This is a genomic window from Nonomuraea sp. NPDC050404, from assembly GCF_040655495.1.
Taxonomy (GTDB): Bacteria; Actinomycetota; Actinomycetes; order Streptosporangiales; family Streptosporangiaceae; genus Nonomuraea.
Map to the genome: position 1 here is coordinate 695,341 of NZ_JBFAKB010000001.1, position 113,770 is coordinate 809,110.

Annotated in this window: 102 protein-coding genes (1 of these 102 cut by a window edge); 59 read left to right on the forward strand and 43 right to left on the reverse strand. The window is 72.3% G+C overall.

Features of this window, described 5'->3' with window-relative positions; translation table 11 throughout:
• Positions 1-169: 169 nt before the first annotated feature.
• From AB0I81_RS03090 to AB0I81_RS03100, 3 genes are read right to left on the reverse strand one after another with little or no spacing between them, the layout of a single operon-like run.
• Positions 170-526, reverse strand: coding sequence for a hypothetical protein (locus AB0I81_RS03090; protein WP_360648925.1), 357 nt, complete (start codon positions 524-526; stop codon positions 170-172).
• A gap of 58 nt (positions 527-584) precedes the next feature.
• A complete protein-coding gene (locus tag AB0I81_RS03095; protein ID WP_360648928.1) occupies positions 585-1,544 on the reverse strand; it encodes a Ppx/GppA phosphatase family protein in 960 nt (319 codons plus the stop codon).
• 9 nt (positions 1,545-1,553) lie between these two features.
• On the reverse strand, positions 1,554-2,945 hold the full coding sequence (locus AB0I81_RS03100) for a hypothetical protein (protein ID WP_360648931.1): 1,392 nt from the start codon (positions 2,943-2,945) through the stop codon (positions 1,554-1,556).
• Positions 2,946-3,185: 240 nt separating this feature from the next.
• On the opposite strand from AB0I81_RS03100, the gene AB0I81_RS03105 reads away from it, so the two are divergent.
• Together AB0I81_RS03105 and AB0I81_RS03110 are read left to right on the forward strand one after the other, a co-directional pair.
• The gene (locus AB0I81_RS03105; RefSeq protein WP_360648933.1) at positions 3,186-4,001 is read left to right on the forward strand and encodes a formylglycine-generating enzyme family protein; all 816 of its coding nucleotides are present in this window, start codon (positions 3,186-3,188) and stop codon (positions 3,999-4,001) included.
• A 4-nt stretch (positions 4,002-4,005) separates the two neighbouring features.
• A complete protein-coding gene (locus tag AB0I81_RS03110) occupies positions 4,006-5,136 on the forward strand; it encodes a UDP-N-acetylglucosamine--N-acetylmuramyl-(pentapeptide) pyrophosphoryl-undecaprenol N-acetylglucosamine transferase (RefSeq protein ID WP_360648936.1) in 1,131 nt (376 codons plus the stop codon).
• Positions 5,137-5,170: 34 nt separating this feature from the next.
• On the opposite strand, the gene AB0I81_RS03115 is transcribed toward AB0I81_RS03110, so the two are convergent.
• From AB0I81_RS03115 to AB0I81_RS03125, 3 genes are read right to left on the reverse strand one after another with little or no spacing between them, the layout of a single operon-like run.
• Entirely contained in the window at positions 5,171-6,049 is an 879-nt protein-coding gene (locus tag AB0I81_RS03115; RefSeq protein ID WP_360648939.1) for a hypothetical protein, read from the reverse strand.
• Between the two features lie 21 nt (positions 6,050-6,070).
• Positions 6,071-7,003 (reverse strand): hypothetical protein, encoded by a 933-nt coding sequence (locus AB0I81_RS03120; RefSeq protein WP_360648942.1) that lies wholly within the window; start codon positions 7,001-7,003, stop codon positions 6,071-6,073.
• Positions 7,004-7,036: 33 nt separating this feature from the next.
• Positions 7,037-7,846: a hypothetical protein gene (locus tag AB0I81_RS03125; RefSeq protein WP_360648945.1), complete on the reverse strand. Its 810-nt coding sequence runs from the start codon at positions 7,844-7,846 to the stop codon at positions 7,037-7,039.
• Between the two features lie 294 nt (positions 7,847-8,140).
• Between AB0I81_RS03125 and AB0I81_RS03130 the strand changes: the two genes are divergently transcribed.
• From AB0I81_RS03130 to AB0I81_RS03155, 6 genes are all read left to right on the forward strand, one after another.
• Positions 8,141-9,031: an ABC transporter ATP-binding protein gene (locus AB0I81_RS03130; protein ID WP_360648948.1), complete on the forward strand. Its 891-nt coding sequence runs from the start codon at positions 8,141-8,143 to the stop codon at positions 9,029-9,031.
• Complete coding sequence (locus AB0I81_RS03135; protein ID WP_360648952.1) at positions 9,031-9,756, forward strand: ABC transporter permease; 726 nt, start codon at positions 9,031-9,033, stop codon at positions 9,754-9,756. The genes AB0I81_RS03130 and AB0I81_RS03135 overlap by 1 nt, the downstream gene beginning before the upstream one ends.
• Complete coding sequence (locus tag AB0I81_RS03140; protein WP_360648954.1) at positions 9,753-10,985, forward strand: sensor histidine kinase; 1,233 nt, start codon at positions 9,753-9,755, stop codon at positions 10,983-10,985. Before AB0I81_RS03135 ends, AB0I81_RS03140 begins: the two co-directional genes overlap by 4 nt.
• Positions 10,986-11,089: 104 nt before the next feature.
• Positions 11,090-11,683, forward strand: a complete 594-nt coding sequence (locus tag AB0I81_RS03145) for a response regulator transcription factor (protein ID WP_360650176.1) — start codon at positions 11,090-11,092, stop codon at positions 11,681-11,683.
• Between the two features lie 86 nt (positions 11,684-11,769).
• Positions 11,770-12,426 (forward strand): response regulator transcription factor, encoded by a 657-nt coding sequence (locus AB0I81_RS03150; protein WP_360648957.1) that lies wholly within the window; start codon positions 11,770-11,772, stop codon positions 12,424-12,426.
• Positions 12,423-13,577, forward strand: a complete 1,155-nt coding sequence (locus AB0I81_RS03155; RefSeq protein WP_360648960.1) for a HAMP domain-containing sensor histidine kinase — start codon at positions 12,423-12,425, stop codon at positions 13,575-13,577. Before AB0I81_RS03150 ends, AB0I81_RS03155 begins: the two co-directional genes overlap by 4 nt.
• Positions 13,578-13,599: 22 nt before the next feature.
• On the opposite strand, the gene AB0I81_RS03160 is transcribed toward AB0I81_RS03155, so the two are convergent.
• Both AB0I81_RS03160 and AB0I81_RS03165 read right to left on the reverse strand, forming a co-directional pair.
• Positions 13,600-16,431 carry a hypothetical protein gene (locus AB0I81_RS03160; protein WP_360648963.1) on the reverse strand — a complete coding sequence of 944 codons (2,832 nt, stop codon included), beginning with the start codon at positions 16,429-16,431 and terminating at the stop codon, positions 13,600-13,602.
• Between the two features lie 95 nt (positions 16,432-16,526).
• Positions 16,527-18,392 (reverse strand): propionyl-CoA synthetase, encoded by a 1,866-nt coding sequence (locus AB0I81_RS03165; protein ID WP_360648966.1) that lies wholly within the window; start codon positions 18,390-18,392, stop codon positions 16,527-16,529.
• 45 nt (positions 18,393-18,437) lie between these two features.
• Here AB0I81_RS03165 and AB0I81_RS03170 point away from each other — a divergent pair, with 45 nt between their 5' ends.
• Together AB0I81_RS03170 and AB0I81_RS03175 are read left to right on the forward strand one after the other, a co-directional pair.
• Entirely contained in the window at positions 18,438-19,088 is a 651-nt protein-coding gene (locus AB0I81_RS03170; RefSeq protein ID WP_360648969.1) for a nucleotidyltransferase domain-containing protein, read from the forward strand.
• A 5-nt stretch (positions 19,089-19,093) separates the two neighbouring features.
• Entirely contained in the window at positions 19,094-19,345 is a 252-nt protein-coding gene (locus AB0I81_RS03175) for an AAA family ATPase (RefSeq protein ID WP_360648972.1), read from the forward strand.
• Positions 19,346-19,553: 208 nt separating this feature from the next.
• Here AB0I81_RS03175 and AB0I81_RS03180 read toward each other — a convergent pair whose 3' ends face one another.
• Both AB0I81_RS03180 and AB0I81_RS03185 read right to left on the reverse strand, forming a co-directional pair.
• Complete coding sequence (locus tag AB0I81_RS03180; protein ID WP_360648975.1) at positions 19,554-20,315, reverse strand: arylamine N-acetyltransferase; 762 nt, start codon at positions 20,313-20,315, stop codon at positions 19,554-19,556.
• 36 nt (positions 20,316-20,351) lie between these two features.
• Positions 20,352-21,296, reverse strand: coding sequence for a GNAT family N-acetyltransferase (locus AB0I81_RS03185; RefSeq protein ID WP_360648978.1), 945 nt, complete (start codon positions 21,294-21,296; stop codon positions 20,352-20,354).
• A 131-nt stretch (positions 21,297-21,427) separates the two neighbouring features.
• On the opposite strand from AB0I81_RS03185, the gene AB0I81_RS03190 reads away from it, so the two are divergent.
• The 4 genes from AB0I81_RS03190 (at position 21,428) to AB0I81_RS03205 (ending at position 24,468) form a co-directional block, all read left to right on the forward strand.
• Complete coding sequence (locus tag AB0I81_RS03190) at positions 21,428-22,357, forward strand: hypothetical protein (RefSeq protein ID WP_360648981.1); 930 nt, start codon at positions 21,428-21,430, stop codon at positions 22,355-22,357.
• A 128-nt stretch (positions 22,358-22,485) separates the two neighbouring features.
• Positions 22,486-23,001 carry a hypothetical protein gene (locus AB0I81_RS03195; protein ID WP_360648983.1) on the forward strand — a complete coding sequence of 172 codons (516 nt, stop codon included), beginning with the start codon at positions 22,486-22,488 and terminating at the stop codon, positions 22,999-23,001.
• A 130-nt stretch (positions 23,002-23,131) separates the two neighbouring features.
• Positions 23,132-23,605, forward strand: a complete 474-nt coding sequence (locus tag AB0I81_RS03200; RefSeq protein ID WP_360648986.1) for a hypothetical protein — start codon at positions 23,132-23,134, stop codon at positions 23,603-23,605.
• Positions 23,602-24,468: an alpha/beta hydrolase gene (locus AB0I81_RS03205; RefSeq protein ID WP_360648989.1), complete on the forward strand. Its 867-nt coding sequence runs from the start codon at positions 23,602-23,604 to the stop codon at positions 24,466-24,468. Before AB0I81_RS03200 ends, AB0I81_RS03205 begins: the two co-directional genes overlap by 4 nt.
• An 80-nt stretch (positions 24,469-24,548) precedes the next feature.
• On the opposite strand, the gene AB0I81_RS03210 is transcribed toward AB0I81_RS03205, so the two are convergent.
• Entirely contained in the window at positions 24,549-25,349 is an 801-nt protein-coding gene (locus tag AB0I81_RS03210; RefSeq protein ID WP_360648992.1) for a methyltransferase domain-containing protein, read from the reverse strand.
• A 156-nt stretch (positions 25,350-25,505) separates the two neighbouring features.
• Here AB0I81_RS03210 and def point away from each other — a divergent pair, with 156 nt between their 5' ends.
• The 3 genes from def to AB0I81_RS03225 are packed head-to-tail and all read left to right on the forward strand — an operon-like array spanning position 25,506 to position 28,078.
• Complete coding sequence (gene def, locus AB0I81_RS03215) at positions 25,506-26,039, forward strand: peptide deformylase (protein ID WP_360648995.1); 534 nt, start codon at positions 25,506-25,508, stop codon at positions 26,037-26,039.
• 7 nt (positions 26,040-26,046) lie between these two features.
• Complete coding sequence (locus AB0I81_RS03220; RefSeq protein ID WP_360648998.1) at positions 26,047-26,667, forward strand: XRE family transcriptional regulator; 621 nt, start codon at positions 26,047-26,049, stop codon at positions 26,665-26,667.
• Positions 26,660-28,078, forward strand: coding sequence for an aminotransferase class V-fold PLP-dependent enzyme (locus AB0I81_RS03225; protein WP_360649001.1), 1,419 nt, complete (start codon positions 26,660-26,662; stop codon positions 28,076-28,078). The genes AB0I81_RS03220 and AB0I81_RS03225 overlap by 8 nt, the downstream gene beginning before the upstream one ends.
• Here the strand turns inward: AB0I81_RS03225 and AB0I81_RS03230 are convergent.
• Positions 28,075-28,497 carry a PPOX class F420-dependent oxidoreductase gene (locus AB0I81_RS03230; protein WP_360649004.1) on the reverse strand — a complete coding sequence of 141 codons (423 nt, stop codon included), beginning with the start codon at positions 28,495-28,497 and terminating at the stop codon, positions 28,075-28,077. The two genes, AB0I81_RS03225 and AB0I81_RS03230, sit on opposite strands and share 4 nt — an antisense overlap.
• A gap of 124 nt (positions 28,498-28,621) precedes the next feature.
• On the opposite strand from AB0I81_RS03230, the gene AB0I81_RS03235 reads away from it, so the two are divergent.
• The gene (locus AB0I81_RS03235; protein WP_360649007.1) at positions 28,622-28,975 is read left to right on the forward strand and encodes an MmcQ/YjbR family DNA-binding protein; all 354 of its coding nucleotides are present in this window, start codon (positions 28,622-28,624) and stop codon (positions 28,973-28,975) included.
• Between the two features lie 12 nt (positions 28,976-28,987).
• Here AB0I81_RS03235 and AB0I81_RS03240 read toward each other — a convergent pair whose 3' ends face one another.
• Positions 28,988-29,581: a TetR/AcrR family transcriptional regulator gene (locus tag AB0I81_RS03240; protein ID WP_360649010.1), complete on the reverse strand. Its 594-nt coding sequence runs from the start codon at positions 29,579-29,581 to the stop codon at positions 28,988-28,990.
• Between the two features lie 109 nt (positions 29,582-29,690).
• Here AB0I81_RS03240 and AB0I81_RS03245 point away from each other — a divergent pair, with 109 nt between their 5' ends.
• The 5 genes from AB0I81_RS03245 to AB0I81_RS03265 all read left to right on the forward strand — a co-directional run bounded on the left by AB0I81_RS03245 (position 29,691) and on the right by AB0I81_RS03265 (position 34,086).
• On the forward strand, positions 29,691-30,611 hold the full coding sequence (locus AB0I81_RS03245; protein WP_360649013.1) for a chlorophyllase: 921 nt from the start codon (positions 29,691-29,693) through the stop codon (positions 30,609-30,611).
• Between the two features lie 186 nt (positions 30,612-30,797).
• A complete protein-coding gene (locus AB0I81_RS03250; protein WP_360649016.1) occupies positions 30,798-31,808 on the forward strand; it encodes a hypothetical protein in 1,011 nt (336 codons plus the stop codon).
• A gap of 101 nt (positions 31,809-31,909) precedes the next feature.
• Positions 31,910-32,527 (forward strand): TetR/AcrR family transcriptional regulator, encoded by a 618-nt coding sequence (locus AB0I81_RS03255; protein WP_360649019.1) that lies wholly within the window; start codon positions 31,910-31,912, stop codon positions 32,525-32,527.
• 75 nt (positions 32,528-32,602) lie between these two features.
• Positions 32,603-33,868 (forward strand): MFS transporter, encoded by a 1,266-nt coding sequence (locus AB0I81_RS03260; RefSeq protein ID WP_360649022.1) that lies wholly within the window; start codon positions 32,603-32,605, stop codon positions 33,866-33,868.
• A 56-nt stretch (positions 33,869-33,924) separates the two neighbouring features.
• Entirely contained in the window at positions 33,925-34,086 is a 162-nt protein-coding gene (locus AB0I81_RS03265; RefSeq protein WP_360649025.1) for a hypothetical protein, read from the forward strand.
• Positions 34,087-34,096: 10 nt separating this feature from the next.
• Here the strand turns inward: AB0I81_RS03265 and AB0I81_RS03270 are convergent, their stop codons facing one another.
• On the reverse strand, positions 34,097-35,005 hold the full coding sequence (locus AB0I81_RS03270; protein WP_360649028.1) for a hypothetical protein: 909 nt from the start codon (positions 35,003-35,005) through the stop codon (positions 34,097-34,099).
• Positions 35,006-35,137: 132 nt separating this feature from the next.
• Here AB0I81_RS03270 and AB0I81_RS03275 point away from each other — a divergent pair, with 132 nt between their 5' ends.
• Together AB0I81_RS03275 and AB0I81_RS03280 are read left to right on the forward strand one after the other, a co-directional pair.
• Positions 35,138-35,419, forward strand: coding sequence for an HPr family phosphocarrier protein (locus tag AB0I81_RS03275; protein WP_360649031.1), 282 nt, complete (start codon positions 35,138-35,140; stop codon positions 35,417-35,419).
• The gene (locus AB0I81_RS03280; RefSeq protein ID WP_360649034.1) at positions 35,412-37,196 is read left to right on the forward strand and encodes a putative PEP-binding protein; all 1,785 of its coding nucleotides are present in this window, start codon (positions 35,412-35,414) and stop codon (positions 37,194-37,196) included. Before AB0I81_RS03275 ends, AB0I81_RS03280 begins: the two co-directional genes overlap by 8 nt.
• 103 nt (positions 37,197-37,299) lie before the next feature.
• On the opposite strand, the gene AB0I81_RS03285 is transcribed toward AB0I81_RS03280, so the two are convergent.
• From AB0I81_RS03285 to AB0I81_RS03295, 3 genes are all read right to left on the reverse strand, one after another.
• Entirely contained in the window at positions 37,300-39,813 is a 2,514-nt protein-coding gene (locus AB0I81_RS03285) for an ATP-dependent Clp protease ATP-binding subunit (RefSeq protein ID WP_360649037.1), read from the reverse strand.
• Between the two features lie 175 nt (positions 39,814-39,988).
• On the reverse strand, positions 39,989-41,023 hold the full coding sequence (locus AB0I81_RS03290) for an aldo/keto reductase (RefSeq protein ID WP_360649040.1): 1,035 nt from the start codon (positions 41,021-41,023) through the stop codon (positions 39,989-39,991).
• 5 nt (positions 41,024-41,028) lie between these two features.
• A complete protein-coding gene (locus AB0I81_RS03295) occupies positions 41,029-41,670 on the reverse strand; it encodes an SDR family oxidoreductase (protein WP_360649043.1) in 642 nt (213 codons plus the stop codon).
• A gap of 22 nt (positions 41,671-41,692) precedes the next feature.
• Between AB0I81_RS03295 and AB0I81_RS03300 the strand changes: the two genes are divergently transcribed.
• The gene (locus AB0I81_RS03300) at positions 41,693-42,385 is read left to right on the forward strand and encodes an HAD family hydrolase (RefSeq protein ID WP_360649045.1); all 693 of its coding nucleotides are present in this window, start codon (positions 41,693-41,695) and stop codon (positions 42,383-42,385) included.
• A 90-nt stretch (positions 42,386-42,475) separates the two neighbouring features.
• A complete protein-coding gene (gene gndA, locus AB0I81_RS03305; protein WP_360649047.1) occupies positions 42,476-43,900 on the forward strand; it encodes an NADP-dependent phosphogluconate dehydrogenase in 1,425 nt (474 codons plus the stop codon).
• Positions 43,901-44,165: 265 nt separating this feature from the next.
• Here the strand turns inward: gndA and AB0I81_RS03310 are convergent, their stop codons facing one another.
• Positions 44,166-44,966 carry a thioesterase family protein gene (locus AB0I81_RS03310; RefSeq protein ID WP_360649050.1) on the reverse strand — a complete coding sequence of 267 codons (801 nt, stop codon included), beginning with the start codon at positions 44,964-44,966 and terminating at the stop codon, positions 44,166-44,168.
• A 128-nt stretch (positions 44,967-45,094) separates the two neighbouring features.
• Between AB0I81_RS03310 and AB0I81_RS03315 the strand changes: the two genes are divergently transcribed.
• Positions 45,095-45,526 carry a type II toxin-antitoxin system PemK/MazF family toxin gene (locus AB0I81_RS03315; protein ID WP_360649053.1) on the forward strand — a complete coding sequence of 144 codons (432 nt, stop codon included), beginning with the start codon at positions 45,095-45,097 and terminating at the stop codon, positions 45,524-45,526.
• A 31-nt stretch (positions 45,527-45,557) separates the two neighbouring features.
• Here the strand turns inward: AB0I81_RS03315 and AB0I81_RS03320 are convergent, their stop codons facing one another.
• The gene (locus AB0I81_RS03320) at positions 45,558-46,592 is read right to left on the reverse strand and encodes a hypothetical protein (RefSeq protein WP_360649056.1); all 1,035 of its coding nucleotides are present in this window, start codon (positions 46,590-46,592) and stop codon (positions 45,558-45,560) included.
• Positions 46,593-46,840: 248 nt separating this feature from the next.
• Here AB0I81_RS03320 and AB0I81_RS03325 point away from each other — a divergent pair, with 248 nt between their 5' ends.
• Both AB0I81_RS03325 and AB0I81_RS03330 read left to right on the forward strand, forming a co-directional pair.
• Complete coding sequence (locus tag AB0I81_RS03325) at positions 46,841-47,350, forward strand: MarR family transcriptional regulator (protein WP_360649059.1); 510 nt, start codon at positions 46,841-46,843, stop codon at positions 47,348-47,350.
• Complete coding sequence (locus AB0I81_RS03330; protein WP_360649062.1) at positions 47,347-48,108, forward strand: SDR family NAD(P)-dependent oxidoreductase; 762 nt, start codon at positions 47,347-47,349, stop codon at positions 48,106-48,108. Before AB0I81_RS03325 ends, AB0I81_RS03330 begins: the two co-directional genes overlap by 4 nt.
• A gap of 87 nt (positions 48,109-48,195) precedes the next feature.
• Here the strand turns inward: AB0I81_RS03330 and AB0I81_RS03335 are convergent, their stop codons facing one another.
• Positions 48,196-49,536: a 6-phospho-beta-glucosidase gene (locus AB0I81_RS03335; RefSeq protein WP_360649065.1), complete on the reverse strand. Its 1,341-nt coding sequence runs from the start codon at positions 49,534-49,536 to the stop codon at positions 48,196-48,198.
• 9 nt (positions 49,537-49,545) lie between these two features.
• Complete coding sequence (locus tag AB0I81_RS03340; RefSeq protein WP_360649068.1) at positions 49,546-50,310, reverse strand: DeoR/GlpR family DNA-binding transcription regulator; 765 nt, start codon at positions 50,308-50,310, stop codon at positions 49,546-49,548.
• A 121-nt stretch (positions 50,311-50,431) separates the two neighbouring features.
• Here AB0I81_RS03340 and AB0I81_RS03345 point away from each other — a divergent pair, with 121 nt between their 5' ends.
• From AB0I81_RS03345 to AB0I81_RS03385, 9 genes are all read left to right on the forward strand, one after another.
• On the forward strand, positions 50,432-51,583 hold the full coding sequence (locus AB0I81_RS03345) for a PfkB family carbohydrate kinase (RefSeq protein WP_360649071.1): 1,152 nt from the start codon (positions 50,432-50,434) through the stop codon (positions 51,581-51,583).
• Positions 51,584-51,588: 5 nt separating this feature from the next.
• Positions 51,589-52,968, forward strand: a complete 1,380-nt coding sequence (locus AB0I81_RS03350) for an extracellular solute-binding protein (protein ID WP_360649074.1) — start codon at positions 51,589-51,591, stop codon at positions 52,966-52,968.
• Between the two features lie 2 nt (positions 52,969-52,970).
• Positions 52,971-53,861, forward strand: a complete 891-nt coding sequence (locus tag AB0I81_RS03355; RefSeq protein WP_360649077.1) for a sugar ABC transporter permease — start codon at positions 52,971-52,973, stop codon at positions 53,859-53,861.
• Positions 53,858-54,658 carry a carbohydrate ABC transporter permease gene (locus AB0I81_RS03360; protein ID WP_360649080.1) on the forward strand — a complete coding sequence of 267 codons (801 nt, stop codon included), beginning with the start codon at positions 53,858-53,860 and terminating at the stop codon, positions 54,656-54,658. The genes AB0I81_RS03355 and AB0I81_RS03360 overlap by 4 nt, the downstream gene beginning before the upstream one ends.
• Positions 54,659-54,680: 22 nt before the next feature.
• Positions 54,681-57,353 (forward strand): sugar-binding protein, encoded by a 2,673-nt coding sequence (locus AB0I81_RS03365; RefSeq protein ID WP_360649083.1) that lies wholly within the window; start codon positions 54,681-54,683, stop codon positions 57,351-57,353.
• Positions 57,354-57,480: 127 nt separating this feature from the next.
• Positions 57,481-58,413 carry a zinc metalloprotease gene (locus AB0I81_RS03370; protein ID WP_360649086.1) on the forward strand — a complete coding sequence of 311 codons (933 nt, stop codon included), beginning with the start codon at positions 57,481-57,483 and terminating at the stop codon, positions 58,411-58,413.
• 42 nt (positions 58,414-58,455) lie between these two features.
• Positions 58,456-59,106: a hypothetical protein gene (locus AB0I81_RS03375; RefSeq protein WP_360649089.1), complete on the forward strand. Its 651-nt coding sequence runs from the start codon at positions 58,456-58,458 to the stop codon at positions 59,104-59,106.
• 265 nt (positions 59,107-59,371) lie between these two features.
• Positions 59,372-60,661 carry an FAD-dependent oxidoreductase gene (locus AB0I81_RS03380; RefSeq protein ID WP_360649092.1) on the forward strand — a complete coding sequence of 430 codons (1,290 nt, stop codon included), beginning with the start codon at positions 59,372-59,374 and terminating at the stop codon, positions 60,659-60,661.
• A 257-nt stretch (positions 60,662-60,918) separates the two neighbouring features.
• Positions 60,919-61,512 carry a DUF3152 domain-containing protein gene (locus AB0I81_RS03385; RefSeq protein WP_360649095.1) on the forward strand — a complete coding sequence of 198 codons (594 nt, stop codon included), beginning with the start codon at positions 60,919-60,921 and terminating at the stop codon, positions 61,510-61,512.
• 10 nt (positions 61,513-61,522) lie between these two features.
• Here AB0I81_RS03385 and AB0I81_RS03390 read toward each other — a convergent pair whose 3' ends face one another.
• Entirely contained in the window at positions 61,523-62,608 is a 1,086-nt protein-coding gene (locus AB0I81_RS03390) for a serine hydrolase domain-containing protein (RefSeq protein WP_360649098.1), read from the reverse strand.
• Between the two features lie 136 nt (positions 62,609-62,744).
• Complete coding sequence (locus AB0I81_RS03395) at positions 62,745-63,320, reverse strand: helix-turn-helix domain-containing protein (RefSeq protein WP_360649101.1); 576 nt, start codon at positions 63,318-63,320, stop codon at positions 62,745-62,747.
• A gap of 111 nt (positions 63,321-63,431) precedes the next feature.
• Between AB0I81_RS03395 and AB0I81_RS03400 the strand changes: the two genes are divergently transcribed.
• From AB0I81_RS03400 to AB0I81_RS03410, 3 genes are all read left to right on the forward strand, one after another.
• Positions 63,432-64,220: an SDR family oxidoreductase gene (locus AB0I81_RS03400; RefSeq protein WP_360649104.1), complete on the forward strand. Its 789-nt coding sequence runs from the start codon at positions 63,432-63,434 to the stop codon at positions 64,218-64,220.
• A gap of 256 nt (positions 64,221-64,476) precedes the next feature.
• On the forward strand, positions 64,477-65,595 hold the full coding sequence (locus AB0I81_RS03405; protein ID WP_360649107.1) for an MBL fold metallo-hydrolase: 1,119 nt from the start codon (positions 64,477-64,479) through the stop codon (positions 65,593-65,595).
• Between the two features lie 98 nt (positions 65,596-65,693).
• Entirely contained in the window at positions 65,694-66,608 is a 915-nt protein-coding gene (locus AB0I81_RS03410) for a pirin family protein (protein WP_360649110.1), read from the forward strand.
• A 60-nt stretch (positions 66,609-66,668) separates the two neighbouring features.
• Here AB0I81_RS03410 and AB0I81_RS03415 read toward each other — a convergent pair whose 3' ends face one another.
• The 5 genes from AB0I81_RS03415 to AB0I81_RS03435 form a co-directional block, all read right to left on the reverse strand.
• A complete protein-coding gene (locus AB0I81_RS03415) occupies positions 66,669-67,649 on the reverse strand; it encodes an ABC transporter permease (protein ID WP_360649113.1) in 981 nt (326 codons plus the stop codon).
• The gene (locus AB0I81_RS03420; protein WP_360649116.1) at positions 67,627-68,616 is read right to left on the reverse strand and encodes an ABC transporter permease; all 990 of its coding nucleotides are present in this window, start codon (positions 68,614-68,616) and stop codon (positions 67,627-67,629) included. Before AB0I81_RS03420 ends, AB0I81_RS03415 begins: the two co-directional genes overlap by 23 nt.
• Positions 68,609-70,408, reverse strand: coding sequence for an ATP-binding cassette domain-containing protein (locus AB0I81_RS03425; RefSeq protein WP_360649119.1), 1,800 nt, complete (start codon positions 70,406-70,408; stop codon positions 68,609-68,611). Before AB0I81_RS03425 ends, AB0I81_RS03420 begins: the two co-directional genes overlap by 8 nt.
• On the reverse strand, positions 70,395-71,462 hold the full coding sequence (locus AB0I81_RS03430) for an ABC transporter substrate-binding protein (protein ID WP_360649122.1): 1,068 nt from the start codon (positions 71,460-71,462) through the stop codon (positions 70,395-70,397). Before AB0I81_RS03430 ends, AB0I81_RS03425 begins: the two co-directional genes overlap by 14 nt.
• 61 nt (positions 71,463-71,523) lie before the next feature.
• Entirely contained in the window at positions 71,524-74,040 is a 2,517-nt protein-coding gene (locus tag AB0I81_RS03435; protein WP_360649125.1) for a PA14 domain-containing protein, read from the reverse strand.
• Positions 74,041-74,204: 164 nt separating this feature from the next.
• Here AB0I81_RS03435 and AB0I81_RS03440 point away from each other — a divergent pair, with 164 nt between their 5' ends.
• Both AB0I81_RS03440 and AB0I81_RS03445 read left to right on the forward strand, forming a co-directional pair.
• Complete coding sequence (locus AB0I81_RS03440; protein ID WP_360649128.1) at positions 74,205-75,005, forward strand: DeoR/GlpR family DNA-binding transcription regulator; 801 nt, start codon at positions 74,205-74,207, stop codon at positions 75,003-75,005.
• A 151-nt stretch (positions 75,006-75,156) separates the two neighbouring features.
• Positions 75,157-76,647, forward strand: coding sequence for a sugar ABC transporter ATP-binding protein (locus tag AB0I81_RS03445; RefSeq protein WP_360649131.1), 1,491 nt, complete (start codon positions 75,157-75,159; stop codon positions 76,645-76,647).
• Between the two features lies 1 nt (position 76,648).
• On the opposite strand, the gene AB0I81_RS03450 is transcribed toward AB0I81_RS03445, so the two are convergent.
• From AB0I81_RS03450 to AB0I81_RS03460, 3 genes are all read right to left on the reverse strand, one after another.
• On the reverse strand, positions 76,649-77,827 hold the full coding sequence (locus tag AB0I81_RS03450; RefSeq protein ID WP_360649134.1) for an FAD-dependent monooxygenase: 1,179 nt from the start codon (positions 77,825-77,827) through the stop codon (positions 76,649-76,651).
• 150 nt (positions 77,828-77,977) lie between these two features.
• On the reverse strand, positions 77,978-78,961 hold the full coding sequence (locus AB0I81_RS03455) for a hypothetical protein (protein WP_360649137.1): 984 nt from the start codon (positions 78,959-78,961) through the stop codon (positions 77,978-77,980).
• Between the two features lie 112 nt (positions 78,962-79,073).
• Positions 79,074-80,747: a protein kinase gene (locus AB0I81_RS03460; protein WP_360649140.1), complete on the reverse strand. Its 1,674-nt coding sequence runs from the start codon at positions 80,745-80,747 to the stop codon at positions 79,074-79,076.
• 229 nt (positions 80,748-80,976) lie between these two features.
• On the opposite strand from AB0I81_RS03460, the gene AB0I81_RS03465 reads away from it, so the two are divergent.
• Genes AB0I81_RS03465 through AB0I81_RS03485 form a run of 5 tightly spaced genes read left to right on the forward strand, consistent with a single transcriptional unit; the run spans position 80,977 to position 85,903 of the window.
• Positions 80,977-81,981 carry an iron-siderophore ABC transporter substrate-binding protein gene (locus AB0I81_RS03465; protein ID WP_360649143.1) on the forward strand — a complete coding sequence of 335 codons (1,005 nt, stop codon included), beginning with the start codon at positions 80,977-80,979 and terminating at the stop codon, positions 81,979-81,981.
• Entirely contained in the window at positions 81,978-83,030 is a 1,053-nt protein-coding gene (locus AB0I81_RS03470; protein ID WP_360649146.1) for an iron chelate uptake ABC transporter family permease subunit, read from the forward strand. The genes AB0I81_RS03465 and AB0I81_RS03470 overlap by 4 nt, the downstream gene beginning before the upstream one ends.
• Complete coding sequence (locus tag AB0I81_RS03475; RefSeq protein WP_360649149.1) at positions 83,027-84,139, forward strand: iron chelate uptake ABC transporter family permease subunit; 1,113 nt, start codon at positions 83,027-83,029, stop codon at positions 84,137-84,139. Before AB0I81_RS03470 ends, AB0I81_RS03475 begins: the two co-directional genes overlap by 4 nt.
• 47 nt (positions 84,140-84,186) lie before the next feature.
• A complete protein-coding gene (locus AB0I81_RS03480) occupies positions 84,187-85,128 on the forward strand; it encodes an ATP-binding cassette domain-containing protein (protein ID WP_360649152.1) in 942 nt (313 codons plus the stop codon).
• Positions 85,118-85,903, forward strand: coding sequence for a siderophore-interacting protein (locus tag AB0I81_RS03485; protein WP_360649155.1), 786 nt, complete (start codon positions 85,118-85,120; stop codon positions 85,901-85,903). The genes AB0I81_RS03480 and AB0I81_RS03485 overlap by 11 nt, the downstream gene beginning before the upstream one ends.
• A 106-nt stretch (positions 85,904-86,009) precedes the next feature.
• Here AB0I81_RS03485 and AB0I81_RS03490 read toward each other — a convergent pair whose 3' ends face one another.
• Both AB0I81_RS03490 and AB0I81_RS03495 read right to left on the reverse strand, forming a co-directional pair.
• Positions 86,010-87,035, reverse strand: a complete 1,026-nt coding sequence (locus AB0I81_RS03490) for a substrate-binding domain-containing protein (protein WP_360649158.1) — start codon at positions 87,033-87,035, stop codon at positions 86,010-86,012.
• Complete coding sequence (locus tag AB0I81_RS03495) at positions 87,019-89,502, reverse strand: glycoside hydrolase family 3 N-terminal domain-containing protein (RefSeq protein ID WP_360649162.1); 2,484 nt, start codon at positions 89,500-89,502, stop codon at positions 87,019-87,021. Before AB0I81_RS03495 ends, AB0I81_RS03490 begins: the two co-directional genes overlap by 17 nt.
• A gap of 563 nt (positions 89,503-90,065) precedes the next feature.
• Between AB0I81_RS03495 and AB0I81_RS03500 the strand changes: the two genes are divergently transcribed.
• The 3 genes from AB0I81_RS03500 to AB0I81_RS03510 are packed head-to-tail and all read left to right on the forward strand — an operon-like array spanning position 90,066 to position 93,055.
• Positions 90,066-91,232 (forward strand): extracellular solute-binding protein, encoded by a 1,167-nt coding sequence (locus tag AB0I81_RS03500; protein ID WP_360649165.1) that lies wholly within the window; start codon positions 90,066-90,068, stop codon positions 91,230-91,232.
• On the forward strand, positions 91,229-92,140 hold the full coding sequence (locus tag AB0I81_RS03505; protein ID WP_360649167.1) for a sugar ABC transporter permease: 912 nt from the start codon (positions 91,229-91,231) through the stop codon (positions 92,138-92,140). The genes AB0I81_RS03500 and AB0I81_RS03505 overlap by 4 nt, the downstream gene beginning before the upstream one ends.
• Before the next feature lie 3 nt (positions 92,141-92,143).
• Positions 92,144-93,055, forward strand: a complete 912-nt coding sequence (locus AB0I81_RS03510; RefSeq protein WP_360649170.1) for a carbohydrate ABC transporter permease — start codon at positions 92,144-92,146, stop codon at positions 93,053-93,055.
• Here AB0I81_RS03510 and AB0I81_RS03515 read toward each other — a convergent pair.
• On the reverse strand, positions 93,024-93,839 hold the full coding sequence (locus AB0I81_RS03515; RefSeq protein ID WP_360649173.1) for an aminoglycoside phosphotransferase family protein: 816 nt from the start codon (positions 93,837-93,839) through the stop codon (positions 93,024-93,026). The genes AB0I81_RS03510 and AB0I81_RS03515 overlap by 32 nt on opposite strands.
• A 91-nt stretch (positions 93,840-93,930) precedes the next feature.
• Here AB0I81_RS03515 and AB0I81_RS03520 point away from each other — a divergent pair, with 91 nt between their 5' ends.
• Together AB0I81_RS03520 and AB0I81_RS03525 are read left to right on the forward strand one after the other, a co-directional pair.
• Complete coding sequence (locus AB0I81_RS03520) at positions 93,931-94,653, forward strand: response regulator transcription factor (RefSeq protein WP_360649176.1); 723 nt, start codon at positions 93,931-93,933, stop codon at positions 94,651-94,653.
• Positions 94,650-96,275, forward strand: a complete 1,626-nt coding sequence (locus AB0I81_RS03525; protein WP_360649179.1) for a HAMP domain-containing sensor histidine kinase — start codon at positions 94,650-94,652, stop codon at positions 96,273-96,275. The genes AB0I81_RS03520 and AB0I81_RS03525 overlap by 4 nt, the downstream gene beginning before the upstream one ends.
• 215 nt (positions 96,276-96,490) lie before the next feature.
• Here AB0I81_RS03525 and AB0I81_RS03530 read toward each other — a convergent pair whose 3' ends face one another.
• The 3 genes from AB0I81_RS03530 to AB0I81_RS03540 all read right to left on the reverse strand — a co-directional run bounded on the left by AB0I81_RS03530 (position 96,491) and on the right by AB0I81_RS03540 (position 98,760).
• Positions 96,491-97,246, reverse strand: coding sequence for a hypothetical protein (locus AB0I81_RS03530; protein WP_360649182.1), 756 nt, complete (start codon positions 97,244-97,246; stop codon positions 96,491-96,493).
• Between the two features lie 2 nt (positions 97,247-97,248).
• Positions 97,249-98,016 carry a hypothetical protein gene (locus AB0I81_RS03535; protein WP_360649185.1) on the reverse strand — a complete coding sequence of 256 codons (768 nt, stop codon included), beginning with the start codon at positions 98,014-98,016 and terminating at the stop codon, positions 97,249-97,251.
• Positions 98,017-98,601: 585 nt separating this feature from the next.
• Positions 98,602-98,760, reverse strand: a complete 159-nt coding sequence (locus AB0I81_RS03540) for a hypothetical protein (RefSeq protein ID WP_360649188.1) — start codon at positions 98,758-98,760, stop codon at positions 98,602-98,604.
• A gap of 163 nt (positions 98,761-98,923) precedes the next feature.
• Between AB0I81_RS03540 and AB0I81_RS03545 the strand changes: the two genes are divergently transcribed.
• The 5 genes from AB0I81_RS03545 (at position 98,924) to menC (ending at position 105,894) form a co-directional block, all read left to right on the forward strand.
• Positions 98,924-101,668: an AAA family ATPase gene (locus AB0I81_RS03545; RefSeq protein ID WP_360649191.1), complete on the forward strand. Its 2,745-nt coding sequence runs from the start codon at positions 98,924-98,926 to the stop codon at positions 101,666-101,668.
• A gap of 162 nt (positions 101,669-101,830) precedes the next feature.
• Positions 101,831-103,429: a Na+/H+ antiporter gene (locus AB0I81_RS03550; protein WP_360649194.1), complete on the forward strand. Its 1,599-nt coding sequence runs from the start codon at positions 101,831-101,833 to the stop codon at positions 103,427-103,429.
• A 59-nt stretch (positions 103,430-103,488) separates the two neighbouring features.
• On the forward strand, positions 103,489-103,914 hold the full coding sequence (locus AB0I81_RS03555) for an acyclic terpene utilization AtuA family protein (protein ID WP_360649197.1): 426 nt from the start codon (positions 103,489-103,491) through the stop codon (positions 103,912-103,914).
• 118 nt (positions 103,915-104,032) lie between these two features.
• On the forward strand, positions 104,033-104,797 hold the full coding sequence (locus AB0I81_RS03560) for a GNAT family N-acetyltransferase (protein WP_360649200.1): 765 nt from the start codon (positions 104,033-104,035) through the stop codon (positions 104,795-104,797).
• The gene (gene menC / locus AB0I81_RS03565; protein WP_360649203.1) at positions 104,794-105,894 is read left to right on the forward strand and encodes an o-succinylbenzoate synthase; all 1,101 of its coding nucleotides are present in this window, start codon (positions 104,794-104,796) and stop codon (positions 105,892-105,894) included. The genes AB0I81_RS03560 and menC overlap by 4 nt, the downstream gene beginning before the upstream one ends.
• Here menC and AB0I81_RS03570 read toward each other — a convergent pair.
• The 6 genes from AB0I81_RS03570 to AB0I81_RS03595 form a co-directional block, all read right to left on the reverse strand.
• Positions 105,884-106,549: an ATP-binding cassette domain-containing protein gene (locus tag AB0I81_RS03570; protein WP_360649206.1), complete on the reverse strand. Its 666-nt coding sequence runs from the start codon at positions 106,547-106,549 to the stop codon at positions 105,884-105,886. The genes menC and AB0I81_RS03570 overlap by 11 nt on opposite strands.
• Entirely contained in the window at positions 106,546-108,357 is a 1,812-nt protein-coding gene (locus AB0I81_RS03575) for a dipeptide/oligopeptide/nickel ABC transporter permease/ATP-binding protein (protein WP_360649209.1), read from the reverse strand. The genes AB0I81_RS03570 and AB0I81_RS03575 overlap by 4 nt, the downstream gene beginning before the upstream one ends.
• Complete coding sequence (locus AB0I81_RS03580; RefSeq protein ID WP_360649212.1) at positions 108,357-109,298, reverse strand: ABC transporter permease; 942 nt, start codon at positions 109,296-109,298, stop codon at positions 108,357-108,359. Before AB0I81_RS03580 ends, AB0I81_RS03575 begins: the two co-directional genes overlap by 1 nt.
• Before the next feature lie 3 nt (positions 109,299-109,301).
• Complete coding sequence (locus AB0I81_RS03585; RefSeq protein WP_360649215.1) at positions 109,302-110,873, reverse strand: ABC transporter substrate-binding protein; 1,572 nt, start codon at positions 110,871-110,873, stop codon at positions 109,302-109,304.
• Between the two features lie 92 nt (positions 110,874-110,965).
• Entirely contained in the window at positions 110,966-112,594 is a 1,629-nt protein-coding gene (locus AB0I81_RS03590; protein ID WP_360649218.1) for a helix-turn-helix domain-containing protein, read from the reverse strand.
• 35 nt (positions 112,595-112,629) lie between these two features.
• Positions 112,630-113,770: the 3' portion of a serine hydrolase domain-containing protein gene (locus AB0I81_RS03595; RefSeq protein WP_360649221.1), read on the reverse strand. It continues 170 nt past the right edge of the window; 1,141 of the gene's 1,311 nt are visible here — the last part of the coding sequence; its start codon lies off the right edge, out of view; it ends in the stop codon at positions 112,630-112,632.

A 113,770-nucleotide genomic window follows, 5' to 3' on the forward strand; every position in this document is an offset into this window, starting at 1 on the left:
CCGGGGACCGAGGCGTCCCGAGGGCCGAAGCATGCCGGGGACCGCAGCGTTCGAGGGCAGCAGCGTTTTGAGGGCCGTAGGGTCCCAGCGGCCTCCATGGCGGCCTGGGGCAACCCCCTGGCGGCCCAGGCGGGCCGGGTGGCGCGCCTGGGCCGGTTGGGTGGGCGGCTCAGGTGCGGCTGTGGCGCTCCAGGGGGCGGTGGTGGAGCCGGACGCTCCTGAGGTCGGCGGCGAGGCGCCGGCCCGTTCTGGGCCTGGCGCCGCCGAGCAGGAAGCGGCGGCGCAGCCGGGGCATGCTTCCGCTCAGTTCCGCCCGCCGCCGCCGTGGCACCCGATCCCCGCTGAGCTTCAGCTCAAGCCGGGGCTCCCGCCTGGTCAGCCGCCGCCACAATCCGCGCCAGTGGACCATCGACCCCGCCATCGCCAGCAGGACGAACATCCCGGCAACCGAGATGAGCAGCACCGCCGCGACAATGAGGAGGACAACGACCGCCAGGGACCCGATCATGCCGAGCACTGTCATCATTCGGCGAAAAATGCCCGCCAACCAGCGCTTTATGCCATAAATTAGGGATATATCGAGCTTACTCCGCCCCGCCGTTGAGCTGATCGAGCCGTCCGGGCAGCAGGTCGAGCCGACGTAGTATCACGCCCTCGCGCAACGCCCACGGGCACACTTCCAGCCGGTCCACCTCGAACAGGTCCATGGCCGCGTCCGCGACCAGCGCCCCCGCCGCGAGCTGCGCCGCCCGCCCCTCCGACACGCCGGACAACTCGGCCCGCTCGGCGGAGTTCATGGCGGTGAGCTTGGCCGCCCAGTCCGCCATGTCCTGCCGCGAAAGCGAGCGCGAGACGTACGGGCCATCGCTTGAGGGAGCGGCCCCGGCGATCCTGGCCAGTTGCTTGAACGTCTTGGAGGTGGCGACGGCGCGGTTGGCCTCGCCGTACCTGACGACGTCGCCGACCGTGCGGGCGATCTCGGCGCGTACGTGCTTGCGCAGGCTGCGCACCTCGTCCGGCGAGGGCGGGTCGCCGGTGAACCAGTCGCGGGTCAGGCGTCCGGCGCCCAGCGGCAGCGACACCGCCACGTCGGGCTCCTCGTCCACCCCGGCGGCGATCTCCAGCGAGCCGCCCCCGATGTCGAAGGCCAGCAACCGGCCCGACGACCAGCCGAACCACCGCCGCACGGCCAGGAACGTCAGCCTGGCCTCGTCGCGCCCGGACAGGACCGCGATGTTCACGCCGCAGCGCTCGTTGATCTGCGCGAGCACCTGCTCGCCGTTGGCGGCGTCGCGTACGGCCGAGGTGGCGAAGGCCAGCAGGTCCTCCACGCCCTTGTCCTCGGCGAGATGCACGGCCTCCTCGACGAAACTGCCCAGCCGCTCGACGCCCTCCTCGCTGAGTCTCTGGTCCTTGTCGAGGTGCTCCGTCAGACGCAGATCGACCTTGTGTGAATAGGCAGGCATGGGCCGCGCGCCGCGATGGGCGTCGACAACCAGTAAATGGACGGTGTTCGAGCCGATGTCCAGCACGCCGAGTCGCATGGGAAAACGCTACCGTTCTGCGGCTTTTACAGCGAAACGGAGTCTGAAGTGGTCGAGCGCGGCGGGCATGGGATCCTCCAACGTGACAGAGGGGGTGACTGAGCGCTCACGCAGGAGGGCGCCCAGCAGACCGGCCGAGGTGGACAGCACCAGCTCCGCCCCGGCGCAGGTGGCGAAGCCGGCGCTGAACGGCACTCCCCTCCAGGTCCCGGCACCGTCATCGGAACCGGCAGCTTGACCGGCATCATGACCGGCACCGAGCCACAGTCCTGGGCGGTAGGAGTCGCCGGGTTCCGCCCTGTTCACGTACGGGCTGTAGATCACCGCGGTCGTGCCCTCGGGGAGGTCCCACCGGGACGGGACGGTGAGGTCGCGCAGGATGGCGAGCGTGGTGGGCCACAGCCGGATCGACTCCAGCACGGCGGCCCTCAGCTGTCGTTGATCACCCACGACCGCGCCCGCGCCGCCGAAGGTGGATAGGGAGACGGGTCCGGAAGCGGGTCCCGATGCGGGTCCGGAGCTGGGCCCAGAGGCAGGTCCAGAGGCGGATCCGGAGCTGGGCTCGGGGGTGGTCGCGCCTGGCTTGGAGCCCAGTAGGGCCAGAGCGCGGTAGGAGGCCATGGCGCCGGCGTCGAAGGCGAACAGCCAGTGCGGCACCTGTCCCTCGGCGTGCACGTCGGAGCCGGCGTGGGTGCGGGCCAGCACGCCGGCCAGGCTGCCGGGCTCGGCCCGCGCCAGGTGCCGGGCCAGCCGGCGCTGGAAGGCCATGCGCACGTCGGTACGCCGGCCGCGCAGGTAGGACCAGTTGGCGTCGCGGCGCAGCAGGTCCAGTTGCCTGATGAGCGTCACGTCGTCGCGGGCGCCGTCGCCGAGCACGACGCGGCGCACGATCCGCCAGTGCGCGGCGTGGAAGCGCGGCCAGGTCAGGATCCCGTGCCGGGGCAGCGTGGCCGCCTCCTCCTCCACGATCCGAGCGAACGGGGCGAAGTCCGCGCCGCTCAGCACCCGCTCGTTCAGCTCGCGCCGCCGCTCGCGCAACTCCCGCTCCGCCGTGATCAGTACGGCGTCGGGCTCGAAGTGGGCCAGCGCGCCGCGCTTCTCCTTGTTGGCGGGGGTGAAGGAGGGGTCCTCCAGCACCGCGCGCACGTCGTGGGAGGTCAGCGGCAGCAGGACCGAGCGGTTTCCCGGCACCGGGACCAGCAGCGGCCCGTCGCCGTACGCGGCGCGCAACCGGCGCAGCAGCCCGATGGCGCGCCGGTCCGTGCCGGCGAGTGTCGCCAGGCGGACCATGAGCGGGCGGCGTACGATGGCTCCCTGCGCCACGGCCGGCAGACCCAGGGTGGCGGCCACGGCCAGCGCCTGGGCCGAGGTGACTCGGCGCGGCCGCGTGATCGTGGGCATGCTTGAGGGACTACCCTTCCTAGGTGTAATGACACGTTTGGGGGACCTTTGAGCGCATGTTGTGGCCCCAGCCGGGACACCGCCGCCGGGGCGCACCAGAGCGCGTCCACGCCGGCCCAGATCACCGAAAAGCCGGCCCAGCTCGCCGGGACGCCAATCCAGGCCACCGGGAGCCCGGTTGAGGCTATCGGGAAACCGGTCCAGGCCACCGGGAACGGCCGGCGGGTGGTGCCGCGCGGGATGGTGCGCGTGCCCGGCGGCGCCTTCCTCATGGGCGGGGAGGACCCGGACGGGCGGCCGGAGGACGGCGAGGGGCCGGTGCGCGAGGTGCGGCTCGACCCTTTCATGATCGATCCGACGTGCGTGACGAACGCCCAGTTCGCCACGTTCGTGAAGGAGACCGGCTACGTCACCGAGGCCGAGCGAATCGGCTGGTCGTACGTGTTCCGCCAGTTCGCCACCGTCGGGATCATGGACGCCACCGTGCCGGGCGCCCCCTGGTGGGCCGGCGTCGAAGGGGCCACGTGGCGCTCGCCGGAGGGCCCGGGATCGACGATCGGCGACCGGCAGAACCACCCCGTCGTCCACGTGTCGTGGAACGACGCCACCGCGTACGCCGCCTGGGCGGGCAAGCGGCTGCCCACCGAGGCCGAGTGGGAGATGGCGGCCAGGGGCGGCCTGGAGGGGCAGCGCTACCCGTGGGGCGACGAACTGGCGCCCAGGGGGCGGCAGCGCTGCAACATCTGGCAGGGCCGCTTCCCGACGTCGCCGAGCAAGGGGACGATGCCGGTCAAGTCGTTCCAGCCGAACGGCTACGGGCTCTACAACGTCTCGGGCAACGTGTGGGAGTGGACCGCGGACTGGTGGGGCACCGACTGGCAGCCGTACGCGGACAATCCGGCGGGGCCGGCGGAGGGCCAGGCGAAGGTGATCCGTGGTGGTTCGTACATGTGCCATGACTCCTACTGCAACCGCTACCGCGTGGCCGCCCGCACCTCCAACACACCCGACTCCTCGACCGGGCACACGGGTTTCCGCTGTGCGGCCATAATCTGATCGCATGTCACGAACCCTGCGACTGTTGATCACCGGCGGCGGCACCGGTGGTCACACCTATCCGGCCCTGACGACCCTGTCGGCCGTGCAGCGACGTCAGGTGCCGCACGACGTGCTCTGGGTGGGCACGGCGAACGGTCTCGAAGCGCGGATCACCGCCGAGAACGGCATCCCGTTCAAGGCGATCACCACGGGCAAGCTGCGCCGCCGGCCGAACCTCAAAGAGCTGGGCACCAACATCGCCGACGTGTTCCGCATCCCCGTCGGGGTGTTGCAGGCGGTCGGGCACGCGGCCCGCTACCTGCCCGATGTGGTGCTGTCGACAGGGGGTTACGTGGCGGTGCCCATCGGGGTGGCCGCCAAGCTGATCCGCCGGCCGCTGGTGATGCACGAGCAGACGACCGTGGTCGGGCTGGCCAACCGCATCCTGGCCAGGCTGGCGACCAGGATCGCGCTGTCGCACGAGTCGTCGCTGCAGTACCTGCCCGCCTCGGCCAGGTCGAAGGCCGTGGTGACGGGCAACCCGATCAGGCCGGAGCTGCTGCAGGGCAACAGGGCGGCGGCCTACGACCTGTTCGGGCTCACGTTCGAGGTGCCGCTGATCTACGTGACCGGCGGCGCGCAGGGCAGCAAGCAGATCAACACGCTGATCGCGGAGAGCCTGCCCCGGCTGCTCCCCCACGCGCAGATCGTGCACCAGTGCGGGCCCGCCTGGATCGACCAGATGCGGGCCGTGGCGCTGCCGCCGGGGCTGGCCGACCGCTACCACCCGGTGCCCTACGTGGGCAGCGAGCTGGCCGACCTGTTCGCCGCGGCCGACGTGGTGATCTCGCGCAGCGGGGCCGGCACGGTGTCGGAGCTGACGGCCATCGGCAAGCCCTCGGTGCTGATCCCGCTCATCCCGACCGGCGGCGACGAGCAGCGCAAGAACGCCGGCTACCTGGCCTCGGGGGGCGCGGCGCGGGCGCTGCTCGAACCGCATCCGACGGCGGAGATGTTGCTGGCCGAGCTGATGCCGCTGCTGGCCGACCCGGGGCTGCGGCAGTCGATGGGGCACGCGGCGGCCAAGCTGGGCCGCGTGGACGCGGCCGACGCGCTGTGCGACGTGCTGCTGCAGGCGACCCACTACGCCTGACGGCCCGACAGCGTCAGGGCGTTGAACCGGGGCTTCAGGATTCGAGGTGACGGAAGGCTTCCTGGGCGGAGGTGACGCTCCGCCTCAGCGCCTGTTCGAGATGGTCGGCATCCTCGGTCAGGCGCTCCAGCTCCGGTACGGCGAACCCGTCGGCCCCCGTCTCGGCCACCAGTTCCTCGTACTGGTGCATCCGCCCGCGCAACTCCTCGATCTGATGATGGGCGATGTACGCGCGCTCGGCGTCGCCCACGTTGGCCGCGTACCGCTCCAGCGCCTCCACCCGGGCCAGCACGGCCTCCTCGCTGTTGTCCAGCGCCCGGGCCAGGGGTTCGGCCACGGCCGCCACCTCGGGGGTGAGCCCTTTGGACACGGTCTCCCTGTGCTTGGTGCGCAGGTCCGAGAGCTTGGCCAGCAGGCGGGCGATCTCCCACTCCTGCGCGGGCAGCATCACGCCGTTGCGCACGTCGTCCAGCAGCCCCTCGGTGTTGACGCGGGAGCTCGTCACGGCGTCGATGGCGTCCTGGGCGCGGGCCAGCAGCCGTCCCGCCGACTCGTCGAGGTCGTCGGTGACCACGTAGCGGCCCTCGTACCAGCGCAGGTGGTCGTAGACCTGCCGCTCGTACTCATCCTCGTCGTCGGGAACGTCGCTGCGTACGAACGCGAGGATGAGCATGGGGATGCCGACCACGAGCAGCAGCATGCCGACGGTCTGGCCCATGAGGCCGACGCCCATCATCAGCCCGAAGAACATCAGTCCCCCGACCATCGCGATCCTGCGGTGCTGCCGGCCGGAGATGGCGCCGCGCGGCTCGGGGGCCCAGCCCTGGCGCATTTTGATCAGCACCCGGCCGCTCTCCCTGAGCAGCTGGGCGTCCTCCGGTGGCACCCCTGGGTCTACTACCACATCCGCCACGAATCCGGATCCTAAGGGAAGTCAGCTTCTAAGGTGACGGAATGCGTCGTGTGCTGAGCTGACGCTGTCGCGCAGCGCCTGTTCGAGGCGGTCGGCGTCGTCGGACAACCGGCTCAGCTCCGGCACCGCCGAGCCGTCCGCCCCGGACTCGGCGAGCAGTTCCTCATAGCGCGGCAGCTTGGCGCTGAGGCGTTCGATCTGGTTCCTGGCGCGGTAGGCGCGCTCGGCGTCGGCCACGTGTCCCGCGTAACGTTCCAGGGCCTCGACGCGGGCCAGCACCGCCCGCTGGCTGCTGTCGAGTGCGTGGGCGAGCGGCTCCGCCACGGCGGCCACCTCGGGGGTGACGCCCTCGGAGACGACCTCCAGGTGCTCGGCGCGCAACTCCGACAGCTTGGCCAGCAGGCGGGCGATCTCCCACTCCTGCGCGGGCAGCATCACGCCGTTGCGCACGTCGTCCAGCAGCCCCTCGGCGTGCACGCTGGAGTCCATGACCTGCTCGATGGCCGCCTGCGCGCGCGACATGAGCGTCCTGGCGGGCTCGTCCAGTCCGTCGCGGACGACGAAGCGGCCCTCGTGCCTGCGGGCGGCCTCGTAGACCTCCCGTTCCAGGGCCCGCCGCCGTTTCGCCGCCGCGTCGGGGATGGGCCGCAGCAGGACGCTGACCATCAGCAGCGCCGACCCTGTCATGATCACTACGAAGGGGGTGTAGCGCTCGGAGAGGAAGAGCGCCAGCCCGTACACCGCCGCCGCCAGCGCCGTCACGGTGGCCGCCAGCCGGGCCACCCTGCCCGCCACGGGTCCCGTCAGCCTGCCCGGCACGCCCAGGTGCCGCCCGTGCGCGGGCGCCCAGCCGGACCGGATGCGCAGGAGGAGCTTACGATTGTCGCGCAGCAGGTCCGCGACGTCTTGGGGCACCGCCGGTTCGACTATCACCTTCGCATGACGACCGGGCACGTTATTGATCCTATGTGTGCTTCTGTCCGAATGTCAGCTCTCCAGGTAGCGGAACGCCTCGTGCGCGGAGGCGACGCTGCGCCGCAACGTACGCTCCAGGACGTCGGCGTCCTCGGCCAGCCGCTCGATCTCCGCCACGCCCATCCGGTCGGCGCCCGACTCGGCCAGCAGTTCCTCGTAGCGGGGCAGCCTGGCGCGCAGGTCCTCGATCTGGCCGCGCGCGTGGTAGGCGCGCTCGGCCTCGGCGACGTGGCCGGCGTAACGTTCCAGCGCCTCGACCCGGGCCACCACGGCGGCCTCGCTGTTGACCAGGGCCCGTTCCAGCGGCTCGATCACCGCGGCCACCTCGGGGGCGATGCCTCTGGCCACCAGCTCGCGGTGCTCCAGGCGCAGCGCGGACAGCTTGGCCAGCAGGCGGGCGATCTCCCACTCCTGCGCGGGCAGCATGACGGCGTTGCGGGCGTCGTCCAGCAGGCCCTCGGCGTTGACGTGGGAGCGCAGCACGGCGCCGATGGCCCGCTGCGCCCTGGTCAGGACCTGGCGGGCGTCGTGGTCGAAGTCCTCCGGCAGCAGGAAGCGGCCGTCGTACCAGCGGGCCTGCTCGTACACGCCGCGTTCCTGGGGCCGCTCGTCCTCGGGCACCTCGCTGATGGAGGCGATCTTCACCAGGACGATGAAGACGTACGTGCCCAGCAGCACGAACCCGGCGGGGGCGGCCTGCGAGGCCATCAGCACGGCCATGAGCGCGATCACCACGGGGGTGGCGGCCAGCAGCAGCGCGCTGGAGGGGTTGTGGCGGCGCGACGGCGGCGTGGACGGCGGAGGCACCCATCCGGCTCTCACCCTGGACAGTAAGGGGGCGTTGGCGCGCAACAGACCGGCAACCTCCGGCGGCACTGCCGGATCGACGACCACACCCACGTTCTGTCCTGGCACCCTGGCGCCCCCAACGCTCGTGATGTGTGGATATTACGTACTAAACGTCCGGGTGTCAGCCTCTCAAAGGTCAGGGCCCGGATGCGGAGACATGATCGTATCCGTGACGGTAAGACGCCGGACGCACATGACGTTCGTCATACCGGCCCGGCTGACGTACGGCACTACATCCACCCTCACCCCCTCCGGCACGCTGTTGCCATGACTGGGAACGCACTGGAAATGCGGGCCGTGACCAAGGACTACGGCCCGGTCACCGCGCTGGCCGGCGTCGACCTCGACGTCGGCCGGGGCGAGACGGTGGCGCTGCTCGGCCCGAACGGGGCCGGTAAGAGCACGCTGCTGACCATCGCGCTCGGCCTGCGCGCCCCCGGTTCGGGCACGGCCAGGGTGCTCGGCCGCCCGCCGGTCGAGGCGCTGCGGGCGGGCAGGATCGGGGTGCTGCTGCAGGAGTCCGGGCTGCTGGAGGACGTGCGGGTGGCGGACTTGGTGGCGGCGGTGGCCGGGATGTATCCCGAGCCGCTGCCGCCACGGCAGGCGTTGCGGGCCGCGAACATCGAGGACCTGGCCGGCAAGCGGGTCGGGCGGTTGTCCGGCGGGCAGCGGCAGCGCGTCAGGTTCGCGCTGTGCGTGGTCGGCGACCCGGACCTGCTGGTGCTGGACGAGCCGACCGTCGGGCTGGACGTGGAGGGCCGCCGCGCCCTGTGGCAGGAGTTGCGCGCCAGGACCGGGCGGGGCCGTACCGCCGTCTTCGCCACCCACTACCTCGCCGAGGCCGACGACTACGCCGACCGGGTCGTGCTGCTGGCCGGCGGCAAGGTCATCGCGGACGGCACCGTGGCCACCGTCAAGTCGCTGGTCGGCGGCAGCGAGGTGCGCTGCGACCTGTACGGCGGGGACCCCTCGGAGCTGGAGATCCTGCCGGGCGTGCGGCAGGTGAGCATCGAGGGCCGCTCGGTCTCGCTGCGCACGAACGACTCCGACGCCACGCTGCGCGGCCTGTTCCTCATGTACGACGACGTCAGGGACGTGCGGGTACTGAGCATCGACCTGGAGAGCGCATTCGTGACCCTGACGGGAGGTCAGAGCTGATGGGGTCGTACCTGCGGCTGGAGATGGCCCGCAACTTCCGCAACCCGGTGGGGACGATCATGCTGGTGATCTTCCCGGTGGGGCTCTACCTGCTGTTCACCAGGGTGCTCAACCTCGCGCAGCAGGGGCAGGCGGGCGACTTCGCCGCGCACTCCATGGTGTCGATGGCCCTGTACGGCGCCATGGGCGGGGCGCTGGGCGTCATCGGGGGCGCCATCGCGATGGAGCGCGGCAAGGGCTGGCTGGCCCAGCTCGCGGTGACGCCGCTGCCCGCCCACGGCTACGTGACGGCCAAGCTGCTGGCCGGCACGGCTGGGGTGCTGCCGAGCATCGTCGCGGTGCTCGCGGCGGGGGCGCTGCTGTCCGGGGTGCGCCTGCCGCCGGGCACCTGGCCGCTGCTGGTGGTGCTGATCCTGGTGGGTGTGCTGCCGTTCGCGGCGCTGGGCGTCGCCCTCGGGTACGCGATCGAGGGCCAGGCCGGGGGCCTGGTCACGATGACCGTCTACTTCGTGCTGGCGGTGCTGGGCGGGTTGTGGCTGCCGGTGGAGGCCATGCCCGAGGGGGTGCGGGCGGTGGCGGAGTACAGCCCGGCGTACGCGGCGGGGTCGCTGGCCTGGGGGGCGCTGGAGGGCCGGCCGCCGACGGGCGCCTCGCTCGCCCTGCTGGCCGCCTGGACGCTGTTCTTCGCGGCACTGGCCCTGTGGCGTTACCGTCGGGCACTGTGACAGGTGTGGCGGTGACGCCGGCGCGGGAGCTGGACTTCGGCAGGGGCAGGACGGCGGCCCGGGTCGCCTCCTGCTTCTGGCTGCTGCTGATCGCCTGGCCGCTGTGGGAGTTCCTGGGCTCCGGGCCCGCACCCGCGCTGGTGGTGGCGGCGCTGGGCCTGGTGGCGGGGCTCGCGGCCTGCTGGGTGGCGATCATGTGGCGGATGCTGAGCGCCCGGTCCGGGAGGACCCGGCCGTGGGCGATGGCCGGGCTGGCGGTCACGTGGCTGGCGCTGCTGCCGGTGTTCGGGGCGCCGTGGGTGTACACGTCGTTCGTGTTCGTGATCACCGGGTTCGCCTCGACGCTGCCGCTGCGGGCCTTCGCCGCCTCGGCCGCCGCGACCGCGCTCGTGGAGGTGCTGGCCCTGCTGGCCGCCGGCGTGCCGCTCGCCCGGGTGTGGTGGGTGCCGCTCGCCATCGCGGTGTTGTCCATGGCCGTGTACGCCGTCAAGAACATGGGCCTGCTGGTGCACAACCTGAACGTCGCCAGGGCCGAGATGGCGCAACTCGCGGTGGAGAACGAGCGGCTGCGCTTCGCCAGGGACCTGCACGACACGCTGGGGCACACGCTGACCTCGATCACGATCAGGAGCCAGCTCGCCGCCCGCCTGGCACCCGGCGACCCCGGGCGGGCCGCCGCGGAGATGGCCGAGGTGGAGCGGACCGCGCGGCGCGCCCTGGACGAGGTGCGGCACGCGATCGCGGGCTATCGCGCGCCGTCGTTGTCGGAGGAGTTGGAGACCGCCTGCCGCAATCTGGGGGTGGCGGGGATCGCGGCGACGGTCTCCCCCGCCGACGGGCCCATCCCGGCCGCCGCCGAGACGCTGCTGGCCTGGGCCGTACGGGAGGCCGCCACGAACGTCCTGCGCCACAGCCGCGCCCGGCACTGCCGCATCGACCTGCGGGTGAACGAGACGTCCGCCGCCCTGGAGTTCCGCGACGACGGCCGGCCGGGCTCCGGGGAGAGCTCCAGGCGGGGCTCCGGGCAGGACTTCGGGCACGGCTCCGGGCACGGCTCCGGGCACGGCTCCGGGCAGGCGGATCAGGAGGAGACGGGCAAGGGGACGGCAGGGAGCGGGCTCGCCGGGCTGGCCGAGCGGATCGGTGCCGCCGGTGGGCGGCTGGAGGTCGGCTCGCTGCCGGAGGGCGGCTACCGCCTGTACGCGCGAGTCCCGCTGGAGGCACCATGACGCGCCCCGCAGAGAGCCCCGCCGACGGCCCCGCGCGGCGCGGCGCGAAGGGCGGTGCTTTGGGCCCCGCTGACGGCCCCGCGCGGGGCGGTGCGGCGGGTGGGGTGATCCGGGTGCTGATCGCCGACGACCAGGACCTCGTCAGGGGCGGGCTGGCCGCGCTGCTCGGCCTGGAGGACGGCATCGAGGTCGTCGCCGAGGTGGGCCGCGGCGACGAGGTGGCGGCCGCGACGCGGGAGCACGACCCGGACGTGATCCTCCTCGACATCGAGATGCCCGGCCTGTCCGGTCTGGAGGTGGCGGAACGGCTGCGTGATCGCCGGGTGATCATCGTGACCACGTTCGGCAGGCCCGGCTATCTCAAGCGGGCCCTCGACGCGGGCGTGGCCGGGTTCGTGGTCAAGGACGCCCCGGCCGCCGAACTGGCCGCCGCCGTGCGCAGGGTGATGGCCGGCGAGCGCGTCATCGACCCCAAGCTGGCCCTGACCGCGCTGACCACCGGCCCGAGCCCGCTCACCCAGCGGGAGGCCGAGGTACTGCGGGTGGCCGCGGGCGAGCCGACGGTGGCCGCCATCGCCGGGCGGCTGTTCCTGACCGAGGGCACCGTGCGCAACTACCTGTCCTCGGCCATCGGCAAGACGGGCGCCCGCAACCGGGCGGAGGCCGTACGGGTGGCGGAGTCACGCGGCTGGTTGTGAGATCCCGGTAACTGCGCGGGTGTGGTTATGCCCGCGTTATGCACGACCCACCACACTGGCGGCACTTAAGGTCTTTGGGGGCACTGGTGCGAGTGTTGGTCGCCGAGGACGAGCGCATGCTCGCCGACTCGATCGCCGAGGGGCTGCGCGGGGAGGCGCTGGCCGTGGACGTCGCCTACGACGGGGACTCGGCGCTCGAACGCCTCGGCGTGCACGAATACGACGTGCTGATCCTCGACCGGGACCTGCCGGGCACGCATGGCGACGAGGTGTGCAGGACGGTGGTCGAGCACGGCTGGCTGGTGCGGGTGATCATGCTGACGGCCGCCTCCGACGTGCGGGCGCGCGTGTCGGGGTTGTCGCTGGGGGCAGACGACTACCTGCCCAAGCCGTTCGCGTTCGAGGAGTTGCTGGCCCGCGTGCACGCGCTGGGGCGGCGGGCGCGCCGGGCGGATCCGCCGATGCTGGAGCGCGCGGGGGTGCGGCTGGACTGGGCGCACCGGCAGGTGTTCCGCGACGGCCGGTACGTGCCGCTGGCCCGCAAGGAGTTCGGCGTGCTGGCCGAGTTGCTGCGTGCCCAGGGGGCCGTGGTCTCGGCCGAGACGCTGCTGGAGAAGGTGTGGGACGAGCACATCGACCCGTTCACGAACACGGTGCGTACGACGATGATGAAGCTGCGTAAGAAGCTCGGCGAACCCCAGGTCATCGAGACCGTGCCGGGATCGGGGTACCGCATCCCATGAGCGTGAGGTTGCGTTTCGCCCTGGTCTGCGCGGGGGTGTTCCTGGTGCTGGGCGGCCTGGTGGCGACCGGGGTCTATCTCGTCGTACGGCAGAGCCTCGAATATCGCGCCAGTGTGATGACGCCCGACAGCTTCACCGTCGATTGGCGGACCTTCGGCCGCTACAACGACATCTACGAGCTCGCGCGGCAGCGGGCGATGCAGGTGCACGTCGTCTACCAGCGCGACACGCTGAACGGCACGCGTACCGCCTGCATGATCGCGGTGCTGGCGGGCACGGCGGGGGCGTTCGGGATCGGGTGGGCCGGCGCGGGCTGGGTGCTGCTGCCGCTCAGGCGGGTCACCGAGACGGCGCGGCGGGTGGCGCAGCGCCACGACCTGACCGAGCGCATCGGCTACGACGGCCCGGGGGAAGAGGTCAAGGAGCTGGCCGACACCTTCGACCGGATGCACGACCGGCTGGCGCGCTCGTTCGACGGGCAGCGCAGGTTCGTCGCCAACGCCGCCCACGAGCTGCGCACCCCGCTGACCATCAACAGGACGCTGGTGGACGTGGCCGTGCGGCGGCCCGACGCGACCGACGACGTCAAGCGGCTCGGCGAGTCGCTGCTCGTGGTCAACACCCGGCACGAGCGGCTGATCGACGGCCTGCTGGCGCTGGCGGAGGGCGAGCAGACGATGCTGGACCGGCAGCCGTTCGACCTGACGGACGTGGCCGAGCACGTGCTCGACCAGGCGGCGGCCGAGGCGGCCGAGCGCGAGGTGACCATGCACCGGCTGCTCGACCCGGCCCCGACCGCGGGTGAGGCGGTGCTGGTTGAGCGCCTGGTGCAGAACCTGGTGGAGAACGCCATCAGGCACAACCACGCCAAGGGTGAGGTGTGGGTGACGACGCGGCGGCGGGCCGACCGGGTGGAGCTGGTGGTGGCCAACACGGGGCTGCAGGTGCCGTCGTACGAGATCGCGACGATCTTCGAGCCGTTCCGGCGGCTGCACGGCGACCGGCTGCGCTCGGACCGGGGCAGCGGGCTCGGCCTGTCGATCGTCCGGGTGATCGCCGAGGCGCACGGCGGCACGATCGCGGCCAGCCCGCGCGAGGAGGGCGGCCTGACCATCACCGTCGAGCTGCCCGCCGAGAACACCGGCCCCTGAGAACTCACCGGCCGGTGGTTGGTCAGTCGCCGGGGACGATGCTCTGGTGGATCTCCCACAGGGCCGTCTCCGGAATGCCGGCCTTGACGAGCTGCTCCCACGTCGCCATCCGATCGGCCGGGTCGGCGAGCATGGCCTGCAGCAGCGGACGCAGGCCGGCCCGGTCGGCCCCCTCCTCGCGCCACATCGCGCCCAGCGCCCGGTGCATCGCCGGCGACCTGACGGCCACCGTGCGCAGCAGTTCCTCCAGGATGCCCACCCGGTCGCCGAACGGCAGCGCCTGCCCCTCCCCCAGGGCCCGCAGCAGCAGGTCGAGCAGCCTGCGGTGGCGGGGCGAGTGCCCGGTGGCGACCGCGACCACCACGTCGCCCATGCCGGTGGGCTCCGTGCCGCCGCCGAGCACGACGTCCTCCTTGCCGTCCGTCATCACGCGGTGCGCGGACAGGGCGGTGACCAGCCCGGACCAGCCCTCGTGGCCGAGTTGCCCCTTCCACAGGTGCGTGAGCGCGGACCAGCGCTCCAGGTGGTCGGGGCCCTGGAGGATGGACGACACCGCGACGGGTCCCTCGGAGGCGGCCACGATGAGCAGGGTCAGGTTCGCCGAGTAGGCCGCCAGGCGGCGGGTCATCGTGTGCCGTACGGGGCGGAAGCCGGCGAAGTGGCGGCGCGGGCGCTCGTACAGGGATCGGCGCAGCAGCCCGGCCAGCAGTTCCACGCAGCGGGCCCGGACCGCCGGCGGCACCTCCGCCAGCAGTTCCAGCAGGAAACCGACCGTCGGGCCGCGCTCGGCCAGGCAGGAGTGCGAGGTGACCGCGTACAGCAGGTCGTCGTCCACGGCCTGCACCAGCACAAGGGGCTCGTCGACCGCCAGGCGGCAGCGCCGGTCGAGGTCGCGCAGCGCGTACATGCTCACCCAGGCCACCAGGAACTCGGCGAACGTGGAGTGCAGGAACGCGTGGCCCTTCCTGCGCACGAAGAAGAAGCGCTCGGTGGCCTTGCGCGCCCAGTCGACGCGTTCCTGCTCCTCGCCCGGTTCGTCCTCGCCGCCGTGGCAGAGGGCCGGCAGGTCGCGGTTCAGCTGCTCGTCGGTGATCACCTGGCTGCCCCTGGCCAGCATGGACAGCGCCACCGCGCCGAGCAGGACCAGCTCCTGGTCGATCACCACCCGGCGGGCCCCGCCGGTCTCGCGTTCGGTGTAGTCGCGCAGCAGCACCTCATACAGGCGGGCCCTGCCCAGGGGGCCGTGCTCGCGTTGCAGCGCGTTGCCGCCGGCGTCGTAGAGCGCGAGCAGCAGCAGGAGCAGCGGGTGCCTGGCCATCTCGCCGTGGGCCAGGGCCGCTTCTGCGGGCAGCGGCCGCAGGTCGCGGCGGGCCAGCAGGGCGCGGTTGGCCTGGTCCCAGATGTCGAGCCACTGGCGTACCTGGTCCTCCTCGAAGGGCTGCAGTTGCAGAGCCAGCAGGCCGGCGGGGAAGCGTACGCGGTCGGCCACCACCGTGCGGCCGGTCACGATCACCGCGACGGGGCGGCCGAGCCCCGCCTCCCTGGCCTGGAATTCGCGTACCCGCTCCAGGTAGTCGAAGCGGCCGATCGCGCCCTGCACCAGCTCGTCGAACCCGTCCAGCAGGATCACCGGCATCGCGCCGCCCCCGGCCGTAACCAGGTCGGCGTAGGGCACCTCCTGCCCGAGCACCTCGGCCACGGCCTGCTCGATCTGCTCGGTGATGTCCGCGCGCGCCCGCACGCCGCGTAACTCCACCCGCATCGGCAGGAACTCCGACCTGGCCAGCCGCGCGGCCAGCACCTCGGTCAGCTTGGTCTTGCCGGAGCCCGGCTCGCCCAGCACGAGCAGGGGCGCCTGGGTGGCGCGCAGTGAGGTGAGGTGCCCGACGAAGAACGCCTCGGCGTCGATCAGCAGCCGCTGGTCCTGCCACCAGTCCCGCTGGGCGGGCGAGGACTCGCGGGTCAGCTCCGCCACCCGGCAGCGCGGGCTCAGGTAGCCCTCGCCGAGCAGCGGCAGCGAGACGTCCTCGGGCAGCTTGCCGGCCACCAGGAGCGGCTGGTCGAGCGCGTTCGCGGCCATCCTGACCTGGTGGATCATGGGGCGGTCGCCGACCCGGGGCGGGGCCAGCTCGGCCATCAGCCAGGCCACCCGCGACAGCGCCGTGGCCGGTGGCGGCCGCTCGGTGACCAGGCTGCGCACGCCGAACTCGTGGCTGTCGAGGGCCAGCGACCGGTAGTCCTCGTCGTAGATGCGCAGCGCGTGCGCGGTCGGCCCCTCGGCCAGCAGGGCAGGCAGGCGGAGCTGGTCTTCCACGGCCAGCTCGTCCCAGACGGCCAGGCCGCCGACGTACCCGGCCATGGCCTCGGACATGCGCAGATAGGCACGTTCCACGGCCTGACGGGTCTCGGCGTAGGGGACGTGCGGCTCCGGGGTGGGCAGCCGTTCCAGCAGCAGCACCGCCACCAGCCTGGCGTAGCGCTCCGTCGTCGGCACGCCGTGGGAGATCCGGTCGCCGTGGTCGAGTCGGTCCAGGGTGAACGGCAGCTTCGCCTCGCCGAGCGCCTCGAAGTAGGCCGACACGACGACCGCCGCGTGCGCGGCGGCCAGCCGCTGCGTGCGGGTGAACCGGTCCACGCCGCTCTTCAGCTCCGGCATGCGGCGCACGACGTCCTCGCCGTAGGCGATGATGCCGTCGCGCAGGTCGCGCAGGTTCGTCGTGGCGATCTGCGCGCCGGCGGCCAGCGCCCAGCCCGTACGCGCGGCGGCCGAGGCCAGCCCGATCACCTTGGCGAGCCTGCCGTCCTTGCAGCCGAGTATCCGCAGGGCGTCGGCGTAGCTCGGGGTGTCGATCATGGCCTTCTCCCTGGGCTGGGATGTCCCATCATGCGCCGTACGCCCCGATCCGCGCAGGCTCCTTCGCCAGGTCGATCGGAGAAGTCACCTGCCCGTCACGTTCGCTTCACGGCCTCGGCGATTTCCGGCAGCGCCGCCGGGTCCTCGATGGTGGACGGCGTGTTGTACGGGTTGCCGTCGGCGATGTCGCGCATCGTGGCGCGCAGGATCTTGCCCGAGCGGGTCTTCGGCAGGCGGGCGACGACGACGGCGCGGCGGAAGGCGGCGACCGGGCCGATGCGCTCGCGTACCAGGGTGGTCAGTTCCCGTTCCAGCTCGTCCGGGTCGCGCTCGGCGCCGGCCTTGAGCACCACGAACCCCATGGGGAGCTGGCCCTTCAGCTCGTCGGCGACGCCGATCACCGCGCACTCGGCGACGTCGGGGTGTGCGGCGATGACCTCCTCCATCGAGCCGGTCGAGAGCCGGTGCCCGGCCACGTTGATCACGTCGTCGATGCGGCCCATCACATACAGGTAGCCGTCCTCGTCCAGGTGGCCGCCGTCGCCGGTCAGGTAGTGGCCCGGGTGGCGCTCCAGGTAGGAGCGGGCGTAGCGGTCCTCGTCGCGGTAGAGGGTGGGCAGCGCGCCGGGCGGGAGCGGCAGCTTTACGGTGACCGCGCCTTCGGTGCCCGGCGGGCAGTCCTTGCCGTCGCCGTCGAGGATGTGTACGTCCCAGCCCGGTACGGGCTTGGTCGGGGAGCCAGGCTTGATGGGCAGCGGCTCGATGCCGACGCAGTTGGCCGCGATCGGCCAGCCGGTCTCGGTCTGCCACCAGTGGTCGATGACGGGGATGCCGAGCAGGCCGGAGGCCCAGTGGTAGGTGTCGGGATCGGTACGCTCACCCGCCAGGAAGAGATGCCGCAGCCCCGACAGGTCCCACTTTTTCGCGAAATTTCCGGAAGGGTCCTCTTTTTTGATGGCGCGGATCGCGGTCGGCGCCGTGAACAGCGTGCGCACGCCGTGCGTGGCCACCACCCGCCAGAACGCGCCCGGGTCGGGGGTGCCGACGGGCTTGCCCTCGTACAGGACCGTCGTGCAGCCCGCCAGGAGCGGCGCGTAGACGATGTAGGAGTGGCCGACCACCCAGCCCACGTCGGAGGCGGCCCAGTAGACCTCGCCGGGGGCGGCGCCGTACACGTGGGACATGCTCCAGTGCAGCGCCACCGCGTGGCCGCCGTTGTCCCGCACGACGCCCTTCGGCAGGCCGGTCGTGCCCGAGGTGTAGAGGATGTAGAGCGGGTCGGTCGCAGCCACGCTCACGCACGCCGCACCCGCCGCCTCCCGCACGGCCGCCGCCCAGTCCAGGTCGCGTCCCTCCCGCAGCTCGGCGGGGCACTGCTCGCGCTGCAGGACCACGCACCGCTCCGGCCGGTGCTCCGCCTGTTCCAGCGCGTCGTCGAGCAGCGGCTTGTACGCCACCACCCGCGCCGGCTCGATGCCGCACGACGCCGACAGCACCACCTTCGGCCTGGCGTGGTCGATCCGCAACGCCAGCTCCCTGGCGGCGAACCCGCCGAACACCACCGAGTGCACCGCCCCGAGCCGCGCGCAGGCCAGCATCGCGACCACCGCCTCGGGCACCATGGGCATGTAGATCACCACGGTGTCGCCCGCCGTCACGCCGAGGCCGCGCAACATGCCCGCCGTCCTGGCCACCTCCTCCAGCAACTCGGCGTAGGTGTAGGTGCGGACGGTCCCGGTGACCGGGCTGTCGTAGATCAGCGCCGCCTGCTCGCCGCGTCCCCGGGCGACGTGCCGGTCCAGGGCGTTGTGGCAGGTGTTGAGCCGCCCGTCGGGGAACCAGCGGCCCTCGCCGTACACGGTTTCGGGCCTCACGTCCCAGTCGATCCCGCGCGCCGCCTCCCCCCAGAACGCCTCGGGCTGCTCGATGCTCCGCCGGTAAGCCTGCTCGTAAGTGCTCACTTTTGCATCAGACCAGCCCACCTGGCCGTTAGGCAAGATATGGGGGTGAGTGATGACGTGATCCTTTCCGTGGTTGTGGGTTCGCGGGCGTACGGGCTGGAGACTGCCGGTTCCGACACCGACCGGCGGGGTGTGTTCGTGGCGCCGACGGCGGCGTTCTGGCGGCTGGACAAGCCGGCCACGCATCGGGATGGGCCGCTGCCCGAGCAGTTCTCGTGGGAGGTGGAGCGCTTCTGCGGCCTGGCCCTGGAGGCGAACCCCACCGTCCTGGAGTGCCTGTGGTCCCCGCTGGTGGAGGTGATCACCCCCACCGGGCGGCGGCTGGTCGATCTGCGCGGGGCGTTCCTGTCGGAGCGGGCGCACCGGTCCTTCACCGGGTACGCCGAGGCCCAGTTCCGCCGGCTCGACCCGGCGCGGCCGAAGTGGAAGCAGGCCATGCACATGATCCGGCTGCTGCTCAGCGGCCTGCACCTGGTCCGGAACGGGGAGCCGCTGGTGCGGGTGACCGAGCACCGGGAGCGGCTGCTGGCCGTCCGGCGCGGCGAGGTGCCGTGGGCCGAGGTGGACGCCTGGCGGGCCGCCCTGTCCGCCGAACTGGCCGGCTCGGCGAGCGTGCTGCCCGGGGCGCCCGATCGGGGCCGGGTGGAGGACTTCCTGGCGGAGGTGCGTACGGAGAACCTGCCGGTGCGTATATGAGCCTGGTGGGCAGGAAGGATGTGCTGGCGGCCATCGCTGCGACTCTGCCGGCCGGGTGCGTGGTGGTCGAAGGGCCGGCGGGGATCGGCAAGAGCCGGGTGCTGGAGGAGGCCGGCCGGCTCGGGCGGTCGGGCGGGATGAGGGTGGTAGGCGGGCGGGCCACCGAACTGGATCGGGTCGCGCCGCTGTCCACACTGTCGCGGGCGGTGGGCGAACTGGCGGGCGGTTCGGGCGGCGGCGGGGGCTGGGGGCGCTGACCCGCCAGGTCCTGACCCACGAGCCACCGCCGGGCCCCCTGACATCCCCAGCCGGGTCGTAACGCCTCGCCGTCACGCTCGCCGTCACGAGGCCCCGTCATCGTGAAGCCTCGCCGCCGTCGCAGCCTCGCCGTCCTGGGCCTCGCCGTCGTGGGGCTTCGTCATCGGCCCGGGGCGCTCCCCGGGCCGATGACGCCTCAGTGGCCGGTCAGTCCGGGAGCAGGGGTAGGAGGGTTTCCGCGTCGGGTCGCGTGATCTCGATCCCGAGTTCTGCGCGCAGCCACCCCACCAGCTCCTCAGCCGTCGTCAGCCGCACGCCCTCCAGCCGCACCCGGGCGTCGGCGGTCGTCCGCTGGGCCAGTAAGTGGCGGGTGAACGGTGACTGCGGATGGGTGGAGACGTAGTAGTTCGCCACCTCGAAGTCGCTCGGCAGTTGCGGCTCGTCCGGGCGGAAGGCGTACAACTCGGTCTCGCCCGAGTGCAGCACCCAGAACTGCCCGTCCCTGCCCAGCCGCCACCGCCACTCGCCGGACGCCAGCGACGCCCCCTCCTCGAACGGCAGGGGCTCAACCAGCCCCTCGCCGCCGAATCCGACGTCCGCCAGCCACGTACGGCCCCGCGCCACGACGGTGAGCATGGCGTGTGAGCGCGGCAGGTGGTGGCGGCCCAGCCGGATTCTGGCCAGGTGCCTGGTCACGAGGAAGCCGAGCCGTTCCAGCGCGGCGGCGAACAGCAGGTTGTGTTCGTGGCAGTAGCCGCCGCGCCCGCCCGTCACCAGCTTGTCCTGCATGCTGCCCAGGTCGAGCGAGACGCCCTTGCCGAGCAGCACGTCCAGGTTCTCGAACGGGATGGCGCGCACGTGCGCCAGGTGGACGGCGCGCAGGGTCTCCGCCGTCGGTGTGCGCGATCCGTCATATCCGATTCGCCGTAGATAGGCGTCGAGGTCGAGTTTCTCTATGTCCCACGTCATGTGATCAACAATGACGGGTACGAAACCCCCCACGCATCACGTGTTCACGGGATCCGCCGACAAGACCAGCCTTATCGCGAAATTTCGGTATCCGGCCCGCTCGAACGCCCGCGCCATCGGCACGTTGCCCGCGTCCGTGTCCGCCACGATCCGCCGCACCCCGCGCCCGGCGTGGAAACGGGTGATCTCGGCCAGCAGGTCATCGGCGTACCCGTGGCCGCGCTGCTCCGGCACCACCCCGACGTACCCCACGACGGGCCCGCCGTTGTTGGCCGACGGCAGGGCGACCCCCACCAGGTCGCCGGCCTTGTCGTAGGCCAGCCGCCACCACGCCCGATCCCCCGGCATCTCCTTGTTGTCGGCGACGTCCTGGCGCGCCTGGGCCACCGGGTCCATCGTGCGCAGGGCCTGGCGCGTGTGGTGGTCGAGGGTTCCGACCGCCACCCTGCGGAAGGCGTCCACGAACGTCTCGTCGTCGTCATCGCCCGCGAAGACGAGCCGGTCGGAGGGCTCGGGCACGGGGGCCTCGCCCTCCGTCCACTCGTAGCGCAGGCGCTCCAGTTCCTCGTTCAGCCCGGCGCGGCGCGCCGCCTCCCATCTCCAGGCGATGGCCGCGCTCGCCCTGGGGTCCTCGCGCCAGCCGTTGGAGACGAAGACGTGGTAGTCGATCGCGCGTCCGTAGACGGCATGGGCCCGGCGCAGCAGTTCGGCGGCCAGGCCGACGCGGTCGGGGACGGAGGGGTGGACGTACAGGCAGTCGAGCGCGAGCGGCTCGGACCCGCCGGGGAAGCCCCACCACACGGCGCGGGCCATGATCTCGCCGCTGGACTCGTCCTCGGCGAGCCAGACGCGATCGAGGCGGTAGTTGCCGCTCTCCAGGAACGACAGCAGCCGTTCGGGGTGGGACCAGCTGATGGACTCGTCCACGACACACCCGAGCAGGCGGTCTAGATCGTCCTTGACGGCGGTACGGTAACGCATGAATTCTCCGAGAAGCAGAAGCGGGCGCGGTGAGCGCCCCGGAACGTGCCGGACATCTCAGGCGCCTCCTTTCTTCCGACTTTTCGGTATCAGCAGGCACTCTAGCGGAAATATCGCGAAAGGATGGGCTGGTGACCTCCTTCGACGACGACACCCTGCCACTGCAGCCTCCCGTCCGGCTGCCGGACAAGGCCACGCTCGCGGCGGCCGTACGCGCCGCGCCCCTGGCGGACGAGCTCAAACCGGCGGACGACGACACGGAGGCGCTGGCCACGTGGGCGGAGCACTGCCGCTCGCGGCTGGCCGAGGACGAGGGGCTGCTGCTGGAGCTGGTCCGGCTGTTCCTGTCCAGGGAGCCGCTCAGGGGTGAGGCGTCGGGGACGCTGACGGGCCTCGGTCTGGTACGGCGGGCGGAGCCGTACACGCTGAGCTGGCTCGGTCTGTGGGTGGCGCGGCAGATCATCGCCGAGACCACCGGGCAGGAGATCCCGGTCATGGGGTCGCTGGCGGAGGCCGACGCGGCGGCGCTGCTGCACGGGCTGCGGTCCTACCCGGAGTCCGAGCGCGCCGAGGAGCTGGCCGAGTGGCGCGAGGGCAGGGACGATCAGGCGGCGGTGGCCGAGCTCGCCTCGGTGCTGGCGGCGGTGAGCCCGCTGAGCCGGGCGGTCGGCGTGGAACTGCTGTCCACGTCGTTCGGCGGGGAGGGGCGGCAGGCCCTGGACCGGCTGCTGGAGGAGCCCAAGCTGGGCGCGGTGATCGCGACCAGGACCGGGCGGGAGGAGCGGCAGGCCGCGCCGGACGAGATCGCCTGGGTGCTGGTGGACATGGCGGCGGCGCTGCTGGAGTTCGGCGGCGAGACGGGTGAGGTGCTGGAGTCGATCGCGATGGGGATGGCGGCCGAGGAGCAGGCGGGCACGATCGCGATCCTCGCCTTCGGGGACCATCCGTGGACGGGCCGGGTGCTGCGGGTCTTCATCGAGCATCACTCGGACGAGCGGGTGGTGGCGGCGGCCCGCAAGGCCCTGCGCCGGCTGCGCGGCCTGGCGGACGTGCGGGGATAGCCCCCGTCAGACCCTGCTCGGGCCCCGGGCGTGCGGGCAGGCGGGGATAACCGTGCGGGCCCAATCGGGAGCTCCATGTTGCGCATGATGGTGATGTGACCATGGTGACGCCGGTAGAGTCGGCTTGCGTGAGTGAGCATGCGATCTCCCCCCGATCCGCCATTCTGGGTGACGCGTACGCCTGCGGCTGCGGCGTCATCCTCGGTGGCCGGATGACGGCCGAGCTGCACGCCGCCGAGAGCGGCCTGTGCTCGTCCTGTCTCGGCTCGGCCGAACAGGAGGAGGCGCCCGGCCTGACCCGCCCCTGCACCTCCTGCGCCGGCACCGGACGCCGCCGGGAGCAGATCACCTGGCAGTTCGCCGCCGCCGAGGCCGAGCACCTGATCACGATGACCGTCGTACGCGGGGTCGTGGCGGGTTTCGACGGCCCGTTCCACCTGTCAGAAATCGCCGACACGGTCAGGAACGGGCTCGGGCTGCCCACCGGCCGGCTGCCGGTCGGGCCCCGGGTGCGCGACCTGCTGTTGCAGTTGCAGGCGGCCGGCGAGATCACGATGTTGTCCGCGCCGGACGAGATGGTGGGCACGGACATGGTCCTCTACCGCGACCCGCAGTGGCAGCGCGTCCGCACCCTCGGCATCTGAAGGACCCCTGAGGGGCCCCGCTGAAGAATCTCTGAAGGCTTCGCTCACTGTCACCGGTCATCCGTCGTCTCCGCGCCGGACAGGCGCCCTACTTGACGAGTAGGCGCAAGTACTTGCTATGGTCTGTCAAGTGACGACCACGCGAGATCATGTCGAGTTGGTGGCCGAGCTCGTCCGGCTGCTGGAGGTGCGGGTTATCGACCCGCTCGACATCCTGCTGAACTCCGAAGAGCTCCTGGCCCCGATCAAGGACCGCCTGCACGTGGAGGCGGAGGTCTGGGCCGCCCAGCTGCTCGGCCCCGACCGGCGGCTGGCCACGCTGACCGCCGCCAGGCTCATCGGGGTCCTGTTCCCCGGCGACGAGCCCTTCGACCCGCCGGAGCAGTGGTGGCGCACCCCGCTGGGACGGGCCGTGGCGCGGGGCGCCGGGCATCCGTCGGCGCAGGCGGTGTCCTACTCCACGGCGGGCGCGATGCTCGGCATCACCCGGCAGGGCGTCCACGACCTCGTCAAGCGCGGCAAGCTCGGCAAACATCCCGATGGTGGCGTCACGACCTCCTCCATCCACGCCCGGCTCAACCGCCCCCAGGAGGGCACGCCGTGACACCACAAGACCTGATCATCGACGACCGGCCCGTCCACCTGGCCATCCGCGACCACGGCGGCGACGGTCCTCCCGTACTGCTGCTCCACGGCCTGGGCGGCACCCTGCTGCACTGGGACGAGGTCGCGCCCCTGCTGACCGGCGCCCACCGGGTCGTCGCGATGGACCTGCGCGGTCACGGCCTGTCGGGTGAGGGGCCGTGGGAGTGGGAGGCGGTGCTGGACGACGTACGGGCCGTGGCCGACCACTTCGGCCTGGGCACTCCCCTGGTGGCCGGCCACTCGCTCGGCGGCATGGTCGCGCTGCGATGGGCGCTGCGCCACCCGGAAGGACCGGGGATCGTCAATTTCGACGGCCTGCGCTCCGCCGAGACCGAGCCCCGGCACTACGCGGGCATCGACGAGGACGACCTGCACACGATCCTGGCGGAGCTGAAGGCCGTCTTCGACGCGCAGGCGGAGGCGATGGCCCAGCCGCTGCCCGAGGCGCACGCCGCCATGTTCCCCGCGCGGGCGCTGCTCACCACGGACGAGGGCGTCTACGTGCGGCCCGGCGCCGCGCTGGCCAGGCAGGTCCGGCACGACCCGTGGTTCCGTGACAGCGTGCCGCTGGTGGCGGACGTACGGTGCCCGGCCCTGTTCGTCCTGGCCACGCGGAACCTGCCGGGCATGCCGGGGCGGGTCGGCGAGCTCATGCCCGCGCTACGCGAGGGCATCCGCCGCGACCTGCCGCCCCTGACCGCCGACCGGCCGCACCTGCGCGTCCTCGAACTGGACGCCAGCCACAACATGGTCGCCGAGCAGCCGGGCGAGGTCGCGCGGGCGGTGCTGCGACTGTCGGCGGAGGCCACCGGACGGCCGTAAGCCCCCAGGACGGCGGTTAGTCTCCAGGACGGCCGTAGACCGTCAAGACAGCCGCAGGCCCTCAGGACAGCCGCAGGTCCTCACGACGGCAGGTGGCAGACGATCTCGCCGTGCAGGATCGACAACCAGCCGTCCCCGGCCGCCGCCCACTCCAGCCACCCCTCCGAGATGCGCCGCAGGTCGGCCTCCGTGGCGGCGCCGGTGGCCAGGGCCTGTTCGGCCATGGCGGAGCGCAGGACCCGCTCCGCCCACATGCCGCCCCACCAGGCCCGGTCTTCCGGGTTGGCGAAGCACCAGGTGGAGGAGGTGGCGGTGACGTCCTCGAAGCCGGCGGCGCGGGCCCAGGACAGCAGCCGCCGGCCCGCGTCCGGCTCGCCGCCGTTGCCTCGGGCGATCTTCTGGTAGAGGGCCAGCCACTCCTCCAGCGCGGGCACGCGGGGGTACCAGGTGAAGGCGGAGTAGTCGCTGTCCCTGACCGCCACGTAGCCGCCGGGCTTGGTGACCCGGCCCATCTCGCGCAGCGCCCGTACGGGATCGCCCACGTGCTGCAGCACCTGGTGGGCGTGCACCACGCAGAAGGTGTCGTCGGGGAAGTCCAGGGCGTGCACGTCGGTCACGGCGAAGTCCACGTTCGTCAGCCCCCGGCGGGTCACCTCGGCCCTGGCCAGGTCGAGGGCCTCGGCCCGCACCTCCGACGCCGTCAGGTGCCCGACCCTGGCCGCCAGGTCGGCGGTGATCGTGCCGGGGCCGCTGCCCACGTCCAGGACCGTCATGTGCGGCTTGAGGTGGGGCAGCAGGTACGCGGCCGAGTTCTCGGCGGTGCGCCAGCGGTGCGAGCGCAGCACGGACTCGTGGTGGCCGTGCGTGTAGACGGCGTCCATCGGGAACTCCCTCGTTTCGACGACGATGCCCCGACCCTAACGTCTGTCTCATCATTCAGGAGAAAATGTCTCTACATATGAGACAAGACCAGGCCATCTCCCATCGCTCGTAAACTGGTCACGAACGCTTCGCACTCGCAGGAAAGGGCGTTGGTCGTGGGAGAGGTCCGGCCGATCGTGCACGTGGGCGATCCGGTGCTGCACAACGCGTGCGAGCCGGTCACCCGGTTCGACGGCGAACTGGCGTCGCTGGTGGCCGACATGTTCGCCAGCATGTACGCGGCCGAGGGCGTGGGCCTGGCCGCCAACCAGATCGGTGTGCCCCTGCGCGTGTTCGTCTACGACTGCCCCGACGCCGATGGCGAGCACCACAAGGGCGTCGTCGTCAATCCCGTGCTGGAGCTGCCCGGACTGGGCGAGCGGCGGCTCGACGACGGCGACGAGGGCTGCCTGTCGGTGCCGGGCCAGTACGCGCCGCTCCCCCGCTCCGACCACGCCACCGTGCACGGCTTCGACGCCTCCGGCGAGCCGGTCACGGTGGAGGGCACCGGTCTGCTGGCGCGCTGCCTGCAACACGAGACCGACCACCTCGACGGCCACCTGTACATCGACCGGCTGCCGGCCAAGCGCCGCAAGCAGGTGCTGGCGGCGTACCAGGAATCCACTAAAGCGGACAAAGCACCGCTATAGTGGAGGAATGACAGGCGAAGGGGTCCTGTCCAGCGGGTTGTCCCTGACCGAGCTGGGCGGGCGGATCCGGGGCGAGCGGCGGGCGCGCGGGCTGTCCATCGAGCGGCTGGCCGAGCTGAGCGGCATCAGCAGGAGCATGGTCTCCGAGGTCGAGCGGGGCGCGAAGACGCCCACCGTGCTGGTGCTCGACCGGCTGGCCACGGCGCTGGGCACGTCGATCTCGCGGCTGCTCGACGAGCCGGCGCACAGCGCGATGCGGGTGCTGCGCCATGCGGACCAGCGGGTGCTGCGCGACCCGGCCGGGTGGGAGCGGCGGGTGTTGTCGCCGGTGCTGGGCGAGGTGGAGTTCGAGTTCATGCGCACCACCATCGGCCCCGGCGTGGACGCGGGCGAGTTCGCGCCGCACGCGCCCGGCTCGCGGGAGTACCTCGCCGTCGAGCACGGCAGCCTGCGGCTGAGCATCGACGGCAGGCCGCATGAGCTGGCGGCCGGCGACTCGGCGTACTACCCGGGCGACTGCCGCCACGCCTTCGCCAACGACGGCACCACCGACTGCGTCTTCTACCTCGCCATGGAGGTGAGTGGAGTCGGGCACCACGAACCACGGAGGGAATCCCCCGATGCATGAGCTGCGCCAGGCCGGCGCGAAGGCGGCCCAGATCGTGGCCGACCACCTGGAGGGCGTCGGCGAGCGGCCCGTGTGGCGGCCGGTGCCGGACGGCGAGTTGTCCTGGCTCACCGGGCAGGAGCTGCCGGAGACCGGACGGGCCCTGGAGGAGCTGCTGGAGGACACGCGGGCGCACGTGCTGCCCTACCCCATGGGCAACGGGCATCCGCGCTTCTTCGGCTGGGTGAACTCACCGCCCAACCCGGCGGGCGTCCTCATCGAGCCGCTGGCCGCGGCACTGAACCCGAGTTGCGCGGGCGGCGACCACGCGGGACCGCACCTGGAGCGCACGGCGGTGCGCTGGCTGGCGGAGCTCGTCGGCTTCCCGCACCCGCCCGGCGGCGGGCTGCTGACCAGCGGCGCGTCCATGGCCACGGTGATCTGCCTGGCCACCGCCCGGCAGCGGGCCGCGCTGGCCGACGGCTGGGACGCCCGCGAGGAAGGGCTCTCCGGACGGCCCGCCATGGTCATGTACGCCACCGAGGAGGGCCACAGCTGCCTGCACAAGGCGGCCCAGCTTCTCGGGCTCGGCGCGCGGAACGTCCGCACGGTGCCGGTGGACGCGGCGTACCGGATGGATGCCGGCGCGCTGCGCGCGATGATCGCCGAGGACCTGGACGCGGGGCTGCGGCCCTTCTGCGTGGCGGCCAGCGCGGGCACGGTGAACTCCGGCGCGGTGGACCCGCTCGACGCGATCGCGGACGTGGCGGCCTCGTACGGGCTCTGGTTCCACGTGGACGGCGCGTACGGCGCGCTCGGCATCCTGGACGACGGCGCGGCGCCGCACTACGCGGGGCTGGAGCGGGCCGACTCGCTGGCCCTGGACCCGCACAAGTGGCTGGGCGTGCCGGTCGGCTGCGGCTGCGCGCTGCTGCGCGACCCGGGCGCGGCGCGGGCCGCCTTCAGCCTCGTGCCGTCGTACCTGGTGGACGACAACGCCGGCGACCTGGGCTGGTTCGCCGAGTACGGGCCCGAGCAGACCCGGCCGTTCCGCGCGCTGAAGACCTGGGCGACGCTCTCCTACCTGGGCCGCTCGGGTGTCAAGCGCCTGGTGGAGCACACGACGGGACTGGCCCGCACGCTCGCCGCCATGGTGGAGGAGGCTCCGGACTTCGAGTTGCTCGCCCCCGTCACCACCTCGATCACGGCCTTCCGGCACACCCCGCGCACCGGCGACCTGGACGCGCTCAACCTGGAAGCGCTCAACCTGGCGGTGCCCGGCGCGGTGCAGGCGCGCGGCAACGTGTTCCTGACCGGCACGCGGCTGGGCGGGCGCGCCGCGCTGCGCGCCTGCTTCCTGCACCCGGACACGACCGAGCAGGACCTGGAGCTACTCCTGGAGGAGATCCGCGTGGCGGCCAAGGAGCTCTAGCCGGACGCCTGGTCGTTGTCCTTCATCGAGCCCCAGCCGTGCCAGCGCTCGACCTCGATCCAGGCGCTGATCCGGTCGCGGACGCGGTCCGGGTAGGGCTTGCCGGTGTAGTGCACGGCGATGCGGTCGATGTCGTCCAGGCCCTCGTCCTCGCGCAGCTCGACCACCCGGCCGATGAGGGTGACGTGGGTGTACCAGTCGTCGCCGTCCATCACGGTCAGGCTCACACGGGGGTCGCGGCGCAGGTGCCGCAGCCGGACGCGGCCGTGGTCGAGGTTGATCAGGACCCGGCCGTCCTCCCACAGGTACCAGGTGGGCGTGGAGACCGGCGTGCCGTCGGAGCGCAGGGTCGCCATGACGCAGGGGTTGGGGCGGCGCAGCAGTTCGACGGCTTCCTGCGGCAGCGGCGGCTTGGACATGGTCCTCTTTCCTGGAGTTCGGGCGGTCTGCTCGTAAGAGTAGACAAGGACCCCGACAAAGATCGGACCGGCTGGTCAACGGCCGTCATCGGTAGGGCGATGAAAGCGGTAGTACCGTCTGGGTGTGGTCACAGTCGATGACGTACGTCAGTTCGCGCGCACCCTCCCCCGCTCCTCGGAGCACCTCATCAGGGACCGCGTGAAGTTCCGCGTGGGGAAGATCGTCTACGTGGCGTTCTCACGTGACGAGACCCTGATGGGGTTCGGCTTCCCCAAGGAGGAACGCGCGGCCCTGGTGGCGGCCGAGCCGGAGAAGTTCGAGCTTCCCCGGGAGTCCGACCTGCGCTTCAACTGGGTGGTGGCGCGGACCGCCGCCATCGACGCCGAGGAGATGCGGGAGCTGGTGCTGGAGGCGTGGCGGATGTGCGTGCCCAAGAAGGTGCGCCTGGAGCAGGAGCTCTCCGCCGCCAAATTCTGATCGGACCCGGCGTCAGGGTGATCGGCGCAGTCCCGCGACGAGCAGCCCGACCAGCCGGCGCGCGTCGTACCGGGGATGGTTGCCCGCGCCCGCGCACAGCCCGCCGACCCCCCGCATGAGCTCGTAGGCGTCCTGCCCGGGGCGGATCTCGCCGGAACCGGCCGCCGCGTCCAGCAACCGGGCGCACACCGGCTCCAGCCGCTCGATGAAGTAGGAGTGCAGGGGGTCGAAGCAGGGGTCGTCGGACTGCAGCACGGCGGCGAGTCCCTGCTTGGTGATCACGAAGTCGACGAAGAGGTCGAGCCATCGCTCCAGCGCGGCGTAGGGGGTCGCGCAGGTCTCCAGCAGGGACGGGCCCGCGTCGGCGAGGGCTTCTACCTGGTGCCGGTAGACGGCGATGATGAGGTCCGCCCGGGTCGGGAAGTGGCGGTAGATCGTGGCCGTCCCGACGCCGGCCTTGGCCGCGATGTCGCGGATCGGCGCCTCCACGCCGGAGGTGACGAAGACCGCGGCGGCCGCGTCGAGCAGATTCTCCTCGTTGCGCCGCGCGTCGGCCCGCTTGGCCCTCGGCGCCCGTCCCGCGCACTTGTCGTTACTGCTGCTCACCGTGCGGTTTCCTCACTTTTGCTAAACGGGACACTGTCCCGTATATCCCGATCCGGGACACCGTCCCGCTTATCCATGATGGCAGACCCAGCTGTGAGGAAGAACCTTCATGACCGCATCAGACATCACACCCGCCCCCGTCGTCTCGGTGAAGCCGGTGACGCTGGCAGCGCCGGGCCGTGGTGAGGACCTTCAGGTACGGATCTCCGCCCCGGCGACCGGTAGCGACCTGCCGATCATCCTCTTCTCCCACGGCCACGGCTCCTCGCTGAACGGCTACGGCCCGCTGACGGACTACTGGGCCGCTCACGGGTTCGTGGTGATCCAGCCCACGCATCTCGACTCCCGCACGGTGGGCCTGGCCCAGGACGACCCCCGTACACCGCGGCTGTGGCGCTACCGCGTCGAGGACCTGAAGCGCATCCTCGACCACCTCGACCTGCTGGAAGCCGCCGTCCCCGGCCTGCCCGGCCGCCTCGACCGCGGCCGCGTCGCCGCCGCCGGGCACTCCTTCGGCGGCCAGAGCGCGGCCAACCTGCTGGGCCTGCGCGTCCTCGATCCGGTCGGCGGGGAGGAGGAGGACCTGTCGGACCCGCGCGTCAAGGCGGGCGTGCTGATCGCCACGGCCGGCAAGGGCGGAGCCGACCTGACGCCGTACGCGGCCGAGCACCTCCCGTGGATGAACGTGAACTTCGCGCACATGACCACGCCGGCCCTCGTGATCGCCGGCGACAAGGACGACCTTCCGCTGACGGTCAGGGGCCCGGAGTGGACGATGGACCCGTACACGCTGAGCCCGGGCGCCAAGAGCCTGCTCACCCTGTTCGGGGCGGAGCACTCGCTCGGCGGGATCGCGGGCTACGAGGTCCGTGAGACGACCGACGAGAACCCCGAACGCGTCGCCCTGGTCCAGCGCGCCACCTGGGCCTACCTCCGCCACGCGCTCGGCATCGAGGACGCCTCCTGGACGGCGGTCCGCGAGACCCTGTCGCAGACCGCCGACCCACTGGGCCGGATCGACTCCCACTAAGACGGGCCGGCCGCCGGCGTGGCCAGGTAGCCCCGGAAAATCCCGCCCGCTCCCGCACACCTCGTAGAGGCTTGTCATGGTTCCTCCGGAGATCAGCAGGATCATGCCCGTACGCTCGTACGGGACGCATCGCGGCAAGCGGGGAGGCGGGGAGTTCTTGATCGACGGTTGTGCGGTGACCGGCCGGTGATCGCGGAGGGCGCGGCGGCGGCGCGCGCCGCCTCGTTCGTCGGGCGCGAGTACGGTGTCGTTCCGTCGGCCGTTGCCGCCGGTGGGGCCGGGGTCGAGGCGGAGGTGTGGCGGGTCGGGAGGGAGCGGGCGTCGCCGCTCTGTCTCAAGTGGTTCAGAGGCCCGGCGGACCGCGCGCTCGTCGAGCGGACGATCCTCATGGATCGGCTGGCGCGACGGGGGCTGCCGTTCCCGCGGGTCCATCGCACCCGCTCGGGGGAGGTGGTCTCCGCGCTGGAGGGCCGGGCCGTCGTCGTCGTGGACTGGCTGGACGGCGGCATCCTCGACGAGTTCGGCGCGGCCTCCGCCGGCGCGGCGGGGGCGGTCCTGGCCGAGACGCACGGCGTACTCGCGGAGCGGCGGGTCCCGGCCCCGGCGTCGCCGCCCCCGTGGCGGACGGCGGACGTCGAGGAGGCGGTCGAACGTTGCCGTAGCCTGCGCGGCCGGATTCGGCGGCTGAAGGAGCGTTCGGCACTCGACGACCGGATCGACGAGGCGCTCGCGGCACGGATCACGGACCTCCGCAGAGCACGCGAGCTCCGTGCGGGGCTCCCGGAGAGTTCCCTGGAGCTGCTTCATTTCGACTACACGCGCCCCAACCTGCTGTTTCAGGGTTCGCGTCTGACAGGGGTGCTCGATCTCCAGGGCATCCCCGGGTACGCCGTCTGGGAGCTCGGCAAGATCGCATTCGAGCCGCGGACCGTCGCCTCGCGCCACGACTGGCTCAAGGTCGCGCTGGCCGCGATCTCGGCGTACCAGGCACGCCGCGGGCGCGCCGACGTGGCCGCCGTCGCCCGCATGACGATCCTGTACAACCTGTTCAGCCTCTGGGGCGTCTGGGATCGGTACGACGGCGGCGACCGGGCCGTTCCGACGGCTCACGAGGACTACTGGCTGAACCGCCAGACCTGCGCGTCCGTGCTCCTGCGATCGCTGGAAGAGGTGGAGACGGCGGTCCGCGGCTGTTGAGGGAGACGGCCTGAGCGGCGGGGGCAGGACCGGCGTTTGCCTGCCTACCTATTAGTAGGTAGGCTGCGGGTCCTCGTACAGGAGACAGGAGCCGAACGGTCGTGACCCAGCAGGCCGACACCCCCACCCGCGCCCGGGACGAGTTCGCGCGCCTCCTGGCCGAGCACGGTTACCTCGGCGTCTCCCTCGAAGAGATCGCCACGACGGTGGAGGTGAAGAAGGCCAGCCTCTACTACCACTTCCCCGGCGGGAAGGCGGCCCTGTTCGCCGCGGTCGCCCACCACTACATCCGCGAGAGCGGCGTCGGCCTGCGGGCCGCGCTGGAGTCCGGCGGCACCATCCGCGACCGGCTCCTGGCCCTGGCCGGCGCCTACGCGCGGGGCACCTTCGACTCCGCGCTCGGCGACCGCGTCTACGAGGCCACCCGGCACGTGGACGAGACCCTGTGCGCTGAGATCTGCGACGCCTACGTACAGGCCCTGATCGACCCCGTCACCGAGCTGATGGAGCAGGCGATCAGGACCGGGGAGCTGCGCCGGGCGGACCCGGGCTTCCTGGCCATGGCCTTCATGGAGCTGGCCGCCGTCGCCCAGCCCCTGCCGCCGGAGCTGACCCCGCCCGGGCGGGCGTGCCCGGCGCCCGCCCCCTCCCGGCAACTCGCCCAAAACGTCGTCGATCTCTTCCTGAACGGTGCCGCGCCCGACCGGCCGGCCACCTGACAGACCTGTCCCAGACCCATCCCCCGCCCAACCGGCGGCGCGGAACCATGCCCAGCGCGAGCGGAGCCAGAGCAGATGACCACCACGACCACCCGCTGGCGGCGTAACGTCGCCCTGTTCCTGACCGGGCAGACCGTGTCGTTGTTCGGCTCGATGATCGCCCAGTACGCGGTGATGTGGTGGGTGACCCTGGAAACCCGTTCCGGGCTGGCGGTGGCGCTCTACGCGGTGGCCGCCTTCCTGCCGCAGGGCCTGGTGTCGATCTTCGGGGGCGTGCTCGCCGACCGGATGAACCGCCGGGTGCTGGTCATGATCGCCGACGGCGCCATCGCCGCGGCGACGCTGGCGCTCGCGCTGCTCATGGCCAACGGCGTGGACGATCTGTGGATCGTCCTGCTGGCCGTGGCGGTCAGGTCGCTGGGCGCCGGGGTCCAGACGCCCGCCGTACAGGCGATGATCCCCCAGATCGCGCCGGCCGAGCAGTTGATGCGCGTGAACGGGATGTTCCAGACCATCCAGTCGGCGATGGCGCTGCTCGCGCCCGCCGCCGCCGGCGCGATCTTCGCCGCCTTCGGCCTCGCCCCCGTCTTCTTCCTGGACGTGATCACGGCGGTGATCGGGATCGGGCTGCTCGCCCTGGTCGCCGTCCCGACCCTGGAGCGTGCGGCCGAGGCCCGCCTGTCCTACCGGCAGGACCTGGCCGAGGGCATGCGCTACGTGCGATCGCACCCGATCGTGCGCTGGCTGCTGATCGTGTACGCGGTCATCTTCCTGCTCACCGTGGCGCCCTCGTTCGTCACGCCGCTGATGGTCGCCCGCACCTTCGGCACCGAGGAGTGGATGCTGGCGGCGCTGGAGATCGCCTTCAGCCTGGGCATGCTGCTCGGCGGCGTCCTGATGTCCACGGTGCTGGCCCGGCGCAGCCCGATCGGCATGATCCTCGTCGCCGTCTACGGCTTCGGGCTGGCGACCGTGGCGCTCGGGCTGAGCGGCAACCTGTGGATCTTCTACGGCTTCATGTTCGTGTTCGGGCTGCTGGTGCCGCCGTTCTCGACCCCGTTCATGACGCTGATCCAGGAGACCGTCGATCCGGCCATGCACGGCCGCGTGTTCAGCTACGTCGGCATCGTGATGGCGCTGGCCACCCCGGTCGGCATGGCCGTGTTCGGTCCGCTGGCCGACGTGGTCAGCGTGCAGGTCCTGCTGATCACGGCCGGGGTGACCGCCATCGCGGTGATCGCGGTCGCCACCCGCCTGCCCTCCGGCCGGGCCACGATCACCGCCGCCCGCGCCCGCCCGGCGCCCGATCCCTCCCCGGTGGAGAAGACCGGCAGCCATTGACGTGGTTCCGATTAAGCCCTTGCCCGGTCCGCCGCCCTCCGTGAGGATCAACGATCATGAAGCAGTGCGATTGGGCGCGATGGCATGATGCGTACGACGATCCGGGTTCCTCCCTGAACGAGCGGCTCCGCACCGTACGCGCGTGGGTTGGGGTGGCGCTGGACGAAGGGGCCTCGCGGGTGGCGGTAGGGCAGCTGGGTCAGCCCGGCATCCGGTAGGGCGGGCGGGTCAGCCGGTGACGCTGCGGTAGAGGTCCCTGGTGAGGGTGGTGACGCGCTTGACCGAGGCGTTCCAGGTGCCGCCCGCCGGGTGCGCGGTCAGTACGGCCATGACGTAGCGGTCGCCCTTGCCGGCCAGGCCGGTCGTGTGCAGTACCGGGCGGCCGTAGTCGGGCACGCCCGAGCCGGTGGCCCGCTGCGCGATCCAGGAGATGGGCGCCCCGATGGCGCCGCCCGCGCCGGTCGCGTGCGTGGCGTTGCCCGAGCACCTGACCGGGGGCGTCGTGCCGAAGCCCGACCAGCCCTGCTTGACCGCCCACGGCCTGGGCACCCCGTCGGGGATGCCGAAGGTCTGGTCGAAGCCGTCCGTGCCGCAAGGGGTCGAGAGCCGCAGGTGACCCAGGATGAGGTCCCTGACCCGGGCGTCGGCCTTGTCGAGCAGGTAGCGGTAGGTGCGTACGATGTCGTACGCGCTCAGCGAGGTGTAACCCCAGAACCCCGGCTTCGAGGCGGGCGGCGGCGTGGTGTCGGACAGGCCGAGCCTGCGCGCCTGCCTGACGATGAGCTGTCCCTTGCCCAGGCGGTCCCAGAAGGTGGAGGCCGCGTCGTCGTCGCTGGAGCGCAGCATGACCTTCAGCAGCTTGGCGTCGGCGGCGGGCACGCTCTTGCGCCGCTCCAGGTAGTCGATCGCGATGAGGATCTTGACGACGGAGGCCGAGCGGTACTTCCGGTGCGCGTTCTTCGTGGCGACGATCTTGCCGGCCTGCCGGTCGAACACCACCCATGCCGCCGTCGTACCGGCCGGGACCCGTGGCGGCGCGGCCACGGCTCCGGAGGCTGCGGCTTGGGCGGGCGTCACGAGGGTGGCGGCGACGAGGGGGCCGGTGAGGAGCAGGGAGGCGAGGGACTTCTTTGGCACCCGCCATAAATACCAGATTCCGTCGGCACACTCTTGACCTTCCAACGAAAGCAGGTATAAACACAGGAGAAACCAATTCTAAACGGCGATGAACCAACATCATGTCCGACCCCACGTCCCCGGGAGTCTCTGATGGCGCAGCGAACTGTGACCGTGGCCTCTGCCAGCGGTCTGCACGCCCGGCCGGCCAAGCTGTTCGTACGGGCGGCGGTGAAGGCGGGGGTGCCGGTGACGATCCGGGCCGGGGGCAAGGCGGTGCCGGCCAAGAGCATGCTTGGGGTGTTGTCGCTGGGGGCCGTACAGGGCACGGAGGTCACACTGGAGGCGGACGGCCCCGGCGCGGAGGAGGCCCTGGACACCCTGGCCGCGCTGCTGTCCAGGGACCTGGACGCGGAAGAGGCCCTCGATGCCTGACCCCGCCCCCGAACCCCCGACCGGCCCAACTCCCAGCGACCCGGCTCCTGGCGGCGCGGCTTTGGGCGGCAGCACCCGTTCGGACGGCGGCGGCTGGGCGGGGGTTGATGGGTGGCTGAGCGGGCTGGGGGTCAGTCAGGGGCGGGCGGCCGGGCCGATGGTACGGCTGGCTGAGCCGCCGCGGTTGCCCGCGCCGCGTACCGTCGCCGATCCCGGGGCGGAGGCGGTCACGGTGGCGCGGGCGCTGGAGGCGGTCGCCGCCGAGCTCAACCGGCGTGCCGCGGCTGCCGGCGGGGAGGCGGCCGAGATCCTCGAAGCGCTGGCCATGATCGCCGAGGACCCCCTGCTGCTGGCCGAGGCCGAGCGGCTGGCCGGGGAGGGCACGGACGCCGCCCACGCCCTGGACGCGGCCTTCACCGGCCACCGCGAGGCCCTGTCGGCGCTCGGCGGCTACCTCGCCGAGCGGGCCGCCGACCTCGACGACCTCAGGCACCGCACGGTGGCCTGGGCGCTCGGCCTGCCCATGCCGGGGCTCCCCTCGCCCGGCCACCCGTACGTGCTCATCGCCACCGACCTCTCCCCCGCCGACACCGCCGGTCTGGGGCCCGACGTGCTGGCGCTGGTCACCGAGCGGGGCGGCCCGACCAGCCACACCGCGATCCTGGCCCGTGGCAGGGGCCTGCCCGCCGTGGTGGCCTGCGCGGGCATCATGGACCTGGCCGACGGCACGGTGATCGGCGTGGACGGCGGCACCGGCGACATCGCGCTCGGCCTCACCGAGGCCCAGGCCGCCGAGGTCACCGCGGCCGAAGGAGCCCGCAGGGCCCGCCTGAAGGTGAGCAAGGGGCCGGGCAGGACCGCCGACGGCCATCCGGTGAAGCTGCTGCTCAACATCGGCTCGGCCGCGGACCTGCCACCGGGCGCGAAGGGGGCGGACGGGGCGGGTCCGGATACGGCAGGTCCGAACGTGGAGGGCGCGGGCACGGCGGGGCCGGGGGTGCAGGGGCTGGGCGCCGAGGGTGTCGGGCTGTTCAGGACGGAGTTCCTGTTTCTGGATCGTAAGCAGGCGCCGTCGTTCGAGGAGCAGGTCAGCGCGTACGCGGAGGTGTTCCGGCAGGCGGCGAACGTGGTCGTGCGCACGCTCGACGCGGGCACCGACAAGCCGCTGCCCTTCCTCGGCCTCCCCGAGGAGCAGAACCCGGCCCTGGGCGTACGCGGCCTGCGCGTCGATCGGGTGCTGCCCGGCGTGCTCGACACCCAGCTCGACGCGATCGCCGCGGCGGCCGGGCAGACCGGGACACGGCCCTGGGTGATGGCTCCCATGGTCACCACCGTCGCGGAGGCGAGCGCCTTCGCCCGGCGGGCCAGGGCCAGGGGCATTACACAGGTGGGCGTGATGGTCGAGGTCCCGGCGGCGGCCCTGCGTGCGCGGCGGCTGCTGCGGGAGGTCGACTTCCTCAGCATCGGTACCAACGACCTGGCCCAGTACACCTTCGCCGCCGACCGCCAGCACTCCGCCCTGGCCGACCTGCTGGACGCGGGCCAGCCGGCCCTGCTGGAGCTGATCGGGATGGCCGCGCGGGCCGGGCGGGAGGCGGGCAAGCCGGTGGGGGTGTGCGGGGAGGCGGCGGGCGATCCGCTGATCGCGCCGCTGCTGGTGGGCCTGGGGGTGACGAGCCTGTCCATGGCCCCGGTGTGCGTGCCGGTCATCCGCGAGACGCTGGCCCGGCTCACCCTGAAGGAATGCGAGGAACGCGCCACCGCGGCCCTCGACTGACGGGCCCCGAGACCGGCGGGCCGGAGTCCAACGAGCCCGGAGACCGACGGGTCCAGCGATAGAAGAGGCCCGGAGGCGTGGACGCGCGGCCCCATCAGCCCGGTCAGGAGGCTGGTTCGGGGTTGTGTGCTCTGAGGCGGAGTTCGTCGCCGTCCACGTCCACGGTCACCCTGCCGCCCTCCGCGACCTCGCCGGTCAGCAACATCGCCGACAGCCGGTTGTCCAGCTCCCGCTGCACCGTGCGGCGCAGCGGCCGGGCGCCGAACTCGGGCTGGTAGCCGCGTCCGGCCAGCCAGTCCTTGGCCGCGTCCGTGACCTCCAGCGTCACGTCCTGGCCGCGCAGGCGCTGCCGGGTGCGTTCCAGCAGCAGGTCCACGATCTGGCGGAGTTGCTCGCGTTCCAGCCGCTTGAAGACGATCGTCTCGTCGATGCGGTTGAGCAGTTCGGGCCGCAGGGAGCCGCGCAGGAGCTCCATGAGCGGGCCCTCGATGTCGCCGGTGGCCTCCAGGATGAGCTGGGCGCCGATGTTGCTGGTCATGATGACGATGGTGTTGGTGAAGTCCACCGTGCGGCCCTGGCCGTCGGTGAGGCGGCCGTCGTCGAGGAGTTGCAGCAGGATGTTCATGACGTCGGGGTGGGCCTTCTCGATCTCGTCGAGCAGGACCACGCCGTGGGGGCGGCGGCGTACGGCCTCGGTGAGCTGGCCCGCCTCCTCGTACCCGACATATCCGGGCGGCGCGCCGATCAGCCGCGAGACCGTGTGGCGCTCCTGGAACTCGCTCATGTCGATGCGCACCATGTGGTCCTCGCCGCCGAACAGCGCCGCCGCGAGGGCCCTGGCCAGCTCCGTCTTGCCGACGCCGGTCGGGCCGAGGAACAGGAAGCTGCCGATCGGGCGGCCCGGGTCGGACAGGCCGGCCCTGGCCCTGCGTACGGCCTCGGCGATGGCGACGACCGCCTCCTCCTGGCCGACGACGCGCTCGTGCAGGTGCTCTTCGAGGCGCATGAGCCGGTCGCGCTCCTGCTCGGTGAGCTGGGTGACCGGGATGCCGGTGCGGCGGGAGACGACCTCGGCGATGTCCTCCACCATCACCTGCGGTACGGCGTCCGTGCCGTGCCTGGCCCGCTCCAGCTCCGGCCGGAGCTTGTCGATCTGCGTGGTCAGCTCCTTGGCGCGGTCGAAGTCGTCGGAGGAGACGGCCTGGTCCTTGTCGCGGCGCAGCCCGTCGAGGCGCTGCTCCAGCTCGCGCACGTCGCTGCCGGGCGTGCGGGAGCGCAGCCGTACCCGGGCCGAGGCCTGGTCGATGAGGTCGATGGCCTTGTCGGGCAGGAAGCGGTCGGGGATGTAGCGGGCCGACAGGCCGGCCGCCGCGTGCAGCGCCTCGTCGGTGATGCGGACCTGGTGGTGGGCCTCGTACGCGTCCCGCAGCCCCGCGAGAATCTCGACCGTCTGCTCCACGGTCGGCTCGGGCACCAGGATGGGCTGGAACCGGCGTTCGAGCGCGGCATCCTTCTCGATGTTCTTGCGGTACTCGTCGATGGTGGTGGCGGCCACGACGTGCAGTTCGCCGCGCGCCAGGGCGGGCTTGAGTATGTTGGCCGCGTCCATGCCGCCCTCGGCGGAGCCGGCGCCGACCAGCGTGTGCACCTCGTCGATGAAGACGATGGTCTCGTCGGCGTGCGCGCGTACCTCGTCGATCACCTTCTTGACGCGCTCCTCGAACTCGCCCCGGTACTTCGAGCCGGCCACCATGCCGGTCAGGTCGAGCGCGACGACGCGGCGGTCCTTGAGCGTGTCGGGGACGCTGCCGTTCACGATGCGCTGGGCGATGCCCTCGACGATCGCGGTCTTGCCGACGCCGGGCTCGCCGATCAGGCACGGGTTGTTCTTGGTGCGCCGCGACAGCACCTCGATGCACTGCTCGATCTCGTCCTCGCGGCCGACGACCGGGTCAATGCGGCCCTGCCTGGCCTCCTCGGTGAGGTCGCGGCCGTACTCGTCGAGCGAGGGCGTGTCCGTGGCGTGCCGTCCGTCGCCCATGCCCATTTCGGCCGCGCGCCGGCCGTCTCCCATGCCCGAGACGAGCGCCTGCTGCAGTTCGTTGGCTGAGACGCCCTGCTCGCGCAAGAGGTGGGAGGCGGTCGAGTCCGGGTTGGCGGCCAGCGCGAGCAGCAGGTGCTCGGGGCCGATGTACGACGACCGCAGGGCCCGCGAGATGCGCTGGGCGTCCAGGATGGCCCGTTTCGCGGCCGGGGAGAGCGTGGTGGGCGGTTCGACGGCCTCGCCGGGGCCGGCGAAGGCGTCGATGCGGTCGCGCAGCCGTCCCGTGTCCACCCCGGCCGTACGCAGCAGGGCGCGCGCGGAGTCGGTGTCGATCAGCGCGTCGAGCAGGTCCAGCACGTCGAGGTCGGCCGCGCCCCGCTGGCCCGCGCCCTCCAGCGCCCGGCTCAGGACCTCCCTGGCCTCGGCGCTGAGCAGCCGGCCCACGTCAACCCGCTGGACTCCGGGCCGGGACGGCGGCCAGCCCTCCATGCCGCCGAAGACCCGGCCGGTGAGCTCCTCGAACCCCCGGAACGGATCCCCACCGAAGAACGACCTGTACGGCATGTCCGACATCGCGCGCCCCCTCATGACTCAAGGGGACATCTAGCCGCACGGGCCGCGTTTCATAGTCAGCGATCGGCAAATTCACGGACGGCGGCGCAGGCCCGCGCGTCACCCGGCTCGGGCATCGGCAACTCACGGACGGCAGCTCACGGACGGCAGCTGACGGCAGCTCACGGATGGCAGGTCACGGACGGCGGCGCAGGGCCGCGTCGCCCAGTTCGGGCGGCTGCCAGCCGGTGTCGGCCTGGTTGAGCGTGGTGCCGGGCGGCACGATCTCGTCGATGCGGTCGAGCACGTCGTCGCTCAGCCGCACCCCGGCGGCCGGAAGCTGGCTCTCCAGGTGCTCCATGGTGCGCGGCCCGATGATGGCCGAGGTCACCGCCCGGTGCCTGATCGTGAACGCCAGCGACAGCTCGATCAGCGAGATCCCCGTCTCCTCGGCCAGCACGGCCAGCCGCTCGGCCGCCTCCAGCTTGCGCTGGTTGCCCTCCAGCGCCATGTCGTAGCGCTGCGGCAGGTTGGCCGAGCGGCGCGTCTGGGGCAGCTCCCGCCCCTTGCGGTAACGGCCGGTGAGCCAGCCGCCCGCGAGGGGGCTCCACACGATGACGCCCATGCCGTACCTCTCGGCGGTGGGCAGCACGTCGGCCTCGATGCCGCGGGCGAGCGGCGAGTACGGCGGCTGCTCGCACACGAACCGCTCCAGCGAGCGCCGCTCCGCCGCCCACTGCGCCTCGACGATGCGGTGCGCGGGGAAGGTGGAGCTGCCGATGTAGCGGACCTTGCCCTGCCTGACGAGGTCGGTCAGCGCGCCGAGCGTCTCCTCGACGTCGGTGGCGGGGTCGGGCCGGTGGATCTGGTAGAGGTCGATCCAGTCGGTGCCGAGGCGGCGCAGGCTGTTCTCGACGGCCTGGAAGATCCAGCGGCGGGAGTTGCCGCGCTGGTTGGGGCCCTCGCCCATGACGCCGTGGCACTTGGTGGCCAGGACCACTTCGTCACGCTTGCCGGACTTGGCCAGGGCCTGGCCGACGAACTCCTCCGACTGGCCCTGGGAGTAGACGTCGGCGGTGTCGATGAAGTTGATGCCGGAGTCGAGCGCCCTGTCGATGATCCGGGCCGATGCCTCCTGGTCCGGCTCGCCCCACCAGCCGAACATCATCGCGCCCAGGCAGAGAGGGCTGACCTTGAGACCGGTACGTCCGAGTACGCGATATTCCGTCACGAACTTTATTCTGTCGCCACCAGGTCGATGATGGGAGTGTCACCGGAGACGAGTTCCAGCGTCCGGCCGGCCGTGCCCGGGTGCTCCAGCAGCGCCACGATCACGGCGGCCACGTCGTCGCGCGGCACCGCGCCCGGCGGCACCTCGGGCGCCAGCCGTACCAGGCCCGTCCCCGGCTCGTCCGTCAGGCGTCCGGGCCGCAGGATCGTCCAGGCCAGCCCGTCGCGGCGGCGCAAATCCTCCTCGGCCTCGGTCTTGGCCCTGATGTAGGCGGCCCACACCTCGTCGCCGCCGGCGGGCGGCTTGCCCGCCCCCATGGACGAGATCTGGATGAAGCGCCCGACGCCCGCCCGCTCGGCCGCGTCGGCGAGCAGCACCGAGGCGCCCCTGTCCACGGTGTCCTTGCGCGGCGCGCCGCTTCCGGGACCCGCCCCGGCCGCGAACACGACGGCGTCCGCGCCCTCGACGATCCGCGTCACCTCGTCGAGGCTCGCCCGCTCCAGGTCGCACAGCACGGCCCCGGCCCCGGTGGCCTCGACGTCGGGGAGATGTGCCGGATTGCGCACCAGCCCCACCGCGCCGGACTTCAGCCGGGCGGCCAGCAGCAGCGCGATCTTCCCATGTCCACCCGCGATGATGATCCGCATGTCGCCATGTTGTCATGGACGCATGCACGACTTCCCGGAAGCACCCACGCCAGCGTTTCTGTTCGATCTGGACGGCACCCTGATCGACAGCGTCTACCAGCACGTGATCGCCTGGCGGCAGGCGCTGTCCGGAATGGGCATCGACCTGTCCGTCTGGCGCATCCACCGCCGCATCGGGATGAGCGGCGGACTGTTCGTCAGCGCGCTGCTGCGCGAGACCGGGCTCAAGCTGACCCGGGAGCAGATCGAGGACCTGCAGACGCACCACGCGGACGCGTACGAGCAGCAGGTCGCCTCGGTCAGGCCGCTGCCCGGCGCGTCCGAACTGCTGGGCGAACTGACCACGCGCGGCGTCCCGTGGGCGATCTGCACCAGCGGGTACGCCCGCACGGCCCGCCTCGCGCTGGGCATGCTGGGCCTGCCGGAGGACACGCCGATGGTCACCCGTGACCTGGTGCGCCGCGCCAAGCCCGACCCCGACCTGTTCCTGGCCGGCGCGACGCTGGCCCGGGTGGACCCGGCCCACGCCATGGTGGTGGGCGACAGCGTCTGGGACCTGCTGGCCGCGCGCCGGGCCGGCTCGCTCGGCATCGGGCTGCTGTCCGGCGGATACGGGCGCGACGAGCTGGAACGCGCGGGAGCCTTCCGCGTGTACGCCGACCCCGCGGACATGCTCGACCGGCTCGACGAACTCGGCGTACGGCAGAGCGACTGACTCAGGGCGACTGACATTGAGGGACTGACGTGGGAATATCCCTGCGAACCCGCAAGCTGGATCATGCGTATTCCCCAAAGAGGAGCTGACATGGACTTGGCAGACATCGGCGTCACCGGCCTGGCGACCATGGGGCGCAACCTGGCCCGCAACCTGGCCAGGCACGGGTACGCGGTGGCCGTGCACAACCGGTCGCACGGCCGTACCCAGCAGCTGGTCAAGGAGTTCGGGCAGGAGGGCACGTTCGTGCCGTCCGAGGACCTGGCCGGCTTCGTGGCCTCGCTGAAGCGGCCGCGGCGGGCGATCATCATGGTCAAGGCGGGGGCGGGCACCGACGCGGTGATCGACCAGCTCGCCGACCTGATGGAGCCGGGCGACATGATCGTCGACGGCGGCAACGCGCACTTCGAGGACACGCGGCGGCGCGAGGCCGCGCTGCGCGAGCGGGGCCTGCACTTCGTCGGGACCGGCATCTCCGGCGGCGAGGAGGGCGCGCTGAACGGCCCGAGCATCATGCCGGGCGGGTCGAAGGAGTCGTGGGAGGCGCTCGGCCCGATCCTGCAGGACATCTCCGCCAAGGTGGACGGGGTGCCGTGTTCCGTACACGTGGGCCCCGACGGTGCCGGGCATTTCGTGAAGATGGTGCACAACGGCATCGAATATTCGGACATGCAGCTCATCGCGGAGTCCTACGACCTGCTGCGGCAGGCCCTGGGGGCGACGCCGGCCGAGCTGGCCGAGGTGTTCAGGGAGTGGAACCGGGGGGAGCTGGACTCGTACCTGATCGAGATCACCGCGGAGGTGCTCGACCAGGTGGACGCCGAGACCGGCAAGCCGTTCGTGGACCTCGTGGTGGACCAGGCCGAGCAGAAGGGCACCGGCCGGTGGACCGTGCAGAGCGCGCTCGACCTGGGCGTGCCGGTGACCGGCATCGCGGAGGCCACGTTCGCCCGCGCGCTGTCGGGCCATCCCGAGCAGCGCGCCGCGGCGCAGGCCCTGGCCGGCCCCAAGCTGTCCGGGGTCGGCGGGCGCGAGCTGATCGAGGACGTGCGCCAGGCCCTGTACGCCTCCAAGATCGTGGCCTACGCCCAGGGCTTCGACCAGATGGCGGCGGCCTCGAAGGAGTACGGCTGGGACCTCGACCTGGGCGCGATGGCCACGATCTGGCGGGGTGGCTGCATCATCAGGGCCAAGTTCCTGGACCGCATCCGGGAGGCGTACGACACCAACCCGAACCTGCCGACGCTGCTGGCCGACCCGACGTTCGCCGGCGCGCTGGAGGCGGCGCAGGAGTCGTGGCGGCGCGTGGTGACCACGGCGGTCCAGATCGGCGTGCCGACGCCGGGCTTCTCCTCGGCCCTGGCCTACTATGACGGGCTGCGCCGCGACCGCCTTCCGGCGGCGCTGGTGCAGGGACTGCGCGACTACTTCGGCGCGCACACCTACCACCGGGTGGACAAGGAGGGCACCTTCCACACCGACTGGTCCGGCGACCGCACGGAACGACCGGCGTAGCCCTCCTCATCTCATCGACCGATCGGCCGATCGACCCCTCGTCCTGACGGCCCGCCGCCGTGGGGGACGTGGGGTCCTGAGGTCTTGGCGGCCCGGCCGTCCTGGGGTCCTGAGGTCTTGGCGGCCCGGCCGTCCTGGGGTCCTGAGGTCTTGGCGGCCCAGCCGTCCTGAGGTCCTGGCGGCCCGGCCGCCGTGGGGTCCTGAGGTCCTGGCGGCCCAGCCGTCCTGAGGTCCTGGCGGCCCGTTGTCTTGGGGGCTTGGGGTCCTAGCGGCCCGGTGTGCCGTTCTGGTGGCCCATTGCCAGGGTGTTGGCCACTGCGGTCACCACGCAGAAGCCGATGGGTCCGGCGGTGTCGTGCACGGTGACCTGGCCGGTCGCGATGCCGCCCGCGCTCACGTGGCCCGTCGACTCCACCCCGACCAGCTCGGTCTCGGGCAGCCGGGCCAGCGTCAGCGTGTAGTCGGCGTTGATGAAGCGCAACCCGTCGGGCTGCACGTTGCTGAGCGGGCTGGCGAAGTCGGCGGCCAGCGCCGCGCGTACGAACGGGGTCAGCGGCTCGTCGTCCACCAGCGGGTACCTCTCCCGCATCCACACCCGCCCCGGCCCGGGCGCGCCCCACTCGGTCGCCCGCCACAGGTCGAATGGCGGCTTCCAGCCCACCGTCTGGTCCGGCGGCGGCTCGGAGGGCGGCGTCTCGTCCCAGGCGGGCGTGACGATCGACCGCTCGCCCTCGGGCTGCTCGCCCTGCCGCAGCAGTACGGCACTGGCCCGGCCGATCACGCCCTGCTCGGTGGAGATCACGGCGTCGGCGACCCGGATCCGGCGCCCATCCCTGACCAGGGACGTCTCGACGGTGACCGGCAGCAGCGGGCTGTTGCGGAACAGATCGACGGTCAGGCGCGCGAAGTGCAGGCCGGGTTCGGCGTGCCGCTGCTCCAGGGCCTGGGCGGCCAGCCCGCCGAGCAGGCGGCCGTGCAGCATGTCGGGGGACCAGGGGCCTCGGGCGTGCGGGGAGGGGACGAGCTCGTCCCCCTTACGGGCGAAGAATGCTGACGTCGACGACACAGAATCAGATTCTAGAGGGTGCCTTCCGGCCACCGCCAATACGGCCCGCCTCGTGCACCGCGTCGGCCCGCCACGGATTACGTCCTCCAGGTGGAATTCGGCCCGCCCGCCCCCGTAGGCTCCCCCGCATGCGTGATCTAGGAGAAGACCCCCGGCCGGACCGGGGCGCGGTACGCGAGGTGCACTCCCTGCGCGGGGCCGTCACCCTGGCCTACTCCCCCGACCTCGACGGCCTGGCCGACCCCGGGGAGATCGTCTGGGCGTGGGTGCCCTACGAGGAGGATCCGTCGCGGGGCAAGGACCGGCCGTTGCTGGTCGTGGGCCGGTCCGGGCGCAGGCTGCTGGGGTTGATGTTGTCGAGCAAGGGCGAGGACGGGCCCGACTGGCTGGAGCTGGGGCCGTGGGGGCGTGACGGGCGGGTGTCGCACGTACGGCTGGACCGGGTGTTCGCGCTGGACGAGGACGACATCCGGCGGGAGGGCGCGGTACTCGACGGCGAGCGGTTCGCCCGGGTCGCGGCCAGGCTCATGAAGACCCACGGCTGGGAGGCGGCCCGATGAGGTTCACGCCCGACCCGGCGTGGGGCTGCTCCTAGACCTTCGTGCAGTCCTTCGCGGGCCTGCGGATCAGCGCGGCGGTGCGCAGGCCCAGCCAGGTCAGCAGGGCGAGCACGCCGACCAGGACGTACTCGATGGCGGGGATCCTGATGGGTTCGGCCACGGCGCCCATGAGGTCGCCGCGCAGGCCGTACACGAGCAGGGCGGCGGCCACGTAGCAGCCGGCCAGCCCCCACCGGGCGGCGGACGGCAGGCCGAGGCCGTGCATCTGGGTGATCACGAACACGCCCAGGAAGCCGAACAGGAACATCGGCCACGCGCCGTCGGGGCCCGAGGTCATGACGGCGACCAGCGTGCCGTGCACGGCGACCATGGCCTCCAGGGTGAAGGTCCACCAGCGGTTGGTGTGCGCGCGGGTCAGGAAAAGGGAGCCCTGCAAAAGCAGCAGGAACATGTAGAAGAAGCCGATCAGGTGGCCGGAGGTGCCCTCCGCCGGGTGGTACCAGAACGTGTAGACCGCCGCCCAGCTGAACAGGTAGCCGTGGTAGCGGCGGGCGAAGTCCACGACGGCCTTGCCGAGGGGCGCGGGCCTGCCGACGAACAGGCCGCGCCGCTTGTTCTCCATCAGCAGCACGACCACCAGCAGCAGGATCACCGAGCCCTGCGAGCTGAAGATCGACACGTCCTGGGCCAGCCCGTCGTAGAACAGGTGGGTCTGCAGGATGTGCAGGACGATGAAGCCGGTGTTGACGGCCAGGGCGGCGATGTTGACCCCGTGCAGGCCGCTGGTGTAGCGGCGGACCCTGGTCTGGGCGTAGTAGATCAGCCACCAGAACGCGATCTGGTGGGCCGCGTAGCCGGTCCAGGCCGACAGGCGGGTCCAGAAGGTGGGCTCGGGCAGCTTCCAGTAGTACCAGGAGGCGCCCTGGTCGGGCAGCAGGTCGATGCCCTGCAGCCGGCCGCCGAGCAGCCAGATCAGCCCGGTGATGACGGCGCTGGCCGCCACGCCGAGCAGGAGGGTGCGGCCCGCGCTGAGGTTCCGCAGCGCCGTCGCGGGGCGCTGTGTCATGGGGGCTCCGATCCGAAAAGTATTTCCATCATGGAATGTTTCGATTATGGAATGATGTCCGGCATGGCAGCAAATCGAGGTGGTGCTTCGTGACGCCGGGCGCGCCAGAGGAGCCCGGCGCACAGCGTGCGCCAGGGGAGCACAGTGCACAGCGTGCGCCAGGGGAGCACAGCGCACCGGGCGCGCCAGGGGAGCACAGCGCACCGCGTGCGCCAGAGGAGTCCGGTGCGCCGGGTGCGTTCGAGTTGATGGTGATGATGCGGGCGCTGAACGTGGAGAGCGACCGGTTCGCCGAGCGTTTCGCCGCCCGGCACGGGCTGCACCGTACGGACCTGAACGCGCTGGTCGTCATCCTCGACGCGGCGCGCGCGGGGACGCCGCTCACCCCCGGTGGCCTCGGCGGCGCGCTCAACCTCAGCCCACCGGCCACCACCGCCCTGATCGACCGGCTGGAGCAGGCCGGGCACGTCGAGCGGCGGCGCAGCGCCACGGACCGCCGCAAGGTGGAGGTCCTGCTGGGCGAGCAGGCCGCGGCGCTGGCCCGCCGTTTCTTCGCCCCGCTGGGCCGGCACCTGACGGCGGCGATCGAGACGTTCACGTTCGAGGAGCGGCAGGTCATCGGGCGTTTCCTGGAGAGCGGCATCAAGGCCACCGCGGCGGCCAGGGCAGAGGCTGCCAACACTGAGGCTGCCAACACTGAGGCTGTCAACACGGAGGCGGGTAACACGGAGGCGGGTAACACGGAGGCGGGCGGATGAGCACGGTCGTGGTCACCGGTGGCACGCGCGGGCTCGGGCTCGGTCTGGCCAGGGCGCTGGTGGAGCACGGTCATCAGGTGGTGGTCTGTGGCACCGACCCCGAGCGGGTACGCGCGGCCGGCGCCGAGCCGGGCATCCTGGCGAAGGTGGCCGACGTCTCGGACCGCGACCAGCTCCAGGAGTTGTGGCAGGCCGCGGCCGGGCGGCACGGGCGGGTGGACGTCTGGATCAACAACGCGGGCGTCTCGCACGCCCGCGAGCCCGCCTGGCGCCTGCCGTCCGAGCAGGCCCGCCGGGTCGTGGACGTCAACCTGGTGGGGGTGCTGAACGGCTGCGCGGTCGCGCTGGACGGCATGGCCGCGCAGGGCGGCGGCCACGTCTGGAACATGGACGGCCTCGGCGGCGACGGGCGCACGGTCTCAGGCCTGAGCGTGTACGGCGCCACGAAACGGGCGGTCGGCTACCTGACCACCGCCCTGGCCAAGGAGGTGCCCGACGGGGTGGGCGTGGGCCTGCTCAGCCCCGGCATGGTGGTCACGGACCTGCTCACGCACGGCTATTCGCAGGCCGAGCGCGAACGGGCGGCGCGCATCCTGTCGATCCTGGCCGACCGGGTGGAGACGGTGGCGCCGTGGCTGGCCGAGCGGGCGATCAGCCGGGCGCGCAACGGGGCGCGGGTGCGGTGGCTGACCCCGGGCAAGATCGCCTGGCGTTTCGCCACCTCCCGCTTCACCCGCCGCGACGTCTTCACCCCCTGAGCCCTCCAGAAAACCGCCTGAACCACCAGACAGCCCCTTGAAGTTCCAGAGAGCCCTCTGAACCGCCAGAGAGCCCCTGCGCACACCTCAGTCCGGGAAGACGGCCGCCAGTTCCGGGACGCGCGCCCGGTAGCCGTCCAGCAGCCGCCGCGCCGTCGTCACCGAGTCCACCAGCGGATGCAGCGCGAACGCCGCCACCGCCAGCCGCTCCGACCCCGTCAACGCCGCCTCGATGGCCGTCTGCTCCACCGCCTTGACCTGCTGCACGAGCCCCAGGAACCGCCCCGGCAGCGCTCCGGCGGCCAGGGCCCGCACGCCGGAGCCGTCCACCGCGCAGGGCACCTCCACGACCGCCTCCTCGGGCAGCCCGGGGACGGCTGAGCCGTTGCGCACGTTGAGGATCATGGTGGCGGGCTCTCCCCTGGCGATGGCGGCCATGAGGGCCAGCGCGATCCCCTCGTACCCGCCCGCCTCCAGATCGGCCGCGGCCCGCTCGCCCGCGCCCGTGGCCCCGCGCTCCTCCGCCATGTAGGACGTGTCCCGCTCCCTGCGCGCCCTGCGCCACTGCGGCAGCGCGTCACCCGGCCGGGCGAGCACCCCGGCGTAGAAGCGTTCCTGCTGCTCCAGCAGCGCCTCGCCACGCGTGGGCCCGGGACCCGCGGCCCCCGCCTCCCGCGCGAAGTAGTAGTAGTACAGGTACTCGTTGGGCAGCGCCCCGAGCGTCCGCACCCACTCGGGCCCGAGCAGCCGCGCCTCCTCGACCTGCCGCAGCGCCGCGTCGTCGGCGAGCAGTTCCGGCAGCACGTCGCGGCCCTGGTGGGACAGGCCGCACAACCAGCCGAGGTGGTTGAGCCCCACGTAGCCGGGCGACACGTGCGCCGGGTCGAGCCCGAGCGCGGCGGCGGCCCGCCGGATCAGCCCGGCCGGCGAGTCGCAGATGCCGATCACGCGGTCGCCGAGCACCCGCCGCATTGCCTCGGTGATCATCCCGGCGGGGTTGGTGAAGTTGATCACCCAGGCGCGCGGAGCGAGGGCAGCGATCCGTTCGGCCACGTGGACCGCGACGGGTATGGTGCGCAGCCCGTAGGCGATGCCGCCAGGACCGGTCGTCTCCTGGCCGACCAGGCCCAGCTCCAGCGCCACCCGCTCGTCGGCGGTGCGGCCCGCCAGCCCGCCGACCCGGATGGCGGAGAAGACGAACGAGGCGTCGCGCAGCGCGGTGTCCAGGTCGGTCGTGGTGCGTACCAGGGGCGGGTCGTCGTGGCCCGCGGCCAGGCCGCGCAACACGTGCGCGATGGCCTCCAGGCGTTCGTGCGACACGTCGTACAGGACCACCTCCTCCACCCGCGGCTTGGCGGTGTCGCGCAGGAGCGCGCCGTAGACCAGCGGCACGCGGAACCCTCCGCCGCCGAGAACGGCCAGCCTCATGAACTCCCCTTACGTGAGCAGGATCTCGGCGCCCGCCGCGGCGCAGGTGCGCAGCGTCGGCTCGTGCGCGCCCTCGTTCGTGACGATCACGTCGATGTCCTCGGGCCCGCACACCCGCAGCGCCCCGGTGCCCGGGAACTTGTGCCGGTCCACGAGCAGCACCACCTGGCCGGCCGCGGCCATCATGGCGCGTTTGAGCGGCACCTCGGCGAGCGTGGTGTCGACGAGTTGCCCGTCGGCCCGCACGCCACTGGCCCCCAGGAACACCCGGTCGGCCACCACCTGGCCCAGCGCCGCCTCGGTCAGCACCCCGACCAGCGAGTGGTACGGCCTGCGTACCATGCCGCCGAGCAGCAGCAACTCGACCTCGGGGTCGGCGCGCAGCACGTCGAGCACGGCGAGGCTGGAGGTGACCACGGTGACGCGGCGCCCGCGCAGCCGCCTGGCCAGCCGCATCGTGGTGGTGCCGATGTCGAGCAGGACCACGTCCCCGTCGGCGACGAGCCGGGCGGCGCGCTCGGCGACCAGCTCCTTGTCCCGCTCGTCGGTGCAGGTCACCTCTGAGAAGGGGCGCGCGAGGTCGGCGTCGAGGTCGGCGCGGCGCAGGGCGCCGCCACGGACGCGGCGCAGGGTGCCGTCCCGGTCGAGCACCTCCAGGTCCCTGCGGATGGTGGACGGGCTCACGCCGAGCTGGCTCGCCAGATCGCGCACGCTCGTGGCGCCCGAAGTGCTGACGCGGCGCATGATCTCGGCATGCCTGAGGCGCTGAAGCACGAGGGCAGCTTAACAAGCAAATTCGCGCACAAGTGAGCATCTCCCGCCAAAGAACACTTGAATCGAGCGGGTAAACATGCAAGATTGCGCACATCCGGTGTGTCGAGGAGGACCCATTCCCGTGTCTGTCCAGGCGTACGACCCTCTCGCCGGCGAGCGCTCCCCCGAGGGTCCGCAGTTCGACGTCTTCCTTGCCGGAACGGTCTTCCTGGACATCATCTTCACGGGCCTGCCCGCGATGCCCGCCGCCGGCACCGAGATCTGGGCCGAGGGCATGGGCTCGTGTCCCGGCGGCATCGCCAACCTGGCCATCGCGACCAGCCGGCTCGGGTTGCGCACGTCGCTGGCGGCGGCGTTCGGCGACGACGACTACGGCGACTTCTGCTGGCGCACGCTGGAGCAGCAGGAGGCGGTGGACCTGTCCAGGTCGCGGCGCTTCGAGCACTGGCACTCGCCGGTGACGGTCTCCATGGCGGTCAACCGGGACCGCAGCATGGTCACGCACGGCCACGCCGCCCCCATGACCGCCTCCGAGATGATCGGCCGGCCGCCGTGCTCCCGCGCGGTGATCGTGACGCTGTCGGCCGAGGAACCACTGGACGTGCCCGGCGGCTCGTGCAACTGGGCGGAGCTGGCGCATCACGACGGCTCCCTGATCTTCGCCGACGTGGGCTGGGACCCCTCCGGCGCCTGGCCGCGCTCACTGCTGGACCAGCTCGCGATCTGCCACGCGTTCATGCCGAACGCGACCGAGGCCATGGCCTACACCGGCACCGAGACGCCCAGGGACGCGCTGTACGCGATCGCCGACCACGTTCCGCTGGCCGTGGTGACCGACGGGGCCAACGGGGCCATGGCGATCGACTCGACGACGGGCGAGGAGGCGTTCGTGCCCGCGCCGCGCGTGACGGCGCTCGACCCGACGGGCGCGGGCGACGTCTTCGGCGCCGGCATCGTGCTCGGCACGCTGTCCCGCTGGCCGCTGGCCGACCGGCTGGCCTTCGCCGGGTTGTGCGCGGCGCTGGCGGTGCAGCAGTTCGGCGGCTCGCTGGCCGCGCCCGGCTGGGGCGACATCGCCGACTGGTGGCACGAGGCGCGCGAGGCGGCCGACCACGGCGGCGCGTACGGCAACGCGCTGGCCCGCCGCTACGCCTTCCTCGACCGGCTGGTGCCGTCGGTCCCGGTGGGCGCGGTGCGCCGCGCCGCCGCCACGATCGCCCGCGCCGCCGACGTCGGCATGCCACCCTCGCCCCCGGCCAGGCAAAAGGAGTAACGCCCATGACCGCCCCGAAGCGACGACCGCGCGGCTCCAGGACACTCGCCCTGCTCACCGCGGGCGCCCTGACCTTGACCGGATGCGCGCCCGGCTCCTCCGCCCCGCCCGCCCCCGCCTCCACGCAGCCGGCCGCCTCGCCGGTCAGGACCGATCCCGGCGCGCTCGGCAACCTCACCCTGACCGTCTGGGACCAGGAGGTACGCGGCGGGCAGGCGGCCCAGATGGAGCAGCTCAACGCCGCCTTCCAGGCGAAATACCCCAACATCAAGCTGAACCGGGTCTCCCGCTCCTTCGACGACCTCAACACCACGCTGCGTCTGGCGCTGAGCGGCAACGAGCCGCCGGACGTCGTGGAGGCCAACAACGGCCGCTCCTCGATGGGCGCGTTCGTCAAGGCGGGCCAGCTGTGCCCGCTGGACGCCTACGCCGAGGCGTACGGCTGGAAGAAGCGTTACCCGGAGTCGGTGCTGCGGTACTCGCGCTACAGCGCGGACGGCAAGTTGTTCGGCGAGGGCAACCTGTACGGCCTGCCGCAGGTCGGCGAGGTCGTCGGCCTGTTCTACAACAAGGCCAAGCTGACCGAGCTGGGCATCGCGCCGCCGAAGACGTGGCCCGAGTTCGAGTTCGCGCTGGCCAAGGCCAAGTCCGCCGGGCAGGTGCCGCTGCAGTTCGGCAACCTCGACAAGTGGCCTGCCGTGCACGTGTTCGGCACCGTGCAGAGCCGTAACGTGCCCGCCGAGCAGATCGGCACGCTGGCCTTCGGCCGCAAGGGCGCCTCCTGGAACACCCCGGAGAACGTCAAGGCCGCCGAGCAGCTCGTGACCTGGGCCGACCAGGGCTACTTCGCCAAGGGCTTCAACGGGCAGGGTTACGACGCGGCCTGGCAGGCGTTCGGCAAGGGCCAGGGCGTCTTCATGATCGCGGGCACCTGGCTGCTGGCCGACCTGCAGAAGGCCCTGGGTAAGGAGCTCGGGTTCATGCTGCCGCCGGGGGCCACGGCCGACGCGCCGCCGGTGGCGACCGGCGGCACGGGGCTGCCGTTCGCGATCACGTCCAAGAGCCCGCATCCGGACGCGGCGGCGGCCTACATCGACTTCATCACCAACGCCGAGGCGATGAAGGTGCTCACCGAGACCGGCAACCTGCCGGTCGCCGACACCGCTCGGCAGACGGTGGCCGAGGGGCCGCAGAAGGATGTCTTCACCGCGTTCGGCACCGCGAGCGGCAAGGACGGGCTGGTGCCCTACCTCGACTACGCCACCCCGACGTTCGCCGACACCCTCGGCGCGGCGCTGCAGGACCTGCTGGCGAAGAAGGCGAGCCCGCAGGAGTTCCTGGCCACCCTGGAGAAGGACTACAAAACCTTCTCCGAGGCCAACTGAGCATGGCTGTTAAAACAGCGGCACCCCCCGGTGAGCCGCGCCGCGTGGCCTACCTGTACCTGCTGCCCGCCTTCGTGATCTACGCCGCGTTCCTGCTCTTCCCCATCGGCAGGGCCGTGCAGTTCTCCCTGTACGACTGGGACGGCCTGAGCGTCGGCACCTGGGCCGGGCTGGACAACTACGTGGCCATCGTCGCGGACGAGGGCCTGCGGGCCGCCTTCGGCCACGCCCTCGTGCTGATCCTGTTCTACGCGGCCGGGCCGCTGGTCATCGGCCTGGCGCTGGCCGCGATACTCAACCACGCCAAGGTGCGCGGCCTCGGCTTCTTCCGCACGGTGGTGTTCCTGCCGCAGGTGATCGCCATGGTGGTGGTGGCGGTGGCGTGGCGGCGCGTGTACGCCCCCGACGGCACGCTCAACTCCCTGCTCGGCGCGCTGGGCCTGGACTCGCTGACGCGCGGCTGGCTCGGCGACTACGCCTTCGCGCTGCCGGCGGTCGGGGTGGTGGGCACCTGGTTCGAGACCGGGCTGGTGACGGTGCTGCTGCTGGCCGGGATGAGCCGCATCCCGATGGAGCTGTACGAGGCGGCGCGGCTGGACGGGGCGGGCGCCGTGCGCGAGTTCTTCGCGGTCACGCTGCCGTCGGTGCGCGGTGAGATCGCGGTGGCGCTGACACTGACCGTGATCGCCGCGCTGCGCACGTTCGACCTGGTGTACGTCACCACGCGCGGCGGCCCGGGCACCTCGACGACCGTGCCGTCGTACGAGGTCTACCACCGCGCCTTCGGCCTGGGCCAGGTCGGCTCGGCGGCGGCGATCGGCGTCACGCTCACCGTGGTGATCTTCGCGATCTCGTTCGGGATCAACCGCTTCGCGGACAGGGGTGCCTCGTGATCTCACGTGGGGAGCGGGTGGCGAACTACGTCATCCTGTCGGTGTTCGCCGCGTTCGCGCTCTACCCCGTCGTGGTGATCCTGTCGGCCGCGCTGGGCCCCGCCGACAGCGGCGGCACGGCCGGCCTGGCCAACTTCGCGGCGGCGTGGGAGATCGGCCGGTTCGGCGAGTACCTGCGCACCAGCCTGATGGTGTCGGTGTTCGTCGTGGTGGTCAGCGTCGTGTTGTCGGTCATGAGCGGGTACGCGTTCGGCACGATGCGCTTCCGCGGCCGGTCGGTGCTGTTCTACCTGTTCATGCTCGGGATCATGATGCCGAGCGAGGCCGTGGCGGTGCCGCTCTACTTCGACCTGCGCACGCTCGGGCTGATCGACACGTTCTGGTCGATCTCGCTGCCGCAGGTGGCGCTGTCGGTGGCGTTCGGCACGTTCTGGATGCGGGCCTACTTCCGCGCCTCGAACCGGGCGATCGTCGAGGCGGCCCGCATCGACGGGGCGTCCAGCTGGCGGATCCTGTGGCAGGTGCTGCTGCCGCCGGCCAGGCCGGCGCTCGTCACGCTGACCGTGCTGGTCTTCATGTGGACGTGGAACGAGTTCCTCATCCCGCTGATCATGGTCACCAGCGAGTCGCTGCGTACCGCGCCGCTGGGCCTGGCCTTCTTCCAGGGCCAGTACACCTCGGGGTTCACCCTGCTGGCCGCCGGTTCGGTCATCGTGGCCACCCCCGTGGTGATCTTCTACCTGTTCCTCCAGCGTCACTTCGTCCGCGGCCTGCTCCAGGGGGCGGTCCGCGACTAACTCCGGAGGTCCGATGCGCACCATGAAACCCGTTTCAGGACTCGCGGTGCTGGCCACCGTGCTCGCTCTGACGTTCCTGCCGCCCCCACCGGCCGCGGCGGCGGGCTCCCCGGTCGACCTTGACGCGTTGTTCGTCGGCGCCCATCCCGACGACGAGGCGTTCACCCTGTCGACGCTCGGCCAGTGGAAGGAGGATCACGGCGTGCGTACCGGCGTCGTGACCGTCACCAGGGGTGAGGGCGGCGGGAACGCCGTCGGCCCCGAGGAGGGGCCGGCGCTGGGGCTGCTGCGCGAGGCCGAGGAGCGCACGGCGGTCGGGAAGGCGGGCGTGGGCGAGGTGTTCAACCTCGACGACGTCGACTTCTACTACACCGTCAGCGCCCCGCTGACCGACCAGGTGTGGGGCGGCGACACCCTGGAGAAGCTCGTCAGGCTCGTACGCCAGACCCGGCCCGAGGTCCTGCTGACCATGGACCCGGCTCCCACGCCGGGCAACCACGGCAACCACCAGGAGGCCGCCCGGCTGGCGATCGAGGCGTTCTACGCGGCGGCCGACCCCAAGGCGTTCCCCGCCCAGCTCTCCCGCGAGGGGTTGCGCACCTTCGCGCCGGCCCGCCTGCTCACCGGCGGCGCGCGCGGCACCTCGCGGACCGGCCCGTCCTGCGCCTCGACGTTCCGTCCCGACAACACGGCGCAGAACGTGTTCGGGGTGTGGAGCGGGCGCGCCTCACAGGAACTGGGCAGGACGTGGGCGGCCGTGGAACGGGACGCGCAGCGCTCCTACGCCTCCCAGGGCTGGGCCGGCTTCCCCGACGTGCCGTCCGATCCCGCCCAGCTCGGTTGCGACTTCTTCACGCAGGTGGACGCGCGGGTGCCGTTCCCGGCGCCGGGCAGCCCGGCCGCCGCGGCGCCGACGGCCGTCCTCGACGGCGCGCTGACCAGGGCCGCGGGGACGGTCCCGCTCGGCACCCGGCTGGAACTGCGCACCGAGACCTTCGACGTGCTTCGGGGGACGCCGTTCACGGCAGAGGTCAGGGTGACGGCACGTGACGCGCTCGGCCGCTCGTCGGTGAAGCTGGGCGTGCCGGAAGGCTGGCAGGTCACCGGCTCCGGCGACCTGGGCAGGCTCGCCGCCGGGCGGAGCGGGTCGGCGAGGTTCACGGTGACCGCGCCCGACCGGGCTGAGCTGGGGCGGGTCCGGATCGCGGCCACGCTCACCACCGAGCGCGGCGGCGGCCACACCGACCGGCAGGTCGAGGTCAGTCCGGCCGTGCGGGGCGCGCAGCAGCCGCTTCCCCAGGTGGCCCAGTACCAGGAGTGGGCCGCCGAGGTGGGCGTGCCGCAGGTGCGCGGCCTGGTCGCGCCCGTGCTCACGCTGCCCTCCGGCGGCGCCAGGCAGGTCGGCGTCGTGGTGACGAACGTGAGCGAGGACACGCGGTCCGGCACCGTACGGCTGGAGCTGCCCGCCGGATTCACGGCCGACCGCGCCGAAGCCCCGTACAGCGGGCTGGCGGCGGGCGCGACGACGACGGTGCCGTTCACCGTCACCAACGCGGACCCGTCGCTGAAGACCTCCAACGAGGGCGGCGACTACGCCTACACCCTCACGGTCACCAGCGAGGACGGCGCCGCCAGCAGCCGCCCGGCCCTGGAGCTCGTCCCGGCGGCGTCCGTGCCGCAGGCCGCCTCGCCGCCGGCCGTGGACGGCGCGGAGGGCGAGGGCGAGTACGGCGGCGCCGCCCTGGACATCTCCCGCCTGTGGGAGGGCACCGCGTGCGCCTCGGCGGCCGACTGCTCGGGCACGGCCAAGGCCGCCTGGCACGACGACACGCTCTACCTGCTCGTCCACGTGAAGGACGACGTGCAGGGCACGCGGCTGGCCGCCGCCGACTGCAAGCGGCATTGGCGTACCGACTCGGTGGAGGTCACGCTCGACCCGCGCGGCACCTCCGAGAACACCTCCACCACGTTCAAGGCGGCGGTGCTGCCGGTGACGGCCGAGGGCCCGCCCTGTCACCTGCGCGACGCCGACAACCGCCAGGGACCCGGCGAGCAGACCGCGCCCGGGATGCGGGTGGCCTCGAAGGTCGCGCAGGGCCAGTACACGGTGGAGTTGTCCATCCCGATGGGGGTGCTGCCCGGCGCCGTCGATCCGGCGCGGCTGGGACTGAACATCCTGGTGTACGACTCCGACACCCAGGACAAGACCGGTCAGACCCGGATCGGCTGGTCCACGTGGGGCGGGGTGCAGGGAGATCCGTACCGCTGGGGCGTGGCCACCCTGCCCGGCTACCGGCCGCCGCCCGACCGGCCCGTCACCCCGCCCGACCCGGTGATCCCCGGCACCGCCCTGTCCAGCCTGGACTCCCCGCAGTCGCTGGAGCAGTCCGTACGGGTGAACGTCCCGCCGGCCGGCGCGCCCGCCGCGAAGGCTGCCGAGAGCGGCCGGGTGATCTCGGCGGACGGTGGCCGCGACGCGGTGAGGGTGAGCCTGCGGGCTTCCGCGGCCGGCGAGGCACACCTGTTCGTCCGGGACGGCGCCGGGACGGCGGGCAGCCGGGTGGTCTCCGTGCCCAGGGGCACCACCACCGTGACCGTGCCGCTGACCCGCGCGCCGGGCGCGCGGGCGACGGTGGTGGCCGGTTGGCAGGCGTCCGGTGGAGGGACGGCGGCTTCCCGGACAAGCGTCCGCTAATGACTGTATGTGATTGAACGACTACGCAGGGGGGTAGGGTTGCGACGAGTCAACAATCCCCCGCGGGGCGCGTCGTCCCCCGCCCCTCCGGCGTACGCGACCCCCGCGCTCAGGAAAGGCAACCTCTGTGCCCAGCAACGAGCGCTGCGCCACCATGCCCGTCCACCACCAGCTCATCGCGACCTCCCCCCGCTACGCGGTCGCGCTGGCCGCCATCGAGAACGAGACCTTCGCCAGGAGGAACGCCAGGGCCGCACGCCGGGAGGAGGTGGTCACGATACCGATCGTGGTCCACGTCGTGTACGCGACGCCCGAGCAGAACATCTCCCAGGAGCAGATCGACAGCCAGGTCAAGGTGCTCAATGAGGACTTCAGGCGCGCCAACCCGGACGCCGACCAGGTGCCTGACGTGTGGCGGGACCTGGTCGCCGACGCCCGCCTGGAGTTCAAGCTGGCCGACACCGACCCCGACGGCAACCCCACCGAGGGCGTCGTGCGCAAGGAGACCACCGTCCAGCAGTTCGGCACCGACCACGAGGTCAAGCACGACGAGCAGGGCGGCTCAGACGCCTGGCCCGCCGACCGTTATCTCAACGTGTGGGTGTGCGAGATGTCGGAGGTCCTCGGGTACGCGACGTTCCCCGGCGGGCCGCCCGAGATCGACGGGGTCGTGATCCGGCACAGCGCCTTCGGCACGACCGGCACGGCCGAGGCCCCGTACGACGGCGGCAGGACCATCACCCACGAGATCGGCCACTGGTTCAACCTGCGCCACATCTGGGGCGACGACGGCGACGGCTGCTCGGGCAGCGACTTCGTGGAGGACACCCCCAACCAGGCGGGACACAACCGCGGCACCCCGTCCTTCCCCAGCGTGAGCTGCGACAACGCGCCCAACGGGGACATGTTCATGAACTACATGGACTACGTCGAGGACGCCGCGATGTTCATGTTCACCGTGGGCCAATCGGAGCGGATGGACGCCGCCCTGGCCGGGCCGCGCTCGTCGTTCCTGTCGGAGACGGTCAGGGAGAGCATGCGGCTGGCCACACCCTCCTGACGAGGCCGGTTCGGGTCGCGGATGAGGCGTTACGCTCGGCTGGTGCCGCCAGAGACGCCGCGACGAGCCGGCCCCCGGCCCGGGCCCAAGCCCAGGCTCAGCCGCGAGAAGATCGTCCGGGCGGCCGTGGAGCTGGGGCCGGAGGAGGTCTCCATCGGCACGGTCGCCGCGGCGCTCGGTGCCGCGCCCGCGAGCCTCTACCGCTACATCGACAGCCTCGACGACCTGCTGGCCGCCGCCGTGGAGAGCGTCTTCGCCGCGACGCCGCTGCCCTCGGCCGGGCGGGGCTGGCGGGCCTACCTGGAGGAGGAGGCGGCCGTCCGGCTCGACCTGCTCATCCGGTACGCCGGGCTGCTGCCGGAGCGGTCGGCGGACCTGATCGTCATCGTCAGCCGCCGCTTCGAGCAACTCGTCCAGGGGCTGGCCGGGCTGGGCTTTCCGGTGGAGGAGGCGGTGCTCGCGGTGGACGCCGTGGTGGACCTCGTGCACGACGGGGCCGCGCAGATCTCGCACCTGCACGATCCCGACGACCCGGCCCGCCCCTCCCCCGCGATGGCCGCCGCGCTCGCGCTCTACTCCCCCGACGTGCGGGCCGCCGTCGAGGGGGTACTCGAAGCGCCCAGGGAACATCTGTGGCGCAAACTCACCCTCGTCCTGGACGGCCTCGCGGCCCGCCGGGAGACCCCGGACTGACCCGATTCGGGCAGCGCCTTCGATGCGACGGCTCGGGTAGTGTGGCGCGCTGGACGACGATGGCCGGCTGGTGGAGGACGGGGAGCGGTTCGCGGGGGTGTGCGTGCTCTCGGCTGCGGGCGGCGCGGGCCGGCCCGTCCTGGCGTTGCTCTGGACGCCGGGCTGAGGCGCGCCGGGGCGGCGGGATCCCGGGGTGAGGCGGCCGTGCGCGCAAGTGCGCAGCCCGGTCATCGGCCCGGATGACCTGGGCTGCGATCATTGAGCCATGCGTGTAGTGGTGATCGGGAGCGGCATCGTGGGGGCCGGCGCGGCCTACCACCTGAGCCGCAGGGGCGCGACCGTGACCGTGGTGGACGGCGGCAGCGGTCACGGCGAGGCGACGCGGGCGGGCGCGGGCATCGTGTGCCCGTGGGTGGACCATCCGGATGACGACGACTGGTACCGCCTGACGAGCCAGGGCGCCCGCAGCTACCCGGCGCTGGTGGAGGAGCTGGGCGAGGACATCGGGTACGCCAAGGTGGGCGCGCTGCTGGTGGCCGAGGACCCGGCCGACCTGGAGCCGGTGCGGGCGCTGCTGCTGCGCCGCCACGCCGCCGCGCCGGAGATGGGCGACATCACCGACGTGCCCACCCCGGCCGAGCTGTTCCCGCCGCTGTCCGACAGACTGAGCGCGATCCTCGTGCCGGGGGCGGCGCGGGTGGACGGCTGTTCGGTACGCGACGCGCTGCTGCGTGCCGCCGTGGCCCGGGGAGCGGAGGTCCGTAAGGGCATCGCCACCCTCAGCCCTGACGGCACGGGGGTGCACGTGTTCCCCAGCGTCCCCGCCCCCGGCCCTGGCCCTGGCCCTGACCTTGGCCTTGGCACCGGCACCGGCGCGGGTTCGGAGGTGGACGGATCGGCGGCGTCCGACGAGGGATCGGCCGCGCTCGCACCCGAGGGGGCCGACGGGTCCTGGCGGCAGGCCGCTCCCCTCGCTCCTCCCGTCTCCGGGCCCGCGAGCCCGGGAGGCCAGTTCATCGTCGGTGAGGGCGTCCCGATCGAGGCCGACAAGGTGATCGTCGCCGCGGGCGCCTGGACCGGCGAGGTGTGCGGGTCGCTGGGAGTCGAACTGCCCATCTTCCCCCGGCGCGGCCAGATCCTGCACGCCACCCTGGAAGGGGTGGACACCGCGTGGTGGCCGATCATCCTGCCTCGGATCGGCCCGTACCTGCTGGGCTTCCCCGGCTCGCGCGTCGTGGTCGGCGCGACCGTGGAGGACGTGGGCTTCTCCTCGCGCGTCACGATGGGCGGTCTGGAGGAGGTGATCGAGGCGGGGCTGCGGGTGGCGCCGGGGCTGTTCAACGCGACCGTCTCGGAGACCAGGGTCGGGCTGCGTCCCGTGTACGCCCCCGGGCAGGCCCTCATCGGTCCGCTGACCGACCGGGTCGTGGTGGCCACGGGCCTGAGCGCGTACGGGCTGACGGCGGGCCCGTTCGCCGGTGAGATCGCCGCCGCGCTGGCCCTCGGCGAGACCCCGCCCCTGGACATCACGCCCTACGCGCCCACTCTCGGCTGAAAACCACCACAGCGGACAGAACACCACCCTGACCACCAACAGCGACAAGGAGCAACGTAACGTTAGATACCTCCCCACCGTGACGTCGTGGGGAGGCCGCCTTGCCACCACTGCCGCGTGTTTCGCCGCTGTTGTCGCTTGTGCTGCTTGCCGCCCTTGCCGGATGCGCCGCCGACCCGCCCGTACCACCGCCGCCCAGACCCGCGGCCCCGCCATCGGCCACCTCCGCACCCACCACGCCCGCTGCGCCACCCACTGTGCGGCCCAAGCCGCTCGCGCCCGGCGAGCGCGGCCGGGCGCCCGGTGAGGTCCGGGTGCCGCACTACGCCTCGGGACGGTACGCGGTCGTCAAGGGTGGCGCGCCCGCCAGGCGGGGTCGCGGGGCCGTGGTGCGGTACCTGGTCGAGGTGGAGCGAGGGTTGCCGTTCGATCCCGCGGAGTTCGCCGCCGAGGTGCACCGCACGCTCAACGACGTCCGCGGCTGGGCCCGGTTCCAGCGCGTGGACGACGGCCCGGTTCAGGTCCGGGTGGCCCTGTCCAGCCCCCGCCTGACCAGCCGCCAGTGCCTCCCGCTGCGTACCGGAGGCGAGTTGTCCTGCTGGAACGGCCGCCGCTCCGTCATCAACGCCCTGCGCTGGGCCGAGGGCGTGCCCCAGTACGGCGGCGACCTGACCGCCTACCGCCGCTACCTGATCGGCCACGAGGTCGGCCACGGCCTGGGCCACCACCACCGCCCCTGCCCGGGGCCCGGCCGCCTGGCCCCGGTCATGACGCAGCAGTCGAAGTCGCTGGGCCGCTGCCGCCCCAACCCCTGGCCGTACCCCCACCGAAAGCCGGAGGAGGGACGCTGAGCATCCGCGGCTACGCGGCGATGCCCTCGTAGGCGGCGACCATGACGCCGAGGGCGCGCTCGTCCCCGATCCCGCCGTCGTCGATCATCCGGTTCATCACGTACGCCACGACCATGCGCGCGTTGAAGTCGAGCATGACCATCGAGCCGCCCCAGCCGCCCCAGAAGCACGTGCGCGGCATGCCGAACAGGCCGAAGCCCAGGCTGTAGCGCATCTTCGCGTTGATGCGGTTGTCCCAGCCGGCGTACTGCTCCTCCAGCGCCCGCTCGCAGCCCTCCGGCGACAGCAGCCGCACGCCGCCCACCGTGCCGCCGCAGGCCAGCACCGACTGCACCAGGCAGACCGAGCGGGCGTTCCCGTGCCCGTTGCCCGCGGGGATCTCGGCCCGGCGCCAGGCCGTGGTGTTGGCGTCGTCGGCGGTGCACGGCGGGTTGGGCGGCGGGCCAGGACGGTCGCGGGGCTCGGGCGCGATGACCGGGGCGACGCGGTGGTCGTGCTCGGCGGGCAGGCCGATGTGGAAGTCGGCGCCGAGCGGTCCCGCCACCTCCTCGGCGAAGAACGTGCCCAGGCTGCGGCCGGTGATCCGGCGTACGACCTCGCCGATCAGGTGCCCCTGGGTGACGGCGTGGTAGCCGGCCGCGGTGCCGGGCTCCCACTCGGGCGCCTGGGCGGCCAGCCGTTCGGTGGCCGTGCGCCAGTCGTACAGGTCCCGCGTGGTCATGGGGGTCTGCCAGGAGGGCAGGCCCGCCGTGTGGGAGAGCAGGTGCCGCACCAGGACGCCCGCCTTGCCGGCGGCGGCGAACTCCGGCCAGTAGGAGGCGACGGGCGCGTCCAGGTCGAGGTCGCCGCGGTCGGCGAGGATCAGCGCGCAGAGCGCCGTCATGGGCTTGGTGGTCGACCAGACGTTGGTGATGGTGTCGCGCCCCCACGGGATCGTACGGGCGGCGTCGGCGTGTCCGCCCCAGAGGTCGGCCACCGGCCGCCCGTCCACGAACACCGCCACGGACGCGCCCACGTCGTCGCCCGCCAGCGAGTCCGCCAGCATCTCGCGCAGCCCGCCGAACCGCTCCTCGCACGTGCCCCGGACCTCGGCCATGCGCCGGACGCTATCCCGCCGCCCGGCCGCCAAGCCACCGATTTTCCCGCCACGCCATCCACACCGGGCCACTCTGCTCAGGCCGGGCCGCCCTCCTCAGGCCGATGGCCGGATCCTGCCCGATGGCAGTCAGTCCTCAGGTCAGGCCCTGGCCGGTGCCGACGCCGCGTAGCAGCGTGTCCACCAGGCGCGCGGCCAGGGCGTCCGGGTCGGCGTCGCGCTCCTGGATCGCGTCGTGGATCAGCGCGTAGTAGACCCGCCTGGCCCAGGCCGGGTCCACGTCCCCGCGCAGCACCCCCGCCTCATGCGCCCTGCGGAACAACCGCTCGCAGCGGGCCTCCACGTCCGCGTGCACCCTGATCACCTCGGGGTCGTCCGACGGGGCCCGGCTCATCGCGAACCCCCAGTCGCTCTTGACCCGCAGCACGTTGGCGGTGGCCTGGTAGAGCGCGACCAGCGGCGGGGCGGTGTCGGCGCGGGCGGCGTCGATGGCCTCGGCGAACTGCCGGGTGGCCCACGCCGACATCGCGTCCACCAGGGCCTCGCGCGAGGCGAAGCGCCGGTGCACGGTCGTCCGCGCCACCCCGGCCGCCTCGGCGATCTGCTCCATGCTGGCCGCCGGGTTCTTGCTGAGTACGCGCTCGGCGGCCTCCAGGATCGTGCGCACCGTGCGCTCGGCGTCGGACCGTAGGGCTCGCGTTGTCTCACTCACAGCCCACAGGTTACGGCATCGTCTTTATTAGCCACAGACTTGCATCACCAGTGTTGCAAGTTCTAGATTGACGGCATCAAACGTGTTGCGACTATTCAGAGGAGCACCATCATGGACATGCGGCTCACCGGCAAGACCGCCGTCGTCACCGGCGCGAGCAGGGGCATCGGGCTCGCCATCGTCCGGGCGCTGACCGGCGAGGGCATGCGGGTCGTGGCCGCCGCCAGGACGCTCACGCCCGCACTCAAGGAGACCGGCGCCATCCCGCTGACCGCCGACCTGTCCACCGCGCACGGGCCCGCCGAGGTCATCGAGGGCGCGCTGGCCGAGCTGGGCGAGATCGACCTGCTGGTCAACAACGTCGGCGGCGGCGACGCGACGGCGGACGCCGCCGGCGGCTTCCTGGGCATGCCCGACGAGCTCTGGGGCCAGGTCTACGACCTCAACCTGCTCAGCGCGGTCCGTGCCACCCGCGCGGCCCTGCCGAGCCTGGTGCGGCGGCGCGGCAGCGTGATCAACATCTCCTCGACCGGCGCCCGGACTCCGCACGGCGGCCCGATCCCGTACACGACGGCCAAGGCGGCGCTGACCGCGTTCGGCAAGGCGCTGGCCGAGGAGTTCGGGCCGCAGGGGGTGCGGGTCAACACGGTCTCGCCGGGCGCCACCCGCACCGACATGTGGGAGGCCGCCGACGGCTTCGGCTCCCTGGTGGCCGCCGCCAACGGCATGGAGCTGGAGCCGTTCCTGGCGGCGCTGCCGGCCGCGTCAGGGATGACGACCGGCAGGCTGGTCGAGCCGGAGGAGGTCGCCGCGCTCGTGGCGTGGCTGGCCTCGCCGCACGCCGCGAGCGTCGCCGGCGCCGACTACATCGTCGATGGCGGGGCGATCAAAACGGTTTGACCGGGGGCGGGTGCAACACCCACGGTTTGTGTGGGGCTGCCGTTGAGCGCCGTTCGGGTGAGGAGTAGGTTCATGCAACCGGGACGAGGACTCCGTTTCGGCGGCCCGGCTCGCTTAGGGGTAAGCGGCGCCGGTGCCGACCGCGGACGAGAGCACCCTCGTCCCCACCTATCGCGACATATCGTGTATATGGGAACACCGGGGCGTCCCGGGCGGTTGCAGCGGGACAGACGAATCTTCTAGGGGAGTGTGGGCGATGGCAGGGATGCGGAAGGCGCGGCTTCTGGCGGGCGGCGCGGCACTCGCCGGAGCCGGCTGGGCGTTGCGTAACGTGCCCGCCGAGCTGGGCGTGCGGCCACTGAAGTCGGGGCCGGAGCGGGCGGCGCGGATACGGCGTTCACCGCAGTTCAGGGACGGCTCGTTCGTCAACCCGATGGCCGAGCCGACCTTCCTGCCGGGCCCGCCGCCCGTCGGCGTGCTCGGCGAGTTGTCCAGGGATCGCGACACCCGCCGCCCCGCCGGCCTGGTCCCGCTGCGCGTCCCGCCGACGGACGCTCCTCCCGCCGACGGGGTACGCGCGATCTGGTACGGCCACGCCTCCACGCTCATCGAGATCGAGGGCAAGAGGGTGCTGTTCGACCCGGTGTGGAGCAGGCGGGTCTCCCCCACGCCGCTCGTCGGCCCCAAGCGGCACCACCCGGTGCCCGTGGAGCTGGCCGAGCTGCCCCAGGTGGACGCGATCGCGATCTCGCACGACCACTACGACCATCTGGACATGGCGACCGTGCGCTCGCTCACCCGTACGCAGAAGGCGCCCTTCGTGGTGCCCCTGGGCATCGGGGCGCACCTGGAGCGGTGGGGCGTGCCCGCGTACCGGATCATCGAGCTGGACTGGGACGAGGAGACCGAGATCGCCGGGCTGCGGCTGATCGCCACGGCGGCCCGGCACTTCTCCGGCCGGTCGCTCGTCCGCAACGACACGCTCTGGGGTTCCTGGGTGGTGGCCGGGGCGTCCAGGCGGGTGTTCTACGCGGGCGACTCGGGCTACTTCGAGGGTTACCGGGGCATCGGCTCGGCGCACGGGCCCTTCGACCTGACGCTCATGCCGATCGGCGCCTACAACACGGCCTGGCCGGACATCCACATGACTCCTGAGCAGGCCGTGGACGCCCAGCTCGACCTCGGCGGCAAGCTGCTGCTGCCGGTGCACTGGGCCACCTTCACCCTCGCCCTGCACCCGTGGGCCGAGCCGGTGGAGCGGCTGTGGCGGGAGGCCAAGGCCCGCGACGTGAAGATCGTCGTGCCCAGGCCGGGCGAGGCCGTGGACCCGTCCGCCGCCCAGGCGGTGGAGGGCTGGTGGGAGATGCTCCACTAGCCGGTACGCGAGCGCGCCGGGCCGACCGCCGGCCGCCTGCCGGACCGGGTGGCGGGCTGGGCGTCGTGCCGGGGTGGACCCGGGCGTACAGTCGGGGCGTGAGCAACCTGGAGCTTGATCCGGACGAGATCCGCTGCGGCGCCGGCGCGGGCACCGGCCGTGAGGTGCTGACGGGGCGTGAGGTGCCGCTGGGCGGGCCGCGCGCGATGGCCGTGAGCAGGACGCTGCCCGGCGCGCACCGGCGCATGATCGGGGCCTGGTGTTTCGTGGACGCCTACGGGCCGCAGCCGGCCACCATGCGGGTGCCGCCGCACCCGCACACCGGCCTGCAGACGGTGAGCTGGCTGGTCTCGGGCGAGGTGCTGCACCGCGACAGCCTCGGCAACCTGCAGCAGATCCGGCCCGGGCAGCTCAACCTGATGACGGCCGGGCGCGGCATCTCGCACTCGGAGGAGTCGCCGCACACGGTGCTGCACGGGGTGCAGCTCTGGGTGGCGCTGCCCGGCGCGCACCGGCACGTCGAGCCGGGTTTTGAGCACCATCCGTCACTGCCCGTGTTGTCCGGGCCCGGGTTCGAGGCGAGCGTCGTCATGGGCTCGCTCGGCGGGGTGGTCTCGCCCGCCACCGCCTACAGCCCGCTGCTGGGGGCCGAGGTCGCGGTGGACGGGGCGTGCGAGGTCCCGGTCGATCCGGCGCACGAGCACGGGCTGCTGCTGCTCGACGGTGAGGTGGCCGAGGTGGAGCGGGGGTCGCTGGTGTACCTGCCGCCGGGGCGGTCCGGGGTGCGGCTGTCGGGGCGCGGGCGGGTGCTGCTGATCGGCGGCGAGCCGTTCGAGGAGGAGTTGGTGATGTGGTGGAACTTCGTCGGCCGCTCACATGACGACATCGCCGCGTACCGCAAGGAGTGGATGGAGGGCGAGGGGTTCGGCTCCGTCGAGGGCTTCGACGGAGCGCCGCTCCCCGCGCCCGTCCTGCCGGGCACCCGGCTCAAACCACGCGGCCGGGTCCGCTGACCGCACCTGGCACGTCAGGCCGACTCGCATAAGGCGTTACACCAACGCCCGCCACTGGGCTCACGTCAGGCGCTGGGCCTTGCTGAGCAGGCGTTGGGCCACCACCACGAGTGCCAGGAACACGCCGCTGACCACCTGCTGGAAGGCCGAGGTCAGGCTGCCCACCTGGTTGATCAGGCTCTGGATGACCCCGAGCAGCAGCACTCCGGCCACCGACCCGGTGATGCCGCCCGCCCCGCCGGTCAGCAGGGTGCCGCCGATCACCACGGCGGCGATGGCGTCCAGTTCGAGGCCGATGCCGAGGATCGTCACGCCCGAGGAGAGCCGGGCGGCGTTCAGCGCGCCCGCCAGGCCCGCCAGGAGGCCGGACATGACGTACACCTGCACCTTCGTACGGGCGACGGGCACGCCCATCAGGGCCGCCGCCTGCTCGTTGCCGCCGATGGCGTAGACGTTCTGGCCGAAGCCCGTGCGTTGCAGCAACACCATCGCGACCAGGGCGAGGGCGATCGTGATGTACACGGGATAGGACAGGCCGGCGATCTCGCCCTGGCCCAGGGCGGCGAAGGCGCGGTCCTCGACGAGGTACGTGGTGGCGCCCTCGTCCGAGATCGCCAGCATCAGTCCGCGCACGCCGAGCAGCCCGGCCAGGGTCACGATGAACGGCGCCATCCCCGTCCGCGCGATCACCAGCCCCTGCAACAACCCCACGACCCCGCACACCGCCAGCGGCAGCAGCAGCGCCACGAGCGCGCCGTACTGCGAGCCGTAGGCCGCCAGCACCCCGCCCAGCACGAACAGCGACCCCACCGACAGGTCGATCCCGCCGCTGATGATCACGAACGTCATGCCGATCGCGATGATCGCCAGGAAGGACGAGGACACGACCACGCTGGCCGCGTTCGCCGGGGTGGCGAAGGAGTCGAAGGCCAGGCTGCCCACGATCACCAGCAGTCCCAGCACCATGACGGCGCCGTGCTGCTGGAGCAGGCGGCTCACCTGTTCGCGCCGGAAGGTCTCACTGACCGCCGTGTCGCTCATCGGGTCCCCGCTTCCTGGTGGCGTAGACGGCGGCCAGGATGATGACCGCCTGGACCATCTGGGTCCACGACTGCGGGAGGTTGTGCTTGATCAGCGTGGCCGCGAGGAGCTGCATGAGCAGCGCGCCCATGACGGTGCTGAGCACCCTGATCCGGCCGCCCGTCAGCGGGGTGCCGCCGACGACGACGGCGGTGATCGCCGACAGCTCGATGAACAGGCCGAGCGAGGTCGGGTCGCTGGCCTGCAGCCGGGCCGTGGCCAGCACGCCGGCCAGGGCGGCGAGCAGGCCGGAGATCACGTACACGGTCAGCAGCACCCGCTTGACCGGCAGCCCGGACAGCTCGCTGGCCGACCGGTTGCCGCCGATGGCCACGACCTGCCGCCCGAACGTGGTGCGCCGCACCACGAACAGCACGATCACGGTCAGCGCCGCCGCGATGAGCACGATGACCGGGATCCCGGCGACCGAGCTGCTGCCCAGCGCGATCAGGCCGGGGCTGCGGAACTCGACGAGCTGCGGCACCAGCACGTTCGCCAGGCCGCGCACGCCGACCAGCAGCGCGAGTGTGGCCACGATCGGCTGCACCCCGACGTAGGCGACCAGCGCCCCGCCGGCGGCGCCCATGACCGCGCCGCCGATCACGGCCACGATGAGCGCGGGCAGCCAGCCGTAGCCGAGGTAGAGCACGGTCAGGGCGGCGGCCAGCGCCATCACCGAGCCGACCGACAGGTCGATGCCCTGGGTGCCGATCACCAGCGCCATGCCCAGCGAGACGATCACGATGGGGGTGACCTGGACGAGCTGGGTGCGGAAGTTCGAGGCGTCCAGGAAGTGCGGGGTGAACAGCACGTTGAACAGCAGCAGCGCCAGCACGGCCGCGTACACGCCGTAGTCCTGCACCCAGGCGAACACCTGCGGCTTGAGCACGGCGACCCGCCCGGAACCCCGCGAGGTCAGCTCAGCCATCGGACCGCCCAACGTCCGTCGGATCCGCCTCAGTCCGCTCGACGGACGCCTGCTCGACGGACGTCTGCTCGGCGGACGTCTGCTCGACGGACGTCTGCTCCACCGACGCCTGCTCCACCGACGCCTGCTTCACCGCCGTATGCTCCACCGACGCCTGCTTCACCGCCGTATGCTCCACCGACGCCTGCTTCACCGCCGTATGCTCCACGGACGTCTGTTCGGCGATCGTCTGTTCGGCGATCGTCGCCATGATCTTCTCCTCGGTCACCTCGTCGCCCGACAGTTCCCCCACCACCGCGCCCTCGCGCAGCACGAGGATCCGGTCGGCGCCCTCGACCAGCTCCTCCAGGTCGGAGGAGATGAGCAGCACGCCGAGTCCCTCCCCGGCCAGCTCGTCGATCAGCGCCTGCACCTCGGCCTTGGCGCCGACGTCGATGCCGCGGGTGGGCTCGTCCAGCAGCAGCACCTTGGGCCGTACGGCCAGCCAGCGGGCCAGCAGCACCTTCTGCTGGTTGCCGCCGGACAACTCGGAGACGAGCTGGTGGGGCGAGGCGGCCTTGATCCTCAGCCTCCGCATGAAGATCTCCACCACCCGGTCGATCTTCGCCTCGGACACCACGCCCGCCCTGCCGAGGGAGGGCAGGGCGGCCAGGGCGATGTTCTCGCGGACGGACAGGGTGGGGATGATGCCCTCGGCCTTGCGGTCCTCGGGCAGCAGGCTGACGCCCGCCCTGATCGCCGCCGCCGTGGAACGGGCGCGCAGGGGCGCGCCCGCGACGAGCACCTGCCCGCCGTCCAGCGGCAGGGCGCCGACGATGGCCTTGGCGGTCTCGGTACGTCCCGCGCCCAGCAGCCCGCCGAGACCGACCACCTCGCCCGGCCTGACGCTCACGTCCACGCCGTCGAGCACGTGCCGCCGCGTCAGCCCGCGCGCCTCGACGACCGGGGCAGGACCCTGCCCGTTGCCGTGCTCCCGGCCGCCAGGGTTGCTGTCGGGGGCGCCGTCGCGGTCGCGGGAGAAGCGGGTCAGGCCCTGCGTGCGGACCTCGTTCAGGTCGCGGCCCAGCATGAGCGAGATGAGCGTGAGCCGTTCCAGCCCGGCCAGCGGCCCGGTGTGCGCCAGGCGCCCGTCCCGCAGCACGGTCACCTGGTCGCACACCCGGTACAGCTCGTCGAGGCGGTGGCTGACGTACATGACGGCGATGCCGCTGTCGCGCAGCCGCCTGATCACCCCGAACAACGTCTCCACCTCGCGCGGCTCCAGCGAGGAGGTGGGCTCGTCCATGATGACCACCCGCGCGTCCACCGAGACCGCCCGCGCCAGGGCGACCATCTGCTGCGCGCCCACCCCGAGCGTACGCAGCGGGCGGCGCACGTCGGTCCGTACGCCGTAGCCGGCCAGCACGCGCTCGGCCTCGCCGTACATGGCGGCGGCGTCGATCACCCCGAACCTGCCGCGCGGCTCGCGGCCGAGCAGCAGGTTGCGGGCCACCGACATCATGGGGACGAGGTTGACCTCCTGGTAGATGGTGGAGATCCCGGCGCGCTGCGCCTCCATGGGGGTGCCGAAGGCGGCGGGGGCGCCACGGTGGTGCAGTTCGCCGCCGTCCGGCTGGTACACGCCGGTGAAGACCTTGATCAGGGTGGACTTGCCCGCGCCGTTCTCCCCGACGAGCGCGTGCACCTCGCCGGGCCGCAGGGCGAGGGACACGCCGTCGAGTGCGAGCACGCCGGGGAAACGTTTGGTGATCCCCCGAGCTTCGAGAACGGGTTCCAAGTCAGTACGCCTCACCGAGGGAGTCCTTGGCGTTGCCCGTGTCGTAGTCCCGGTCGGAGATGATCACCTTGTCGGGGATCGCCTCGCCGTCCAGGAACTTCTTGGCGGTCTCGAAGGCGAGCGGGCCGAAGCGCGGGTTGGACTCGATGACCGAGTACAGCCAGCCGTCGACGATGCCCTGGACGGCGCTGCGGGTGCCGTCCACCGAGACGATCTTGATGTCGCCCGGCTCCTTGCCCGCGCCCTTCAGCGCGGTGACCGCGCCCAGCGCCATCTCGTCGTTCTCGGCGTAGATGCCGTTGATGTCGGGGTTGGACTGGATGAGCTGCTCGGTGACCTGCTGCCCCTTCTCGCGGGCGAACTCGCCGGTCTGCTCGAAGGAGATGGTGATCTCGGGGGCCTTCTCCTTGACGCGGTCCTTGAAGCCGTTCGTACGCTCGGTGGTGACGTTGTTGCCCGGCGCGCCGAGCAGGATGGCCACCTTGCCCTTGCCGGACAGCGCCTCGATCATGCGGTCGGCGGCGCGCTTGCCCTGCTCGTAGAAGTCGGAGCCGATGAACGTCAGGTAGTCGCCGCACGGCTTGGCGTTGATCTTGCGGTCGACCGTGATGATGGGGATCTTCTTGGCGGCGGCCTGCTGGAGCACCGGCTCCCAGCCGTCGGAGTTCAGCGGCGCGATGACCAGGAGCTGCACGCCCTGCGCGATGAGCTGCTGCACGTCGGTGATCTGCTTGGAGAACTGCGACTGGGCGTTGGTGACCTTGAGGTTGCCGATGCCCAGCTTGGCCGCCTCGTCCTTGATCGACTTGGTCTCCGCGATGCGGAACGGGTTGGCCTCCTTCTCCGACTGGGAGAAGCCGACCGTGGCCGTCTTGAGGTCGAACTTCGTGCCGCCGAACTGCTCCAGCGTGCAGGTGGGCCCCGCGGTGCCGGACGGGCTCTTGACGACCTGCTGCTCGGCCGTGCTCGTGGCGGCGGGCGCGCTCTGCGGGGCTTCCGACTTGGCGCACGCGGCCGCGGTGAGAAGGACGGCCAGCGCCAGTGCGGCCGTCCGGAGGTGGGGGGTCATCGCGGATCCTTTCCTATCAGGTGCGGCGCCCGGGCCACGAGGGCCCGGGCGCCGGTGGTGCTCAGCTACAGGTGGGGTTGATCGCGCCGGTCAGCGCCTTGTGGGCGTCGTGGACGCGCTTCACGTCCGGCTTGGTGATCTCCCTGTCGTACGTCATGAGGCCGTTGATCTCGGTCTCGACGTCCGTCGTCTGGGTGTAGATCGCGGCGCTGAGCTGCTCGCAGGCGTGCAGCCTCTCCAACTCCTTGACCATGTTCACGTAACGCGTGGTCAGGGCCTCGGGGTCGGGCTCGACCGCGTAGCCCCAGCCGCCGCCGGACCAGGTGTGGCCGACCACGGGCAGGGCCAGGCCGCCGTACTCGCCGATGACGTTCGCCCTGGTGCCCGCCGGCTTGCCGGGGTTGCCGGGGCCCGGGTAGATGTGGAAGTCCTTGACGTCGCCGTTGCCGCCGTCCACGGCTCCGCAGCAGTTGACGCCGCTCATGTTGTTCACCAGGCGGCTGGGGTCCCAGCCCTTGACCAGGTCGGCGATGCGCGCCTGGTCGTACTGGCCCCAGCCTTCGTTGAACGGCACCCACATGATGATCGACGGGCTGCTGCGGTGCTGGTCGACCAGCTCCTTCAGCTCCGCCTCGAACTGCGGCCTGTCGGTGCTGCGCACGGTCGAGGGCATGTCCTGCCAGACCAGCAGGCCGAGCTTGTCGGCGTGGTGGTACCAGCGGTCGGACTCGACCTTGACGTGCTTGCGCACGGCGTTGAAGCCGAGCGCCTTGGTCTGCTCCAGGTCGTAACGCAGGGCCTCGTCGGTCGGCGGCGTGTAGATGCCGTCGGGCCAGAAGCCCTGGTCGAGGGGGCCGATCTGGAAGACCGGCTGCCCGTTGAGCAACATGCGGTTGCCGGAGACCGAGATGGAGCGCATCCCGAAGTACGACTCCACCTTGTCGCTCTTGAGCCTGACCTCCAGGTCGTAAAGGTGGGGGTTCTCGGGCGACCACACCTTGGGGTTGGGCACGGGGAGCCGCAGCTCCTTGCCGATCTGGCCGCGTACGACGCCGACGACCCTGCGGCCGTCCCTGGCGATCACGGTGGCCGTGCCGGGCGAGCCCTGGACGGTGACGTACAGGGCCTGGCCGCGCAGGTCGGGGGTGGTGTCCACGCGCTCGATGCGGTCCTTGGCGACCGGCTCGATCCAGACGGTCTGCCAGATGCCGGACACCGAGGTGTACCAGATGCCGCCCGGGTTGAGCCGCTGCTTGCCGACGGCCTGGGCGCCGGTGTCGGTCGGGTCGGTGACGCCGACGACCAATTCCTGCCGGCCCGAGCGCTTGAGCGCGGAGGTGACGTCCACGCTGATCCGGTCGTAGCCGCCCTTGTGGGTGGTGACCTGCCTGCCGTTGACGTAGATCGCGGCGTCCCAGTCCACGGCGTCCAGGTGCAGCATCAGCCGCTCACCGCGCCAGGTGCGCGGCACCTCGAACGTCCTGCGGTACCACATGCGCTCCTCGTGCCGCCCGATGCCGGACAACTGCGACTCCACCGGGTACGGCACCACGATGCGCTCGGGCAGGTCCTTGCCGATGGGCGCGGCCTCGCCCTCCTTGGCCGGGGCGAACTGCCAGGTGCCGTTGAGGCTGCGCCAGCGGTCACGGGCGAGCTGCGGCCTGGGGTACTCGGGCAGCGGGTTGTCCTTGTCCACCTCGTCGGTCCACTTGCTCTTGAGCACGTAGGCAGAGGCGTTGACGACGTGGGCGAACGGGTAGGCCGCCAGCGGGGTGCCGTCGGCGTAGGCGATGCCGCCGCTGCCGTCGTAGGAGGTGCGCACGGTGCTGCCCGCCTTCGACGGCACCGGGTGCTCCAGCTTCAGCTCCACGGTCTCCGGGCTCTTGCGCGTGGCCGAGGTGACGGGCCAGGTGGCGGCGCCGACGGTGACCTTGAGCTTCTCCGCGGCGTTCGCGGGCAGGTCGGCGAGCGGCTTGAGGAAGGTGAGCGTGGCGACGTCGCCGGCGGTGTTCAGCCGGGCGTCGTAGGGGCCGTCCGGCTGGAAGTCCGCCGGCACGGTGAGCGCGTCCATGGGCACGATGGCCTTCGGCTGGCTGGGGCTCTGCCAGCGCAGCCGCAGGTTGGCGCCGCCGTAGTGCTCGAAGTACTCGACCTTGATGTCGTACTTCCTGTTCGCCTCCAGGGCGATCGGGGTGCCGACCTGCTCCTTGTCCCAGTCGTCCACCCAGTGGTCGATGATCGGCTGTCCGTCCACCCACAGGCGGAAGCCGTTGTCGCCGATGATGGAGAAGGTGTAGGTCTCGGAGTGCTTGGGCGTGATCTGTCCCGTCCACCGGACGGTGACGTCATCCTCCCGGCCGGTCAGCAGCCTGAACGTCGGGTTCAGGTCTCCCATCTCCAGGTTCGGGTCGATGATGCTCGCCTTGAGCTCGGCGAAGTCGAACTTGCCCGCCGCCGAGGCGAGGTAGTAGTCGCCGCGCAGCCCGTTCCGTTCGGGAGGGGCTGCCGACGCGGGTGCCGGCATCTGCCATAACACGGACATCAGTACGGCCATCAGCAACGCGAGGCGCTTACGCAACGGGGGGTTCCTTTCGGAGGGCGCCGATCAGGTTCGGACAGCTTTTGACCCTGACACGCTCCAAAGTAAGCACCGCCGGACCGAGCCGGTCAAGATTTCCGATCAAAATCGTTCTCGTTCGGTCAGAGGTGAACTGCCTTTGTCCGATCGACTATGATCGGGCCGTGAGCGACACGCAGAGCGACGGACGCAGACCCGTGTTCGCCGCTGAACGCCGGCAGCGCATCCTGGAGTTGGTGCGTGCCAACGGCGCCGTGTCGCTGCGCGAGCTCGCCCAGGCCGTGCACTCCTCCGAGGTCACCGTCCGCCGCGACCTGCGCGCGCTGGAGTCGGAGGGCCTGCTCAACCGCCACCACGGCGGCGCCACCCTGCCGGGCGAGTTGTCCAGGGAGGCCGGCTACGCGCACAAGGTGTCACTGGAGTCGGCCGAGAAGTCCGCCATCGCCGACCTGGCGGGCGCCCTGGTCGAGGACGGCGACGCCATCGTGATCGGCCCCGGCACCACCACGCAGGAGTTCGCCCGCCGCCTGACCAGGCACGCCGAGCTGGCCGTGGTGACCAACTCGCTGCTGGTCGCGCAGGTGCTGGCCGGCTCGCCGCGGATCGAGGTGATGATGACCGGCGGCACCGTGCGCGGCTCGATCCTGGCCCTGGTGGGCAGCGCGGCCGAGCAGTCGCTGGCCGGGCTGCGGGTGCGCAGGGCCTTCATCTCGGGCAACGGCCTGAGCGCCGAGCGCGGCCTGTCCACGCCCAATATGCAGGTCGCGGGCGTTGACCGGGCGCTGGCCGCGGCGGCGGAGGAGGTCGTGGTGCTGGCCGACCACACCAAGGTCGGCGTGGACACGATGGTGCAGACCGTACCGCCCGACCGCATCGACCACCTGGTCACCGACGACTCCGCGCCCCGCGACGTGCTCGACGAGCTGAGCGCGCGCGGCGTCCGCCTGCACGTCGCCCAGTTCTGACCGCCGAGCCGGCCGCCCGCTTCTGACCGCCGAGCCGGCCGCCCAGTTCTGACCGTCCAGCCCCGCCGCAGACCGCCCGGTTCTGATCGAATGTGACAATCCCGTTACTGGATTGTTTCCTTCCTCGACCACCATCGAGGCGGAGGCAACCGTGCTGCAGGTGGCTGGCGTTCTCAAGACGTTCCAGGGTGTCGTCGCCCTCGACCACGTCACCCTGTCCGTACGCGCCGGCGAGGTGCACGCCCTGATCGGCGGCAACGCCGCGGGCAAGTCCACCCTGGTCAAGGTGCTGTCGGGCGTCCACCAGCCGGACGCGGGCGAGCTGCGCCTGCTCGGCGGGCCGGTCAGGTTCACCGGACCCGCCGACGCCAGACGGGCCGGGATCGCCACCATCCACCAGGAGACGAACCTCGTACCGACCATGAGCGTGGCCCGCAACCTGCTGCTGGGCAGGGAGCCGCGCGGCCGCCTGGGCCTGATCGACGCGGCGGCCGTGCACGCCCGCGCCGAGGCGGAGCTGGCCGCGTACGGGCTGGCGGTGGACGTGCGCCGCCCGCTGGCCACGCTGGGCGAGGGCGCCCGCCAGCTCGTCGCGCTCGCGCGGGCCGCCTCGGCGGACGCCCGGCTGGTCATCATGGACGAGCCCACCACGGCGCTCGACCACGCCGAGCTGGAGACCCTGTTCGGGGCCGTCACCAGGCTGCGCGAGCAGGGCCGCTCGGTCATCTACGTCACCCACCGCCTGGAGGAGCTGTACGGGATCTGCGACCGGGTCACCGTGCTGCGCGAGGGCCGGGTCGTGCACACGGGCCCGCTGGCCGGGCTCGACCGGCTGCGGCTGGTCTCGCTCATGCTCGGCCGGCCCTTCCACCCCGTGGAGAGCCTCCCTCAGACGGGCGAGCCCGGCGTGCCCGCCGACGCGCCCGTACTGGAGGCCAAGGGCCTGACCCGGCACCACATGCTGGACGGGGTGTCGCTGGCGATGCGGGCCGGCGAGGTCGTCGGCCTGGGCGGGCTGCTCGGCGCGGGCCGCAGCGAGACCGCCCGCGCCATCGCGGGCGTGCTGCCCGTGGACGCGGGTCAGGTCACGGTGGCCGGGGCGAGCGTGCGCAAGTGGTCGATCAGGAACGCCGTGCGCGCCGGGATCGGCCTGGTGCCGGAGAACAGGAAGACCGAGGGCATCGTGCCCACCCTGTCGGTGCGCGACAACATCGCGCTGGCCGCGCTGCCCCGGTTGTCGCGGGCGGGCATCGTGTCCGACGCCCAGGTGGACAACATCGTGGCCACGTTCATGCGGCGGCTGGGCATCAGGGCCGTCTCGCCCCGCCAGCCGGCCGGTGAGCTGTCCGGCGGCAACCAGCAGAAGGTGCTGCTGGCCCGGTGGCTGGCCATGCATCCCAAGGTGCTGCTGCTGGACGAGCCCACCAGGGGCGTGGACGTGGCGACCAAGCTGGAGATGCGGGCGCTGCTGGACGAGCTGGCCGTGGACGGGCTGGCGATCCTGCTGATCTCCTCCGACGTGGCCGAGCTGGTCGGCAACTGCGACAGCGTGGTGGTGCTGCGCGACGGGGCGATCACCGAGCAGCTCACCGGCCCCGAGGTCACCGAGGACCGCCTGCTCGCCGCCCTGGCCAAGGACTGATCTACCCGTCCCCGCGGCGGGTGATCCTCGAACAGAGCCACGACGCGTACCCGATCGCCCCGTCGAGCCGGTGGTAGAGCCGCGGCGGCACGTACGGCAGCAGTGAGGAGTGCCGCTGGCCGAGCAGGTCCAGCAGCTGGTCCGACGGGAGCCCGATGTAGCGCGGCAGGTTCTCGTACCAGCGGGCGCTGTTGCGGGCGGTCTTCTGCGCGCGCCGGATGGTGGCCCTGCGCTCCCGCCCGTAATACTTCAGGGCGTCCTCAAGGCGCGGCCTGGTGCTCAGCGCGTGGACCAGGAAGGAGGCGTCCCCGAGCGCGAGCGCGGTGCCCGCCCCGATGGAGTAGTGGGTGGTGTGCGCGGCGTCCCCGACCAGGACGAGGTTGTCCCGGTGCCACCTGTCGTTGGTCAGGGTGCGGAAGTTCAGCCAGCGGGCGCCCTCGCCGGCGCTCGACCTGCCGATCAGCGGATGCCCGTCGAGGATGCCGGCGAAGAGCTTCTCCAGCTGCGCCAGGCAGTCGGCCTCGCTCGACCGGTCGAAGCCGAGCCCCGCCCAGGTCTCGGGCGAGCACTCGATGACGCAGGTGCTGTGGTCGGGGCTGTATCCGTAGCCGTAGCACCAGATCCAGCCGTGCGGGGTCTCGGCGAAGGCGAAGGTGAACGGCTCGAACACCTTGGTGGTGCCGAGCCACAGGTAGACGTTGCGGCCGGTGGCGAACTCGGTGCCGAAGTGGCCGGCATGCCGCTCGCGCAGCACGCTGTTGACTCCGTCGCCCGCGACGATCAGATCCGCGCCGGCCAGGTCCTCCTCGCGGGCGATCGCGCTCTCGTACTCGATGCGCACGCCGAGCGAGCGGGCCCGGTCGGCGAGGATGGCGAGCAGTTCGCCCCTGCCGACGCCGAAGCCGCCGTCCCAGTGGTCGATCCGGGCCCGCGGGCGCTCGCCGATGTGCGCCACCCAGGTGTCCCAGCGGATCGAGCTGCCGGCGATGGCCTGCGCGGACTCGGGGTCGATGGCGTGCAGGGTGGTGTAGAGGTCGTCCCAGTAGGTCACGCCCCAGCCGTAGGTGGAGCCTTCGGGACAACGTTCGTGGATGGTGATGTCGTGGGCGGGATCCACCCGTTTCATCAGGATCGAGAAGTACAGGCTGGCGGGTCCGCCGCCGGCGCAGGCAACCTTCACACGAGCCCCCGTGTGACATAACGCGATGGATTGGATACTCAGCGTATATCGAGGGCGATATCACCCGGCGTAGTGACGCGCGGCATACTCGCGATCTGACGCGCGCAGCGAGGCTCGTTCCGGTGCGCCGAGGGATCGGGCCGGTCTCCTTCAGTAAACGGAGATGTGCGGGTGATCGTAGTGGTTGGCCGTCGCGCCGCCACGGTCGGACATCGTGCGCCACCCGCCGCCTCTGACGTGCCAGATGCGCTGCCGGTAGATGATGTACATGATGCCCAGCCGCCTGGCGTTCTTGATCGCCCACGCGGCGATCTCGTCGCCGCGCTTCAGCTCCGCCGCCGACGGCATCGCGCCGCCCCGGCTCAGCATGAAGTCGCAGGCCCGCCCGAGCGGATGCTCGCCGCCGTCCTGGATCGCGCGGTAGCACCCGATCCCGTACGGCACCTCGAACCGCTCCTGGATGAGCTGCTTGACCAGTTGCATCCTGGGCGTGATGTTGTCGCTCCCCGTGGGAAGCTGCGGCACGAACGTGCCGTCGGGCCGCGCGCCCGGCGCCGTGTAGAGCTGGTCGATCTTGTCCTTGATCTTCTCGATCTGTTTCTCGGCCTTCTTCTTGCGCCCCTCCAGGTCCTCGACCGTCCGCTCCAGCTCGTCGGCGCGGGCGGCGGCCTCGTCCTCGGCCCGCTTGCGTGCGTCCCTAACCTCGGCGTGGCCGCGCAGCATGGCGTCCTGCTCGTCGATCAGGTGCTGGGTCAGCGCCATCCTGCCGAGCAGGGTGGTGGCCTCCTGGCGGGCGGTGAGCAGGCCGATCGTGCCGGGCTCGCCGCCGGTGTAGCGGGCGATCGCCATCTCGCGCAGTTCGGTGGAGCGCAGGTCGTAGGTCTCCTGGGCGGCGGCCAGCTTCTCGCGGGCCGCCTTCTCGGCCTTGTCGGCCTGCTGGCTCGCGATCCGGCTGTCGTAGTACTCGGTGATGAGTTTGTCCGAGTCCTTCTGGAGCGTGGCCAGCTCCTTCTTCAGCCGTTTGACCGACGGCTTGGGCTCGGCCTGCGCCGGGACGGCGGCGGCGAGCAGCAGGACCGTCGTGAACGCGGCGAAGGGTACGCGCAGCCGGTCGGCGGAGGACGCAACCGCCACACTTCTCCTCACCCCGGGACGCAGGGCAGGTTCCGGTCATGAGGTAATCAGGCCGGGGGACGCCCTCTATTCGACGCACGATAGTAGACGATCAGGCGTCCCGGTGTGAAACTTACGGCTTTTCCGTGTTGCGGCCTTTACGCACCCTGCGGACCACGATCTGCCGGCCGAGCAGCACGGAGCCCGGCACCACGACCATGCCGAGCCCCAGGCCGAGACCGAGGTCGATGTCCCCGAGGCCCACGCCCAGGCCGACGTCGGCGTCCAGCAGCCCGTCGCCCCCGCCGCCGAGGATCGGCACGCCGAGCGACACGCCGACCGAGACGGAGACCAGCGGGTCCCGCTGCTCCTTCGTCGGTTCGGGGTCCGGCTCGTTCGTCGCGGGCGGGTCGGGCGGATCGGGCGGGTCGGTGGCCGGCGGCGGGGTGGTGGGCTGGCGGGTGGTCGGGTCGGGGTTGTTCGTGGGCTGCCCCGTCGGCTCGCGCGTCGGTTCGCGCGTGGGCTCCCTGGTGGGTTCCCTGGTCGGCTGCCGGGTGGGTTCGCGGGTGGGCTGCCGGGTGGGCTCGCGCGTGGGCGGCCCGCCGGTGGGCGGGCCCGTCGGTGGGCCGGTCGGCGGCTCGTACACGATCGGCGGCGTGAACGTGATCGGCTCGCTCAGCGTGGGCATCGCCTCGGAGGGCGTCGGCTCCTGCGGCATCGGCTCGCCCGCCGTCGGCGTGGCGGGCGGCCCGGTGAACGGCGGGGCCGTGGAGACGGGCGGCAGGGCGACGCCGCCCCTGGGCTCGGGCGTGTCACCCAGGATCACGAACGCCGAGGTCACCGCGGCGGCCGTGGCCAGCACCAGCCCGCCGGTCACGGCGAACTTGCCCGCGGGCGACAACGTGCTGTGGAACATGCTCGTGCTGCCGCCGCCGTCCGCGACCGCCTGCGGCTTGGGCAATAAGGCGGCCAGCGGCACGGTCAGGATCGCGAGCCCGGTCCGTCCGCGCAGCTCCCAGTCCTCCCCGTACGCGGCGCGCGCCGCCTCCTCCAGTTCCTCCAGGAACGCCTCCGCCGACTCCGGCCGGGTGGCGGGGTCCTTGGCCAGGCCGTGCCCGACCAGCGGGCGCAGCGGCTCCTCGACGTCCTCCAGCGGGGGCGGCACGTGCTGGTGCTGGTAGGCCAGGGCGGCCACGTTCTCGGCGTGGAAGGCGCGGTGGCCGGTCAGGCACTCGTAGAAGACCAGGGCCGCGGCGTACACGTCGGTCTGCGGGCCGGCCGGGGCGTCGTCCCACTGCTCGGGGGCCATGTAGGAGGGGGTGCCGGACAACTCGGCCGTCTCCCCGAAGTGCGCCGCCACGCCGAAGTCGACCAGCTTGCTGTCGCCGTCCTGGGTGATCATGACGTTCTCGGGCTTGAAGTCGCGGTGCACGACCCCGTGCCGGTGCGCCTCGGCCAGTCCCAGCAGCGCGCCCTTCAGCACCGAGAGCGCGGCCTCCCCGCCCGTCGCGCCCTCGTGCTCCAGCAGCCGCCGCAGCGTGACGCCCTCCACCAGCTCCATCACGATGACGGCGCCGTCGTCGCTCTCGACGTAGTCCAGCACCCGGGCGGTGTGGGGGCTGTCGATCTCCCGGATGACCAGGGCCTCCGAGCGGAACCTGGCGATGAAGGCGGCGTCCTCGCGCATCGGCTCGGACAGGTGTTTGATCGCGACCGCCAGCCCGTCGGAGTCGCGTACGGCAAGCATCACCCGGCCGGTCCCACCGTGGCCGAGTTCCCGGATCTCCGTGTAGCCGGGAACTTCCATGCGGGGACCTCCTGACCGGATAAAGATCCTAATGTCAGGACGCTATCCCGGCGTCACACGGCGTGTCGAGACCCTTCGCCCGAGTAACCGCCCGGCTGCGGCAATCGATATCTTTACTACTTCTCATAGTAGGTACAACGTTCCAGCTCGCGACCCGGCGCTTGCGATCTTCGGGCTTTAGGTTAGCCTAAACTAACCTTTGATGCCCGGTTGTAAAGGATTTCCCCCGATGCGCCCATCCCTGTCACGAGGCGCCTTCCGGCTCCTGATCGTCTCACTGGCCGCCACGCTCGCCGCGGCCTGCTCCGCCACCACTCCCCCGGCGGACGAACCCGCAGGTGAGACGGCCGCCGCCGACGCCGCGTTCCCCGTGACGATCCCCACCGAGTTCGGCGACATCACGGTCGAAAAGCGCCCCGCCAAGGTGGTGGCGCTGGGCTGGAGCGACGCCGAGACGGCCTTCGCGCTGGGCGTGCAGCCCGTGGGGGCGGCGGACTGGCTGGCGTTCGGCGGCGACGGGCTCGGTCCCTGGGTGCAGGGCGAGTACCGGAAGCCGCCGGCCATCCTGGGCACGCTGGAGGTGAAGCTGGAGTCCCTGGCCGCCCTGGAGCCCGACCTGATCCTGGACACCCGCGCCAGCGGCAAGAAGGAGCGCTACGACCAGCTCGCCGAGCTCGGCGTGCCGGTGATCGGCCCGCCGAAGGGCGGCCAGGCGTACCGGACGAGCTGGGACGAACAGCTCGACATGATCGGCAAGGCGCTGGGCAAGTCCCAGGAGGCCGCCAAGCTCAAGGCCGACCTGGAGGCCAAGTTCGCCAAGGCCGCGCAGGACAACCCGTCCTTCAAGGGGACCGAGGTCGCGGTCGGCGCGCGTACCGGGGACTCCTACGGCGCGTACGTCAGCGGCGGCCGGCTGGACTTCCTGGAGAAGCTCGGCTTCGTCGTCTCCCCGAAGATCATGGCCCTGGCGGGCAAGGACTTCTCCGTGCCGGTGTCCAAGGAACGGATGGACCTGTTCGACTCCGATCTGACGATCATGTTCCCGATCGCCGGCAACGGCAAGCAGATCGCCGACGACCCGCTGTTCAAGGCCGTGCCCTCGGTGAAGGCGGGGCGGTCGCTGGTGCTGAACGACCGTGACGTGGCCACCGCCTTCTCCAGCACGTCGGTGACCGGCCTGTCGTACGCGCTGGACAAGGTCGTGCCGCTGCTCGCCGACGCCATGAAGAAGTGAGCACGGACGCCCCCGCTCAGGTCCCCGCTCAGACGGCGCCGCGCTCCCGGCCGGGGGCCGCGCTGTCCGCGGGGATCGTCGTCCTGGCCGGGGCGGTGGTGGTGGCGGCGGGGCTGAGCCTCGTGGTCGGCGCCAAGCCGCTGCCGTGGGACACGGTGCTGGAGGCCCTGCGCCACTACGACGCGAACGACCCCGACCACCTCATCGTCTTCGAGCTGCGCGTCCCGCGCACGCTCATCGGGCTGCTGGCCGGGGCCGCGCTCGGGCTCGCGGGCACCCTGATCCAGGGCGTGACCAGGAACCCGCTGGCCGATCCCGGCATCCTGGGCGTCAACGCGGGCGCGGCGCTGGCCGTCGTCTTCGGCATCAGCGTGCTGGGGATCTCCAGCTTCACCGGGTACGTGTGGTTCAGCTTCGCGGGGGCGGCGGTGGCGGCGGCCGTCGTGTACGCGATCGGGTCGCTGGGCCGGGAGGGCGCCACGCCGGTCAAGATCGCGCTCGCCGGGGCCGCGCTGACGGCCGCCCTGGAGTCGATGACCACGGCCATCCTGCTCACCGACTCGCTGACGTACGAGGAGTTCCGGTTCTGGCGGGTCGGCTCGCTGGCCGGCCGCGACGGGGCGGCCCTCGTGCAGGCGGCGCCGTTCCTGCTGGTGGCGGTGGTACTGGCGATCGGCTGCGGGCGGATGCTGAACGCGCTCGCGATCGGCGACGACCTGGCCCGCGCCTGGGGGCTGAACGTGGCCGTCGCGCGCGGGATCTGCGCGCTGGCGGTCGTGGTGCTCTGCGGGACGGCCACGGCGCTGGCGGGGCCGATCGTGTTCGTCGGGCTGACGGTGCCGCACATCGCCAGGCGGATCACCGGGCCCGACCATCGGTGGATCCTGCCGTACTCGATGCTGATCGCCCCGCTGCTCCTGCTGGTCGCCGACATGCTGGGGCGGGTGGTCGTGCGGCCGGGCGAACTGCAGGCGGGCATCGTCACGGCGGTGCTGGGCGCGCCGGTGTTCGTGGCGATGATCCGCCGCGGAAAGCAGGCCGGGCTGTGAGCGCGACCGAGCCCGGCGCCACCGGAGCGGGCGCCACGGCCTCGGCTACCGCTGCCTCCGCCACCACGGCCTCCGCCACCGCGGCCGATGTGGCGGTCGTCGTGCGGGTGCGCAGGCGTGGGGCCGGGCGGGTGTGGGTGGTGTCGGGCGGGCTGGGGCTGGCCGTGCTGGCGGCGTTCCTGCTGACCATGGTCGTGGGCGACCACGCGATCCCGCTGCCCGACCTGATCGCCTCGCTGACCGGCCATGGCAGCAAGGGCGTGGACTTCATCGTGCACCGGCTCCGGCTGCCCAGGGCCGTGCTGGCGGTGCTGGCGGGCGTGGCGTTCGGGTTGTCCGGCGCGATCTTCCAGCGGGTGGTGCGCAACCCGCTGGCCAGCCCCGACGTGATCGGGGTGACGTCGGGCGCGAGTGTCGCCGCCGTGCTGGGCATCACGGTGGGCGGGCTGTCCGGACTTTCGCTGTCGGCCGCCGCCCTGGGCGGTTCCGTGCTGAGCACCGCCGCGATCTACGCGCTGGCCTGGCGGCGCGGCATCTCCGGCTACCGGCTGGCGCTGATCGGCGTGGGCGTGGCCGCCGGATTGTCGGGCGTGGTGTCGTACCTGATGACCAGGGCGGACATCCGGGTCGCCACGGAGGCGCTGCTGTGGCTGACCGGCAGCCTGAACGGCCGCGGCCACCAGGTCGGGCCGCTCGGGCTCGCGCTCGTGGTGCTCGTCCCGGCCGCGCTCGCGCTCGGCAGGACCCTGTACGGCCTGCAACTCGGCGACGACACCGCCCGCGGCCTCGGCCTGAACGTCGAACGCGGCCGCATCGCCCTCCTGCTGACCGGCGTCGCCCTGGTGGGCGCGGCCACGGCGGCGGTGGGCCCGGTGGCGTTCGTGGCGTTCGTGTCCGGGCCGATCGCGCTGCGCCTGACCGGCGGCGGCCGGCCGGACCTGCTGCCCGCCGGGCTGGTGGGCGCGCTGGTCGTGCTGCTGTCCGACTTCGCCGCCCAGCACGCGCTCGGCGGCACGCAACTGCCCGTCGGCGTGGTGACGGGCGTGGTCGGCGCGCCGTACCTGCTGTGGTTGCTCGTGGTCTCGAACCGGACGGGAAGAGGCGGATGAGGAGCGGTCTCGAACCGGACGGGTCGGGGCGGATGAGGAAAGGTGTCATGGAAGTCCCGTTGCGTACCGAGGCGCTGGAGCTCGGCTACGGCGACCGCCAGGTCGTCAAGGGCCTGACGACCGGCATCCCGCGGGGCCGGATCACGATGATCGTCGGCCCGAACGCCTGCGGGAAGTCGACGCTGCTGCGCGGCCTGGCCCGGCTGCTGAGCCCGTCGGCCGGAGCCGTCTACCTGGACGGCAGGAGCCTGGGCGACACGCCGAGCAGGCAGGTCGCGCTGCGGCTGGGCATCCTGCCGCAAGGGCCGACGGCGCCCGAGGGCATCACCGTGACCGACCTGGTCGGGCGGGGCCGCTATCCGCACCAGGGCTGGTTCCGCCGGTGGACGCCGGCCGACGACGCGGCCGTGGCGGCGGCGATGTCCGCGACCGGGGTGCTCGACCTGGCCGAGCGCTCGATCGACGAGTTGTCGGGCGGGCAGCGGCAGCGGGTGTGGCTGGCCACGGCGCTGGCGCAGCGCACGCCGATTCTGCTGCTGGACGAGCCGACCACGTACCTGGACGTGAGCCACCAGGTGGAGGTGCTGGACCTGATGGCCGACCTGAACACGGCCGAGGGCACCACCGTGGCAATCGTCCTGCACGACCTCAACCTGGCCTGCCGGTACGGCCAGCACCTGATCGCGATGAAGGACGGCCGGATCGTGGCCGAGGGCGAGCCCGCCGAGGTGGTCACCGAGGAGATCGTGCGCGAGATCTTCGGCATGGAGTGCCGGGTGATCGACGATCCGGTGTCAGGCACCCCGCTGGTCGTGCCGATGGGCCGCCACCACGTCCAGCCCGGTCCCCACGTCCAACCCGGCCACCCCGTACAACCCGTCCACCCCGTCCATTCCGTACAACCCAGCCACCCCGTCCACCCCGGCCATTCCGTACAACCCGGTCATCCCGTGCAACCACCAGAAGGAGAGCCCGTCGATGAGCGCTGAGGCGCCCAAGTCCGCCGTCGTCTACGCCCGGGTGCTGGCCAACAGCCGGATCACGCCGAACATGGCCCGGATCACGCTCGGCGGGCCCGAGGTGGCCGCGGTCGGCTGTGGTGGCTTCGACCAGCGGATCAAGCTGCTGTTCGGCCGGCCGGGCCAGCTCGTGCCGCGGCTGCCGGCCGCCGCGAACTGGTACCAGTCGTGGCTGGACACGCCGGAGGAGGAGCGGGCGGTGATGCGCACGTACACGATCCGCGCGCACCGGCCCGGCGAGATCGACGTGGACTTCGTGCTGCACGGGGATCACGGGCCCGCCTCGGCGTGGGCGCTGCGGGCCGCCGAGGGCGACGTGATCGGGATCATCGGGTCGGGCGTGGGTCAGGCGGGGGCGGCCGCCATCGAGTACCGGCCCGGCGGCGCGCGGCGGCAGCTCATCGCCGGTGACGAGACGGCGCTGCCGGCGATCTCGGCCATCCTGGAGGCGCTGCCGGGCGACGTACGGGTGCGGGCGTTCGTCGAGGTGCCCACCGAGGCCGACATCCAGGAGCTCGACCTGCGCTGCCAGGCCGACATCACGTGGTTGCCGCGCTCGGGGGCGGGGCCGTCGCTGCTGGAGGCGGTGCGTGCGGTCGAGATCGAGGGTGAGGACTGGTACGCGTGGGTGGCCGGCGAGACCGGCGCGGTCCGTGACCTCCGCCGCCACCTGCGCGAACGCGGCTGCGACGGCGATCGCGGCTACTTCGGCGGCTACTGGCGGCACGACGGCCAAGGCGGCTGACCCACCCGGCCTTCAGGACCCACCCGGCCTTCAGGCTGACCCACCCCGGCCCTCAGGCTGACCCATCCAAGCCCAGCCAAACCCTAAAGCTGCTCCGCCCCGCCCCTCAAGGCGACTGCCGGGGCACCGGAGCCGTGGAACCCCGTACGACCAGCGCCGTCGCCAGCTCCACGTGATGGGAGTCGATCTTCTCCCCGGCCGCCAGCCGCAGCGCCGTGCGCAGGGCGACCCCGCCCATCTCCCGCAGCGGCTGCCGGATGGTGGTCAGCGGCGGCGAGGTCACCTGCGCGATCTGGGTGTCGTCGAACCCGACGATGCTGAGGTCCTCGGGAATGCGCAGCCCCCGCGCCCTGGCGGCCTCCAGTATCCCGACGGCCATCTCATCGCTGCCCGCGAAGATGGCCGTCGGCGCGTGCGGCAGGTCGAGCACCGCCGCCCCGCCCGCCACGCCGTCGTGGTAGCGGAAGTGCCCCGAGCGCACGTACCCGGGCAACACCGGCGCCCCCTCGGCCTCCATGGCCGCCCGGTATCCGGCCAGCCGCGCCTGGTTGCACGCGGCGGCGGCCGGGCCGCCGACGTAGGCGATGCGCCGGTGCCCGAGTGAGAGCAGGTGCTCGGTGGCGGTCAGGCCGCCGGCGAAGTTGGTCGAGCCGATGCTGGTCACCCGGGTGCGCGGCAGGTTGAGCGGGTCGATGAGCACCAGCGGCAGCCGGGCCCTGGCCACCGCGGCGGGCTGGCCCGCGGCCAGGTCGCCGGTGACGGCGATCAGCGCGCGCCGGCCGGCCGCGACCAGCCCGCGCGCCCAGGCGGTGGTACGGGCCTCGCCCCTCCTGATGCTGACGACGACCCCGACGCCCGCCTCCGCCCCGGCCGCCACCGCGCCCTGGATGATCTCGGTGGAGTAGGCGTTGAGATCGGTGTCGAACTGCACCTCGACGGTGGCGAGCCCGGCCGGCTCACGGCGCGGCGCGGGCGCCACGTAGTCGTGCTGCTGCAGCAGCGACTGCACCAGCGAGCGGGTGGCGGGCGAGACGTCGCTGCGGCCGTTGAGCACCTTGGAGACGGTGGCGACCGAGACGCCGGCGGAGGCGGCGACCGTGGCCAGCGTGGCGCGCCTAGGACTGGCGGGCATCCGCACCCCCTTGCCGCCGACCGGCAGGCCCGAACGCGCCCTCGCCGGCGTCCGCACCCACCACGTCCGGGCTCACGGCCGCATCCGCGTCCGGGCTCACGTCCGCGGGTGTGACCAGCCGCCGGTCGTGTCCGACGTGCCGGGCCGGGCCGGTCAATCGTACGACGCCACGGCACGGCAGGTCCGCCGCCGACGTCCCGGCCAGCACCTCGACCTCGCCGGGCTCGACGAGGCGGCGCAGGTCGCGGCCGGTGAAGGCGGTGCGGTCGGCGTGCACCAGGAAGCGCACCTCCTTGGCCTGCCCTGGTTCCAGCGGCACCCTCGCGTACCCGGTGAGCTGCCGGACGGGGCGGGTGACCTGGGCCAGGACGTCGCGCAGGTAGAGCTGGACGAGCTCCTCCCCCGCCCGTTCCCCGGTGTTGCGGACGGTGACCGTGGCGGTGAACTCGCCGTCGGTGGGCACCTCGGCGTGGCTGATCCGCAGGTCCGTGACCTCGAAGGTGGTGTAGGAGGCGCCGTGCCCGAAGGGAAACAGCGGCGTCGGGTCGAGGTTGCTGATGCCGTGGCTGTCGGCGCCCAGCGGCGGTTGCAGGTAGGTGCCCGGCTGTCCGCCGGGGCCGCGCGGGATCTGCACCGGCAGCCTGCCCGTGGGCTGGACCCGGCCGGACAACACGCCCGCGATGGCCGCGCCGCCCTCCTCGCCGGGCATGAACGCCTGTACGAGCCCGGCGGCACGGTCGTGCACCTCGCCCAGCGCGTACGGCCGCCCGGAGACGACCACCACGACCAGCGGCGTGCCGGTGGCGGCCAGCTCGGCCAGCAGGTCGGCCTGCACCCCGGGCAGCCGCAGGTCCTCGGCGTCGCAGCCCTCCCCCGAGGTGCCCTGCCCGAACAGGCCCGCCAGGTCGCCCACCACGGCCACGCACACGTCGGCGGCGCGGGCGGCCGACAGTGCCGCGTCGAAGCCGGAGCGGTCCTCGCCCCGCACCTCGCAGCCCTGCTCGTAGCGGATCTCGGCGCCGGGCAGCTCGGCGGCGAGCGCGCGCAGCAGACTGGGCGCCTCGACGCCGAGCCCGAGCCCGGGGTGGCGGGGCAGCACGTGGTTGGGGAAGGCGTAGCAGCCCATGAACGTACGGGGGTCGTCGGCGGCGGGCCCCACGAGCGCGACCCGTCCCGTACCGGCCAGCGGCAGCGCGTCCCCGGCGTCGAGCAGTACGACCGAGCGCTCGGCCAGCTCCCTGGCCAGGGCGCGGTTGGCGGGCGAGTCGAGGTCCACGGAGTCCGCGCCGGCGACCGAGCCCTCCGGCGACCAGTCCGGGTCGAGCAGCCCGAGCTGGACCTTCTGGGTGAGCAGGCGGCGGGCCGCCCGGTCGATCAGGGCCTGCGGAATCTCGCCGGCGCGTACCCGCTCGGCGAGGTGCTGCCCGAAGCCGAGCGTGTCGGGCAGCTCGACGTCGACGCCCGCCGCCAGGGCCTGCGCCCCGGCCTCGGCGGGATCGGCGGCGACCTGATGCATGGTGGCCAGGAACGGCACGGCCCAGTAGTCGGAGACGACGGTCCCGGTGAACCCCCACTCCTCGCGCAGCACCTCGGTCAGCAGCCAGGGGTCGGCGGCGGCCGGCACGCCGTCCACGTCGGAGTAGGAGTTCATCACCGAGCGGGCCCCGCCGAGCGCGATGGCGGTCTCGAACGGGGGCAGGATCATGTCCATCAGCTCGCGGCGGCCCATCGGCACGGGGCCGTGGTTGCGGGCGGCGCGCGAGGCGGAGTAGCCGGCGAAGTGCTTGAGCGTGGCGATGATCCCGGCGCTCTCCAGGCCGCGCACGTAGGCGGCGCCGATGGTGGCGACGACGTACGGGTCCTCCCCCATCGTCTCCTCCACCCGCCCCCACCGGTAGTCGCGCACCACGTCCAGCACCGGCGACAGCCCCTGGTGCACGCCCACGGCCCGCATATCTCTGCCGATGGCGGCGGCCATGCGCTCCACCAGATCGGGGTCGAACGTGGCGGCCCAGGCGATGGCCGCCGGATAGACGGTGGCGCCGTAGGCGGTGAAGCCGGTCAGGCACTCCTCGTGGACGATCGCGGGGATGCCGAGCCTGGAGGCCGCGACGACGGCGCGCTGCAGGCGTACGACCTCGGCCGCGCCCTGCCCGGGGGTGAGGGGCGCGCTGCCGTGCACGCGGGTCAGGTGCCCGAGCCCGTGGCGGATCGACTCCTCCAGGGGGACGCTCCCGGAGGCGGCGAACACGTCCTGCATCGGCGCGACATTCAGCGACTCGCCGGGCTCCGGTTCCTCCGCGTTGCTCATGTCGTTGCCGATCCACCGGCTGCCGAGCTGACCGATCTTCTCCTCAAGCGTCATCTCCGCAAGGATGGCCTCAACTCGGTCGGCCACGGCGAGCGCCGGGTCCTGCCACGGGTGCCGGGTCCGGTCCTCCGTCGGGGTCCGATCAAGAGCCGTCATCTAGTGCGCTCCTTAAAGAGATGCGGTGTCGTCGCAAGTTTTTCGAAATGTTTCGACATCGCTGTACGACCTCGGCGCGGAACCTTCACCATGCAGCAGACCTGCTAAAGGCTCGTGCGGAAGTACCTTACACGTGAGCTGCCGGAAATCCAGGGGTTTCCTGATCGTGAAGGTCTTGACACGTTTATTGCCGAAATCTAAATTGGCGAACCCCACGGTCATGTCGAAAATGTTTCGAGAGGCTGTCATGTGGAGGAGCGGACAGCGGCTTCGGAACGGTGCTCAGCCACGACCGCCGTGCCATCACATCCAGTGATCAACGAGTCGCGACCCCCAGCCCGCGGCGTTCAAGTACGGAGATCAGCGTGGAGACCAGCAGAACTTCTCGCCGCACCTTCCTCAGCCTCTCGATGGGGCTGCCCCTAGGTGCCGCGCTCGCCGCCTGTGGCGGCTCACAGCCGACCCAGACCGGAGCCGGCGGCGGTACGGGCTCGTCCCCGGCAGGCGGCGGAGGTGGCGGCGGAGCCACTTATTGGTACCTGTCGACGCAGCCGCAGGAGGGCGTGCGCACGAGGACCGTCGAACGGTTCAACCAGGCGAACCCGAACACCAAGATCACCGGCACGACCTTCCAGAACGACGCGTACAAGACGAAGATCAAGACGGCGATCGGCGCGGGCCAGGCGCCGACCCTCATCTGGGGCTGGGGCGGCGGCACGCTGCGCAGCTACGTGCAGGCGGGCCAGGTCGAGGACCTGACGCCGTGGTTCGACCAGAACGCCGCGCTGAAGGACAAGCTGTTCCCCTCCTCCTTCGGCGCCGCCACCATCGACGGCAAGATCTACGCGATGCCCTGCGAGACGATGCAGCCCATCGTCCTGTACTACGACAAGCGGGCCTTCGACAAGATCGGCGCGCAGCCCCCGCAGACGTGGGGCGACATCATGGACCTGGTGCCCAAGTTCAACGCCAAGGGCATCGCGCCGTTCTCGCTCGGCGGCCAGTCACGCTGGACGAACATGATGTGGCTGGAGTTCCTCTACGACCGCCTGGCCGGCCCCGAGATCTTCCAGGCCGTGTTCGACGGCGAGAAGGACGCCTGGAACCACCCGGACTCCATCAAGGCCCTGGGCATGGTGCAGGAACTGGTCAAGGCCGACGGCTTCGTCAAGGGCTTCTCCTCCATCACCGCCGACTCCAACGCCGACCAGGCCCTGCTCTACACCGGCAAGGCCGCGATGATGCTGCACGGCGGCTGGACCTACGGCAGCATGTCCACCGACGGCGGCGACTTCGTCTCCGGCGGCAACCTCGGCTACATGAACTTCCCGCCCATCGACGGCGGCAAGGGCGACCCCGGCAACACGGTCGGCAACCCCGGCCAGTACATGTCGATCTCCTCCAAGGCCACGCCCGAGCAGAAGGAGACCGCCAAGAAGTTCTTCAGCAGCGCGCTAGTGGACGACACGGCGATCAAGGAGTGGGTGGGCACCGGCGCGGTGCCGATCGTCAAGGGCGCCGACGCGCAGTTCGCCGGCAGCAAGGACGCCGACTTCCTGAACTTCGTCTACAACATCGCCGTCAACGCCAAGTCCTTCGCCCAGTCCTGGGACCAGGCGCTCAGCCCCACGGCGGCCGAGGTACTGCTGGACAACATCTCCAAGCTGTTCCAGCTCTCGGTCACGCCGCAGGAATTCGCCACGAACATGAACGCGGTCATCGGCAAGTGAGCGCGGTCACGTCCACCGCCAGGCCCGCCGCTCGCGCGGGCCGTGGCGGCTCACTCGCGTGGATGACCGTCCCGGCGCTCGTGTTCTTCATCGGTTTCGCCATCATCCCGCTGGTCGGGGTGCTCGCTCTCAGCTTCACCCAGTGGGACGGGCTCGGCGAGATCAACATCGCCGGGTTCGGCAACTGGGCGGCGATCCTGGCCGACCCGGGCCTGCCGCACGCGCTCTGGATCACCTTCCTCGTCATGGCCGTGTCGTGGGCGGTCCAGACGCCGGCGAGCATCCTGATGGGCGCGTTCCTGGCGGGACAGCAGCGGTACCGGGCGGTGCTGTCGGTGTTGTTCTTCATCCCGCTGCTGCTCAGCTCGGCGGCCCTGGCGATCATGTTCAAGGCGCTGCTCGACCCGAACTTCGGGCTCGGCTCCGGCCTGGGCATCCCCATCCTCGTCCAGGACTGGCTGGGCGACCCCGTCCTCGCCTTCGGCGTGGTGGTCTTCGTGGTGTCCTGGCAGTACATCCCGTTCCACGCGCTGATCTACCAAGGCGGCGTCCGGCAGATCCCGCGCTCGATGTACGAGGCCGCGGAGCTGGACGGCGCGGGCCGCGTACGCCGGTTCTTCAGCATCACGCTGCCGCAGCTCAAGTACACGATCATCACGTCCTCGACGCTGATGGTGGTCGGCTCGCTGACCCTGTTCGACCTGATCTGGGTACTGACCGAGGGCGGTCCCGGCGACGCGACACGGGCGCTCGCGGTCGACATGTACCAGCGCGGATTCAGGGCCAACCTCATGGGGCCGGCCAGCGTGATCGCGGTCATCCTCGTCCTGTTCGGCCTCGCCCTGTCGCTGCTGCTGCGCCGGCTGGGCGGCCGCGACTCCACCCACAGCCAGCTCGAAGGGGCCTGACGCATGACGACCGTCCCCACCCGGGCGCCGCAGCGCGCGGCCGAGACCATGTCGCAGAACGGCGGCGGCCGCCGGCGCCGCAAGCGTCCCCGCAACGGTGAGCGCCCCAACTGGCTGGCCGGGCTGACCAGCGTGTTCTGGCTGGCGATCGTGATGGTGCCGATCTACTGGATCGTCATCACGAGCTTCAAGTCGCAGTCGCGGTACTACCTGGAGAACCCGTTCGCGCCGCCGTCCGAACCGACGCTGGCGAACTACCGGATGGTCATCGAGGCCGACTTCGTCCAGTACTTCATCAACAGCGTCATCACCACGGTCGGCGCCGTGGTGCCGACCGTGATCGTCAGCTTCATGGCGGCGTACGCGATCGTGCGCGGCGGCCGCAGCCGCCTCCTGCGCTGGACGAACTCACTGTTCCTGATGGGCCTGGCCATCCCGCTGCAGGCGACGATCATCCCGGTCTACCTGATCATCATCCAGCTCGGCCTGTACGACTCGCTGGTGGCCCTGATGCTGCCGTCGATCGCGTTCGCGATCCCGCTGTCGGTGCTGGTTCTGTCGAACTTCATCAGGGACGTGCCGAAGGAGCTGTTCGACTCGATGCGGCTCGACGGCGCGACCGAGAGCGGGATGCTCTGGCGGCTGGCGTTCCCGCTGACCCGCCCCGCCGTGGTGACCGTGACGATCTACAACGCGCTGCAGATCTGGAACGGGTTCCTGCTGCCGCTGATCCTCACGCAGAGCCCGGACAAGCGCACGCTGCCGCTGGCGCTGGCGAGCTTCCAGGGCCAGTACAGCATCAACGTGCCGGCGGTGCTGGCCTCGGTGGTGCTGACCACGCTGCCCATCCTCATCCTGTACGTGGTGGGCCGCCGCCAGCTCCTCAGCGGTCTGACCGTGGGCTTCGGGAAGTGACGCGCCCGGGTGTGATCGGGGCCAGTTCGGCCGCGTGGCGTTCGAGGTGCGCCATGTTCGTCTCGTAGAAGCGGTCGTCCCCGCGGGCGACGTGGCCGGCGAAGGCCGCGTCCCCCGCGGCGGCCCGCTCACGCATGAACCCGACCAGGTGTTCCAGGCGCGCCCGCGCGGTCTCCACCAGCGCCTCCCGGTCGGCGTCGCCGAGCCCGTACGCGTCGGCGAACAGCCGCAGCCGCCGCGCCTGCTCCGCCACCGGAATGCCGTCGCCGTCGGCCGGGTGGTGCAACGGCACGAACCGGTAGGCCGCGTAGGCCACGTCCCAGACGCGCGGCCCGGGGTGCGCGGTGTCGAAGTCGATGAACGCGACCGGCCGCCCGTCCCTGAACACACAGTTGTAGGTGGCCACGTCCCCGTGGCAGATCACCTCGGCCGGTTCGACGGGCGGGAAGTACCAGGGGCCCTGCCTCGGGGCGTCCACGGTGGCGTCGTGGTACTCGCGCAGCAGTTTGGCCACGGCCGCCAGCACCTCGTCGGTGCGCACCCAGTCCGGCAGCGGGTAGTCGGCGCTCTCGCCCGGCACAAAGTCGAGGATCTCCCGCCCCTGCTCGTCGAGCCCGTGGGCCCTGGGCGCGCCGGTGAACCCGCGCCCGGCCAGGTGCCGCAGCAGCGCGTGCACGGCGGGGGTCCAGGGGCCGGCCGGTCTGCGTACCGTGTCGCCCGTGCGGACCACGTGGTTGACGCCGCCTGTGAGCACCTCTTCGCCCTGCACCTTGCCACCCCCCATGATCGCTATCGGTCAGTGTGCCACGCGCCGCGACGGCGCCGCATCGCGTTTTTTCACCAGATTCCCAGGTAAGGGAGGTAGAACAGGTCGCATGGACTCCGCGCCCGGATCACCCGTGGTGCTCGTGGTGGACGACGAGCCCAACATCCGCGAGTTGCTGCTGGACGCCCTGGAGCTGAACGGCTTCCAGGTGCGCACGGCCGCGACGGGCAACCAGGCGCTGGACCGCGCCGGCCGGGAGCGGCCCGACATCATCCTGCTGGACGTGATGCTGCCCGACCTCGACGGGTTCGCGGTGGCGCAGCGGCTGCGGCCCGACGGCGGGGGGCCGCCGATTCTCTTCCTGACCGCGCGCGACACGGTGGCCGACCGGATCGCCGGGCTTTCCGCGGGCGGCGACGACTACGTGACCAAGCCGTTCAGCCTGGAGGAGGTGGTCTTGCGCATCCGGGCCATCCTGCGGCGTACGGGGCCGCGCGCGGACTCCCGCGACGACGGGCTGCTCCGCTATGCCGACCTGGAGCTGGATGAGGAGAGCCACGTCGTGCGGCGGGCCGGGCGGCGCATCCACCTGTCGCCGACCGAGTTCGGGCTGCTGCGCTACCTGATGATCAACGCGGAGCGGGTCGTCAGCAAGTCCCAGATCCTCGACCGGGTGTGGGACCACGGGTTCGGTGCCGACAGCCGGATCGTGGAGTCCTACATCAGCTACCTGCGCCGCAAGATCGACGCCGACGGCCCGCCACTGATCCACACGCTGCGCGGCGTCGGCTACTCCCTGCGCGACCAGACCCTCCTGGACCGCGGCCGATGAGAGCGGCCCCGGCCTGCCGGGCACGGACTCTGAGAGCGGCCTGGCCGTTGCGGCACCGGTTGCTCGCGGCGCTGCTGGGGTTGTCGGCGGCGGCGCTGGCGGTGTTCGCGGCGGCGGGGGTGCTGCTGCTCGACCGGTCGCTGATGTCGCGGGTGGACACGCAGCTCACCGACTTCGCCGCCACCTTCAGGAAGGGACCGCCGCCCGGCGCGCCCCGCCTGCCGCTGCCCGGCGAGCCCCTGCCGCCCGCCTCCGAACGGCCGCCGCCGCGCCGGGACGTGGAGTTGCCCAGCCAATTCCGGGTGGACTTCTACAGCCCGACGAGCAAGCTCGTCCGCCGCCTGCCCGACTCCGGCGACGGCCCCGCCGTGCCCGCCCACGCGATCGCCGCCCCGCCCACCGGCCCCTTCACGGTGCCGGCCAGGACGGGTTCGGCCGAGTGGCGCACGATCGTCGTGGCCCTGCCCGACGGCAACAGGGCCGCCGTGTCGATCTCCCTGGAGTCCAACCGGAGCACCGTACAGGAACTGCTGCTCATCGAGGCGGCGGCGGGCGCGCTGGTGCTCGTCCTGCTGGGGACGGTGGCGCTGGTGGTGGTACGGCTCGGGCTGCGCCCGCTGACCCGGATGGAACGTACGGCCACCGCGATCGCGGCGGGCGAACTGGACCGCCGGGTGTCCGACAGCGACCCGCGTACCGAGACCGGCCGGCTCGGCCAGGCGCTGAACGTCATGCTGGGCCGCCTCGGCGAGGCCCTGCGCCAGCGGGAGCGCTCCGAGCGGCGGCTGCGCCGCTTCCTGGCCGACGCCTCGCACGAGTTGCGCACGCCCCTGACGTCCATCCGCGGGTTCGCCGAGTTGTACCGGCACGGCAGGAGCGAGCCCGAGCCGGCCGTGGCCCGCATCCTGAGCCGCATCGAGGGCGAGGCGGAGCGGATGGGCGTGCTGGTGGAGGACCTGCTGCTGCTGGCCAGGCTGGACCAGGAGCGGGCGCTGGACCTGACCGAGGTGGACCTGCACGTCATCGCCGGCGACGTGGTGCACGGTGCGCGGGCGCGCGACCCCGGCCGGGCGATCGAGCTGGAGCTGGGCGAACGTCCGGTGCGGGCGGTCGGGGACGAGCACCGCCTGCACCGGGTGATCACCAACCTCGTCGGCAACGCCGTCGCCCACACCCCTCCCGACACCACCATCCTGGTACGGGTGACCCAGGAGGACACACCGGCGGACCGGATGACGCAAACGACCAGGCCGACCGGCCGGGCGACGGAAGCGGACGGGCCGGACGGCCGGGCGGGGAAAGCGGGCGGCACGACGGGCCGGGCGGGGAAGGCGGGCGGGCCGGCGATGGTCGCGGGGGCCGAGGTGGCGGGGCCGGTGGCGGTCGTCGAGGTGCACGACGACGGGCCCGGGATCGACCCCGAGCACCTGCCGCAGGTCTTCGACCGCTTCTACCGGGCCGACGCCGCCCGCTCCCGCGACAGCGGCGGCACCGGCCTGGGCCTGGCCATCGCGGCGGCACTGGTCGAGGCGCACGACGGCCGCATCGAGGCGCACAGCCGCCCCGGCCACGGCACCACCTTCCGCGTGCTGCTCCCGCTACGGGGCCCAGGAAGCTCCTGACCTCCTGTTCTCACTCCGTTCACGATCGGTTCAGGCACGCCGAAACCCTTTTCGGCCGCAATCGGCACATCAGCGAAACCACCATTCAGGGCCGCCCATAACACCCACCGAATTGCGCGAAAAACCGCATTTACGGCGACATCCGCCCGATCGACCATGACAACCCGGTATTCGCATAAGTCAAACAGCGGGTCACGCGGAAGGACTCGAACCGGCTACCGCCGCGCACGGAAGGCCACGGCCGTCGTCGAGGTGATCGCCGTCACCAGCACCACCGTGAGCAGGACGGAGTTCATCGGATTGCGCCGCCTGGACGGCGGCTCAAGCTGCTTGGCCCGCGACCGCGCCGACGGGGCCGGCTTGGAGCTCGGGGCCGGCGTGGGCTCCGGGACGGGCAACACCTGAACCGGCGCCAGGGGCGGCGGCAAAGGCGGCACGACCCTGGGCACCGCCCGCGGCCCCACGCGCGGACACTCCCCCAGCACGACCGCACCCGCGCACACTCCGTCGGGAAAGACCGTCACCCGCGGCACCGTGACCTCGGGCGTCGCGCGCCGCTTGGCCCGAGGCATCGAGATCGACACTTTGGGGTTCGGCGACCGCCGCGTCGCCACCCTCGGCACCTTCACCTGAGGCCCCACGGTGACCCTTTTGGGCGGCTCGGGCCTCCTGGGCGGAACGGGCCTTTTGGGCGGCCGCACGGTCACCCGGGGCACCGGCCGGGGCGCGGGAACCGGCCCGGCCATCGCCACCACACGCGGCCTGGCGGCGGGAACGGCCACCACCGTCCCGACCTCCCGCGAGTCCCGGCCGGCCGCCGCAGTGCCCGAGACAGAACCCGCCGCAGTGCCCGCCGCAGTGCCCGCCACAGGACCCGCCGCTGCGTCCACGGCAGTGCCCGCCGCAGGACCCACCGCGGCGGTCGCGATCAGGGCGGCGGCCAGCAGCAGCGGCGCACGCCTGACGACCACGATCACATCCCCCCGGCGATCCGCGTGAACTCGTCCAGCGCCCCCTGGAACGCCTCGGGCCCGACCGCGAGCGGACCCGCGAAGGCGCGGGAGATGTCCCATGACAGGTAGGTGCCGAAACCGAGCAGCGCCGCCGTGGCCACCAGCGGCAGGATCGCCAGCCCGCGCGGCCTGGCCCCGGCCAGGAACGGGAAGACGATGACCAGCACGCCGGTGAGGATCGTCAGGAACAGCAGGCCCTCGGGCGGCGAGGCGGCGGCGTCGGCGGTGCGCTGGGCGCGGGCCGTGGAGATGGCGCTCATGTGCTCCAGCACCGTGGCCTTGGCGTCCTCCTCCTCGTCGTCGCCCGTCTGCAGCGCGTTGACCCGGCCGCGCAGGTCGTCGATCCGCTCGGCGCCCACCGGGTGCATCTTGCCCTCGGCCATGACCGGCCATTCCTCGCGCACCACGAACGCGACGTAGTCACGCAGCGACCTGCGCACCTCCTCGGGCGCCGAACCCGGCAGGCCCGAGGCGGCCCAGTAGGCGTCGACCGTGGCCTGGCTCTCGGTGTGGGTGTTGAGCCGCGCGGCGTCGGCCGTGGTCCACGGCACGATGATCGCGATGGCGAACACCAGCAGGAACATGGCCGACAACATCGCCCCGGCGTGGGCCGCGGATGGGCCGTTGGGATCCCGGTCCTCGCCTGCCGTCTTCACCCGCCTGAAAACCAAGGCGGTGAGCGCAACCGCGCCCACCGCCGCCATGATCGAGAGCGCGTACGCCACCATGAAGATCTCCCGAACCGCTGTGGATACGTAGTGTCACATTACTATCACACAGTGCAATGATGGCGTCAGGTCCTGAAAGGTAAAGTCCCGGGCAACCCCACTCTCCGCGCATCGGGCCGGCGGGATGGCCGGGACCGGGGTCGTGCGGCCCCGTGAACCGCACGACTCCGGTCCGGCCGTGCGCGCGCCGATCGCGCGCGGACCCGCGGCGGACCGCCGGGGAAGCCGCCGCCGCGGGCGGGTGCGCGGGCGTCCGTACCCCGGGCGCATCGCCCGGAGAAGCACCGCTGCAGGCGCGCCACCCGGGAGGGAACCCGGGAAGGAACCCGGAAGGAACAGGTGAAGGTGCCCCGGGGCGATCCCGCATGGCTACCTTGCGGCACCGCCCCGGTGGCCGCCGGACCCGGCGCCGGCATGGCGAGGACCGGCGCTGCGACGTGGCAGCTGCTCCACGGGGGCCGGCGGGCACCTTCCCCTGCGCGGCGAAGACCCTGGCCGTCCCTCCGCGAACGGCCGGAAGGTCTCCACCTGCGCCCCTCCCACGGGGGACGCCTCACATGATCTGGCTTTGCCGGCCGCGGCGCTTCAGGGACCGTCCCAGGGATTACCCCGGGAGTAGGGCCCTTCGAGCTCGCGCAGCAGTTCCAGCCACCCGTGGAACGGCACGGCGCAGTCGCAGCCCTCGCGCGTGACCAGCCCGTGTATGCCGTCCGGGGCGTACTCCATATCCACGATGAACCGCATCACTCCTCCCGGCTCACCGCGAGCGTAGGGAGGCGTACGGCGGACGGGCACCTGGGGATAACCCCTGATTTTCGCCCAGACTCTGGACAGGAGACAGCCAAGTGTTACTTGAGGGGCCCGCCCCGGCACGGAAACGTTAGAGCCAGGGAGTCGGGAGGCCGGCATGGCTGAGCCGATCGTGGCGTTCGTAGGGCGGGATCACGAGCTGGGCTGCCTGGGGGAGGAGTTCGTGCGCGCCCGCGCCGGGCTGCCCAGGCTCGTGGTGGTGGAGGGGCCGGCGGGGATCGGGAAGACGACCCTGGTGCATCGGTTCCTGGTGGGGTGCGGGGCGAACGACCTGCTGTTCACCGATGGCGACGAGGGTGAGCAGCTGCTGGCGTACGGGACGCTGACGCGGTTGTTCGGCGGGGCGGGCGGGCTGCCGCCACCGCTGGCGGAGCTGGGGCTGGCCGATCCGGCGGCGCTGCCCGACCCGCTGGCGGTCGGGGCGGCGCTGCTGGACGTGGTGAGCGAGCGGCAGCGCAGCGAGCCGCTCTGCCTGGTCGTGGACGACGTGCACTGGGCGGATGAGCCGACGTTGCGGGCGCTGACGTTCTGCCTGCGCAGGTTGCGCGTGGACCGGGTGCTGGCGGTGCTCATGCTGCGCGACGCGGCGGCGCTGGCGGGCCCGGAGGGGCTGCTGCGGCTGGTGACCGCGGACACGACGCGGCGGTTGCGGTTGTCCGGGCTGCGTACGCCCGAGGTCGGGGCCCTGGTCAGCGGGCTGGGCGGCGGCGCGGTGTCGCAGCGCGGGCTGGCGCGGCTGGTCGAGCACACGGAGGGGGTGCCGCTGCACCTGCGGGCGCTGCTGGAGGAGGTGCCCGCGGCGGCGCTGGACGACCTGGGGCAGCCGTTGCCGGCGCCGCGCTCGTACGCGCTGCTGGTGCTGGCGAAGGTGGCCAGGTGCGCGCCGCCGGTCCGGGAGCTGATCAGCGCGGTGAGCGTGCTGGGCCTGTCGTGCCCGCTGCACCTGGCGGCCAGGGCGGCCGGGGTGGAGGAGCCGCTGCAGGCGCTGGAGCAGGCGGTGCGCGAAGGCGTGCTGCTGGAACGCTCCTCCGCGCGCGGCCCGGTGGCGGCCTTCGCGCACCCGCTGGACCGCGCGGCCGTCTACCGCGACCTCGGCCCCGCGCACCGCTCGGCGCTGCACGCGCGGGCCGCGCTGGTGGCGGACGGCGAGCAGGCGCGGCTGCGCCACCGCATCGAGGCGGTGGCGGGCCCGAGCCCGGACCTGGCCGGCGAGCTGGCGGAGCTGGGCAGGGCGCAGGTACGGCTCGGCGCGTTCGGCAGCGCGGCCGAGCATCTCAAGGCGGCGGCGGAGTTGTCGGGCGATCCCGCTCCGCTGGCCGCGGAGGCGGTGGAGGCGCTGCTGCTCGACGGGCGGGTGGAGGAGGCCGCCAGGCTGATCGCCACCCTGCCGGAACGGGCCCACCCGGCGGTGCGCGGCTATGCGCAGGGGCACCTGGCCATGGTGCGCGGCCACGTCGAGGAGGCGCGCGCGCACCTCGTCACCGCCTGGGAGCGCGCGGGACCGCCCGAGTCGGGCCTGGCCGCGCGGGCGGCGCAACAACTCGCCATGCTCTGCCTGGTCAAGGCCGAGGGCAGGCAGGCCGCCCGGTGGGCGGAGCGGGCCAGGAACTCCCCCGGCTACCGCTTCAGCGTCGACTACAACCGCTACACCCTGCTCACCGGACTGGGCATCTCCGGACAGATCGACGCCGCGCTGGCGGCCACCGCGGACCTGCCCTCACCCTCGTCGGCGTCGATCGCGGAGCTGGACGCGCTGCTCGGCCGCGGGGTGCTGCGCATGTGCAGCGACGACCTGGCGGGCGGCCTGGCCGACCTGTCCGGCGCGGTCGCGGCCTGCGGGGAGCGCTCGGTGCCCTTCCGCATGCTCGCGATGGCGATGCTGGGGCAGGCCGAGTACCGGGCGGGCCGCTGGGAGGACGCCGGCCTGCACGCCGAGACCGCCGCCTCCGTCGCCGACGACGCCGACCAGCGGTGGCTCTCGCCCGTCTGCCACGCGCTGGCCGCCCTGGTCCCGGCCGCGCGCGGCGACTGGATCGCGGCGGAGTCGCACGTGGAGGCGGCCGTTTCGGGCAAGGGCGCGAGCGTGGAGGCGGTGGCCGCGCTGGCGTACTCGTGCAGCGCCGCCGCCCACCTGGCCGCCTCCAGGGGCGACCACGCCCGCACGGTGGAGGCGCTGGAGCCGCTGCTGTCGGTGAAGGTGCACGACATCGTGTACGAGCCCGGCATCGTGCAGTGGCTCGACCTGCTGATCGACGCCCTGGTGGCGCTGGGCGAACTGGAGCGCGCCGAGGTGCAGCTGGCCGGGATGGAGCGGCTGGCGGGGCGGCGCGGCAGGCGTTCCGCGCTGGCTGCGGCGGCCCGGTGCAGGGGCGGCCTGCACGCGGCCAGGCACGAGAACGAGCCCGCCGAGTCGGCCTTTGCCGCCGGGCTGACGCACTCCGGGGTGGCGGGGTCGCCGTTCGACGAGGCGCGGTTGCGGCTGGCGTACGGGAGGTTCCTGCGCAGGCTGGGGCGGCGCAGGCAGGCGCAGTCGCAACTCGAACTGGGGCTGGGGTTGTTCGCGCGGCTGGGGGCGCTGCCGTACATGGATCGGTGCGAGCGGGAGCTGAGCGCGTGCGGGCTGCCCAGGGCGGAGTCCGGGACCTCGCCGCTGATGCGGCTGACGCCGCAGGAGCAGGCGGTGGCGCGGCTGGTGGCGACCGGGATGACGAACCGGCAGGTGGCCAGGGAGCTGGTGCTGAGCGTGAAGACCATCGAGTACCACCTGGGCAACGCGTTCGCCAAGCTGGGCGTGAACTCCCGGGTGGCCCTGACCACGAAGATCCAGGCCCGCGTGGACTGAGCGCGGGGGACCATCGGCGCGTGGGCTGAACGCGAGGGCTCTTCAGCCCGGCGACTGAGCGCGCGGGCTCTTCGGCGCGTCGGGCCGAGCGCGCGGGGGCGGGCCTCAGGGATCTTCGGGGTTTGCTCGTTTACGCTGGTCACACGGTGAGTGGGGGGCGTCGTGGATCAGTTCGTGCTGCTCATGCTGGTGTTGCTGGGCGCGCTGATCACGGTTCCGCTGGGCGACCGGCTGGGGTTGCCGTCGCCGGTGCTGATGACACTGCTGGGCCTGCTGCTGGCCGTGCTGCCCTTCGTCCCGAACGTGGACGTGCCGCCCGGCATCGTGCTGCCGCTGCTGCTCCCGCCGCTGTTGTACGCGGCCGTGCAGCGCACGTCCTGGCGGCAGTTCGCGGCCAACTGGCAGCCGATCTTCCTGCTGGCCGTGGCGCTGGTGTTCGTGACGACGGCGGCGGTGGCGGCCACCGCGCACGCGCTCGTGCCGGGGCTGCCGCTGGCCGCCGCCGCGGCGCTGGGCGCGCTGGTGGCGCCGCCCGACCCGGTCGCGGCCACGGCGGTGGCGGGGCGGCTCGGGCTGCCCAGGCGCATGGTGTCGCTGCTCGAAGGCGAGGGCCTGTTCAACGACGTGACCGCGATCGTGCTCTACCACGTGGCGATCGCGGCGGTCGTGACCGGCTCGTTCTCCTGGCCGGGGGCGCTGGGCGAGTTCGTGTTGTCGGCCGTGGTGGCGGTGCTCGTGGGGCTGGCGATGGGGTGGCTGGGCGGGCGGCTGATGGGCTGGCTGGGCGATGCCACGCTGCAGGTCGGGCTGTCGCTGGTGGTGCCGTTCGTGAGTTACGCGCTGGCCGACGAGCTGCGCGGCTCCGGTGTGCTCGCCGTGCTGACCAGCGCGTTCTATCTGAGCGACCGCATGCTGGACGCCGACGACGTGTTCGGCAGGTTCGCCTCGACGACGTTCTGGCAGGTCGTGGACACGCTCGTGACGGGGGTGGCGTTCGGGCTGATCGGGCTGGAGTTGCACGCCGTGCTGGGCACCGTGCACGGGCGGCTCGGGACGTTGCTGGCCTGGAGCGCCGCCGTGGTCGGGGTCGTGGTGCTCGTACGGCTGCTGTGGCTGCTCCCGGCGGCCTGGCTGGCCAGGAGACTGGCCGGGAAGGTGTGCGGCGCCGGGCAGGAGGACACCGAGATCCCGCTGAGCTGGCGCGAGACCGTGGTCATGTGGTGGGCGGGCATGCGCGGGGTGGCGTCGGTGGCGCTGGCGCTGGCCATCCCGCTGGAGACGGACGACGGGGGGCCGTTCCCCGAGCGGGCGGTGATCGTGTTCATCGCGTTCTCGGTCATCCTGGCGACGCTGGTCGTGCAGGGGCTGACGCTGCGGTGGCTGGTGGGCAGGCTCGGGGTCAAGGCCGACACGGCGGCCGAGCGGGAGCTGGAGAAGCGGCTGGCCGTGCGCGCGGCCAAGGCGGCCAAGCGGCGGCTGCGGGAGATCGACGAGGCCGAGGACCTGCCCGACGACGTGGTGGAGGTGCTGCAACGGCGGATGATGGACCTCGGGATGCGGATCAGCCCGGAGGCGGCCGACGAGGAGCGGCGCGAGGCGTACGAGCAGCGGGCCAGGCGGGTGCGGCTGCTGCGCCGGGTGGAGACCGAGATGATGTCGGCCGCCAGGCAGGCGGTGCTGGCGGCCAGGCGCGATCCGAGCGCCGACCCGGCGGTGGTGTCGCGGGTGCTGCGCCGCCTGGACGCCAGGAGCCTGCGGTGAAGCCGAGCGGACGGGAAAAGCCGTGACAGTGTGTGACGGTTCGCGGCAAAGGGTAGTCAATGAACATGCTGCGCATCGGCACATGGAGGTCTGCCGAGTCGGTCGACGTCGTCGCCTGCGGCTGGCACGACAGCGGCCCGGGACCGTACAGGACCGGCATCAGGCTCATCTACGCCGGCGACGGCCCGATGCCGGAGTTCCCGGGGCTGCGGGTCTGCGCCCGGCCCGCGCGAAACGCCGAGGAGATCGCCGGGCTGCTGTGCGCGGGGCTGGACGTGGTGCTCACCGCGCCCGGCTGCTGCCCCGCCGCGCCGGTGGTGGCGGCGGGCATGTGGCACTACGGCTGGACGAGGGACGATGAGGGGCCGCTGGCCGGGGCGACGGCGGCGGGGCTGGCGCTGGTGGCGCGGCCGGGGCCGTGCGCGGTGGAGATCTGGCGCGACGGCCGCAGCTCCTTCGACACCCTGCACGCCGGAGCCCGCTGATCGCCGGGTAGGCCATCACCACCAAAACGAGCGCCCTGTTAGTGCGCCCGGACGAATCGCGGACGGCCGGGGATGGCATACCGTCGGCCATGGAGCCGAGCCATGAGGAAAGGGCGGCATGTTGATCGAGGTCAGAGAGCTCCACGAGATGGCGGAGTTCGAGCGGGTGCACGCGCTCTTCGATGACATCTGGCATTTCAGCCCCGGCGAGCCGCCCATCACCCTGGAGCTGATGCGGGCGCTGTCGCACGCCGGCGGCTACGTGGCCGGCGCGTTCGACGGTGACCGGCTCATCGGCGGCTCGACGGGGTTCCTCGCCGCCGGCGGCGCGCTGCACTCGCACGTCACGGGCGCGACGCGCCGGGGCGCCGGGTTCGAGCTCAAGCAGCACCAGCGCCGCTGGGCCCTGGAGCGCGGCCTTGAGCGGATCACCTGGACCTACGACCCCCTGGTGCGCCGCAACGCGCACTTCAACCTCGCCAAGCTGGGCGCCAGGCCGGTGGAGTACCTGCCGTGCTTCTACGGTGTCATGTCCGACGCGGTCAACCAGGGCGACGAGTCCGACCGGGTGCTCGCCTCCTGGCCGCTGGCCGCGCCGCACGTGGCGGCGCTGGCGCGGCTGGAGCCGTACGTGACGCCGGTGCCCGCGGACGCGGTGGTGGCGCTGGCCGACGAGGGCGGGCGGCCCGTGCCGGGGTCGATGGACGCCGACGTGCTGCTGGTCGCGGTGCCCGCCGACATCGAGGGGCTGCGCCGCGCGGATCCGGGGGCGGGCAAGGCGTGGCGGCACGCCGTACGTGATGTGCTGGGGGGTCTGATGGCGGAGGGCCGCAGGGTCACGGGGTTCTCAGGGAAGTCGCACTACATCGTGGAGAGAGCGTGAAGATCACTGGAGTAGAGCTGCGGCGGATCGCGATGCCGCTGGTGGCGCCGTTCCGCACCTCGTTCGGCACCGAGACCTCCCGCGACGTGCTGCTGGTCAGGGTGGTGACGCCGGACGCCGAGGGCTGGAGCGAGTGTGTGGCCATGTCCGAGCCGCTCTACTCCTCCGAGTACGTGGACGGCGCCGCCGAGATGATCCGCCGTTTCCTGCTGCCCGCGCTGCCGAAGAACGTGCGCGCGCAGGACGTCGGCCGCGCCCTGGAGCCGATCAAGGGCCACCGGATGGCCAAGGCGGCGCTGGAGACGGCCGTGCTGGACGCGCAGTTGCGGGCGGCCGGCGAGTCGTTCGGGGAGTTCCTCGGCGCGGCCGGGACGCGGGTGCCGTGTGGCGTGTCGGTCGGCATCATGGACTCGATCCCGCAACTCCTGGACGCGGTGGCGGGCTACCTCGACGAGGGTTACGTCCGCATCAAGCTGAAGATCGAGCCCGGCTGGGACGTCGAGCCGGTCCGCGCCGTCCGCGAGCGGTTCGGCGACGACGTGCTGCTGCAGGTGGACGCGAACGCGGCCTACGCCCTGACCGACGCCCGCCGCCTGGCCCGGCTGGACGACTTCGACCTGCTGCTGATCGAACAGCCGCTGGCCAACGACGACCTGGTCCAGCACGCCAAGCTGGCGACCCAGCTGCGGACGCCGATCTGCCTGGACGAGTCGATCGAGTCGGCCGAGCACGCCGCCGCCGCGATCGCGCTGGGCTCGTGCTCGATCATCAACATCAAGCCGGGCCGGATCGGCGGCTACCTGGAGGCGCGGCGGATCCACGACCTGTGCCGGGCCAACGGGATCGCGGTGTGGTGCGGCGGCATGCTGGAGACGGGCCTCGGGCGGGCGGCAAACGTGGCGCTGGCGGCCCTGCCCGGCTTCACGCTGCCCGGCGACACCTCCGGCTCGCGCCGCTACTACGCCACCGACGTGACCGAGCCGTTCGAGCTGGTGGACGGCCATCTGGAGGTGCCCACGGGGCCGGGGATCGGGGTCGAGCCGATCCCGTCGGTGCTGGAGGAGGTCACGACCTCAACGGAGTGGATCACCTTCTGAGCCTGGGGACCGCGGCCAGCAGGGCGCGCGTGTACTCGTGGGCGGGCTCGCCGACGACCTGTTCGGCGGGCCCGACCTCGACCAGGCGGCCCCGGTGCATGACGGCCACGACGTCGGCCACGTACCGGACGACGGCCAGGTTGTGCGAGATGAACAACATCGTCAGCCCCAGCTCCTCGCGCAGCCCGCGGATCAGGTTCAGCACGGCGGCCTGCACGGACACGTCGAGCGCGCTGGTGATCTCGTCGGCGACCAGCAGCTCCGGGTTCCCGCCGAGGGCGCGGGCGATCGCGACACGCTGGCGCTGCCCGCCCGACAACTCGCGCGGGTAGCGGCCCGCCAGCTCGGCGGGCAGCCGCACCAGGTCGAGCAGCCGCGCCACCTCGCCCGCCCCGGCGCCCTCCGCGATCGTCGCGGCGACGGTCATGCGGGGGTCGAGCGAGGCGTACGGGTCCTGGAACACCATCTGCGTGCGCGGCGCGCCGGTCACGCTGCCGGTGTGGGGCACGAGCCCGCACACCGCCCTGGCCAGCGACGACTTGCCCGACCCCGACTCCCCGACGAGCCCGACGACTTGGCCGTCGGGGATCTCCAGCGTGACATCGTCCACGGCGGTGAAGCGGCCGAAGCGCACGCTCAGGTTCTTGATGATCATTTGACCTCCCAGCAGGCGACCCGCTGCCCGGGGTCGTGGGCGACGAGTTCGGGGCGTTCCGTCTCGCACCGCTCGGTGGCCAGGGCGCATCGCGGGGCGAACGCGCAGCCGGCGCCGACCTGCGCGGGACCGGGCTGGCTGCCGGGAATGCCGGCCAGCGGCCGGTCGCGGTCGGTGTCCAGCTCGGGCAGGGAGGCGATGAGCGCCTTGGTGTACGGGTGCGCGGCCCCGGTGACCAGGCGGCCGGCGGGCAGTTCCTCCACCACGCGCCCGGCGTACATGACGACGACCCGGTCGCACAGCTCCCCCACGACGGCGATGTCGTGGGAGATGAACAACGTCGCCGCGCCGGTCTCCTCGACGACCTCGCGCAGCAGCCGCAGGATCTGCCGCTGCACGGTCACGTCCAGGGCCGTCGTGGGCTCGTCGGCGATGATCAGGCGGGGCGTGCCCATGAGGCCCATCGCGATGACGGCGCGCTGCCGCATGCCGCCGGACAACTCGTGCGGGTGCCTGGCGGCCAGCGCGGCGGGCTCGGGCAGGTGCACCTGGCCGAGGCGGTCCACGGCGCGGCGGCGGGCCTCGGCGCGGCCGGCGCCCTCGTGCACGACGGCCACCTCGGCGAGTTGCCCGCCCACCTTGAGCGCCGGGTTGAGCGCCGCGAGGGGGTCCTGGAACACCATGGCGAGCCTGGTGCCGAGCTCCCTGTCGGTCAGCGCGGCCACGTCCTCGCCGTCGAGGCGCAGCGCCGCGTGCGTGACCCTGCCCGGGTAGGGCACGAGCCCGCCGATGGCGGCGGCGGTCAGGCTCTTGCCGCTGCCGGACTCGCCCACCAGGCCGACGATCTCGCCGGGCGCCACGGTCAGCGACAACTCGCGTACCGGCGTGACGCCGCCGGGGAAGGCGACGGTCAGGTCGCGCACCTCCAGCACGGCGCCCGGTTCCGGCTCGCCCGCCGGGCCGGGCGCGGGCGGCCCCGCGGCCTGCCCCCGGGCCTCGGACGTCCGCGCGGCGGCCTTGGCCAGGGCGTCGCCGAGCAGGTTGAAGCCGATTCCGGCCAGCGCGATGGCGGCGGCGGGGCCGAGCGCCACCTCGGGCGTGACGTAGATGCGCGGGAACCCGTCGAACAGCAGCCGTCCCCAGTCGTACTGCGGCGGCTGCACCCCGAGCCCCAGGAACGACATGCCGGCCAGGCCGAGCAGCGCGCCGCCGAACGCCTGGGCGAGGTTGAGAATCAGCGGCTCGGCGATGTTGGGCAGCACGTGCCGGGTCAGGATGCGGCGGCGGGGCACGCCCAGCATGCGGGCGGCCGAGACGTAGTCGGCCCCGGCGATCCTGGCGGCCAGCGTCTGGGTGAGCCTGGCGAATCCCGGCGCGATGGCCGCCCCGATGCCGAGCACCGCGCCCCGCGCGCCCAGCCCGGTGACGACCGCGGTGAACATGGCCAGCAGCAGCCCGGGGAAGGCCACCAGCGCGTTGACGGTGCCGGTGGCCAGCCGGGCGGCGCGGGCGGGCAGCACCGAGGGGAGCGTGCCGAGCACGACGCCGGCGACGGCGCCGATCAGCGTGGCGGCCAGGGCCAGCAGGAGCGAGAACCGCCCGGCGACCAGCACCCTGGCCAGCAGGTCGCGGCCGAGGTTGTCGGTGCCGAGCGGATGTCCCGGCGACGAGCCCTGGAGTATGGCGCCGGCGTCGATGCGGTCGGCGGCCTCGCCCCAGACGATCGGGCCGGTGACGGCCAGCACCACCATGATCGCGACGATGAGCGCCCCGGCGGCTCCGGGCACGTTCCTGCGCAACCAGCCCATCAGGCCTCCTTGATCGCCGACGTCGGGTCGAGCGCGCCGAGCGCCAGATCGACGGCGAGGTTCACGACCAGCACGATGGCTCCGTAGACGAGGATCACGCCCTGGGCCACCGGATAGTCCTTCTGCGTGATCGACTCGACGATCTTCAGCCCGAGCCCCGGCCAGGCGAAGACGTACTCGACCAGCACGCCGCCGGCGATGAGCGAGCTCAGCAGCAGCCCGCCGACGGTGAGGGTGGCGGTGAGCGTGTTGGGCAGCACGTGCCGCACGTGCAGCCGGGCGGCGGGCAGCCGTTTGGCCCTGGCCAGCCGCACGTAGTCCTTGCCCAGCTCGCGCTGGGTCTCCACGCGGGCGATCCGGGCGATCATGGCGGCCGGTCCCGTGGCCAGGGCCAGCACGGGCAGCACGTACGTGGCCGGCCCCGCCTTGCCCGCGGGCGGCAGCCAGCCGAGCGCGATGGCGAAGACGGCCACGAGCGCGATGGCGTACAGGAACTCGGGCACGGCCACGGCGGTGCCGGTCGTGGCGCTGAAGGTGAGGTCGGTGCCGCGGTTGCGGCCGTTCTCGGTGCGGACGGCGGCCCACATGCCCAGCGGGACGGCCGCCAGCAGGGCCAGGACGGTGGCGAGCAGGGCCACCGCGAGGGTGTTGGGCAGGCGGGTCACGATGACCTCGCCCACGGGCTCGCCCGTGAGGAAGGAGGTCCCGAAGTCGCCGGACAGGACGCCGGTGACGTAGGTGAGGAACTGCTCCGGCAGCGGCCGGTCGAGGCCGAGCGCCGCCCGGCGCGCCTCGACCAGCTCCACGGGCGCGGCGGGGCCCAGGGAGGCGCGCACGGGGTCGCCGGGGATGAGGTGGATCATCGCGAACGACACCACCATGAGCACGGCCAGCGACACCAGGAAGCGCACCAGCCGCCGCACGCCGGGACGGCGGCTCATCGATCAGCCTCCCTGGGTGAGCCGGATGGAGGTGGGCACGAACAGGCCGGCGATCTGCTCGTACGTGGCGCCCTTGGCGGCCTGCAGGACGGTCTGCTCGACCACGGGCACCAGGTCGGCGTTCTCGATCAGCGCGGTCTCGGCCGCCAGCCACTGGTCGCAGCCCTCGGCGGCGGGCACCTGGCCGGCCTTGGCGACGAGCGACTCGTACTTGTCGTTGGCCAGGTGCGCGAAGTTGGCGCCCTTGGGGGCGGCGGGGCCGGACATGAAGCCGATGAGCTGGCTGGGCAGTTGCAGGCCGATGGGCAGCCAGACGACGTCCCAGTCCTGGGTGACGTTGATCGACTCCGACAGCTTGGTGTCGATCTGGCCGTTCAGCTTCACCTCGGCCCCGGCCTTGCGCCAAGCGGTGGCCAGGTACTCGGCGGCGGCCTGCGTACCGGCTCCGCGGGTGGTGGCGTACAGGTAGCGCAGGGTCAGCCGCTTGCCGTCCTTGACCCGCACGCCGTCGGAGCCCGCCCGCCAGCCCGCCGCGTCGAGCGCCGCGGCGGCGGCCGCCGGGTCGTGGGCGGGCACGTGGCCGCTGATGGAGTCGCCCTGGCAGGGGCGCGGGTGCAGGACGAGGCCCGTGGCGGGTTTCCCGGTGCCGCTGGAGGCGATCCCGGACAGCTCCTTCAGGTTGACGGCCTGGGTGAGCGCCTTGCGTACGGCCGGGTCCTTGGCGGGCCGGTCGTCGCCCTGATGGTAGAAGAACTGGCCGTTGGCCACCGACTCGACGATCTTGCGGACGCCGGGGGTGGCCTCCAGGCGGGTGCGGTCGGGGCCGTACAGGGTGACGCCGTTGACGGAGCCGGCGACGAGCAGGTTGGCGGCGGTCTGCTCGTTCGGCACGACCTTGAGCACCACGGTCTCGGGAACGTCCTTGGCGTTGGCGCCGTTCTGGCCCCAGACGTACTCCCTGCGGACCTTGAACGTGTAGTGGTCGCCCGGCACCGCCTCGGTCAGCTTGTACGGGCCGCTGCCGGAGGTCGAGCGGGCCAGCAGCGAACGGTCCTTGACGCCCTTGCCGCACACGACGAAGATGCTCCGGGCGTTCTCCAGGATGAAGCTGAACGGCTTCGGCATGGACAGGGCCACGGTGCCGGCCGCGTCGTCGGCCTCGGCCTTCATGCCGGTGGGCATCAGCACGCCGTAGATGGGCGACTTCGTGGCGGGATCGGCGATGTGGTTGACGCTGGCGGCCACGTCGGACGCCTTGACCGGGGAGCCGTCGGAACAGGTGGCGTCCTTGCGCAGGGTGAAGGTGACCTTGTCCGGCTCGACCGCCCACTTCTCCGCCAGGGCCGGCACGACCTTGCCGTCCTTGGTCACGCCGATCAGGGTGTCGTAGGCGAGCGAGAGCGTGGTGATGGTGACGTTCAGCACGGCCCCCGCGGGGTCGAGCACACCGGGGTCGGAGGGGAGCGCGTAGGTGAACGTGCCGCCCCCGGCCGGCCCGCCGCCCCCTTCCGCGCCTCCGCAGGCGGCCGCGAGCAGGGCGAGCGCGGTGAGGGCCGCCGCTTGTGGTGTTCTCATGCGGTACTCCAGACAGCAAGGGGGGAGGGCACCACCCTTGCCGGTCGTCCGGGGCGCGTGCTTCGTGCCCGGTCACGAAAAAGCCGGGCTTCCTAGTGCCGTCGGCCGAAGACCCGCATCTGTAGTTGCACGGTGAGCCGCGCGTCGGGGTCGCTCAGGTCCAGGCGCCCTATCTCGACCAGGCGCTTGAGCCTGTAGCGGAAGGTGTTGGGATGCACGTGCACGCGGGCGGCGGCCACGCTCACGTCGCCGAACGCGTCGAGGTAGGCCTCCAGCGTGGCGGCCAGTTCCGTGCCGTGCTCGGCGTCGTGGTCGAGCAGCCGCTGGAAGGGGCCGGTCGGCGCCTGCTCCTCGGCGGCGGCCACGTCGGCGACCTGGAGCAGCAGCGACTCGAAGTGCACCTCGGCGTACCCGGCGGCCTGACCGGCGACGCCCCGGGTGCGCAGCACGCGCAGGGCGCGGTCGGCGTCGGCGCGTGACCTGGCGACCTGGCCGAGGCTGAGCGCCAGGCGGCCGACGCCGATGTTGGCGGCGTGCCGGGGACCGACCCTGGCCAGGAAGCTCTCGGCCACGCGCACGGCCCTGGCCTCCTCGTCGCCGCCGGGCGTCAGGGGCAGCACGGCGTAGGCGACCGAGCCCGCCAGCGCCGCCGCGGCCTTGGGATGGATGGCGGCGACGTGCAGCGCGAGCGCGTCGCAGAAGCGCTGCCGGTCGCTCTCGGCACGTGCGCTGTCGGCGGCGTGATCGGCCGGGTGGTCGGCGGGCCCGCCACCGTTCGGATCGTGGGTGAGCTGGGCGGCCAGCACGCACAGGTGGGCGGTGGCGATGCCGAGGCGGCCGGCCGCCTCGGCCGCGTCCGCCCCGCCCGCCAGCACCGTGGACAGCAGGTCGGCGCGCAGCCGGCGCTGGGTGTCGGCCCCGGCCCGCTCGTGCAGCAGCCGCAGCGCCACGACCTTGGCGGCGTCGGCCAGCGCGCGCCGCCGCTGCGGGCTGAGCGGCTCGCGCACGGCCACCCAGATGGAGCCGAGGATCTCGTCGCCGGCCCGCACCGCCATGGCGGCCCTGTCGATCACGTTGCCGTCGTCGAGCTCGATGTGGATGGGCTCCTGGCTCTGGTAGAGCCGTTTGAAGGCGCCCTGCTCGTCGAGCAGGCGCAGGTAGCGCTCGGGCACCTGGCGGCCGAGCACGGTCTCGACGCGGCCCTGGTCGGCCTCGTCCTGCCGGCCGGAGTAGGCCAGCACCCGCGAGGACCTGTCCTCGATCGTGACGGGCGCGTCGAGCAGCGCGCACACGGCGTTGGCCAGGGCGAACAGGTCGCCGTGGGCGTCGTCGCCGGACTCGGCCAGCTCGCCCTCGGCCAGCAGCGACCGCAGCAGCGCCGCCACCTGCGCCCAGGAGGCGGCCCTGGTCAGGCCGAGCACGGCCACGCCGGTCTCCAGGACCACGGCGCGTACCCGTTCGTCCACGTCCACGGGCAGCTTCACCACCACGCCCGCCGCGTGCGGGACGCGGGCGAGCAGCCCGAGGATGTCGCCCGCGCCCTGGACGCCGACGGCGAGCACGATCGCGCCCGCGGGCACGATCAGCTCGTCGAGCGGGTCGTAGACGTGCACACCGGTCACCTCGGCGTCGAGGTCGCCGGGCGAGGCGGCCACGTCGAGCACGGTCGTGCCCAGGTCGTGGATGATCCGCCCGAGGCTGGCGCGCGGGCGGTCCCTCATGAGGTCACGATAGTGCACGCCGCCGCGCGCCCGTTTCAGCCGGTTTTCGGGGTCGCGCGGGCGCCGAGGTGCACGTACGGGGAGCCGTCGGGCAGCTCGAAGAACACCGCGGACATCCACTCGGGCGAATCGGGCGTCTTGAAGACGAACGTGGTCTCGTCCACCGCGGTGAGCTCGCACTCCTGCGGCTGCTGCAGCCCGGCCAGCGCGCCGGTGGGCTCCATCCGCAACCACGGCGCGCCGTCCCGCAGCGACACCGTGATCCTGGCGCCCGCGCGCTCGTAGAGGCCGGTGTAGCGGGCGGCGTCCACCTCGACCGGCGTCCCGGGCGGGCCCAGCACGGGCGGCACGGTCAGGCCGTCGAGCTCCTTGAACAGCTCGGTGGCCACGGCGCGGGTGAAGGCGCCGGTGTGGCCGCCGTTGGCGGCGGCGCACACGATGGTGCCGGTGTCCGGCACGGCCCAGAGCATGGCGTGCTGGCCGATGGTGTTGCCGCCGTGGGAGATGACCCGCCGGCCGTCCCACTCGTCGACGATCCAGCCGATGCCCCACTGGCGGCCCAGCGTGTACGGGTTCGGGATGTCCACCTGCGGCTCCCACATGGCCCGCGGGTCGTCGAGCAGCCCGCCCTCCAGGTGCGCCCTGGCGAAGGACACCACGTCGGCGGGCCGGGCGCAGATCAGGCCGGCCGGTCCCGCGGAGCGCATGAGCCCCCACACCGGGGCGGGCGCGCCGTCCACGTGGCCCATGGCGGCGCGGAAGCGCAGCACGTCCTCCGGCAGCGTCCAGGTGTGGGTGAGGCCGAGCGGCTCGATGATGTCCTCGCGCAGCACGTCGTCCCAGCGCTTGCCGGTCAGCCGCTCCAGGACGCGCCCCGCGACGGTGAAGCCGGAGTTGCAGTAGGACTGGGTGACGCCGAGCGGGTGGTTCTGCACCAGGTCGGCGCAGGCCGCGACGTACTTCTCCACGCAGTCGTCGCCGCGCCCGGTGTCCAGGAACAGGTCGCCGTCGATGCCGCTGGTGTGGCTGAGCAGGTGCCTGATCGTCACGGTCTTGGTGACCTCGGCGTCGGCCACCCTGAACTCGGGCAGCACCTGCGCGACGGGGGTGTCGAGGGTGAGGTTGCCCCGCTCGATCTGCAGCATGAGCAGCGTGGCGGTCCAGACCTTGGTGATC

Bases quoted from the DNA above. Each gene is read 5' to 3' on its own strand.
- AB0I81_RS03155 (WP_360648960.1), top strand. From the start codon at position 12,423: ATGAGCGTGAGGTTGCGTTTCGCCCTGGTCTGCGCGGGGGTGTTCCTG.
- AB0I81_RS03295 (WP_360649043.1), bottom strand. From the start codon at position 41,670: ATGCGGATCATCATCGCGGGTGGACATGGGAAGATCGCGCTGCTGCTG.
- AB0I81_RS03330 (WP_360649062.1), top strand. From the start codon at position 47,347: ATGAGCACGGTCGTGGTCACCGGTGGCACGCGCGGGCTCGGGCTCGGT.
- AB0I81_RS03545 (WP_360649191.1), top strand. From the start codon at position 98,924: ATGGCTGAGCCGATCGTGGCGTTCGTAGGGCGGGATCACGAGCTGGGC.
- AB0I81_RS03280 (WP_360649034.1), top strand. From the start codon at position 35,412: ATGCCTGACCCCGCCCCCGAACCCCCGACCGGCCCAACTCCCAGCGAC.
- AB0I81_RS03575 (WP_360649209.1), bottom strand. From the start codon at position 108,357: ATGGGCTGGTTGCGCAGGAACGTGCCCGGAGCCGCCGGGGCGCTCATC.
- AB0I81_RS03335 (WP_360649065.1), bottom strand. From the start codon at position 49,536: ATGAGGCTGGCCGTTCTCGGCGGCGGAGGGTTCCGCGTGCCGCTGGTC.
- AB0I81_RS03560 (WP_360649200.1), top strand. From the start codon at position 104,033: ATGTTGATCGAGGTCAGAGAGCTCCACGAGATGGCGGAGTTCGAGCGG.
- AB0I81_RS03110 (WP_360648936.1), top strand. From the start codon at position 4,006: ATGTCACGAACCCTGCGACTGTTGATCACCGGCGGCGGCACCGGTGGT.
- AB0I81_RS03320 (WP_360649056.1), bottom strand. From the start codon at position 46,592: ATGACACAGCGCCCCGCGACGGCGCTGCGGAACCTCAGCGCGGGCCGC.
- AB0I81_RS03230 (WP_360649004.1), bottom strand. From the start codon at position 28,497: ATGTCCAAGCCGCCGCTGCCGCAGGAAGCCGTCGAACTGCTGCGCCGC.
- AB0I81_RS03490 (WP_360649158.1), bottom strand. From the start codon at position 87,035: ATGCCCGCCAGTCCTAGGCGCGCCACGCTGGCCACGGTCGCCGCCTCC.
- AB0I81_RS03415 (WP_360649113.1), bottom strand. From the start codon at position 67,649: ATGAGCGACACGGCGGTCAGTGAGACCTTCCGGCGCGAACAGGTGAGC.
- AB0I81_RS03535 (WP_360649185.1), bottom strand. From the start codon at position 98,016: ATGGTGGCGTACGCGCTCTCGATCATGGCGGCGGTGGGCGCGGTTGCG.
- AB0I81_RS03405 (WP_360649107.1), top strand. From the start codon at position 64,477: ATGGCAGGGATGCGGAAGGCGCGGCTTCTGGCGGGCGGCGCGGCACTC.
- AB0I81_RS03135 (WP_360648952.1), top strand. From the start codon at position 9,031: ATGGGGTCGTACCTGCGGCTGGAGATGGCCCGCAACTTCCGCAACCCG.
- AB0I81_RS03525 (WP_360649179.1), top strand. From the start codon at position 94,650: ATGAGAGCGGCCCCGGCCTGCCGGGCACGGACTCTGAGAGCGGCCTGG.
- AB0I81_RS03095 (WP_360648928.1), bottom strand. From the start codon at position 1,544: ATGCGACTCGGCGTGCTGGACATCGGCTCGAACACCGTCCATTTACTG.
- AB0I81_RS03130 (WP_360648948.1), top strand. From the start codon at position 8,141: ATGACTGGGAACGCACTGGAAATGCGGGCCGTGACCAAGGACTACGGC.
- AB0I81_RS03540 (WP_360649188.1), bottom strand. From the start codon at position 98,760: ATGCGGTTCATCGTGGATATGGAGTACGCCCCGGACGGCATACACGGG.
- AB0I81_RS03090 (WP_360648925.1), bottom strand. From the start codon at position 526: ATGATGACAGTGCTCGGCATGATCGGGTCCCTGGCGGTCGTTGTCCTC.
- AB0I81_RS03245 (WP_360649013.1), top strand. From the start codon at position 29,691: ATGACCGCATCAGACATCACACCCGCCCCCGTCGTCTCGGTGAAGCCG.
- AB0I81_RS03260 (WP_360649022.1), top strand. From the start codon at position 32,603: ATGACCACCACGACCACCCGCTGGCGGCGTAACGTCGCCCTGTTCCTG.
- AB0I81_RS03105 (WP_360648933.1), top strand. From the start codon at position 3,186: ATGGTGCGCGTGCCCGGCGGCGCCTTCCTCATGGGCGGGGAGGACCCG.
- AB0I81_RS03325 (WP_360649059.1), top strand. From the start codon at position 46,841: ATGGTGATGATGCGGGCGCTGAACGTGGAGAGCGACCGGTTCGCCGAG.
- AB0I81_RS03390 (WP_360649098.1), bottom strand. From the start codon at position 62,608: ATGGCCGAGGTCCGGGGCACGTGCGAGGAGCGGTTCGGCGGGCTGCGC.
- AB0I81_RS03515 (WP_360649173.1), bottom strand. From the start codon at position 93,839: ATGGGGGGTGGCAAGGTGCAGGGCGAAGAGGTGCTCACAGGCGGCGTC.
- AB0I81_RS03180 (WP_360648975.1), bottom strand. From the start codon at position 20,315: ATGACGTGGGACATAGAGAAACTCGACCTCGACGCCTATCTACGGCGA.
- AB0I81_RS03220 (WP_360648998.1), top strand. From the start codon at position 26,047: ATGACAGGCGAAGGGGTCCTGTCCAGCGGGTTGTCCCTGACCGAGCTG.
- AB0I81_RS03495 (WP_360649162.1), bottom strand. From the start codon at position 89,502: ATGACGGCTCTTGATCGGACCCCGACGGAGGACCGGACCCGGCACCCG.
- AB0I81_RS03570 (WP_360649206.1), bottom strand. From the start codon at position 106,549: ATGATCATCAAGAACCTGAGCGTGCGCTTCGGCCGCTTCACCGCCGTG.
- gndA (WP_360649047.1), top strand. From the start codon at position 42,476: ATGGACTTGGCAGACATCGGCGTCACCGGCCTGGCGACCATGGGGCGC.
- AB0I81_RS03365 (WP_360649083.1), top strand. From the start codon at position 54,681: ATGAAACCCGTTTCAGGACTCGCGGTGCTGGCCACCGTGCTCGCTCTG.
- AB0I81_RS03100 (WP_360648931.1), bottom strand. From the start codon at position 2,945: ATGCCCACGATCACGCGGCCGCGCCGAGTCACCTCGGCCCAGGCGCTG.
- AB0I81_RS03300 (WP_360649045.1), top strand. From the start codon at position 41,693: ATGCACGACTTCCCGGAAGCACCCACGCCAGCGTTTCTGTTCGATCTG.
- AB0I81_RS03210 (WP_360648992.1), bottom strand. From the start codon at position 25,349: ATGGACGCCGTCTACACGCACGGCCACCACGAGTCCGTGCTGCGCTCG.
- AB0I81_RS03585 (WP_360649215.1), bottom strand. From the start codon at position 110,873: ATGAGAACACCACAAGCGGCGGCCCTCACCGCGCTCGCCCTGCTCGCG.
- AB0I81_RS03510 (WP_360649170.1), top strand. From the start codon at position 92,144: ATGACGACCGTCCCCACCCGGGCGCCGCAGCGCGCGGCCGAGACCATG.
- AB0I81_RS03460 (WP_360649140.1), bottom strand. From the start codon at position 80,747: ATGGAAGTTCCCGGCTACACGGAGATCCGGGAACTCGGCCACGGTGGG.
- AB0I81_RS03315 (WP_360649053.1), top strand. From the start codon at position 45,095: ATGCGTGATCTAGGAGAAGACCCCCGGCCGGACCGGGGCGCGGTACGC.
- AB0I81_RS03465 (WP_360649143.1), top strand. From the start codon at position 80,977: ATGCGCCCATCCCTGTCACGAGGCGCCTTCCGGCTCCTGATCGTCTCA.
- AB0I81_RS03480 (WP_360649152.1), top strand. From the start codon at position 84,187: ATGGAAGTCCCGTTGCGTACCGAGGCGCTGGAGCTCGGCTACGGCGAC.
- AB0I81_RS03225 (WP_360649001.1), top strand. From the start codon at position 26,660: ATGCATGAGCTGCGCCAGGCCGGCGCGAAGGCGGCCCAGATCGTGGCC.
- AB0I81_RS03380 (WP_360649092.1), top strand. From the start codon at position 59,372: ATGCGTGTAGTGGTGATCGGGAGCGGCATCGTGGGGGCCGGCGCGGCC.
- AB0I81_RS03350 (WP_360649074.1), top strand. From the start codon at position 51,589: ATGACCGCCCCGAAGCGACGACCGCGCGGCTCCAGGACACTCGCCCTG.
- AB0I81_RS03430 (WP_360649122.1), bottom strand. From the start codon at position 71,462: ATGACCCCCCACCTCCGGACGGCCGCACTGGCGCTGGCCGTCCTTCTC.
- AB0I81_RS03420 (WP_360649116.1), bottom strand. From the start codon at position 68,616: ATGGCTGAGCTGACCTCGCGGGGTTCCGGGCGGGTCGCCGTGCTCAAG.
- AB0I81_RS03400 (WP_360649104.1), top strand. From the start codon at position 63,432: ATGGACATGCGGCTCACCGGCAAGACCGCCGTCGTCACCGGCGCGAGC.
- AB0I81_RS03580 (WP_360649212.1), bottom strand. From the start codon at position 109,298: ATGAGCCGCCGTCCCGGCGTGCGGCGGCTGGTGCGCTTCCTGGTGTCG.
- AB0I81_RS03265 (WP_360649025.1), top strand. From the start codon at position 33,925: ATGAAGCAGTGCGATTGGGCGCGATGGCATGATGCGTACGACGATCCG.
- AB0I81_RS03555 (WP_360649197.1), top strand. From the start codon at position 103,489: ATGAACATGCTGCGCATCGGCACATGGAGGTCTGCCGAGTCGGTCGAC.
- AB0I81_RS03590 (WP_360649218.1), bottom strand. From the start codon at position 112,594: ATGAGGGACCGCCCGCGCGCCAGCCTCGGGCGGATCATCCACGACCTG.
- AB0I81_RS03160 (WP_360648963.1), bottom strand. From the start codon at position 16,431: ATGATCGACACCCCGAGCTACGCCGACGCCCTGCGGATACTCGGCTGC.
- AB0I81_RS03185 (WP_360648978.1), bottom strand. From the start codon at position 21,296: ATGCGTTACCGTACCGCCGTCAAGGACGATCTAGACCGCCTGCTCGGG.
- AB0I81_RS03275 (WP_360649031.1), top strand. From the start codon at position 35,138: ATGGCGCAGCGAACTGTGACCGTGGCCTCTGCCAGCGGTCTGCACGCC.
- AB0I81_RS03355 (WP_360649077.1), top strand. From the start codon at position 52,971: ATGGCTGTTAAAACAGCGGCACCCCCCGGTGAGCCGCGCCGCGTGGCC.
- AB0I81_RS03520 (WP_360649176.1), top strand. From the start codon at position 93,931: ATGGACTCCGCGCCCGGATCACCCGTGGTGCTCGTGGTGGACGACGAG.
- AB0I81_RS03485 (WP_360649155.1), top strand. From the start codon at position 85,118: ATGAGCGCTGAGGCGCCCAAGTCCGCCGTCGTCTACGCCCGGGTGCTG.
- AB0I81_RS03285 (WP_360649037.1), bottom strand. From the start codon at position 39,813: ATGTCGGACATGCCGTACAGGTCGTTCTTCGGTGGGGATCCGTTCCGG.